The organism is Streptomyces sp. NPDC042201 (assembly GCF_055582185.1).
In genome coordinates, this window is sequence record NZ_JBVJDS010000012.1 from 1 (window position 1) to 115343 (window position 115343).

Sequence of the window (115343 nt, forward strand, 5' to 3'; positions counted from 1 at the left end):
CCGAACGACGCCGTCTCCGAGGTGAACCGGTCACCCGTCAGCTGCATCCCGTCACCCGAGTCACCCGCGAAACGGATGATCACCCGGTCCAGACGACGGACCCCGGAAGCCGGACGAGTCGTTCCGTCCGTGCTCCCGGGGGCGCTCGTATCACTGGTATGAGTTGTGTCAACGGCCACCGGCCGCTCCTTCCCGTCGACGCAGCTGGGTGGCTGCCGCCGAACGGTATTGAGCGACCCTTGTGACCGGCCAAAGCCGCCTGACCGCGACCGGCGGATGCCGTTACGGCAGCCAGTCCGCGTCCCTGGCGATACGGATCGCGTCGACCCGGTTGCGCGCATTGAGCTTGGTGACGATGGTGGTCAGATAGTTGCGCACCGTCCCCGCCGACAACCGCAGCATGGAGGCGATCTCCCGTGCCTCCGCGCCTTCCGCCGCGAGCCGCAGTACCTGGGCCTCCCGGTCGGTGAGGGGGTTCTCGAACTCTCCCCAGGCGGCCAGTGCCAGTTCCGGGTCGACGGCTCGGTGCCCCGCGGCCACCCGCCGCACGGCGGCGGCGAGTTCGGCGGACGGGGCGTCCTTGAGGAGAAAGCCGGAGACCCGGGCCTCAAGGGCCCGGCGCAGGGTGCCGGGCCGGCCGAGGCTGGTGAGGATGAGGGCGCGGCACTGGGGGAGCCGTTCGCGCAGCTGAGTCGCCGCTGACAGACCGTCGACACCGGGCAGATCGATGTCGATGATGGCGACCTCGGGCCGGTGCTTGAGCGCCATGTCGACGATCTGGTCCCCGCGTTCGACCTCACAGACCACTTCGAGATCCTCTTGGAGATTCAGCAGAGCGACCAGGGCGCCGCGGACCATGTTCATGTCCTCTGCGATCAGTATCCGTATCACTGAGTTCCCGTCTGCGGTCCGTGCGGGCTCGGATCGTGGCGAGGTGTCGTGGTCCGTACCGTTGCTGAAGGCTTGCGCGGTCATGCGGCTGATCCATTGGGCGGGAACGTGATCTCCCTTGGCTCCGCAGCTAATTCCGCGGAGGTTTCCGATGCCCTTCTCGTGGGCGCTTCGGCGAGGAGGCGGAATATGCCGTCTTTTCCGGGGCCTGATTCGAGGCGTCCGCCTATGACGGTCATGCGTGCGTGGAGGTTACCGAGTCCGCTGCCACTGTGCGGTGCGGGGTTGTGGTAGGCGGGGTCGACGCCGTCGTTTTCGACCACGAGGCGCACCAGGCCGTCCTGTTGGACGGCTTTGATGCCGCAGTGTGTGGCGTTGCTGTGTCGCAGCAGGTTGGTGACGGCTTCGCGCAGCGTGGTGGCGAGCGCGGTCTCGACGTGGGGGGAGAGTGTGCCGAGTTCGACCTGTGCCCGTACGTCGATGTCGGCGGCGTCGAGCATCGTCTGCGCGGTTCTGATCTCCTGCTGGAGTGACATGGTGCGGTAACCGCTGGCGGTCTTGCGGACGTCGGCGAGGGACTGGCCGGCGATGGTCAGGACCTCGTTGATCTCTTTCATGGCGCGGTGGGGGTGGGTGGGGATGAGGCGGTGGATGAGTTCGCTTTTGAGGGTGATGGCGGAGAGGCTGAAGCCGAGGAGGTCGTGGAGGTCGCGGGCGAAGCGGAGCCGTTCTCCGGTGACGGCCTGGCGGGCGAGTTCACCGCGGGTGGTGTGGAGGTGTGTGATCAGCTCTGTCAGCCGGGTGAGCCCGTAGAGGACGAGTCCGGCGAGGAGTGTGGTGTGGGAGAAGGGGATGCTCTCGATGAGCGGTCGGCCGTCGAGGAGTGGTGGGATGAGCATGCTGAGGCCCACGGCGGCGTAGAGCGGCCAGGCCACGCGGGGTGGTAGGAGCAGCAGGAGTGAGCCGGCCAAGTAGCCGGCCATGGTTTCCCAGTAGCCATGGAAGACAAGGATCGGAAGGTAGGTCAGGAGTGCCTGGAAGGCGAGGATCAGGCATTTCCGGGTCAGGGGTGCCTGGTTGCTGCCCGGTGCGGAGTGGAGGAGTTGCAGGGCGAGGATCAGCAGGAGGAGCAGGCTGGTTGCCTCGCCCGTCGGGGACATTCCCGCGCTCAGGATGCCGATGGCGGTGAGGAGCGCGTAGCCCAGCAGCGCGGTGATGAGGATGGTGCGCGCCAGCCGGGAAACGGGAAGGTCGTTGCTGGGGCTGGGCGGTGCTACCGCCTCGGGTCTGCGGCCCCGCGACTCGTCCGCACTGTCGGAACGGTCGTGACTGTCCATCATCTGCAACCTGTCCCCCGCAACCATGTGCGTCATCCTGCGGGGATGATAAGTCAACGTGGTAAAGCGTGTGCAGCGATCAGGGTCTCGTGGACACAAATTTGCGGAACCAATCGGCCCTAAGGGCCGTCCCGTAATCCCGGGCGGGCGCACGACGACAGCTACGGCACCTCGCCGCCCTGTCGGAACGCCCGAATACATCCAGTACATGGGCGATCCTCCGGCCGGCGACACGGCACCGGACGCCACGGGCCGATCCGCGAATATCCGCCGGACAGGACCCGGGGCGATGGAGCCCGGGGCGGCTCCCGGAAGCCGGTCACCCCGCGCCGCGGCGGCGGAACGCCCGCGCGAAGACGAAGACCTGGCCACCGTGCCGGCCGCCGACGGGAGGCCGCTCCCTGTCCGCTCTGCACAAGCGGCTCTTTAGAGCCCCCTCGCAGGATTCGAGAGCGAACAGCACGCGTCGGCGTTGGGCCGGCAGTCTCGGAGAGGTCAGCGATGCGCGTTCTTTTCACCATCTTCCCGACATCGGCACATCTCTATCCAGCCATTCCGCTGGCATGGGCGCTGCAGAGTGCCGGTCACGAGGTCGTGGTGGCGAGCCCCGAGGGTGTGGTCGATCCGAAGGTGATCGCGAACATCACCTCGGCCGGCCTCACCGCGGTGTCGCTGGGCGGCAAGGAGGAGCTCACCGCCTCACTGGCGCCCCTCATCGCCGGCGCGGGCCCCAGCAGGCCCACCCTGGCGCTCGACCCTGACGACGAGAACGCCTGGCGCCAGGCCAGGGCCGTCCTCGGCGGCATGTTCAACGCGTACTACCCGCCGGAGCCGGCGAGCGGCGGGCCTCGTCCGATCCTGGACAAGCTGGTGGAATTCGCCCGGGACTGGCGTCCTGACCTGGTGCTGTGGGATCCGCTGGCGCCGACCGGGGCGGTGGCCGCGCGTGCTTGCGGCGCCGCCCACGCGCGTCTTTTGTTCGGTATGGACAACATCGGTCTGATCCGTTCCAAGACGCGGCAGGAGCTGGCCGATCCGTCCTCGGGCCTGACCGAGGACCCGTGGATGGCGTGGCTGGGCCCGGTGCTGGAGCGTTACGGGCTCGACTTCACCGAGGAGACGCTGGTCGGCCAGTGGACCCTCGACCTGACCCAGTCCCGGATGCGCAACCCGCTGGACCTGATGTACGTCCCGGTCCGCCGGGTTCCGTACAACGGGGCCGCCACGCTTCCTCAGTGGCTGCACGCCCGGCCCGAGCGGCCCCGCGCGGTGCTCACCCTGGGGGTGAGCCGCCGACTGCTCGCCGGGAAGCACAGTGGCTTCCCGATGCGGGAGTTCTTCGACTCCGTGTCCGGCCTGGACCTGGAACTGGTCGCGACGCTGAACAGCGAGCAGCTCACCGCCGTGGGCACGCTCCCGGACAACGTCCGCGCCATCGAGTACGTACCGCTCAACCAGGTGCTGCCCACCAGCTCGGCGATCATCCACCACGGTGGCGGCGGGACGTTCGCCGCCGCCGTCGCCTTCAAGGTGCCGCAGCTCGTCGTGCCGCTCCCGATGTGGGACGAGATGGTCACGGCGCGGTACGTCGAGCGGCGGGGCGCGGGACTGGTCGCCGACCCGGCGACGATCGACGCGGGCAGCACGCAGAAGGACCTCGTCCGGCTGATCGAGGAGCCGTCCTTCCAGCTCGGGGCCCGCGGTCTGTACGAGGACATGCTGGCCGCCCCGGCGCCGAAGGACGTGGTGCCGGTCCTGGAGAGGCTGACCGCGGAGCATCGCGGCTGAGCGGCCGGCCTCCGCCCGCACAGCACGAGTCGAGTTCAGGACGAAAGGGCGAGCGAGCCGTGCGCATCGAGGAAACCACCATCCCCGGCACGTTTCTGATCGAGCCGGACCACATATCCGACGACCGTGGTGTGTTCTACGAGTCGATGCGGTCCGACGAACTGGAGCGGGCCGCGGGGATCACCTTCCAGCCCCGTCAGATCAACTACTCGGTCTCCAAGCGCCACACCCTGCGCGGCATCCACAGCGTGAGCAGCCCTCCGGGGCAGGCCAAGTTCGTCACCTGCGTCCGGGGCGCGCTGCGCGACATCGTCGTCGACCTGCGGGTCGGTTCGCCGACCTTCGGCAAGCACCAGGTGAACGAACTGGACGCCGCCTCGGGCCGGTCCGTGTACGTCCCGGAGGGCGTCGGCCACGGATTCCTGGCGCTCACCGACGACAGCTGCATCTGTTACGTCGTCTCCAGCACGTACGTCCCCGGAACACAGATCGACATCAACCCGCTCGACCTCGACCTGGACCTGCCCTGGGACTGCGCCGGGACACCGCTGATCTCGGACAAGGACGCGAAGGCGCCCACGCTGGCCGAGGCCCTGGCAGCGGGCATGCTGTCCGATTTCGACGCCGCCTGACGCGGCGACACCCCTGTCCTGCCCGCCACCGGCGCACCGGGACGACGAGTGCACGGCCGAGCGGCTGCGAACCGCGCACCAGACCGAAAAGGCATCACCACATGAATCGAGAGGACCTGCCATGAAGGCTCTGGTGTTGGCCGGCGGATCGGGCACCCGCCTACGGCCCTTCAGTTACTCGATGCCCAAACAGCTCATCCCCATCGCGAACACGCCCGTCCTGGAACACGTTCTGAGGAACATCCTGGACCTGGGCGTGACCGAGATCGGGGTCATCGTCGGCGACCGCGCCCCCGAGATCCACCAGGCGCTCGGGGACGGATCGCGGTTCGGGGCACAGCTGACCTACATCCAGCAGGAAGCTCCGCTCGGCCTCGCCCACACCGTCGCCATCGCCCGGGACTTCCTCGGCGACGACGACTTCGTGATGTACCTCGGCGACAACATGCTGCCCGAGGGGATCGTCGGCATCGCCGAGGAGTTCGCCGCGCACCGCCCGGCCGCCCATGTCGTGGTGTACAAGGTCCCGGACCCGCGCGCCTTCGGCGTGGCCGAACTGGGCCCCGGCGGCGAGGTGCTGCGCCTGGTGGAGAAGCCGCAGCAGCCGCGCAGCGACCTGGCCCTGATGGGCGTGTACTTCTTCACCGACGCCATCCACGAGGCGGTCGAGGCCATTGAGCCCAGCGCCCGCGGCGAGCTGGAGATCACCGACGCGATCCAGTGGCTGGTGTCGGCGGGAGCGGATGTGCGGGCCAGCCAGTACGAGGGTTACTGGAAGGACACCGGGAACGTCGAGGACGTCCTGGAGTGCAACCAGCACATCCTGGAGAACCTGCGGCCCTCCGTGGCCGGTGAGGTCGACGACGCCAGCGTGCTGGTGGGACCGGTCGTCGTGGAAGAAGGGGCGCGCATCGTGCGCTCCCACATCGAGGGGCCGGCGATCATCGGTGCCGGCACGGTCGTGGAGGACAGCCACATCGGCCCGCACACGTCCATCGGACGCGGCTGTGCGATCACCGGAAGCCGGGTGGAGTACTCCATAGCCCTGGACGGCGCGTCGGTCACCGGCGTCCAGGGCCTGCGCAGTTCCGTCATCGGTCGCTCCGCCTCCGTCGGCACCATCGGGCAGAGCACGGACCGTTACCGCCTGGTGGTCGGAGACCACACCCGAGTGGAAGTCGCGGCATGAGGATCCTCATCACAGGAGCAGCCGGTTTCATCGGCTCCAACTTCGTCCGTAACCTCCTCGCGGACAACTACGCGGGGTGGGAGGGCGCCAAGGTCACCGCCCTGGACAAGCTGACCTATGCGGGCAACCGCGCCAACCTGCCGGCCTCGCACCCGCGCCTGGAGTTCGTCCGGGGCGACATCTGCGACTCGGGCCTGCTGCGCGAACTGCTGCCCGGACACGACGCCGTGGTGCACTTCGCCGCGGAGTCCCACGTGGACCGCTCACTGGAGGGCGCGGGGGAGTTCTTCCGCACCAACGTCCTGGGCACCCAGACACTGCTCGACGCCGTGCTGGACAGCGGTATCGAGCGGGTCGTGCACGTCTCCACCGACGAGGTGTACGGCTCGATCGGGGAAGGCTCCTGGACCGAGGACTGGCCGCTGCTGCCCAACACCCCCTACGCGGCCTCCAAGGCCTGTTCCGACCTGGTCGCCCGCACCTACTGGCGCACCCACGGAGTGGACCTCTCCATCACGCGCTGCTCCAACAACTACGGGCCGTACCAGCACCCCGAGAAGCTCATCCCGCTGTTCGTCACCAACCTGCTCGAAGGGCAGCAGGTGCCGCTGTACGGCGACGGACTCAACATCCGCGAGTGGCTGCATGTGGACGACCACTGCCGTGGCATCCACCTCGTGCTCGGAGGCGGCCGGGCCGGTGAGATCTACAACATCGGCGGCGGCAACGAGCAGACCAACCGCGACATCACCGAGCGGCTGCTCGAACTGACCGGCTCGGGACCGGAGATGATCCGCCGTGTCGCCGACCGCAAGGCGCACGACCTGCGGTACTCCATCGACGAGTCCAAGATCCGGGAAGAGCTGGGCTATGCGCCGCTGACCGGATTCGAGGAGGGCCTGTCCGCCACGGTGGCCTGGTACCGCGACAACCCCGACTGGTGGAAGACCGTCAAGTACGGGGCCGAACGTGCGGACGGCTGACAACGGCGGAGCCGCCGGGCTCCGCGTCGTGGTGCTCGGGGGCACCGGCTATCTGGGCCGCCGCATCGGCGAGGCGTTCACCGCCGACGGCGCCCTGGTGCACCTGGTGTCCCGGAGCCCGGCGGCGGACGCCCCGGCGGACCCGCGTTCCGTCCGCATGGACCTGCTGGCGGCCGGCCCGCGAGAACTCACCGAGTTCTTCGGCTCGGTGCGGCCCGACGTGGTGGTCAACGCCGCCGGCCGGGTCTGGCAGTCCGGCGAGCCCGAGATGGCCGCGGGCAACGCGGACCTGGTGGCCCGGGTGACGGAGTCACTCGTCGGCCTGCCCCGCCCGCCGCGGCTGATCCAGCTCGGCACCGTCCACGAGTACGGCGCCGGCACGCCGGGCGCCGGCACCTCCGAGGAGCACGAGCCCGCTCCCGTCACACCGTACGGGCGCACCAAACTCCTCGGCACCCGGATCGTGCTGCGGGCCGCGGCGGAACACGGCCTGGACGGTGTGGTACTCCGCCTCGCCAACGTGATCGGCGCCGGGGTGCCGGCCGGCAGCCTCTTCGGCATGGTGGCCGCGCACCTCGGAGAGGCCGCCCGCGCCCAGCTCCTGGGCGAGAAGCCGGACGAGCTCAGGCTCCCGCCGCTGCGTGCCCACCGCGACATCGTGGACGCGCACGACGCCGTCGACGCCGTACGGGCCGCCGCCATCGCGCCGGGGGCGGACCTCAGTGGCCACGTGGTCAACATCGGCCGCGGCGAGGCGGTCCCGATGCATGCGCTGATCCATCGCATGGTCGAACTCAGCGGTGTGGATCTCCCGGTCGTCGAGGCCGTTGCCGACCAGCCCGCACGCACCGACGCGGAGTGGCTGCAACTGGACGTCTCACGGGCGCTGCGGCTCCTGCGATGGCAGCCGCGGCGCACCCTCGACGCCTCGCTGCGCGACCTGCTCGCGGCCGTGCTGCCGGCGCCAGTCAACGGAAGGAAATGACCATGAGCGACAACAAAGAACTGGTGCTGGACGAGGTCCGCAAGTACCACCGGGAGACCGCGACCAAACGGGAGTTCGAGCCCGGGGTGACCGAGATCTGGCCGTCCGGCGCGGTCCTGGACGAAGAGGACCGGGTCGCCATCGTCGAGGCCGCGCTGACCATGCGCATCGCCGCCGGGCCCAGCTCCAAGAAGTTCGAGTCCGACTTCGCCAAGCGCCTGAAGCGACGCAAGGCCCATCTGACCAACTCCGGTTCGTCGGCGAACCTCCTCGCCGTCTCGGCCCTCACCTCGCACCAGCTCGGTGACCGGCGGCTGAAGCCGGGCGACGAGGTGATCACCGTCGCGGCGGGATTCCCCACCACCGTCAACCCGATCCTGCAGAACGGCCTCCTGCCGGTCTTCGTGGACGTGGACCTGACCACGTACAACACCACGGCAGACCGGGTGGCGCGGGCCATCGGCCCCAAGACCCGGGCGATCATCATCGCGCACGCGCTCGGCAACCCCTTCGAGGTCGCCGAGGTCGCCCAGCTCGCCAAGGACAACGACCTCTTCCTCATCGAGGACAACTGCGACGCGGTCGGCTCCACCTACGACGGTCAGATCACCGGCACCTTCGGCGACCTGACCACGGTCAGCTTCTACCCCGCGCACCACCTCACCATGGGCGAGGGCGGCTGTGTCCTCACCTCCAACCTCGGCCTGGCCCGCATCGTGGAGTCGCTGCGCGACTGGGGGCGGGACTGCTGGTGCGAACCCGGCAAGAACAACACCTGCTTCAAGCGGTTCGAGTACCAGATGGGCAACCTGCCCGCCGGATACGACCACAAGTACATCTTCTCCCATGTCGGTTACAACCTGAAGGGAACCGACATCCAGGCCGCGCTGGGCCTCACGCAGCTCGCCAAGCTCGACGGCTTCATCGAGGCGCGGCGGCGCAACTGGCGCCGGCTGCGCGAGGGACTGGACGGTGTGCCGGGCCTGCTGCTCCCCGAGCCGACCCCGCGGTCCGAGCCGAGCTGGTTCGGTTTCGTCATCACCGTCGACCCCGAGGCCCGCTTCACCCGCGCCGAACTGGTCGCCCACCTGGAGGAGCGGAAGATCGGCACCCGGCGGCTGTTCGCCGGCAACCTGACCCGCCAGCCGGCCTACATCGGCCAGCCCCACCGCATCGTCGGCGAGCTCACCAACAGCGACGTCATCACCGAGCACACCTTCTGGATCGGCGTCTACCCGGGGCTCACCGACGAAATGCTCGACTACATGACCGCCACGATCAAGGAGTTCGTGGCCCAGCGCGGCTGAGCCCGACGGACCGCCTCCCACCCAGAGATCAGGACGAGGACGATGGACATTGTGGGAACCGGTTTCCTGGCGCGGAGTCTGCGTCCGCTGGCCGGCCGGCATCCGGGCACCGTGGCCCTCGCCGCGGGGGAGTCCAGAACGAGCGGGGCCACCGACGCGGACTTCGCGCGGGAGGCCGCACTGCTGCGCGACGTCGCCAAGCAGTGCGCGGCCAACGGGCAGCGGCTGCTGTTCTTCTCCACGGCCGCGACCGGAATGTACGGGTTCGCCGAGGGACCGGGCGACGAGGACAGCCCGGTGACCCCCTACACCTCCTACGGCGCACACAAACTCGAGCTCGAGGACCAGCTGCGTGACTCCGGGGTCGACTACCTCATCCTCCGGCTGGCGCACCTGGTGGGACCGCACGGGCGCTACCACCAGCTCATCCCCACGCTGCTGCGGCAGGTACGCGAAGGGGTGGTCACCATGCACCGGGGCGCCGGCCGTGACCTGCTCCGGGTCAGCGACGCGATAACGATCATCGATCGGCTGCTCGCCGCGGGTCTGCGGGCCGACACGGTCAACGTGGCCTCCGGATTCGCCGTCCCGGTGGAAGACATCGTCGACCATCTCGCCGGCGCGCTGGGGCTCGAACCGCGCAAGGAGTACGTGGCCACGGGCGTCCAGTACGCCATCTCCACCAAGAAGCTGCTCGCCCTGGTCCCTCACGTGGCGGACATGGGCTTCGGCCCCGACTACTACCGCCTGGTTCTCAACGACCTCCTCGCGGCCGAAGATGCCTGACCCGGCCGCGTACGCATCACGAGAAAGGCAGGGAGTCCCTCCGATGCCGTCCCACATCATCCAGACGCGTGAGAACAAGAGCCTGCCCGACCGCATCGCTCTGTCGGCCGCCGCCGCCCAGGGTGCGCACCTGCGTACCGAAGACTTCGGCGACTGGCTGGCCGAGCGGGGCAGGGCCAATACCTTCCGGGTGGAGCGGATACCGTTCGCGGAGCTGGACGGCTGGTCGTTCCAGGAGTCCACCGGGAACCTGGTGCACCGCAGCGGCCGGTTCTTCACCGTCGAGGGCCTGCATGTCACGGAGGAGGGGGAACCGCACGGCGACGGTCCCTACGCCGACTGGTACCAGCCCATCATCAAACAGCCCGAGGTGGGCATCCTGGGCATCCTCGTCAAGGAATTCGACGGGGTGCTGCACTTCCTGATGCAGGCGAAGATGGAGCCGGGCAACCCGAACCTGCTCCAGCTCTCGCCCACGGTCCAGGCGACCCGCAGCAACTACACCAAGGCCCACAAGGGCGCGGACGTCAAGTACATCGAGTACTTCGTCGGGCCGAACCGCGGCCGGATCGTCGCGGACGTGCTCCAGTCCGAGCACGGCTCGTGGTTCTACCGCAAGTCCAACCGCAACATGGTGGTGGAGGCGGTGGGCGACGTCCCGCTGCTGGACGACTTCTGCTGGCTCACCCTCGGGCAGATCCACGAGCTGCTGAGCCGGGACAACGTGGTCAACATGGACTCCCGTACGGTGCTGTCCTGCCTGCCCTTCGCGGACGGCTCGGACGGCGCGCTGCTCTCCGACATCGAACTGCTCTCCTGGATCACGGGCGAGCGCACCCGGCACTCCGTGCGGACCGAGCGCGTCCCGCTGGACTCCATTCCCGGCTGGAAGCGCGGCGAGAGCGAGATCGAGCACGGGGAGGGCCGCTACTTCAACGTCGTGGCCGTGTCCGTACGGGCCGGAAACCGCGAGGTGACGGGCTGGACCCAGCCCCTGTTCGAGCCGGTCGGCCTGGGTGTCACCGCCTTCCTCACCCGCGAGTTCGGCGGCGTCCAGCATGTGCTGGCGCACGCCCGGGTCGAGGCCGGCTTCCTCGACACCCTTGAGCTGGGACCGACCGTGCAGTGCACTCCGGACAACTACGCCCACCTGCCCGAGCAGGAACGCCCCCGGTTCCTGGACACGGTGCTGCGCGCCGGCGCGGACCGCATCCGCTACGAGGTCGTGCACTCCGAGGAGGGCGGGCGCTTCCTCAACGCCGAGAGCCGCTTCCTCATCGTCGACGCGGACGAGGCCGACGCCCCGCTCGACCCGCCGCCCGGCTATGCCTGGGTCACCCCCGCGCAGCTCACCACCCTGGTCCGGCACGGCCACTACCTCAACGTCCAGGCCCGCACCATGCTCGCCTGCCTCAACGCGACGGCGGCGAGTACCCGGTGACCGGACCCTTGCGGGTGGGAGTGATCGGATGCGCGGGCATCGCGGTGCGCCGCATGCTTCCCGCCTTCGCCGCCTGCCCCGACATCGAGGTCGCGGCCGTGGCCAGCCGGGATCCGGCCAAGGCGCGGCAGGTCGCGGAACGCTTCGGCTGCCGTCCCGTGCACGGATACGGCGAGCTCCTCGAACTCGACGACATCCAGGCCGTCTACATACCGCTGCCCGCGGCGCTGCACGCCCGGTGGACCGAGGCGGCACTGAACACGGGCCGGCACGTCCTCGCCGAGAAGCCCCTGACCACCGACCGCCACCGCACCGGCGAACTCCTCGAACTCGCCGCATCCCGCGACCTGGTGCTCATGGAGAACGTCATGTTCGTCCATCACCACCGGCACCGGGCCGTGCAGCGCCTGGTCGCCGATGGCGCGATAGGTGAACTGCGGTCGTTCCACGCGGCGTTCACCATCCCCCCACAGCCGGACGGTGACATCAGATACGACCCCGAACTCGGCGGCGGGGCACTGGCGGACGTCGGGGTCTACCCCCTCCGGGCCGCACTGCACTTCCTCGGCCCCGAACTCGACGTCGTCGGTGCCCGCCTCGTCCGGGGCACGGGACGTCGGGTCGAGACCTCCGGCGCCGCGCTGCTGAGCACTCCCGGCGCCGTCACGGCCCAGATCACCTTCGGCATGGAGCACGCCTACCGCTCGTCGTACGAACTGTGGGGCAGCGAGGGCAGCATCACCGTCGACCGGGCGTTCACCCCGCCCGCCGACCACGTCCCCGTGATCGGCCTGCACCGCGACGGGAAGACCGAGGAGATCCGGCTCGAACCGCACGATCAGGTGGCGGCCACCGTCGCGGCCTTCGCCGCCGCGGTGCGCACCGGAACCCTCCCGGACGCCGGCGCCACCCTGCGGCAGGCGGAACTTCTCGACGAGACACACCGGTCCGCCTCGCGCGGAGAACCCCTCAGAACTGGATGAGCGGCCGCTGCCCGGGCCCCTCGGCGATGACCGGCCGAAGGACACCGGCAGGGCATGGAAGGAGACATTCGTGCAACGCCACATCGCTTTCTTCAACTTTCCGGCCGTAGGCCATGTCAATCCCACGATCGGCGTGGTCGAGGAACTGGTGAAACGAGGTCATCGCGTCACCTGCACCGCGACGGACCATTTCGCCCCCATAGTGAAGGCCGCCGGCGCCGAAGCGGTCAGGTACGACTCGGTCTTCGGCGATTTCTACCGCGCCCCCCTGACCGCCGAGGAGAACGCGGGCGAGGGACTGCGGTGCCTGGACGAAAGCACCTCCCTCGTGGAACAGGTCGCGCCGTTCTACGAGGACAACCGGCCGGATGTGATCGTCCATGACTTCATGGCGTGGGGAGCGCGGTTCTTCGCCGCCAAGAACGACATTCCGCTGATCCGTACCTATCCGGTGTTCGGGGCGAACGAACACTTCTCGCTCCGGGAGAAGTTCCCGGTGGCGGAGCTGAACGACCCGCAGATCATGGAAGCGGTGAAGAAGCTCGCGGGTGTGCTGCCCCAGTTCGGCCTGGCGCCCGACCCGATGGGTTTCCTTGCGGGGATCGAGAAGCTCGGGATCATCTTCCTCCCGCGCGAATTCCAGTACGCGGGCGAGACCTTCGACGAACGGTTCGTCTTCACCGGGCCCTGCATCGCCGAACGCCCCTACCAGGGCAGCTGGCAGCCGGCCTCGGCGGACCGGCCCACGCTGCTGATCTCGCTCGGCACCTCGGCCAGGGGCTGGTCGGAGTTCTTCACGATGGCCATCGAGGCCTTCGCCGACTCCGAGTGGGACGTCCTCATCACCGTCGGTGAGCACACCGACCCCGCCGGCCTCGGGCCGCTGCCCGCGAACGTCGACGTACGGCGGTACGCGCCGCAGCTCGACGTGCTGCGCCACGCCAAGCTGTTCATCACCCACGGCGGTATGAACAGCACCATGGAGTCGCTGGACAACGGCGTGCCCATGGTGGTCGTGCCGCAGACGAGCGAGCAGCGGGCGAACGCCCAGCGCGTGGAAGAGCTGGGCCTCGGCCGCCGTCTGGCCAAGGAGGACGTCACGGTGCAGAGCCTGCGCGAGGCCGTGGCCCAGGTGACGGGCGACGCGTCCGTGACCGACCGGGTGCGGGCCATGCGGGAGCGCATGCGGTCGATGGACGGCCCGGCCGTCGCGGCCGACGCCGTCGAGGCGTACCTGGCCCAGCAGAGCTGAGTACCCGCCGCCGCGACACGGATCCGTGTCGCGGCGGGCCCGCACCGGTGTCGTACGGCCCTCGCTCACAGGCCGTACGACACCGGTCGGCATCGGCCGGCCCGGTCAGGTCCGGGGCCGTCCGAACGACATCGCAGCCGACCGGGCCTTCGGACTAGGGTCTTTCGTTTGGATCATGCCGGGCTCGCGGGGCCTGGTGCCGCACCTCGCCGCGTTGTCGTCGGTCGCCATGGCTCCGCCATGACTCCCTCCTCCGCCTTGCGATGCACGGCACCAGGCCCCGCTCCCTGATCCGGCCCGATCCAAACGAAAGACCCTAGTCCGCGCCGTCCCGACGGCGCCACCCACTGACCGAAGACGGTGACTCGACAGCCATGGATCATCTGGAAGAACTCAAGGAATTCGCCCGCCTGCACGCCCGGGGCCAGGGCATGACGGCCGAGCACGCCACGCGTGTCCTCGCCCGTATCACCAACGACACCACGGGGGATCCGGACTCCTGGGCCTCGGTGTGGACCGCCGAGGGACGGGCCGCCGCCACCCGCGGTGACCTCCTCGACGCGTGCCGGCACTACGCGCTCGCCCGTTTCCCGTACCACGGTGACGCCGATCGCCTGCACGCCCAGCGGCTCTGCGTCGACACCTTCGACCAGTGGCGCGGTGACCAGGACGGCATCGAGCGCCTGGAGTTCGACCACGCCGACGGCACCGTCGCCTGCTGGGCCGCCGGGCTCGACAGGTCCCGCCCGCTACTGGTCGTCATGGGCGGCATCGTCAGCGTCAAGGAACAGTGGGCGCCGCTGCTGCCCCTGCTGCGCAAACTCGGCTTCGCCGCCGTCGTCACCGAGCTGCCGGGCGTCGGCGAGAACACCGTCACCTACGGCCCCGACTCCTGGCGCACCCTCAGCTTCCTGCTCGACCAGCTCGCCGACCGCGCCCAGGTCTCCGACACCTCGATGCTGGCCCTCAGCTTCAGCGGCCACCTCGCCCTGGGCGCCGCCGCCGAGGACCCCCGCATCAGCCGTGTCCTCACCGTGGGCGCGCCCGTCGCCGACTTCTTCACCGACGAGGCCTGGTGGCCTCGGGTGCCCGGCATCACGACCGACACCCTGCGCCGCCTCACCGGCAGCAAGGACCTCACCGAACTCCGCCACCAGCTACCGCAGTTCGCGCTCACACCGGAGCAGCTTCGGCAGGTGCGGATACCCGTCCGGTACGTCGCCAGCAGCCGCGACGAGATCATCCCGGACACGGATCAGGCGCTGCTGCGCCGCACGCTCGACGACGTCCGGTTCAAGACGTTCGACGACGTGCACGGTTCGCCCGCCCATCTCGACGCGATGCGGCGCTGGCTCATCTCCCAGCTGCTGTGGCTGCGCTTCGCGCGCCGCCGCGCCCGGCCGACGACGAGCGTGAGGGCCTCATGAGCGAGCTCAGGAACGACGACGGTACGACCTCCGGCACCACGATCGGCACCGTGTGGCCGTGGCAGACACTGGCCTCACTCGGTATCACCGAGAACGATCTGATGACTGATCAGGACATGTGCGACCTTCCGGCGGGGGCGGGCACCGCGGCGCCCGTGGCTTCCACAGGTGTGTCCGAGGGTCTCGCGGGTGCTTCGGCGAGGAGCCGGAATGTGCCGTCCTTTACGTGGCCGGTTTTGAGGCGTCCGCCGATGGCGGTCATGCGCGCCTGAAGGTTGCCGAGTCCGTTGCCGCTGTGCGGTGCGGTATTGCGGTAGCCGGGGTCGGCGCCGTCGTTTTCGATGAGGAGCCGGACGACACCGCCGTGGTGGACGGCTCTGATGCGGCAGTGGGTGGCGCTGCTGTGGCGGAGGAGATTGGTGACGGCTTCGCGCAGGGTGGTGGCGAGTGCGGTGTCGATGTGCGGGGAGAGTGTGGCGAGTTCCATTTCTACGTGTACGTGGATGCCGGCGGCCTGGAGCATGGATTGTGCCGTTCTGATCTCCTGCTGGAGTGAGATGGCGCGGTAGCCGCCGGCGGCTCTGCGGACGTCGGTGAGGGACTGGCCGGCCAGGGTGAGAACTTCGTTGATCTCTTTCATGGCGCGGTCGGGTTGGGTGGGGACGAGCTGGTGGACGAGTTCGGTCTTGAGGGCGATGGCGGAGAGGCTGAAGCCAAGAAGGTCGTGGAGGTCGCGGGCGAAGCGGAGTCGCTCTCCGGTGACGGCCTGGCAGGCGAGTTCCCCACGGGTGGTGTGGAGGTCCGTGATGAGGTGCGCCAGACGGGTGAGTCCGTAGAGGACGAGTCCGGTCAGGAGCGTGGTGTGGGTGAAGTTGATGCTGTCGAGGAGGGGCCGGCCGGTCAGGAGTGGTGGGATGAGCATGCTGAGTCCCACGGTGGCGTAGAGGGGCCAGGACACTCGGGGCGGCAGGAGAAGGAGTAAAGAGCCGGCGAGATAGCCGGCCATGGTTTCCCAGTAGGCCTGGAAGATGATGAGTGGGAGATAGGTAAGGAGCGCCTGGAGGGCGAGGATCAGGCAGGTGCGGGGCAGAGGTGCCTGGTTGCCGCCGGGTGTGGAGTGGAGAAGCTGCAGGGCGAGGATCGGCAGAAGCAGGAGCAGCCCGGTCGCTTCGGCTGTAGGGGACACTCCGGCGGTGAGGATGCTGGTGATGGTGAGGAGCGCGTAGCCCAGGAGCGCGGTGATGAGGATGGTGCGTGCGATGCGGGGTGCGGGTAGCCGGTTGCCGGGTGTGGGCGGGGCTACCGCCACGGGTCTGCGGCCCGTCGACTCGTCCGCACGGTTCATATGGTCGTGACTGTCCATCATTTTCACGGTTCCCCCGTAAACCATGTGCGCCATCCCGCCGGGTCGGTCCGGCCCGGCGGGTGTGTGCGTGTACCGCCGGATGCTGCCCGTAGGGACAGGGGTTGATGCCGTCGCGCGGCAGCCGGTCCGCCACGGTGAGGGTCCTCCGCCCTGTGCCCCCCGGAGGAGGACCCTCACCAGCGGATGGGAACCGCTCGGATCAGCGCAGGACCCACAGCTCGTGGATGCCGGAGCCGATGGACACGCACTGCCATGCGGCGGCCTGGCCGTTGTTGACCAGGAGAGTGCCCCAGTTGACGCACTGGCTGAGCGGGAAGTTCCCGTACTTCTGCCAGACCAGGAGCGGCGCGGCTTCGGCGGTGCTCGCCGTGGTCGTGGGCTCGGCGGCGGCGCTGGTCGCGGCCGCTCCACCCACCAGGAGGATCGCACCCGTCGCGGCAGTGGCGATCAGGCTCGTCAGGCGGCTTGTCATGTCGTTCCCCGTTCTGTTCATGGCGCCGCGGGGACCACTGACTCCGGGCCCAGGTGCCCGGGAGCCGAGCCGGCCGGGTGGCCGGCGGGGTTCCGCGTCTGAACACAACGATCGCGGCCCGGGCCGCCACGCCACAGAGCAGTCGGCTACTCAACTTCCGGCCCGCGTCTACTCCCCGCGTCTACTCCCCGCGTCTGCTCTCCGCGTCTGCTCTCCGGGGGCGGCGGGGGTCTCAGGACCTGGAGGAAGGCCGCGGCAGGAGAACCCCCGCGAGCGTGGCCCGGCTGGAGACGCCCAGCTTGCGGTAGACGCGGCTCAGATGGTTCTCGACCGTCCGTACCGACAGCACGCACGCCTCGGCGATCTCCCTGCTGGTACGTCCCCGGGCCGCCATCAGCGCGATGTCCCGTTCGCGCGAGCTGAGCGGTTCGGGCGCCGAGGCGTCACTGAGGGCGGGTGTCGCCGCGTCCGGGCAGCGCTCCAGCAGGATCCGTGCGTGCGCCGCCGCTCGCGTCGCCCGGGACGGCTGCCCCGAGGCGGACCACCGGCCTGCCGCCGCGACCAGTGCTTCCGCCGCCTGGAGACCGGCGCCCAGCGCCTCCAGGAGCGCGGCGGCCTCCTCGAAGGCCGTCCCGCCGGGCGGCCCCAGGACCGCGGCGGCGTGCGCGGCCCGGGCGGCGGCGAACGGACCCTGCATCCGCGCGGCCGCCGCCCGCAGATCCTCGGCGGCCTCCACCACGCCCCACCGGACCAGGTCGTGCAGGACGGTGACGGCGCCGGAGACCTCACCCGCCGCCAGCGCGTCGTCAGCGGTCCGCCGCAGTAACCGCCGTGCCCGTGGCGTCTCGCCGCGGAGCAACAGGACCCAGCCGTGCGCGCGAAGCGTGTCCAGCCCGCACAGCGGCGACGCCGGCCGCGCCGCGAGAGCCGCGAGCTCCTCGGCCTCGGGGGCGATCCGGCCCGCGTGGGCCGTCGCCAGGACGAGGCCGGCGAGGGCGCGCTGCCCGGCGAACGGCTGTCCGCACAGCAGCGCCTGGGCCCGTGCCTCCCGGAAGTGCGCGACGGACGCGGCGACCTGTCCGCGTTCGAGCGCGATGCGGCCCAGCACCCAGGAGAACCAGACGGTGAGCGCGGGCACCGGCGCGCCCATGGTCTCCCGGCCCTCACGGGCCGTCCGCTCCGCCTCCTCCGTACGTCCCGACTCCAGCAGCGCCGCGGCCAGCAGGTACAGGTGGCGCGCGGGATAGTAGGCGGCCCAGCGGTCCGCCAGGTCGCAGTGCGCCGCGTACACCTCGCGTCCGGTGCGTACGGCGTCCTCCACGAGGCCGGCGCCGAGCTCGATCCGTAACCGGGCGTGCAGGTGTGCCACGTACTCCTGGCCCGCCATGGCGGTCGGGCGACGCGGATCCGGGGCCGTCTGCCCGGCGAACAGCGCGGCCGCTTCGCCCGTCCGGCCCACCGCGGTCAGCAGGGTGGCCTCGTAGGCGACGGGCAGCGGGCGGCTGCGGATCCGTACGGCGGCCTCCCGGAGCACCGCGCGTGCCCGTTCCAGGTCCCCGAGCCCGTAGAGGCAGTGCTGAGCGAGAACCGCGGCGGCCGCCTGCACGTCCTCCTCGGTCGCGGCCGCGCCGAAGGCCCGCTCCAGGACGGGGATGGCCTCGCCGAACTCACCTTGCTGGCCGAGGGCTTCACCGAGCATCAGACAGGCCCGTACATCCGGTCCGTGCACCAGGGCCGCTCCGGCGAGACGGCGCATCGTGGCCAGGTCCTCGGCGTGCAGGGCCTGGGCCGCGGCGCGCACCAGCAGGGCCGGGTCCGCCGTGCCGTTGGCGTCGAGGTCCCAGCAGGCGAGGTCGAGAGCGTCGCCGACGCGGCGGGCCCCGTACCCGCGGACCCGCTCCGCCTGCCGGCGCAGCAACTGTCTGGCCCGGGTTCTGGGTATCGCGTCGCGCAGCAGCCGCGCCTGCCAGGGATGAGCCAGGGCGACCCGCTCGCGCCGGTCCTCCAGCCGTACGGTCAGCACATCGAGCACTTCCAGGTCGACCAGGGCGTCGGCGTCGGCGTGCTCCAGAGCGTCGTCGAGGCCGACAGGACCGCACAGCGCCAGCAGTTCCAGCACGGTGCGCCGGTCCTTGGGCAGGTCTCTCATCCGGTCCGCGAACGGAACGACCGCGGGAAGCCGCTTCAGCGGCCGCGCCAGACACCACACCCCGTCCACCTGGACCAGCGACCCGTCCCGCACGGCCGTCCGTACCACTTCCCGCGTCCACAGCGCGTTGCCGAGGCCGACCTCCCACAGGGCGAGCTCGGCGGGCGCCGAGACCGCACCGGCGAGGGCCGCCCGCAGCAGGCCCGCCATCTCGGGACGGCTGAACGCGGTCAGCCGGAGGTGGTCCAGAGCGTCCGCGCGCCACAGGGAATGAAGGACGTCCGGCCAGTCGGCGTCCGTGGGCAGGGTGGCGACGAGGAACACGGACGAGTCGGCGGCCAGCTGCCCGAGCAGGGCCAGTGATGTGGGGTCCAGGAGGTGTACGTCGTCCACCAGCAGCACCGTACGAGAGCCGCCGCCGGTGGCCGCGAACGACTGGCGCACCTCACGGAAGAACACGGCCGGGTCCTCGGCGCCGGCGTGCGCGGGAAGCAGGGGAGCGAGCGCGGACAACGGCACGGTCGACGCCGTCAGGGTGGCCAGCACCCGCACGGTCCGGTGGGCAGGACCGGTCAGGACCACGAACTCCTCCGCGAGCCGGCTCTTGCCGACGCCAGGCGCGCCCGTGACGGCCGCTCCCTTGCAGCCGGGCCGGCGCAACGCGGCGTGCAGCGCCGTGAGTTCCTCGGTGCGGCCGGTGAACGGCATGGGTGTGGTGCGGCCGACGACAGACATCAGAACCCCCCCGGTTGGTCCGTGCGTGCGGACAAAGTCTGACATCAGCAGACTCCTGCCGGGCGTGCGATCGGCGGGCTGGCCGAAACCGGACCGGGAGCGGTGGCCCTCAGCCGTCGGACGGCTCCGGAATCGGCGCCCCCGCGCCGCCCACGCGGACGCGCGGGTCACCCGCGCGCAGTTCCACCGTCAGTACGCCGGAACGGCCCATGTCCTCGCCCTGGTGCAGGGTGAGCACCGACTCGTCGGGTACGGCGCCGAGTTCACGGGCGTACGCACCGAACGCCGCCGCCGCGGCCCCCGTCGCCGGATCCTCGACGACCCCGCCCACCGGGAACGGGTCGCGGACATGGAACACGGCGGCGGACGCCCGCCACACCAGCTGAACCGTCGTCAGATCAAGCCGCCGCATGAGCGCTTCGAGACGGTCGAAGTCGTACGAGAGGTCGGCGAGCCGGGCCCGGCTCGCGGCGGCGAGGACGAGATGGCGGGCTCCGGCGAAGGCGATACGGGGCGGCAGGGCCGGGTCGAGATCGGCCGCCGGCCAGCCGAGCGCGGCGAGGGCCTCCCGTACGTCCTGCTCGTCGACGCCGGTCACGTACGGCTCGACGCTGGTGAGGGTGGCGCGCAGCACCCCGTCCGTCTCGGTGACGGTCACCGGCACGGTCCCGGCGCGGGTCTCGAAGACCAGCTCACCGGGGCCGGCCCGGTCGGCGAGGGCGACGGCGGTGGCGACCGTGGCGTGGCCGCAGAAGGGGACCTCCGCCTTGGGGCTGAAGTACCGGATGGTAAATGCCCGGCCCGGCTCGCCGAGCCCCTCGGGCGGCGCGGTCAGGAACGCGGATTCGCTGTATCCCAGCTGCGCCGCGATCGAGAGCATCTCGTCGTCACCGAGCCCGGCCGCGTCCAGGACGACACCGGCGGGGTTGCCGCCCCGGGGATCGCTGGAGAAGGCGGTGTACCGGAGGACGGCGGCGGGCGCGGCGGGGCCGGGCGCGGCGGAGGTGTGCGGGCTCATGCCTGGGCCAACGGCGCCGCCGCCCGCGCGCATTCCCGGGCGTCAGCCCCGGCCCACGAACGGCATCGCCGTCGCCAGCACCGTGGCGAACTGGATATTCGCCTCCAACGGCAGCTCCGCCATGTGCAGCACCGTCGTCGCCACATCGGCCGCGTCCATCACCGGCTCCACCGCCAGCTCCCGGTTCGCCTGCGGAACCCCCCGCCGCATCCGCTCCGTCATATCGGTCGCCGCGTTGCCGATGTCGATCTGGCCGCACGCGATGCGGTAGCGACGGCCGTCCAGGGAGAGCGACTTGGTGAGCCCGGTCATGCCGTGCTTCGTGGCCGTGTAGGCCACCGAGTCCGGGCGGGGCGCGTGCGCCGAGACCGAGCCGTTGTTGATGATCCGGCCGCCCTGCGGATCCTGCGCCTTCATCATCCGGAACGCCGCCTGGGCACAGAGGAACGTGCCGGTCAGATTGGTGTCCACCACCTTCCGCCAGGCCGAGTACGGCAGGTCCTCCAGCGCCATACCCCCGGGCCCGAACGTGCCGGCGTTGTTGAAGAGCAGATCGATCCTGCCGTACCGCTCACCCACCGCCGCGAACAGCGCGTCGACGTCCTCCGGGAGCGACACATCGGTCCGTACGCACAGCGAGTCACCGCCCGCCGCGCGCGCCGTCTCCTCCAGGGTTTCCGTGCGCCGTCCCGCCAGCACCACCGACCAGCCCGCGCCGCTCAGCGCCCGTGAGACCGCCCGTCCGATGCCCGAGCCCGCCCCTGTCACCACGGCGATCTTCCGGGGGGTGTCGATCTTCCGCATGGCATTCATGGCGACGCAGCGTACGTGAGATACAACTGTGCGCACAGCACCCGGACCTCATCCGTCCGCCATGTGCATGTTGTGTACCCGACAACAGGGCGCCGCCGCCCCCGACTGCAATAGCCCGGGACAGCCGTCGTCAGGGGAGGGGCACATGACACACCGCCACGCACAGGGCACCCACGCACCCGAGCTCAGGGCCGCCGCCGCGCACCTCGGCCGCCGCCGCTTCCTCACCGGCACCGCGGCCGCCGCCGCGCTCGCCTTCGCCGTCAACCTGCCGTCCTTCGGCGTCGCGAGCGCCGCGGAGCTGGACGCCGGGAAGATCACCGAGGACCCGTTCACGCTCGGCGTCGCCTCCGGCGACCCGCGCCCGGACAGCGTGCTGCTCTGGACCCGGCTCGCGCCCCGCCCGTACGAGGCGGACACCGGCCTGCCCGCGAACCGGGTCTCCGTGCGCTGGGAGCTGGCCCACGACGCGGGCTTCACCCGGATCGCCAGGCGCGGCCGGGCCGACGCCCACCCCGAACTGCACCACAGCGTCCATGTCGCCGTGGAGGGGCTGGACTCCGGCCGGGTGTACTACTACCGCTTCCGCGCCGGTACCTGGCTCAGCCCCGTCGGCCGCACCCGTACCGCCCCCGCCCGCGACGCCCGGATCACGGCGCTCACCTTCGCCGCCGTCTCCTGCCAGGCGTACCACGACGGCTACTTCACCGCGTACAAGCACCTCGCGGAGGAGGACCTCGATGTCGTCTTCCACCTCGGCGACTATCTGTACGAGTACGCCGTGACCGCGGTCGGCGGCGCCCGCGGCTACACCGACCGCCGGCTGCCCGCGCACTACAACCGCGAGACCGTCACGCTGGAGGACTACCGGCTGCGGTACGCCCTCTACAAGTCCGACCCGGACCTGCGGGCCGCGCACGCCGCGCACCCCTTCGTCGTCACCTGGGACGACCACGAGACCGAGAACAACTACGCGGGCGGCACCCCCGAGAACGACGTACCGCCGGAGGAGTTCCTGCTGCGCAGGGCCTCCGCCTACCGCGCGTACTGGGAGAACCAGCCGCTGCGCGCCCCGCAGCGGCCCACCGGCCCGGACATGCGGCTCTACCGCCGGCTGGACTTCGGGCGGCTCGCGCGGTTCGACATCCTCGACACCCGGCAGTACCGCTCCGACCAGGCGTACGGCGACGGCTGGCAGGTGCCGGGCCCGGAGTCCGAGGACGCGTCGCGCACGATGACCGGTGAGGCCCAGGAGCGGTGGCTGCTGGACGGCTGGAAGAACTCCACGGCGACCTGGAACGTCGTACCGCAGCAGGTGACCTTCGCCCGGCGCCGCAACCTTCCGACGGAAGGCTTCAAGCTGTCGATGGACGCGTGGGACGGCTACCCGGCCTCCCGGCAGCGCCTCCTGGACGGCGTCGAGGCGGCCGGGATCGAGAACTTCATGGTGCTGACCGGCGACGTGCACACGGGTAACGCGTACGACCTGAAGAAGGACTGGAACGACCCGGAGTCGCGCACCCTCGGCACGGAGATCGTGGCGACCTCCATCGCCAGCGGCAAGGACGGCGCGGACAAGCCGGCCGACTGGGCCACGCTCATGGCGGCCAACGCGCACATGAAGTTCTACAACGGGCGGCGCGGCTATGTGACCGTGGCGCTCGGCGACGCGCAGGCGCGGGCGGACTTCAGGACGGTCTCCGCCGTCACGACGCCCGGCGCCCCGGTCACGACGGTGGCGTCCTTCGTGACCGAGGCGGGCCGTCCTGGCCTCGAACCGGCCTGACATCCGCCCACCGGGCCGTGTCCCCGCGAAGAGCGACCGGGCAGGGCCTACGCGTCCACGGGGAAGCGGACGCCGATGCGGTCCCGTACCGCGTCGAGCGTCCGCATCACCGCGAGGGTGCCGTCCAGCGGCACCAGCGGGGATTCCGGCTCGCCGGCCCGCAGACAGCGCATCACCTCGGCCGCCTCGTGCTGCATCCCGTGCAGTCCGCTCGTGGCCGTGAACTCCTCGGGCTCGGCGCCGTCCCGGTGCAGGACGAAGCGCTCGGGGTGGAAGAAGCCGGCCGGGACCTCGATGCGCCCCGCCGTGCCCGTCACCGCCGCCGTCACCGGGGTGCCGGCCGTCACCGAGCAGGTCAGCAGCGCGGTCGCCCCCGAGTCCCAGCCCAGCAGCATCCCGGTGTTGAGGTCCACACCCTCGGGCGAGAGCAGCGCGTCCGCCTGGACGCGGTCGGGCTCGCCCAGCAGCAGCTGGGCGAAGGACACCGGATAGACCCCGAGGTCGAGTACGGCGCCGCCGCCGAGGGCCGGGTCGCGCAGCCGGTGGTCGGGGGCGAAGGGGCCCTGGAGGCCGAAGTCCGCCTGGACGGTACGGATATCACCGATCGCGCCGTCCCGGACCAGCTCCACCATGCGGCGGATCACCGGGTTGCAGTACATCCACATGGCTTCCATCAGGAAGAGGCCCCGGTCCCGGGCGAGCGAGACCAGCTCCCCGGCCTCCCGGGCGTTCAGCGTGAACGCCTTCTCGCACAGCACCGGCTTTCCGGCGGCGAGGGCCAGTCCGGCGGCGGCCCGGTGGGCGGAGTGCGGCGTGGCGACGTATACGACGTCCACCTCCTCGTCGGCGACGAGCGCGGCCCACTCGCCGTACGCCCGCGGGATCCCGAACCGGCCGGCGAACTCCTTCGCGCCGGCGTCACTGCGCGAGGCCACCGCCACGACCTCGGCGTCCGCCATCTCCAGCACATCGGCCGTGAACCGCGCGGCGATCCCGCCCGTCGCCACGACGCCCCAGCGCACGGCTCGGTCCTGTGCCACCTGTCCCGCTGTCATAGCTGCCTCATTAATGGGTCTCGACCACTCCGGCTGAGCTGAGAGCATAGGTAAGGATTCGACGACATGGAGATACGGATGCCGGACGGCGGCCAGACCACTCAAGGACGCGAAGGACACATACGGCCCGAGCAGCGCCGCTCGGCACAGATCCCGGGGCAGCGGCCGGCCCCCGCACAGGCTTCCCCGCAGGAGCGGGTGGCCGCCGCCAGGGCGGCCGGCACCCCCACGACAGACACCGCCCCCGTGGCCGCGGCACGCCGCGTCGGGCTGCTGGTCACGCTCATTCTCGGCGGGCTCACCGCACTGCCCCCGCTCTCCATGGACATGTACCTCCCGGCCCTGCCCGAGGTCACCAGCGCGCTGAACTCACCCGCCGCGACCGTCCAGATCACGCTCACCGCCTGCCTCGCGGGCATGGCGCTCGGCCAGATCGTCGTCGGACCCATGAGCGACAAATGGGGACGGCGCAGACCGCTGCTCCTCGGCATGGTCGTCTATGTCATCGCCACGGCCATCTGCGCCCTGGCCCCCACCACCGAACTTCTCATCGGCTTCCGGCTCCTGCAGGGCCTCGCCGGCGCGGCGGGCATCGTGATCGCCCGCGCGGTGGTGCGTGACCTGTACGACGGCGTGGAAATGGCCCGCTTCTTCTCCACCCTGATGCTGATCTCCGGCGTCGCGCCGGTCATCGCGCCCGTGATCGGCGGACAGGTGCTGCGCCTCACCGACTGGCGGGGCATCTTCGTCGTCCTCACGGTGATCGGCGCCGTCCTCACCTTCGTCGTCTGGAAGTGGCTGCACGAGACGCTGCCGCCCGAGAAGCGGCACAGCGGCGGCGTCGGCGAGGCGCTGCGTACGATGCGCGGACTGCTCGCCGACCGGGTTTTCACCGGCTACACGCTCGCGGGCGGCCTCGCCTTCGCCGCGCTGTTCGCGTACGTCTCCGCCTCACCGTTCGTGGTGCAGGCCATCTACGGCGCCTCACCGCAGACCTTCAGCCTGCTCTTCGGCATCAACTCCGTCGGACTGATCACCGTCGGCCAGATCAACGGCAAGGTGCTGGTCGGCCGGGTCAGCATGGACCGGGTGCTGGGCTTCGGGCTCCTCGTCATCACGCTCGCCGCGCTGGCGCTGCTGCTGATGACCAGCGGGGTGTTCGGCCGCGTGGGGCTCTTCCCGGTCGCGGCGGGGCTGTTCGTGCTGATGTCCGCGATGGGTCTGGCGATGCCCAACACCAACGCCCAGGCGCTGATGCGGACCCCGCACGCCGCGGGCTCGGCCTCCGCGCTCATCGGTACGGCGTCGTTCCTGATCGGCGCCATCGCCTCGCCGCTCGTGGGTATCGCGGGCGAGGAGACGGCGGTCCCGATGGCCGTCGTCCAGCTGGTGTGCGCGCTCGGTTCGCTCGGCTGCTTCCTGGGTCTCGTACGCCCCTGGGAGCACCGGCGGGCCATGGAGCAGCGGCCCGTCGCCTGACCCCACCAGGTCCTGCCCGGCAGGGATTCAGCCGCGCTGCGCGTACCCGATCAGATGCAGCGTGTCGTTCGTGTCCGTCCAGCGGAAGAGGCCGACCCCGGTGGCCTCCCCGCTGGGCAGCCGGACATTGGGGGCGAGGGCCTTGGGCGTCCCGGCGGTGAGGTCCACCGTGACCGGGGTGCCACCGCCCGCCAGGGCGTCCGCCGCGCTGCGGGCGCCCGTCGCGCCGTAGGCCGTGCCCTGGTCCGTCACGGTGGTCAGCGTCAGCGGCTTGGTGCCGTCCGACTCCTCGAAGCAGTAGGCGGTCTTGGTCTCCACGGCGAAGGCGAGCCTCCCGGCGATCAGATAGCGACCGTTCGGGGAGACGACCAGCCGCGGATCGGTGCCCGGCGCGATAGCCGGTTTACGGCACCGCACCTGGGCGACGGTCTTGCCGGTCGTCGCGTCGTGCAGCGCCCACACCTCGTGCGTGGCGGCGTCCTTGGCGCCCTTCTTCCGCTGCCACTTGGCGAGGACGTAGCCGGGCGCCGTCGAGGTCGGCACCCCCGAGGTGGGCTCCGTGTCCTTCGGCGCGACCTTCCGGCTGAACCAGCCGCCGCGCACCCAGAACTCCCTGGCCCCGCTGACCAGCAGCCCCTTGTCGGTCACCCCGCGCACCTCGGTCAGCCTGCGGCATTCCGTACAGCCCTTGGGGTAGCCGAGCGTGCCCGGCGGGGCCTTGACCACATCACCGGTCGCCGGGTCGACGACCGCGCTGGTGGCCTTGGAGTCGGTGATCAGGATGCCGGGGCCGGTGGCGGTGACGGTCGGCGCGTCGGTCCAGGGGACCTCGACCCGCCGCCAGGAGCCGTCGGAGACGCGGTACACATCGAGGGAGACGATGGAGTCCGAGTGGGTCAGCACGTCCGCCTTGAGCTTTCCGTACGACCAGGTGACGAAGTACTCCTGACCGCCCTTGGCGACGGACAGCAGCCGGGGGAAGCGGTCGGGGGAGAAGAGCGGCCGCCAGGGCGCGCCGTCCCAGCCGCGCTTGCCGGTCGCCGGGTCCAGCGTCCGCAGCCGGAACTGGACCTCGTCGACGCGCTGGAGATAGGCGAGACTGCCCGCGGCGGTGGCGACGGCGTACTCGGGGGAGGCGCCGATGATCTCCCAGCCGTGCTGGGTGTCGTACGAGGGCGGGACGGTCAGCTGTGTCGCCGGCGCCGCGCTGTTCCGCACGGGCTTCTTGGGCGGGCCGTCACCCTTGTCGTCCTTGCTGTCGCCGCTTCCGCCGCAGGTGGCGAGCAGAAGCAGCAGCGCCAGCACGATCACGCCCGCCACCAGGGACACGCGTACGACCCTCTGTCTCATGGTCCCCCTGACAGCTGCTGCCGAACAACGATCGTCAGCGTAGCAACTGCGCCCAGGCACTCAGCAGTTCGATCGGTGGTACGGGGCCGGGGAAGCCTCCCGGCCCGCTCCAGGCCGCGAGGGGCACTAGAATTCTGCGGTGAACGCCACTCTCCCCACCGCCGACGCGCTGCGCGCCGCGCTCGCCGGACTGCTCGACGGGCTGCCGCCCAAGCAGGCCGCACAGGCCGTCGAGCGGCTGATCGCCAACTACCGCGGGGCCACCCCCACGGACGCGCCCGTGCTCCGGGACCGGTCCGATGTGGCCGCCTACGCCGCCTACCGGATGCCCGCGACGTTCGAAGCCGTACGAGCCGCGCTGGACGGCCTGGCCGTCGCCGCGCCCGACTGGGTGCCGGGCAGCCACCTCGATGTGGGCGGCGGGACCGGCGCCGCGGTCTGGGCGGCGGACGCGACCTGGGCGGAGCCCCGTACCACCACCGTCCTGGACTGGGCCGAGCCCGCGCTTACCCTCGGCCGTGAGCTGGCGGAAGCCTCCGGGGCCCCCGGGCCGCGCGCCGCCGAGTGGCGGCAGGCCAGGATCGGCGCGGCGCTGAAGCTGCCCGAGAGCGATCTGGTGACGGTCTCGTACGTACTGAAGGAACTGGCCGAGCGGGACCGCGGCGCGCTCGTCGCCGAAGCCGCACGGGTCGCCCAGGCGGTGGTGATCGTGGAGCCGGGCACTCCCGACGGCTATCTGCGCGTCATCGAGGCCCGCGACCGGCTGATCGCGGCGGGGCTGCGGATCGCGGCGCCCTGCCCGCACGACGGCGCCTGCCCGATCGAGCGGGGCACCGACTGGTGTCACTTCGCGGCGCGGGTCAGCCGGTCCTCGCTGCACCGTCAGGTGAAGGGAGGCACGCTGCCGTACGAGGACGAGAAGTTCAGCTATGTCGCGGCGGTGCGCTTCGAGGCGCGGCCGGCGGTGGGCCGGGTGACCCGGAAGCCACAGATCCGCAAGGGGCAGGTGCTGCTCGAACTGTGCACCGTGGACGACGGACTGCGGCGGGAGACGGTCGCCAAGCGGCACGGCGCGCTGTACCGGGCGGCGCGCGATACGGCGTGGGGCGACACCTGGCCGCCCCCGCCTGATGCGGTCGACTGAACCCGGGACAGGGGGGCGGCTGCTGAGCCATTGCGCGTCTCGCTCACCTTCTGACGGCGTGCGCTGCTGTGATGGCCCGCACGCCGGGCACGGGCGGGCCGGTGCGCCACTACTACTCCTGGAGCTTCTCCCGGATCGCGATCAGGGCGGCCGACACGTACTCCTCAGTGCTCGTCTTGTTGAGGCCGAGCCCGCTGAGCACGCCCTCGCCGTCCTCCTGCTCCAGCAGTGCCAGCAACAGGTGCTCCGTGCCGACGTAGTTGTGGCCCAGCCGCAGCGCCTCGCGGAAGGTGAGCTCGAGGGCCTTCTTCGCCCGGGCGTCGAAGGGCACGAGGTCGGGCACGGGCTCACCGGAGGGCTCCGGCAGCGCCTCGGCCACGGCCTCCCCGACCGTCTCCAGCTGTACGCCCTGGGCGACGAGCACCTGTGCGGCCAGCCCCTCCGGGTCGTTGAGCAGGCCGAGCACGATATGCCCTGTGCCGATCTGCGTGTGACCACCTTCGCGGGCCTTGTTCTGGGCCGCGACGACCACGCTCCTGGCCCGCGGGGTAAACCTGCCGAAGTCCTGCTTCGCGTCGGGCGCCGGCTCGTCTTTCGTCACGAACCGCTTCTGGACGGCCTGCCGTGTGACGCCCATGGACTTGCCGATCTCGGTCCACGAGGCGCCGGAGCGGCGGGCCTGGTCGACGAAGTGGCCGATGAGGTGGTCGGCCACTTCGCCGAGATGGTCAGCGGCCACGACAGCGCTCTGGAGCTGATCGAGGGCGTCGCCGTGCACCTTCTTGATCGCCTCGATGAGGTCGTCGAGGCGTACGGGATTATTTATCTGAGTCGGTTCCACCATGAGGCAACCCTAGGTTGACAGTCGATTCCTGTCAACCCGTGGTTGACATCACGGTAGGGGGTTCGGCGGCCGTAGGGGCTGTGGGCCGCTCGGCCTCGCCCATCTAAGGCCGCAGCTCCTGGGTGCAGCACTTCACGCTGCCGCCGCCCTTGAGCAGCTCCCCGAGGTCCATGCCGAGCGGTTCGTACCCCCGCTCGCGCAGCGGGGTGAAGAGCCCGGCCGCGGCTTGCGGCAGCAGCACATGGCGGCCGTCGCTCACCGCGTTCAGACCGAGCGCCGACGCGTCCGCCTCGTCGGCGATGAGCGCGTCGGGGAAGAGCCGGGCGAGCACGGCCCGGCTGCCGGGGGAGAAGGCGCCGGGGTAGTACATGATCTCGTCGGCCGTGTCGTCCAGCACGGCGAGGGCCGTGTCCAGGTGGTAGTAGCGCGGATCGACGAGATCCAGGCCGATCACCGGGCGGCCGAAGAACTCCTGCGCCTCGTCGTGGGAGAGCGGGCTGGAGCGGAAGCCGCGCCCGGCCAGCAGATAGGACGCGGTGACGGCGAAGTCGCCCTCGCCCTCGTTGATGTGTGCGGGCTCGTGGATCTCGGTGTAGCCCTGGGCGCGGAACCAGGCGAGATGCGCCTCCGCCTCGCGCGTACGTTCCTGATGGGCGAAGCGGGCGCCGAGCACCCGGCCGTCGATGACCGTGGCGCCGTTCGCGGCGAACACCATGTCGGGCAGATCGGGGCTCGGCTCCAGCAGCGAGACGGTGTGGCCGAGAGCGAGATAGCGGTCCCGGAGGTCTTCCCACTGGGTGAGGGCGAGCGGCAGGTCCACCGGCTTCGCCGGATCCATCCAGGGATTGATCGAGTACGTCACCCTGAAGTGGTGCGGGGGACACATGAGATAGCGGCGGGGTGAGGCATCACGAGGCAATGAGGGCTCCTCACGAGCGGCAGTACGCACGACGTGTGCGTGGAAGCCATGGTCCGCTCTGCGGAGCCGCTGCGCTGTGATCCGTTCGGGTGATTCCTGCGGACCGTTTGACTTTGCCGAGACGATACGTCTCGCCTTGCCCCATGGGTAGAATGGGAGCCATGGCCGATACCAGGGCACCCGACTCCACCCGGCGCAGTGAGCGGTCGCGCCGCGCGATCTATGAGGCGGCCCTCGCGCTGGTCGGCGAGAGCGGTTACGCGAAGACGACGATCGAGGGCATCGCGGCCCGCGCTGGCGTCGGCAAGCAGACGATCTACCGCTGGTGGCCCTCCAAGGGCGCCGTCCTGCTGGAGGCCTTTCTCGACCTCGGCGACCAGGCGGCGCGGGCGGCGGCCGAGGACGCGGCGCCCGAGGGGGAGACCGCGTATGAGATCCCCGACACCGGCGATCTGGAGGCCGATCTCAAGCTGGTCCTGCGTGCCACGGTCGACGAGATGAACAACCCCAGGTACGAGGTGCCCTACCGGGCGCTGGCCGCCGAGGGGATCGTCAACGCGGAACTGGGCGCCGAATTCACGGCGAAGCTGCTCGAACCGCAGCTCCAGCTCTATGTGAAGCGGCTGCGCGCCGCCCAGGACTCCGGCGGCGTACGGCAGGGCCTCGACCTCCGTACCGCCCTGGAGCTGCTGACGGGACCGGTCGCCCACCGCTGGCTGCTGCGGACGCTTCCGCTGACGCACGCGTACGCGGACGCCGTCGTGGAGTACGCGCTGTACGGCCTGGCGCCGCGGCGCTAAAGCGGGGCTTGAGCGCCACGGCGTTGAAGCCTCGCTTTCCGAGCTGAATCCTGGCTTCCGGTCTGAACCTTTGATTCCGGTGGGGGCGCGGTGGGGGCGCGTGGAGGCATATGGGGCGGGTGTGGCGAACGCCATCAGCCCTCTGTGCCGGAATGGCCGCTTCATATCGCCACATACGCCGCAATAGCCATCGGAGCGGCGGACGGGCCCTCGTACCCCGGTTGGGGAGCACGGCCACCCGAGGAGCAGGATGGTGCGACCATGGAAGTGTCCGCAGGGGCGAGCGTGAGGTGTGAGGGGATAGATGGGCGACGATTTCGGCCGCTACCGCGGCACGGAGAGCAGGATTCCCCAGTGGCTGCGCAGGCGTCCCAAGAAAAGCGCCGGTGACTCCGCGCTCGACGCGGACGTGGCCGGCCGGGAGGCGCTGCTCCTCGCCGTCGCCGCCGCCGGTATGCCCATCGCGCCCGCCGCGCACCCGGTCGGCTATCGATGTTCCTGTGACCGCATCGGCTGTCCGACCCCGGCCCGGCACCCCATCTCCTTCGCCTGGCAGACCCAGTCCACCACCGATCGCGCACAGATCGAGCGATGGGCCCTCAACCAGCCCGAGGCCAACTTCATCACCGCGACCGGCATGATCCACGACGTCCTCGACGTCCCGCTCGAAGCGGGCAGCCGCGCGCTGGAGCGGCTGCTGGAGCAGGGCATCGACGTCGGCCCCGTCGCCGACTCCGGCGGCGACCGGATGCTCTTCTTCACCGCCACCCGGGGCACTCCCGATGACGAGGACGAGTGGTGGCCCTGTGAGCTGGACTGCCACCCCGAGACGATGGACGAGCACCCGGGGCTGCGCTGGCACTGCCGGGGCAGCTATGTGCTCGTACCCCCGGCCCGGCTCCCCGGCGAGCTCGCGCTGCACTGGCTGCGCGGCCCGGAACACCCGCTGCCCGACCCGCTGACGCTGCTGGAGACCCTGACCGACGCGTGCGCGCGCTACGCCGGGGAGAACGGCGAGCTGGACCCGCACGCGGTGGCCTGGCCGCTCGGCCGCTGAGAGGCTGAGCGGGGAGCCTGCGGCCTTGAGGGGTTCACCCTCAACCCCGCGGCCCCCGCCCGGCGCCCGTCCGCCCTGCTACGACCCCTTCGCGGCCGTGACCCCCTGGAGGCGGCCCGCCACCTCCACCGCCGGGGTGTCCGCGCCGGCGCGGGGGACCAGCACCACCTGGCTGGAGACCCACTCCTTGGTGAGCGTGTTCTTCACCTCGCCGGTCATCAGCGCCTTCACGTCCGGGCTCACCTGAGGGCGTACGTCCTTCGCGCCCGTCTGGCGTTCGAAGTAGCGCGTGGCGAAGAAGACCAGCGCGTCGCCGTCCTTCGTCAGCAGCCCCAGTGGTGCGAAGTCGCCGTCGGTCAGCGGCCGGTCGATGTACTGCGTGGTGAGACCGGGCAGCTGTGCCTTCTGCGCGCGGCTGTCCCGCCACGCGGTCGTGTGCGGTCCTTCCGCGAAGTGCTCCGGCTTGCCGCTTCCCAGATACGAGACGAACTCCGCGCTGAGATCCTTCGGCGCCACCGACAGCGCCTCGCTGTCCGGCTTCACCGCCTCGCCCCAGCCGTCCTTGTCCGTCTTGAAGACCGGGACGTCGTCCGGGGCGAGGATCGTCAGATACGGGACCTTCCACTTCTGGTCGGGCCCGTTGCGTACGAAGACCAGCACCCAGCGGTTGTCCTGCGGGCCGCTGTCCTGGTCGCGGTTGCTGTCGGTGTCCGCGACGAACCAGCGCGGCCAGCCCGCCTTCCGCGGGATCGTGAACTTCGCATCCGCCAGTTCGAGCGGCTGATGCCGGGGATTCCCGTCCGGGCTGGTGATGCTCCGCGCCTTCAGACCCGCCTGGTTGATCGCGCCGAGCGCGCCGGTGACCCGGTCCGCGTCGAGCGCCGGATCATAGGCCTTGTCCGCCTTGTTGTAGGCGTCGGTGAAGTCCTTGAGCGCCCGCGCGGCCTCACCCCGGTCAGCCGACGGTACGACCGCCAGCTCCCCGTGAACCGTCACGCACCCGCTCGCCGTCAGGGACAGCACCGTCACCGTCGCGAGCCCCGCCGCTGCCCGAATCGGCCTTCTCAGCCTGCTCATCGGTCGCCTTCTGCTCCTTGACCCTCACTGACCGTCCGAACCCTACCGGGGCCAGGAACAGAGCGAGCGTCGGGATCAGATACAGGCACCACACAATGACCTGAAGCACCGTCGGGTCCGGCTGGAAGTTGAAGACACCCTTGAGGAGCGTGCCGTACCAGCTGTCCGGCGGGATCGTCGAGCTGATGTCGAAGGCGCGGTCGGCCAGACCGCCCAGGAAGCGCGCCTCCTGGAGGTCGTGGACGCCGTACGCGAGCACGCCCGCCGCGACGACCACCAGCATCCCGCCGGTCCAGGTGAAGAACTTCGCCAGATTGATCCTGAGCGCGCCCCGGTAGAAGAGCCAGCCGAGCACGACCGCGCTGGCGATGCCGAGGAGCACACCGATCAGCGGCGCGTGGGTGCCGTCCTGCGAGGCACGCACCGACGCCCAGACGAACAGCGCCGTCTCCAGACCCTCCCGGCCCACCGCCAGGAACGCCGTCGCGACCAGCGCGCCCGTGCCCATCTGGAGCGCCGCGTCGAGCCTGCCGTGCAGCTCCGTCTTCAGGTGCCGCGCCGTACGCCGCATCCAGAAGACCATCCAGGTCACCAGGGCCACCGCGAGGATCGACAGCGAGCCGCCGAGCGCCTCCTTGGCCTCGAACGTCAGCTCCTGCGAGCCGAATTCGAGCGCGCAGCCGAAGCCGAACGCGACGGCGACCGCGACCGCGATACCCATCCAGATGGGCCGCAGCGCGTCGCGCCGGTCCGTCTTCACCAGATAGGCGACCAGGATGCAGACGACGAGACTGGCCTCAAGGCCCTCGCGCAGACCGATCAGATAGTTTCCGAACACGTCGGAACTCCTTTTCGAGGATCAGGAGATCAGGGCCCGGCCCCACCAGTCGTCCGTGTCCCGGACGCCCGGCGGGACCGCGAAGACCGCTGAACCCACGTGCTGGATGTACTCGTTGAGCGCGTCGGAGCGCGCCAGGGACCGCTGTACGGGAATGAACGCGTCCCGTACGTCGCGCTGGTACGCCAGGAAGAACAGCCCGGCGTCGAGGCGGCCGAGACCGTCCGTGCCGTCCGTGAAGGAGTAGCCGCGGCGCAGCATCATGGCCCCGTGGTGGGAGTCCGGATGCGCCAGCCGTACGTGCGACGTCGGCAGCATCGCCTTCAGGCTGGGCTTGTCGTGCTCGCGTGCCTTGCCGACCGCCGCGCCCTCGCCCTTGTCCCGGCCGAAGACGTCCTCCTGCTCCTGGAGGGACGTACGGTCCCAGGTCTCGATCCGCATCGAGATCCGGCGGGCCACCAGATAGGAGCCGCCCGCCATCCAGGAGGAGCCGTCCTTCTCCGTCGCCCAGACATGCCGGGAGAGGGCGTCGGTGTCGGTGCCCGCGATATTGCTGGTGCCGTCCTTGAAGCCGAAGAGATTACGGGGGGTCTGGGCGCCGGGCGTCGTCGACGACGTCTTGCCGAAGCCGAGCTGCGACCAGCGCACCGCGACCTTCCCGAAGCCGATCCTGGCGAGGTTGCGGATCGCGTGCACCGCGACCTGCGGATCGTCCGCGCACGCCTGGACGCACAGATCGCCGCCGCTGCGCGCCGGATCGAGATTGTCGCCGGGGAACGCGGGCAGGCCGACCAGCGCCGCAGGACGCTGCTTCTCCAGTCCGAACCGGCCCTGGTCGAAGAGCGAGGGCCCGAAGCCGACGGTCAGGGTGAGCCGGGACGGCTTGAGGCCGAGCGCCTCGCCCGTGTCGTCGGGCGGGGCCTCGGCGAGACCGCCGTACGCGCCCTCGCCGACCGCGTGTCCCGCCGTCATCCGCTCGGCGGCCCGGGTCCAGTCCTTGAGCAACTGGACCAGTTCGGCACGGTCCTTCGTCGTCACGTCGAACGCGGCGAAGTGCAGCCGGTCCTGGACGGCGGTGGCGATACCCGCCTGATGCGGGCCGTGGAAGGGGACGGCCGCGCCGGATTCGGCGGCGGGCCCGGCCGTGTCGCCGTCCCGCACGGCCGCCACGGCGCCACCGGCCGCGGCGGCGCCGAGCGCGAGCCCGGCACCGCCCCAGCCGAGCAGCGAACGGCGGGAGGGGACACGGGGCGCCGGGGTGTTACCGGCCGCCGCCGTGCTCTCCGCTGTTTCGTCGGACATGAAGTTCGGGATCCCTTGTGTGGCGGCTACGTGACGACTACTTGACGACGGCCGCGGCGAGCTTGGAGAGCGGCTCGGCGAGCGCGTTCACGCCGTCCGAGAGCTCCTTGCGCTGCGGCTTGCCCACCTTCTCGTACGAGGTGAACTCGTAGGAGTCCGGGGCGTCGCGGTACTGGTCGAGCAGCGTGTTCAGCGCGGCGAACTGCTTGTCCAGCTCGGTCACCAGCGCCGGGTCGTTCTTCGAGGCGATCGGCTTGAGCAGCTCGTACGACTGCTGCGCGCCCTCGACGTTCGCCTTGAAGTCGACCAGGTCGGTGTGGCTGTAGCGCTCCTCCTCGCCGGTGACCTTGCCGGCGGCGACCTCGTCCAGCAGTTCCTTGGCGCCGTTGGCCATGGAGGTCGGGGTGATCTCGGCCTTGCCGACCCGCTTCTGCCAGTCCGTCAGGTCCTTGTCGAGCGCGTCGGCCAGCGCCGTCGCGTCCGGGCCGAGCTTCTTGTCCTGCCAGAGAGCCTTCTCGAGGCGGTGCCAGCCGGTCCACTTCTGGCCGGGCTCCAGACCGTCGGCGCGCACGTCCACCTTCGGGTCGATGTCGCCGAAGGACTCGGCGACCGGCTCGGTGCGCTCCCAGCCGATGCGGGACGGGGCGTACGCCTTCTTGGCGGCCTCGAGGTCACCGGCGCGCACGGCGTCGGTGAACACCTTCACCTTCGGCAGCGTCTCGTCGGCCTGCGCCTGGACGTAGGTGCGGTACGCGGCGACGGCGGTGTCCATCTCCGGGCTGCGCTTGACGGCCGTGCCGCCGGTGACGGTGACCTTCTGGCGGATGCCCTCGCCCTTCATGCCGGGCTTGCAGGCGATCTCGTACGAACCGGCCTTCACCTCGGCGGTGACCTTCGCCTTCGTGCCGGGGCCGATGTTCTCCCGCTCCGTGACGATCCGGTCGTCGGGGAAGAGGACGTAGACCTCGGTGACCTTGGAGCCCTTGTTCTCGACGGCCAGTTCCACATGGCCCGCGGGGAACTCCTTCTTCGACACCTCGCAGGAGTCGTCCTTCGCGATGACCTGGACGGCGCCGTCGCCGGCCGTGGCGTCGCTCTTCTCGGCGCAGCCCGTGACGGCGGTCAGGGCGGCCACAGCGGCGGCAGCGGTGACGACGGAGAGGCGGGCAGGTCGCATGAAGGGCTCCACGAATGGATGGAATACGGAACTGAGGCGGCCCTAACTTAACCGAGCCTTACCTTAGGAGCGCCCGCCCGTTCAGTGATTCAGATCTCACTCCCACCCCCCGGACACGGCGAGATCACAGCGACCCATCGAACGCCCCATGGGATGGTCAAGGAGAGGTCAAGAGGGCCGTTTCGGGACCACCAGCGGGGCGCCGGTCCGTGGGTGCGGGAACACCTCGACGGGCTGCCGGTAGACCCGGCTCAGCAGGTCGTCGCGGAAGATCTCGGCGGGCGGTCCCTCGGCCGCGATCCGTCCGTCGTGCAGCACGGCGGTCCGGTCGGCGTGGGCCGCGGCGAGCCCCAGATCGTGCAGGACGACCACGACGGCGTCGCCCGCGGCCGCGCGCTGCCGGCAGATCCGCAGGACCAGTTCCTGATGGCGCAGATCGAGCGCCGCGGTCGGCTCGTCGAGGAGCAGCAGCGGGGCGCGCTGGGCGAGGACCCGGGCGAGAGCGACCCGGGCGCGCTCACCGCCGGAGAGCGCGGAGAAGGGGCGCGCGGCGAACTCGGTGACCTCGGTGGCCGCCATCGCCTCGGCGACGGCGCTCCCGTCCTCGTCCTCCAGAGCGGTCCCGGCCCACGGCGCCCGGCCCATCCGTACGACCTCGGCGACCGGGAAGGGGAAGGAGAGCGTGGCGGCCTGGGGCAGTACGGAGCGGCGCAGGGCGAGTTCGGGCGCGGACCAGTCGTGCGCGGGGCGCCCGCCGATCCGTACCTCACCGCGGTCGGGACGCAGATCGGCGGCGAGCGCGGCGAGGAGGGTCGACTTGCCCGCCCCGTTGGGCCCGACGAGCGCGAGCACCTCACCGGCGCGCGCGACGAGATCGATTCCGGAGAGCACGTCGCGCTGCCCGAGGCGGACCCGCAGGCCGCGGACCTCGGCGACGGGAGCGCCGGGACGGGCGGGGGAGGGGAGCGCGCGTCCCCGCGCGGCGAACAGATTCTTGAAGCTCACGCCCAACCACCTTGCTTCCGACGGGTTCTGCGCAGCAGCCAGAAGAAGAAGGGGCTGCCGAAGAGGGCGGTGAGGACGCCGAGGGGGAGTTCCGCGGGGGCGGCGACCGTACGGGCCGCCAGATCGCCCGCCACCAGGACCAGCGCGCCGCCGAGCGCGCTGCCCGGGACCAGGAAGCGATGGCCGGGGCCGTTCGCCATCCGCAGCAGATGCGGCACCAGCAGACCCACGAACGTGATGATCCCGGCCACGGCGACCGCCGCCGCGGTGAGCAGCGCGACGACCAGGACGAGCAGGACACGGAGCCGCTCGACGTCCACGCCGAGGTGCCTGGCCGGCCGTTCGCCGAGGGCGAGGAGGTCCAGCTTCCGTGCCGAGAACGGTGCGACGGCGAGACCGGCCAGCGCGCACGGCAGTACGGCGAGCACCTTCGGCCAGGTCGCCTGTGCCAGCGAACCGAGCTGCCAGAAGGTGATCTGCGTGAGCTGCGCGTTGTCGGCGAAGAAGATGAACAGCCCGATGAGCGCTCCCGCGAACGCGTTCACCGCGATACCGGTGAGGATGAGCGTGACCACTTCCGTACGGCCGCCCGAGCGGGACAGCACGTACACCAGCACCACGGTCACGAGACCGGAGACGAACGCGCAGACCGTCACCGTCCAGTTGCCGAAGAAGGTCAGTCCCAGCGCGATCGAGGCCACCGCGCCGACGGCCGCGCCCGACGAGATCCCGATGACGCCGGGCTCGGCGAGCGGATTGCCGAACACGCCCTGCGTCAGCGCGCCCGCGCAGCCGAGCGAGGCGCCGACGAGGAGCGCGAGCACGACCCTCGGCAGCCGGACGTTCCACAGGACGCTCTCGCCGACGCGGTCGAGCGCGGCGCCGCCGAGGCCGGTCCGGTGCTGGACGGAGGAGAGGACGTCCCCGAGGGGGATGTGGTAGGCGCCGACGCCGGCCGAGAGCAGGCAGAGGACGACCAGCGCGCCGAGCAGCCCGCCGGTGAGGAGGGCGGTGCTCCCGGGGAGCCGTCTGCCACCGGGGGCGGGCGCCGCGTCCACTGCCGGGCCGCCAGTCGGGTCGGCAGTCGGGTCCGGGGAGGAGCGCGGCGCCGGCGAGGTGGGTGTCGTCGTCACGTCACTTCCCGTTCGCGTACAACTGGCCGACGATCGACTTCAGCACCTGGTCCGTGCGCGGACCGTAGTTCAGCAGCACCCCGTCGTCGACCGAGACGACCCTGCGGTCCATCCCGGCCGGCGTCTCCGCGACCCCCGGGATCTTCACCAGGCCGGCCGGCCCGCCCACCGATCCAAGTCCCTTGGTCATCACCAGGATCGCGTCGGGAGCGGCCTTCGCCAGCGCCTCACTCGTGATCGCCGTGAAGTCCTTCGTCAGCCCCGACTCCTTGCCCGCGTCGACCGCACCGGCCGCCTCCAGCAGAGAACTCGCCCCCGAGTCGCTGCCGCCGAGCAGATAGACCGAGGCCGAACCGCGCAGATAGAGGAAGGCGACGCGCGGCTCGCGGCCGTCCTCGTGCGCCGGAATGTCCTTCTGTACGGCGGCGATCCGCTCCTCCGTACGGTTCTTCAGCTCGGTACCCGCCGCCGTGACGCCCAGCGCGGCGGCCACCGCGTCGATCCGTGTCCCGACGTCGGCGAGGCTCTTCGCCGGTTCGACGACGACCAGCGCGATGCCCGCGTCCCGGATCTGGCCGATGGCCTCGGCCGGCCCGGTGGAGGTGTCGGCGATGACCACGGTCGGTCTGAGCGACAGCACGCTCTCCGCCGAGACGTCGTGCGCCCTGGTCACCACCGGCAGCTTCGCCGCCTGCGCGAAGGTGGCGGTGATGTCCCTGGCCACGACCTGGTCGCCGAGGCCCAGGGTGAAGACGATCTCGCTGAGTGAGCCGGTCAGCGGCACGATCCGGTCGGCCGAGGTGACCTCGACCTTCCTGCCGTCCGCCGAGTCCACGGTGACGGGCAACCGCGGCCGGTGCGTGGTCGTGAGGGGCTCCACCCGGTCGGCGGGGGCCGCGGCGTTCTGTGGGGCGGCCGCGTTCGTACGGCCGGGGTCGGCGCCGGGGCCGCCGCCGCAGCCGGTGGCGGCCAGGGCGAGGGCGAGCACGGAGAGAAGCGCACCCGCCAGACGTGATCTGCGCACGGAGTGCACCGTCCTGTCCTGTCGTTCTATCCATCGTTCTACGGGGTTTTGTTGAGGTTTCTGTGCCGGAAGGGTTCCGACATAAACCAGGGATATCTTAGGTTAGCCTTACCTTGCTTGCTAGCCCCTGGGTAGCTCGGAGCCCGGTTCGTTCAGACATGGGGAGTGACTTCATGCCGTCCTTCAGACCCGTGCGCGCGTTCGCCGTCGCGCTCCTCCTGGCCCTGCCGGTGGCCCTGCTCCCGGCGGCCGGCGCGCAGGCGGCGAACCGCACGGTGCAGGGCGGCAGGCTCGACTGGGGCATCAAGTCCTCGTTCCAGAGCTATGTCACCGGGCCGATAGCGCAGGGCAGTTGGAGCCTCACCGGGGGCGCCGCCACCGTGGGCGGCAGCCAGTTCCGGTTCCACTCGGCCACCGGCTCGTACGATCCGGGCACCGGGGCCTTCCGGGCCGGCTTCTCCGGCGGCGTCCGCTTCGTCGGCCACAAGAAGGCCGGCGGATCGTATGAACTCGACCTCACCATCAGCCGCCCCACCGTGCGGACAGCCGGCGGCCGCGGCACCCTCTACGCGGACATGACCAGCAAGGCGAAGGGGTCGGGCAGGATCACCACGGCCGCGCAGGTCCCGCTCGCCGCGCTCGATCTCTCCGGCATCGACATGGCGGGCGGCGGCAGCCCGGTCGCCCTCAACAACGTCCCGGCGACGCTCACTTCCCAGGGCGCCACCGCCTTCGCCGGCTACTACACGGCCGGTACGCCGCTCGACCCGGTCAGCCTCTCCGTGGATGTCGCGGCGGCGAAGAAGCCCGCGGGCAAGCCCGCCGGGAAGCCGGCCGCGAAGCCCACGGCCACGACGGGCGGACAGGTCCGGGGCGCGTTCCAGGACGCGGCCGTCGACTGGGGCGTACGCCGCACCTACCGCGAGTACGTCACCGGCTCCATCGCCCAGGGCGAGTGGACGCTGAGCGGCGGCGCCCAGGACGGCGGCGCGCTGTTCCGCTTCCCCCGCGGGAAGGGCTCGTACGACACCACCGGGCGGACGCTCGACGCCGCCTTCGCGGGCAGCGTCCGCTTCACCGGCAACGGCCTGGACCTGACGCTGAGCAAGGTCGTGGTCCGGGTGAAGGACGGCAAGGGCACGCTGTCCGCCGATGTCGCCGTCGGCGCGGGTGGTACATCGCGCAAGGCCGTGCCCCTCGTCACCTTCGCGGCCAAGGACTTCACGCCGAAGAACGGGCTCGCCTCGGTCACCGAGGCTCCCGCCACGCTGACGTCGCGGGGCGCCCAGGCCTTCGGCTCCCTCTACGCGGCCGGCACGGAGATGGACCCCGTCTCGCTCGCCGTCGCCGTCGACAAGAAGGCGTCGCTGCCCGCCCTGCCCGACCTGGGCAGCGACGCCTCGCCCTCCGCGCAGCCGAAGGCCGCGACCACCACCGGCAGCCCCACCGGGCCGGCCACCGACGCCGCGTCGTCCGTCTCGTCCTCGTCGGGGGCCGGTACGGGGACGTACCTCGCGATCGGCGCGGGCCTGCTCGTCGCCGCGGGACTCGCCGTCCACCTCGCCCTCAGGCGCCGCGGCGCCGCCGGGTCCGACGGCCACTGACCCCCACGCATTCCGCGCACGCGTTCCGTGCGCCCACTTCGCGCATCACACCATCGAGGAGAACACCGATCATGGCTGCAACTCGCCGCCCCATAGCTCTCGCCGCCGCCATCGCGACGGCGGCCGCCCTCGGCGCCACCGCCTTCACCCTCCCGGCGCTCGCGGCCGGCCTCCCCGCCGCCGCGCCCGCCGCACCCGGCGCGGCCCCGAAGCTGGAGCTGAAGGACGGCACGCTGGACTGGGGGCTCAAGGAGTCCTTCCGTAAGTACGTGACCGGCATCGCCGCCGGCACCATCTCGGCCACCGACGGCGCCACCCAGGCCACCGGCAACGGCCCCTTCACCTTCTCCAACGGCACTGGTACGTACGACCCCGCCACGCACAACGTGGCCACGGACTTCGACGGAAGCGTGCGCTTCTCCTCCGCCGCGCACGGCTTCGACATCAAGATCGCCGACGTGAAGCTGGTCACCGAGGGCACGGCCGGCGCCATCGAGGCGGACGTCGCCCTCAACGGCACCACCCAGGACGACATCGAGCTCGCCGCGATCGACCTGGCGGGCATCCGTCCGGAGACCGCGGGCGGCGCGATGGTCTTCAAGGACATCCCGGCCACGCTGACCGCCGACGGTGCGAAGGCCTTCAACGGCATGTACGCGGAGGGCACGGCGCTCGACAAGGCGACGCTCGCCGTCGCGTACTCCACGGGCGGCACGCCGACCCCGACGCCGTCGGAGTCCGAGTCGACCCCGGCGCCCTCGCCGTCGGTGACCGAGCCCACGCGGCCGCCGACCACCGAGCCCACGACGACGGCCCCCACCGCCCCGGTCTCCGACGCGCCCCCGGCGGCCGTGGACGGCGCGATCGTCGACGGCAATCTCGACTGGGGCGTCAAGGAGTCCTTCCGGTCCTATGTCACGGGTCCGGTCGCCAAGGGCAAGGTCGAACTCGGCGACGGCGCCACGGCGTCCGGCGCGGCCTACCGCTTCCCCGAGGGCACCGGCTCCTTCGACGCCGACGCCCAGAAGCTCTCCGCGTCCTTCGCGGGTACGGTCCGCTTCCTCGGCCACCAGGAGGCCGGCGAGTACGTCCTCGACCTCACCGTCGGCGGCCTCCGGGCCGAGGTGAAGGACGGCAAGGGCACGCTCGTCGCGGACGTCAGCACGAAGGACCGTGAGACGCACCAGGTCTCCACGTTCAAGGACCTGACCTTCGCCACGCTCGACCTCCCGGCCGGTGACCTGGCGGCCAAGGACGGGGTCGTCACCCTGAGCGGCGTCCCCGCGACCCTCACCGCCGACGGCACGAAGGCCTTCGGCGGCATGTACCCGGCGGGCACGGACCTCGACACGCTGACCCTCGCGGTCTCGCTGGACGACGACGCGGACCTCCCGGGCGGTACGGGCGGCACGTCCGGAGGCACCTCCGGCGGTACGGGCGGCACCTCCGGCGGTACGGCCGGCAGCGGCACGGTCGGCAGCGGCACGGTCGGCGGTACGGCCGGCGGCACCGGATCCCTCGCCTCCACGGGCTCCGAGGTCCCGACGGGCACGCTCCTGAGCGCCGCCGGCGCGATTGCCGCGGCGGGCGTGGCGGCGGTCCTCGCCACCAAGCGCCGCCGCACGGCCCTGGACGAGTCCTGATCCCACTGACGGCGGGGCCGCACCGACGCACATCGTCGGTGCGGCCCCGCCGCGTCGGTGATGTTTGAATGCCCGGGTGACTGACATCGACGTACTCAGCGTCTTCTGCGGTGCCGACGGCCGACACGGCAATACGCTCGGCGTCGTCCGCGAAGGGCGCGACCACCCGGACCGGGCGTCCCGGCAGGCCATCGCCGCTGAACTCGGCTACAGCGAGACCGTGTTCGTGGACGACCCCGAGCGTGGTGTGGTCGACATCTATACGCCGGGGCTGCGGCTGCCGTTCGCCGGGCATCCGCTCGTCGGCGCCGGCTGGCTGCTCGATCTGGAGTCGGTGAACCCGCCCGCCGGTGAGGTGTGGGTCCGTCAGGACGGCGAGTTCACCTGGATCACCGCCCGTCCCGAATGGGCCCCGCCGCGCATCATCCAGCAGTACGCCTCCGTCGCCGAGGTCGACGCGCTGCCCGCGCCGCCGCCCGGTGAGGGCTGGCTCTACGCCTGGGCCTGGCTGGACGAGTCGGCGGGCCGCGTCAGGGCCCGCGCCTTCCCGCGCCGTGACGACGGCATCGTCGAGGACGAGGCGACCGGCGCGGCGGCCCTGCTGCTCACGGCGGCGCTGGGCCGCGCGCTGAACATCACCCAGGGCCGGGGGTCGCAGCTGCTCACGGCCCCCGGCCCGGACGGCTCGATCGAAATCGGCGGACGCGTGCGCCTGCTCACGGCCCACTGACGCCGCCCGGCGGCGGGCGGCGACCGACCGGGCAGGGGCCAGGTCCGGACAGTGGCTACGCGCTCAGCGGGAACCGGGCGCCCAGCTCACGGAAGACCGCCCCGTTGAAGTCGAACGCGCGCTTGCACTCGTCGATGATCCGCTGCTTCTCCAGATCGTCCGCCGCCACCTGGTCCAGCAGCTCGCGATAGCCCCGCTTGAAGGCCGCCGGGTTGGGGATCTCCTCGAAGACGTAGAACCGGACGCCATCACCCTTGCGGGCGAATCCCCAGGTCTTCTCCGCCTTGTCACGGATGATCTGGCCGCCGGAGAGATCCCCGAGATAGCGGGTGTAGTGGTGCGCCACATACCTGCCGGGCCAGACGCGCGCGCACTCCTCGACCCGCGCGGCGTACGCGGCGGTCGCGGGCAGCGGCTCGAGGCCCGTGCGCCAGTCCGCACCGCGCAGATGCGCGAGATCGCGCTCCAGCTCGGGCGTACGCAGCAGCTCGCGCTGGATGAAGGGTCCTGCGACCGGATCCGCCTTCAGCGACTCGGCCGCGCTCTCCAGCGCGCGGTACACGAACCACAGCTGTTCGGTGTAGCGGGTGTACGCGTCCACCCCGAGCCGGCCGCCCAGCAGATCGCTCATGAAGGTCGAGGTCTCCGCCTCCGTGTGCTGCTCGTGCGAGGCGACACGGATCAGCGTGGAGAACGGGGTGGCGGTGGCGGTTGCGTCCAAGGCGGGCCTCCGGGGACCGAGGGGGACGGGAGCCGGCGGATACCGGCGCTGGCGGCACAGGCGGCAGCCATCACCGATACTCTTACTTAGGCTTACCTAAGTCAACTGGTTCCCGACGTCCTGTCGGTAAAAACGCTACCCCGCCCCGGCCCCGGGGCAACCTCAGGGAAGGGTGAGGATCTCGGCGCCCGTCTCCGTCACCACCAGCGTGTGCTCGAACTGCGCGGTGCGCTTGCGGTCCTTGGTCACCACGGTCCAGCCGTCGTCCCACATGTCGTGCTCGTACGTGCCGAGCGTGAGCATCGGCTCGATGGTGAAGGTCATGCCCCGCTGGATGAGGGTGGTGGCGTGCGGGCTGTCGTAGTGCGGGACGATCAGCCCGGAGTGGAAGGACGAATTGATCCCGTGGCCGGTGAAGTCCCTGACGACGCCGTAGCCGAACCGCTTGGCGTACGACTCGATGACCCGCCCGATGACATTGATCTGGCGGCCGGGCCGCACGGCCTTGATGGCGCGGTTCAGCGACTCGCGGGTCCGCTCCACCAGGAGCTTCGACTCCTCGTCGACATTCCCGCAGAAGTAGGTCGCGTTGTTGTCGCCGTGCACCCCGTTGATGTACGCGGTCACGTCCAGGTTCACGATGTCGCCGTCGCGGAGCACCGTGGAGTCCGGGATCCCGTGGCAGATCACCTCATTGACGGACGCGCAGAGCGACTTGGGGAAACCGCGGTAGCCGAGGGTCGACGGATAGGCGCCGTGGTCACACATGAACTCGTGCGCGACCCGGTCCAGTTCGTCCGTGGTCACGCCGGGCGCGATGTGCTTCGCGGCCTCCTCCATCGCCTGCGCGGCGATACGCCCCGCGATCCGCATCAGCTCGATCGTTTCGGCGGTCTGCACTTCCGGCCCGGTGTACGGGGTAGGCGCAGGTTTGCCGACATATTCGGGGCGCCGGATTTTTCCGGGAACGGAGCGGACGGGAGAGAGCTCCCCTGGTACGAGCAGCGACTGGCCAGACATGCCAGCGAGTCTAACCAGCGGCCGTGGGGCAGCATGGCGTCAGAGGAAGGAGCCGATGATGGCCCTGTTCAAGAAGCGTACGACCGGCAAACCGGGCGAGTGGTTCTACTGCCTGCAACACAAGAAGGTCGAGGAGGGTCCTGAGTGCCCGGCCAAGGACCGCTTCGGCCCCTATACGACCCGCCAGGAGGCGGAGCACGCGATGGAGACGGCGAGGGAACGCAACCAGGAGTGGGAGACGGACCCCCGCTGGCACGACGCGTCCCGGGGCAAGGACGGGGACGGGTCCGCCTGACGGCGGTGTGACCGGGTCGGGGCCGGAAGCGGGCGCCCGGTCCTGACCCGGCGGGGAGCGACGGGCCGGGCGGCGCGGCCGGGTCAGGCAGGCGCCGTCGTCGTCGCTTCCTTCTGAGCGCGGCGGCGCACCGCGTCCTCGTCCGTCGCCGCGTCGTACGTCACCAGCCTCGGCAGCACCGCCGCCATCAGGCCCACCGAGGCGAGGCAGGCCAGGCCGCCGCCCCAGATCGCCGGGCGGGTGCCCGTCCAGCCCGCCATCGCGCCCGCGCGGACCTGGCCCAGCTGTGGCCCGACGCTGTACGAGAGCACCTCGATGCCCGCCAGCCGGCCGCGCAGCTCCTCCGGGATGGTCTGGTTCCAGATGGTCGAGCGGCCCAGGCCGCTGAGCATGTCGCCCGCGCCCGCGAACGCCAGACAGACCAGCACCACCCAGATGTTGGAGAACCACCCCGCGGCCGTGATCGCCAGCCCCCAGGCCGCCGCGCCGAACACCACGAAGAGCCCGTGCCGCCGCACCCGCGAGGTCCACCCGCTGGTCAGGCTGAGCACCACCGAGCCGACCGACCCCGCCGCGTACATCAGCCCCAGCGACCACTGCGCGTCCAGGTCGTCCGCGAGGAAGGGGAAGATCGTGTTCGGGAAGGCGAAGAACATCGCGGCCATGTCTATCGCGTACGTGCCCAGCAGCACCGGTCTGCTCCAGGCGTAGCGCGCGCCCTCCGCGATACCCCGCAGGGACGGCTTCTCCGCGTCGTGCGCGGCCGGCGCCGGCGCCAGCCGCAGGCACAGCAGTACGGAGGCGGCGAAGCCCAGGATCGTGACCCCGTAGGCCGTGGCATGGCCCGCGTACGCGACGACCAGACCGGCCAGCGACGGTCCCGCGATGGCGCCGAGCTGCCAGCGCACCGCGTTGAGCGCGGCGGCCGCGGTCAGCTGGTCGTGCGGCACGATCCGCGCCATCAGCGAGTCCAGCGCCGGGCGCTGGAGTCCCGCCAGCGCGGACACCCCGGCCGCCACCAGGTACAGCGGCCACAGCAGGGGCTCCGGCAGCAGCGCGTTCACCAGCAGGATGCCGGCCAGCACCCCGAGCCCCGCCTCGGTGAGCAGGATGACCCTGCGGCGGTCGACGGCGTCGGCGAGCGCCCCGCCGTACAGCCCGAAGACGATCAGTGGCACGAGCTCCACCGCACCCATCGCGCCGACGGCGAGCGGGGATCCGGTGAGCTCCTTGATCTGGAGCGGCAGCGCGATCATCGCCATGAAGCTGCCGAAGTTCGTCACCAGCCCCTGCACCCAGAGCAGCCGGAAATCCCGGGAGGAACGGAGAGGGGAGAGATCCGGCAGGATCGCGCCGAGCTTGTTGGTCACGAGGGGCCATGTTCCGCGCTGCGAGCAGGCCAGGGCAACCGGATTGGCACCCCGTTCGGGGCGGCTCGGTTCGCCTCCGGGCGCTTTATGCCACTGTCGACGGTCGACCGTGCTCAATTCGCTCGTACCTCGCGAACCTCCGCGCGCTCTCCCTTTCGACAGCGGCGCGCCCTTCGGCTCACGCACCCCTCTTTTTTTGGGCTCGGTTCGCCTCCGGGCGCTTTATGCCACTGTCGACGGTCGACCGTGCTCGATTCGCTCGTACCTCGCGAACCTCCGCGCGCTCTCCCTTTCGACAGCGGCGCGCCCTTCGGCTCACTCGCCGCCGCTCGGCTACCAGCGGGCCGGGGGCGGTGCGGTCAGCTGGTCGGCCAGGTGGGACAGCCGGTCCCTGAAGCGGCGCCGGCCTCGCGGCGCGGGCAGGCTGTTCTCCCCGGCGGCCGCGCTCACCAGATGCTGCACGGTGTCCAGGTCCACGCCGTGCGCCGCGTCCGACGCGGCCACCGTCAGCGCCTCGTGCGCCAGGCCGCGCACCTCCGCGTCCCCGCCGTCGAGCGACAGCACCGTCGCCCCGGCCCGCCGCGCGTCGTGCACCCGCTCCAGCAGCCCGCCGTCCGGCCGCTGCGGCGCGACCACGAGCAGCGTCGCGCCCCGGCCCGCCGCCTGGAGCCGGCCGAGACCGACGGCCAGATGCGCCGGATCCCCGGCCCGCACCCGGTGCCGTACCAGCGTGGGGTTCAGCTCCGGCTGCCCGGACCACGCCGCCTCGTCCACGAGATGCGCGGCCAGATGCCAGGGCTCGTACTCCTCGGTCCCGACCAGCAGCAGCCCGCCGCCCTGCGGTACGACGGAGGACCGCAGCGCCCCGGCGAACCGGCGGGTCGCCGAGGGCCAGTGCGTTCCGGCGAGAACTTCACGCAGCAGTGCGACGCGTACGGCATCCATGGGCCCGCATCCTGTCGCAGCCGGGCGCGCGGGCGGGGGCGGTCGACGCCAACTCACCCGAACGTGACCGGTTACCTGCACGTACAGTCGGAGCCATGACTTCGACTGACAGTGGCAGCACGCCCAAGCCCCCCGCCAAGGACCCCTGGGACCTCCCGGACGTCTCCGGCCTGGTGGTCGGCGTGCTCGGCGGCACCGGCGACCAGGGCCGTGGACTTGCCTACCGGCTGGCCAGGGCCGGGCAGAAAGTGATCATCGGATCCCGGGTGGCCGAGCGGGCCGAGGCGGCCGCCGCCGAGCTCGGCAACGGCGTCGAGGGCGCCGCCAACGCCGACTGCGCGCTCCGCAGCGACGTGGTCATCGTCGCGGTGCCGTGGGACGGGCACGCCAAGACCCTGGAGTCCCTCAAGGAGGAGCTGGCGGGGAAGCTGGTCGTCGACTGCGTCAACCCGCTCGGCTTCGACAAGAAGGGCGCGTACGCCCTCACCCCCGAGGAGGGCAGCGCCGCCGAGCAGGCCGCCGCCCTGCTGCCCGAGTCCCGGGTGACCGCCGCCTTCCACCACCTGTCCGCGGTGCTGCTCCAGGACCCCTCGGTCGAGCAGATCGACACCGATGTGATGGTGCTGGGAGAGGTACGCGCGGACACCGACCTCGTGCAGGCGCTCGCGGGCCGCATCCCGGGCATGCGCGGGGTCTTCGCGGGCCGGCTGCGCAATGCCCACCAGGTCGAGTCGCTGGTGGCGAATCTGATCTCGGTCAACCGCCGCTACAAGGCGCACGCCGGGCTGCGCGTGACGGACGTGTGAGCGGACGGACCGGTGACCGGGCCGTCGGGTAACCGGCCGTCGGGTGACCGGGCCGTCGCGTAACCGGCGGCGCCGCCGGAGGCACCGCGGGCATGGGGGACACTGGACGGCGTACGACCGCAGCCCAGGAAGCCCCCGACAGGAGCCGACCCCCATGCCCCGCCTCGCTCTGTACGCCCTCGCCGTCTGCGTCCTCGCCGTCGCCGCGGCCGTCGTCTCCTTCGTCCAGGGCAGCTGGCTCGGCGTCGTCTGGGTCCTGCTCGCCGGGCTCTCGTCCAACATGGCCTGGTACTACCACCGCCGGGCGAGGCTGGAGCGGGCGGCCCGTACGACCACGGCTACGGGCTGACAGGACCGCAGGCGAATTCGTTCCTGTCGGTCCACCAGCTGAACAGGTTCCGGCCGCAGTAGGTGTCCAGGTTCGTCACCCCGAGCCCGCGCAGAATCGCGTCGATCGCGTCGAAGAAGACCGCGTTCACCCCGGGGATGAGGATGATCACGAAGACGGCGAGCAGTCCGAACTGCGCGTACGGCTCCACCTGCCGGCGGATCTTGTACGACAGCCACGGCTCGACCACCCCGTAGCCGTCCAGGCCCGGCACCGGCAGGAAGTTCAGGATCGCCGCGGTGACCTGGAGCAGGGCGAGAAAGCCGAGCGCGTAGCGGAAGCCTGTCGGCACCCCGTCCAGGGCGCCCAGCCAGAACGGCGCCGTGCACACGACCGCGAACAGCACGTTCGTGAGCGGCCCCGCCGCCGAGATCAGGCTGTGCTTCCAGCGGCCCTGGATGCGGTTCCGCTCGATGAAGACCGCGCCGCCGGGCAGACCGATCCCGCCCATGATCACAAAGATCACGGGCAGCACGATGCTCAGCAGCGCATGGGTGTATTTGAGCGGGTTGAGGGTCAGATAGCCCTTAGCGCCGATGGAGATGTCGCCGCCGTGCAGCGCGGTGCGCGCGTGCGCGTACTCGTGCAGACACAGCGAGACGACCCAGGCGGCCGTGACGAACAGGAAGACCGCGACGCCGATGTCCGACGCGAAGTCCGTCCACACGGCCCAGCCGGAGACCGCCATGACGGCGACGATCCCGAGGAAGACCGGAGAGATCCGCCGATCGCTGTTGCGGGTGGTGGCGGTGGTCATGGGCGGGTCTCCCGGGGATCGGTTGCGGTGCGGATCGACCGTACCGGCGGCGCTGGAGGAACGTCCCACCCGCCCTCCGTGGTTCCTGCCCCGTCCGGCCGCGGGCACCCACGGCAGGGCGGCGTGGATACGAGTCCGGGTCCGGGGACAATGGGCGGATGCGCTATCGCGTCCTCGGCACCACTCGGGCACTGCACGACGACGGCACCCCCGTCGCCCTCGGTGGAGCGCGGCTGCGTGCGCTGCTGACGGTTCTCGCGCTGCGGGCCGGGCGTACGGTGCCGGTCGCCGCGCTCGTCGCCGACGTCTGGGACGGCGATCCGCCGGCGGACGCGGTGGGGGCGCTCCAGGCGCTCGTCGGACGGCTGCGGCGGGCGCTCGGGCACGCGGCCGTGGCGTCGTCGGACGGCGGGTACCGGCTCTGCGCCGACCCGGAGGACGTCGATCTCCACCGCTTCGGCCGGCTCGCGGGCGAGGGGGCGCGGGCCCTGGAGGCGGGCGACCCGGCGAAGGCGGCGAGCCTTCTCGACGACGCGCTCGGACTCTGGCGGGGACCGGCCCTGGCCGACCTCCCCGACCGTACGGCGGAAGCGGCCCGCTGGGAGACCCGCCGCCTGGAGGCTCGCAGGACCCGGCTGACGGCCGCGCTCGCCCTGGGCCGGGCGGAGGCGGTCCTGCCCGAACTGGCCGCGCTCTGCGGAGCGTTCCCGCTCGACGAGCCGCTCCAGGCGCTGCGTATCCGCGCCCTGCGCGACGTGTCCCGCCCCGCCGAGGCGCTGGCGGCGTACGAGACCGTCCGCCGCGCGCTGGCGACCCGCCTGGGCACCGACCCGGGCCCGGAACTGCGCGCGCTGCACGAGGAGTTGCTCCAGCCGGGCGGCCCGGCGGGCGAGCCGGACGCGGCAGGTGCCCCTGGTGGGTCCGGCGGCCCCGCCCGCGCGCCGCGCCCCACACCCGGCAACCTCCGCGCCCGGCTGACCAGTTTCGTGGGGCGCGAGGCGGACATCGAGGCCCTTCGCGGCGACCTCGGGCGGGCCCGGCTCGTGACACTCCTCGGGCCCGGCGGGGCCGGGAAGACGCGGCTTTCGCAGGAGGCCGCCGAGCGGGCGGCGGAGGAATGGCCGGACGGGGTCTGGCTGGCCGAACTCGCGCCCGTGGACGATCCGGAGACCGTGGCCGAGGCCGTACTGACCGCGCTCGGCGCGCGGGAGACCGTGCTGCGGGGGGCCGGGGCCGAGGAGCTGCGGGCCGCCGACCGGCAGGGCAGTGAGCCGCTCGTACGGCTGGCCGAGCACTGCGCGCGCCGGCGCATGCTGCTGGTCCTCGACAATTGCGAGCATGTCATCGAGGCGGCCGCGACCCTCGCAGAAGAGCTGCTGGCGCGCTGCCCGGAGCTGACGGTGCTGGCGACCAGCCGTGAGCCGCTCGGGGTGCCCGGCGAAACCGTACGGCAGGTGGAGCCCCTGCCGCCCGACCCGGCGCACCGGCTCTTCGCGGAGCGTGCCCGTGCCGTACGGCCCGGCTTCGACGCGGCCGACGATCCGGACGCGGTCGCCGAGATCTGCCGTCGGCTCGACGGGCTGCCGCTCGCCATCGAACTGGCCGCGGCCCGGCTGCGGATGCTCAATCCGCGCCAGATCGCCGACCGTCTCGACGACCGCTTCCGGTTGCTGACCAGCGGAAGCAGGACCGTACTGCCGCGCCAGCAGACGCTGCGCGCCGTTGTCGACTGGTCCTGGGACCTGCTCGCCGCGCCGGAACGCGCCGTACTGCGGCGGCTGTCCGTCTTCGCGGGCGGCTGCGATCTGACGGCGGCGGAGTCGGTCTGCGCGGACGTCGGCCCGGAGAGCGAGGGCCGCAAGCACGAGGGCCGCAAGCACGAGGGCCGCAAGCACGACGGCCGGAAGCACGACGGCCGCAAGCACGACGACTCCGTCGAGTCCCGCGACGTCGCCGGGCTGCTCGGCTGGCTCATCGACAAGTCCCTTGTCGTCGCGGCCCCTTCACCGGACGGCGGCATGCGCTACCGGCTGCTGGAGACCGTTGCCGAATACACCACGGAGCGGCTCGACGAGGCGGGAGACCGCGCCCCCACCGAGCGCCGGCATCTCGTCCACTACCGGGAGCTGGCCAGGACGACCGACATCGAGCTGCGCGGTCGGGGCCAGCGTGCCGGGATCGCCCGCTTCCAGCTGGAGTTCGAGAATCTCCGCACCGCGCTGCGCCGGGCCGTCGCGTTCCGCGACGAGCACGAGACGCTCTGCCTCGTCCTGTCCCTCAGCTGGTTCTGGCAGATGCTCGACCTGCGCGCCGACGCGCGTCAGTGGGCGGGCGCCGCCGCGGCCCTCGGCCCCGATCCGTTCGCCCCGCCGCTGGAACCGGCCCCGCCGCTCGTCGAGCGGTGCACGGACGCTCCGCCGCCCATGGCGCCCGACGTGCTGCTCGAGGCCCGACGCGAGGTGCGGCTGATCGAGCTGGTCAGCATGGACCACGGCGAGGACGTCTGGGCGAGGCCGGAAAGACGTGAGTGGCTGAAGGCGGTGGCCACCGTCTACCGGCCGGGCCTGCCGCAGACCTGCCGGTTCCCCGGCACGCTGTGGTTCTTCGCGATCATGTTCACCGGGGACGCGGAACAGCTGAGAGTGGTCCTCGACGAGACGGTGGCGGCCTGCGAGCGGTTCGGTTACGAGTGGGAGCTGGGCGGCGCCCTCTATTTGCGGGCCAACATCCTGGCGAATCGCACCGAGTGGGCGGGCGACGCGACCCGGGACGCCGACCGCAGCCTGGAGATCTTCGAGCGGCTCGGCGACGCCTGGGGCACCGCGGAGGCGCTCTCGGCCCGCGGTGAGGCCAGGGAGAAGCGCGGTGACTACGCCCTCGCCGCCGAGGACTACGCGGCGGCCGTCGGCCACGCCGAGGGGCTCGGCGCCCTCGGTCAGGTGGTGCTGCTGCGGGCCCGGCTCGCGGCGACCATGTTCGAGACGGGCAGCGGCGAGGAGGGGGAGCGCATCCTCCGCGACGTGCTGGACGAGGGCCGGGACGTACCGCACGAGGCGCTCCCGGCCATCCGGCTCATTCTCGCGCTGTGGCTGGGCCGCACCGGACGTCGGGACGAGGCCCGGGTCCAGCTCCGGCTGCTGCTGGAGGTGTTCCACACCGAGACACTCGCCCTCTTCGAGGGCTTTGTGACGGGGACCTTCGCCTGGCTGGACTGCGCGGACGGGCGGTACGCCGAGGCGCTGGAGGCGGCGCGCGCGGCCCTGGAGTCAGCGCGGTCACCGTTGTCGCAGATGGTCGCCCCGGAGATGGCCGCGGTCCATCTGGTGACGGCTGCCTGGGCGTTGGCCGGTCTTGGCGGCCAGGCCGGCGACGACCGGGGCCGGGAGCGGATACGGGACGCGGCCCGGCTCATCGGCGCGTACAAGGCGCTGCTGCCCCCCGGGCACTTCCGGACGGGCATGGAGCGGGAGGTTCTGACGAACGCGCGAGAGACCGTGGTGGCCCTGCTCGGCGATGCCGCGTTCGAGGCGGCGAGCGCCGAGGGCGGCGGGCTCACGCTGGAGCAGGCCGCCGCCCTCGTCTGATGCCGTCCCGCCGGCGTCAGGACTTCTTGCGGAACTTGGCGACCGCGAGCGGAGCCGTCACCAGCGTGATGCCCGCCGCCCACCCCAGCGTCATCCACGCCGAGTGCGCGACCGGACCGCCATTGATCAGATTCCGCGCCGCGTCCGCCAGGTTGGAGAGCGGGTTGTAGTCGGTGAAGGACTGCAGCCAGCCGGGCATCGTGGACGGCGGAGCGAAGATCGACGAACCGAACTGCAGGGGCATCAGCACCAGCATGGCCACCCCCTGGACGGCCTGCGCCGTCTTCATGGTGAGTCCCAGCAGGATGAAGATCCACATCAGCGAGGCGCCGAACGCCAGGGACAGACCGACGGCCCCGAGCAGCTCCAGCACCGAGGTCTTGATCTCCATGCCGAGCAGGAACCCCATGCCGAGCAGGATGGTGGTGGCGATCAGCATCCGGCCGATCTCGACGACGATCTTCGCGATCAGCACGGAGGACCGGGCGATCGGCATCGTACGGAACCGGTCCATGACCCCCTTGCGGAAGTCGTCGTTCATGCCCGTGCCGACCGCCATGGCGATGTTCAGGCCCATCATGGCCATCAGGCCGGGGATCACATAGTTCACATACGCGTCGCGGTCGCCGCCGAGGCTGGCGCCGACGGAGCCGCCGAAGACGTACACGAACAGCAGCGTGAAGATGATCGGCATCAGCAGGACGTCGAACATCGACTCCGGATCCTGCTTGATCTGCAGGGTGTTACGGCGCACCAGGGCGCCGATGTGACGCAGATTGGCGCGCAGTCCGATCCGGCCCTCGTCGCCGCCGCCGGTGACGGCGCGGGACGGCGTGGGCTGCTGCTCGGTTGTGGACGTGGGCAGCGTGGTCGTGCTCATGCTGCGACCTCCTCGGGTGCGGTGTCGGACGCGGATGCCGTCTTCTGGCCGGTGATGGCCAGGAACACTTCGTCCAGGCTGGGCAGATGGGTGCCGATATGGGCGATGCCGAAGCCGCGCTCGCCCAGCAGGCCGACGACCGCGGTCAGTTGCTCGTCGCTGAGGATCGGTACGTAGAGGAGTTCCTCGTCGGGCACGACATGGGTGCCGGACACCCCGTCGAGTCCGGTCTCGGCAATCGCCCGCGCCATCGCCGGGAGGTGCGCGGGATCCGTCGGCCGGATCTGCAGCGTCCGCCCGCCGACCTTCGCCTTCAGCTCGTTCACACCGCCCTGGGCGATGACCCGGCCCTGATCGATGACCGTCAGCTCGCTCGCCAGCTGCTCCGCCTCTTCCATGTACTGGGTGGTGAGCAGCACGGTGGCCCCCTCGGCGACCATCCGCTGCACCTCGTCCCAGACCTCGTTACGGGTCCGGGGGTCGAGCCCGGTCGTCGGCTCGTCCAGATAGAGCACGGACGGCCGGCCGATCATCGACGCGGCCAGGTCGAGCCGGCGCCGCATACCGCCGGAGTACTGCATCGCCGGCTTCTTCGCGGCGTCCGTGAGGGAGAAGCGCTCCAGGAGTTCGTCGGAGCGGCGGCGGGCGTCCTTGCGGGACAGATCGAGAAGCCGCCCGATCATGTAGAGGTTCTCCCAGCCGGAGAGCTTCTCGTCGACCGAGGCGTACTGGCCGGTGAGGCCGATGACGCGGCGCAGCTGGCGGGGCTGGCGCAGCACGTCGTACCCGGCGACCATCGCGGTCCCGGCGTCCGGCTGGACGAGGGTGGAGAGAATACGGACGAGCGTTGTCTTACCGGCGCCGTTGGGTCCGAGCACACCGAGGACGGTGCCTTCGCGCACGTCGAGGTCCACTCCGTCGAGGGCTCGGGTGCCCTGGGGTCCGCCGTACTGCTTGACCAGCCCCCGCACCTCGACGGCGTTGCCCGTGCGGACGCCGTTGGGGTTCTTGTCGATTCGCGTCATGTGCCTATCAGATCAGCTGCCACCGACAATCCACCGACAAGCGGCCGACAGCCCACTGACATCCCACCGACAAACCGCCGTCGGCGCGCGACAGCCCGCCGACGGGGGAAGATCGGCGGGCTGTCACTCGTGCGGGCAGTGGCTCGGGGGAGGCGCCGCGGAACCATGCTCCGGCGGCGCACACCGGCTAGTGGAAGGTGTGGTCCTCCTGCGGGAACGTTCCGCCGACGACCTCGTCGGCGAACGCCTTCGCCGCGTCGCCGAGCGTCTGGCGGAGGTTCGCGTACTGCTTCGTGAAGCGCGGCACCTTGCCGCCCGTCAGACCGACCATGTCCGTGTACACGAGCACCTGGGCGTCCGTCTCGGGACCGGCGCCGATACCGATGGTCGGGATGTGCAGAACGCGCGTGACTTCGGCGGCCAGCTCGGCCGGTACGAGTTCGAGCACGACCGCGAAGGCGCCCGCGTCCTGCACCGCCTTGGCGTCGCGCAGCATCTGCTGGGCGGCCTCCTCGCCACGGCCCTGCACCCGGTACCCCATGGCGTTGACGGACTGCGGGGTGAGCCCGATGTGGGCCATCACCGGGATGCCGGCCTGCACCAGCAGCTCTATCTGGCTGTGCGAGCGCTCGCCGCCCTCCAGCTTGACCGCGCCGACCCCCGCGTCCTTCACCAGCCGGGTGGCGCTGCGCAGCGCCTGGACCGGGCCTTCCTGGTACGAGCCGAAGGGCAGGTCGCCGACGATCAGGGCGCGCTTCGTGCCCCGGACGACCGCGGCGGAGAGCATCGTCATCTCGTCCAGCGTGACGGGCACGGTGGTCTCGTAGCCCAGATGGCAGTTGCCCATGGAGTCGCCGACCAGCATGACGGGGATCCCGGCGTCGTCGAAGACGGAAGCGGTCATCGCGTCATAGGCGGTCAGCATGGGCCACTTCTCGCCGCGCTCCTTGGCGGCGGAGATGTCATGCACGGTGATGCGGCGGGAGCTCTTGCCGCCGTACAGCGCCTTGGCGCTGTCGGTGGGGCGTCCCGCGGGCGGCGTCTGCGCAGCCTGGAGAGTCATGGCCCATGGCCCTTTCGTCATCTCGAGGCGCCCTGACGGCGTCCCCGGACCGTAACCATGGTGGCATCCCGAGGCCTTCCACGGGAAGTGGGCCCTTCCCCAGTGCCCGGCTGGTCGATCTTCGTGGGCCCGCAATGGCCTCGTACGGTAAAGACTTTATAATACGAGACGGTCTCGTATCGAAACGGCCTTAGTCTGTCGGTCATGTCCATACCGTCCGGCGCCCCTGCCGCCGCACCTCGCATACCCGAAGCCGTCCACCGCCGCCGCTGGGCGATCCTGGGCGTCCTCATGTTCAGCCTGCTCATCGTCGTGCTGGACAACTCGATCCTGAACGTCGCGGTCAAGACGATCGCCGCCCCCGCACCCACCGGTCTCGGCGCCACCCAGAGCGAGCTGGAGTGGGCGATCAACTCCTACACGCTCGTCTTCGCCGGACTGCTCTTCACCTCGGGTCTCCTCGGCGACCGTATCGGCCGCAAGAAGGTACTGCTCTTCGGCATCCTCGTCTTCGGTCTCGGCTCCGGCCTCGCCGCCCTGTCCGGGTCGCCCGCCGAACTGATCGGCTACCGCGCCCTGATGGGCTTCGGCGCCGCCTTTGTGATGCCCGCCACTCTCGCCGTCCTGATGAATGTCTTCGAGCGCGACGAGCAGCCCAAGGCCATCGGCATCTGGGCGGGCAGCGTGGGCCTCGGCATCGCCATCGGCCCGATCACCGGCGGTCTGCTGCTCGAACACTTCTGGTGGGGTTCCATCTTCCTGGTCAACGTCCCGGTGGCCGTCGTCGCGCTGATCGCGATGGTGCTGCTGGTGCCGGACTCCAAGGACCCCCGGCCCGGCCGGGTCGACCCGCTGGGCGTCGCGCTGTCCATCGTCGGGCTGGTCCTCCTGGTGTACGGCATCATCCGCGGCGGCGAACTGGCCGACTTCACCGAACCGACGGTGCTGCTGCCCCTGCTGGCAGGGCTGGCCGTGCTGGCCGCCTTCGTCTGGCACGAGAAGCGCAGCAGCCACCCGGCCATCGATGTCTCCTACTTCAAGGAGCCCGCCTTCGCCGCCGCCGTCGCGGCCATCGCGCTGGTCTTCTTCGCCCTGATGGGCGTGACCTTCTTCTCGGCCTTCTATCTGCAGAGCGTGCGCGGCTACAGCGCGCTGGAGGCCGGACTGCTGATGGTGCCGCTGGCCGCCGCCCAGATGGTCTTCGCGCCGCGCGCCCGGCTGGTCGTGGACCGGTTCGGCGCCCGCGCGGTCTGCACGGTGGGCATGCTGCTGGTGGCGGGCGGCCTCGCGGCCTTCGCCCTCTTCGGCGCCGGTACCCCCGTCTGGGTGCTCTGCCTGGTCTTCTTCGTCCAGGGCACCGGCATGGCCCACATCATGCCGCCGGTGACCGTCGCGGTCATGCAGGCACTGCCCCGGGAGAAGGCCGGTTCCGGCTCGGCCATCAACAACACCTTCCGCCAGGTCGGCGGGGCGCTGGGGGTCGCCGTCCTCGGCTCGGTGCTCTCCGCGACCTACCGGGGCGGGATCGAGGGACATCTCGGCGCCGTCCCGCCCGCGGCGCGGGACGCGGCGGGGGAGTCGATCGAGGCGACCCTCGGCATCGCGGCGAAACTGGGCCCGGCGGGCAGGCCGCTGATCGGCTCGGCGTACGACGCGTTCCTCCACGCCATGCATGTCACGGCTCTCGGCTCGGCGGCCGTCGCGCTGATCGGCGCCGTGGTGGTCGCGCTCTTCCTGCCGGGACGGCCACCGGCGCCGAAGCCCGCCGGGAGCGAAGAGGCACCCGAGCCGGCCGCCGCCCGGAGCTGACGCCCGTACCGGCCGCCCGTCCCGCGGCAGGGCGGGGGCGGGCGGCCGGGACCGAACACCCCCGCGGTGTACGAGAATCGGCGCAGCGACGAGTGCGGTGAACGGCGCGGTGAAGAGCGCGCGGTGAACGGCAGGCGGTGAACGGCGGGCGAGAGGTGGATCACGTGCAGGGGCAGGATCACGCGAAGGAACACCGGCGCGGCAGACCACGCAGTGAGGCGGTCGAGCGGGCGATCCTGGAGGCCGTCGTGGCCCTGCTGGAGGACGGTGTGCCGCTGGGCGCCCTCTCCATCGAGCGCATCGCCCGCACGGCGGGCGTCGGCAAGGCCACCATCTACCGGCGCTGGCAGGGCAAGGACGAACTCCTCGTCGACGTCCTGCGGGAGATCGAGCCGCCCGATCCCGCGCTGCCCGGCACCTCCGCCCTCGACGATCTCGCCGTCATCCTGGAGTCGCTGCGCACGCGCGGGCTCGCGCAGCGCTCCTCCGCCCTTCTGCACAACGTCTTCGCGGAGATGAAGAGCCGGCCGGCCCTGTGGGGCGAGTACCGCAGGACGGTCATAGAGCCCCGCCGCCAGACCACGCTGGACGTGATCCGCCGGGGGGTCGCCTCCGGTGAGCTCCGTGACGACCTGGACGTGGAGCTGATGAACGACCTGCTGGTCGGCCCCATGCTCGTCCGTACCATGCACCGGCCGGACGCGCCACTGGACGACGACCTCGCCGAGCAGATCATCAGTGCGGCGCTCCAGGGCCTGAGCCCCCGGAAGTGAGGCGGCGGGCGGCGAAACGCCCGGCGGCCCGGCCGATCGCACCGGACCGGGCCCGCCGCGACCGTGCGTGTTCTGTCACAGCTGCCGGTCATTCGTCCTTGATCGGAACCCGTCGTGCCGTCCCTTTCGTCTCCGTGGCAGTACGGCCGTCCAGGGACGGCGGAGAAAGCGCCCGCTCCATCGCCTAGGGTCGGGGGCGGGCGTGCACAGCAAGGCAGTGAGGGCAGCACATGACGCAGGAGTACACAGCGCAGTCGGTGACGGCCGACGGGGACGAGCACCGCACCGCATCCCGCGTCAGAACCCAGCTCGACCGCTGGCGTCGCGACCCCGGTATCTGGCGGCGCGGCATCGTCCTCGCGTTCCTCGCCGTGTCGGCCGCGCTGTTGATGATCTTCCACGCCCAGATCCCGAACAAGATCGGCAACCTGGGCAGTCTCACCGAGACCTTCCTGCCCTGGCTCGGTCTGTTCGTCCCGCTGATCCTGGTCCTCGCGCTGGTACGGCGCTCGGCCACCGCGCTGATCGCGCTGCTGCTGCCGGCCGTGGTCTGGCTCAATCTCTTCGGTGGGCTCCTCACCGACAAGTCGGGCGGCGGCGGGGACCTGACGGTTGCCACGCACAACGTCAACGCGGACAACCCCGACCCGGAGGGCACCGCGCGCAAGGTCGCGGAATCGGGTGCGGACGTCGTCGCGCTGGAGGAGCTCAAGGCCGACGCCGTACCGGTGTACGAGAAGGCGCTGGCCGGCACGTACGCGTACCACTCCGTGCAGGGCACGGTCGGGCTGTGGAGCAAGTACCCGATGACCGGCAGCCGGCCCGTCGACATCAGGCTGGGCTGGGTCCGTGCCATGCGCTCCACGGTCTCCACGCCCGAGGGGCGGGTCGCCGTCTATGTGGCGCACCTGCCGTCGGTACGGGTCAAGCTGAACGCCGGGTTCACCGCCAACCAGCGGGACAAGAGCGCGGACGCGCTGGGCGAGGCCATCGCCGACGAGCCGCTCGGCCAGGTGATCCTGCTCGGTGACCTCAACGGTACGATGAACGACCGTTCGCTCAACGCCGTCACGTCCCAGATGCGTTCGACGCAGGGCGCGGCGGGCCACGGGTACGGTTTCAGCTGGCCGGCGGCGTTCCCGCTGGCGCGGATCGACCAGATTCTGGTGAAGGGCGTCGAACCGACCTCGTCGTGGACCCTTCCCCGGACGGACAGCGATCATCTGCCGATCGCCGCCCGGGTGGAACTGCGCTGAGCGGAGCGATCCGCGCAATCCGGTGTTCATCTGCCGGAACAAACGGCCTGAGAGGCTTTGTTCCGTAGAGGTACTTACTACGGAAAGGTCTTTCTTCATGCCCCTGGCCCTGCTCGCTCTCGCCGTGAGCGCCTTCGGCATCGGTACGACCGAGTTTGTGATGATGGGTCTGCTGCCCAATGTCGCGGACGATCTGGGAACGTCCGTGCCCACCGCCGGCTATCTCGTGTCGGCGTACGCGATCGGCGTCGTCATAGGCGCCCCGCTGCTCACCGCCGTCGGCTCCCGTATCCCGCGCAAGCGGATGCTTCTGCTGCTGATGGGCCTCTTCATCGTCGGCAACCTCGCCTCCGCGCTCGCCCCCGGCTTCGGCTGGCTGCTGGCGGGCCGCGTCCTCGCCGGGCTGCCGCACGGCGCGTTCTTCGGCGTCGGCGCGGTCGTCGCCGCCCGGCTGGTGCACGAGGGCCGGCAGGCGCGGGCCGTGGCGACCATGTTCCTCGGCCTGACCATCGCGAACATCGTCGGCGTCCCCGCGGCCACCCTGCTCGGCCAGCACCTCGGCTGGCGCGCCACCTTCCTGGTGGTCACGGTGATCGGCCTGGTCGCGATGGCGGCGCTCGCCCGGCTCGTACCGTACGTACCCGTCGACGCGCACCAGAGCGTGGGCCGGGAGCTGCGCGCCCTCGGCAACCGTCAGGTGCTGCTCGGGCTGGCGACCGCGGTCTTCGGCTTCGGCGGGGTCTTCGCCGTGTACTCCTACCTGGCCTCGATGACCACCGAGGTGATGGGCTTCGGCGAGTCCTCCGTGACGCTGGTCCTCGCCCTCTTCGGCATCGGTATGACGCTGGGCGCGCTGGCGGCGGGACCGCTGACGGACCGGGCGCTGCGGCCCACGCTGTACGGCTCGCTCGCCACCCTCGCCGTGGTGCTGGTCGCCTTCCGCTTCACGGCGCAGGTGCAGTGGGCGGCGTTGGTGACGGTGGTGGTGCTCGGCGCGGTCGGCTTCATGACGACCACGCCGCTCCAGATGCTCGTCATGAACAAGGCCAGGCAGGCCCCCACGCTCGCCTCCGCCTCCAACCACTCGGCCTTCAACCTCGCCAACGCGGGCGGCGCCTGGCTCGGCGGCGCGGCCATCGCGGCGGGCTGGGGCTGGATGTCACCGACCCTGGTCGGCGCGGTGCTCGCGGTCGTCGGCCTGGCCATCGCGGTGACGGCGGGCCTGCTGGACCGGGGCGGCCGGGAGACGGCGGCGGGGACCTCCCGCGTCGTCGCGGAAGGCCCCCGGCCGCAGGAGAACGCGCACCAGGCCGTTACTTCCTCGTCGACTCACGCCAGCGGTTCGTGATCGGCAGCCGCCGGTCCTTGCCGAAGCCCTTCGCCGAGATCTTGGTGCCCGGCGGGTACTGGCGCCGCTTGTACTCCGCCGTGTCCACCATCCGCAGCGTCTTCGTGACCAGCTCGTCGTCGAAGCCCGCCGCGACGATCGCGTCCTTGCCCTGGTCGCGGTCGACGTACAGCTCCAGGATCCCGTCCAGTACGTCGTAGTCCGGCAGCGAGTCCGTGTCGACCTGGCCGGGGCGCAGTTCGGCGCTCGGCGGCTTGGAGAGGGAGTTCTCCGGGATCGGCGGGGTCTGGCCGCGCTCCTCGGCGGCGCGGTTGCGCCAGCGGGCGAGCCGGAAGACGGCCGACTTGTAGACGTCCTTGATCGGGCCGTACGCGCCGACGGAGTCGCCGTACAGCGTCGAATAGCCCACCGCGAGCTCGGACTTGTTGCCCGGCGCGAGCACGATCTGGCCCTCCTGGTTGGAGAGAGCCATCAGCATCGTGCCGCGCAGCCGCGACTGGAGGTTCTCCTCCGCGAGACCCGTGAGGCCCAGCGACCCCATGTACGCGTCGAACATCGGCTCGATCGCGATCGTACGGAAGTTGAGCCCGGTACGGCGGGCCAGCTCGGCCGCGTCGTCCCTGGAGTGGTCCGAGGAGTACTTGGACGGCATGGAGACGCCGTACACGTTCTGCGCGCCGAGCGCGTCACAGGCGATGGCGGCGACGAGCGCGGAGTCGATACCGCCGGAGAGCCCGATCAGGACGGACCCGAAGCCGTTCTTGGCGGCGTACGCGCGCAGGCCCACGACCAGCGCCGAGTAGACCTCCTCGTCGTCTGCCAGGCGCTCGGCGTAGCCGCCGGCCAGCTCGGGTTCGTACGCGGGCAGCGGCTCCTCGGAGAGGACGACATGGTCGATCCGCAGCCCGTCGTCCACGACCCCCGACGGCGGTTCGGCCGCGGCGGCCGGCAGATCGAGGTCGAGGACCACGCATCCCTCGGCGAACTGCGGCGCACGGGCGACGACTTCGCCGTCCTTGTCGACGACGATCGAGTCACCGTCGAAGACCAGCTCGTCCTGGCCGCCGATCATCGCGAGATAGGCGGTGGTGCAGCCGGCCTCCTGGGCGCGCTTGCGCACCAGGTCGAGCCGGGTGTCGTCCTTCTCCCGCTCGTACGGTGAGGCGTTGATGGAGATCAGCAGCCCCGCCCCGGCGGACCGCGTGGCCGGCACCCGGCCGCCGTCCTGCCAGAGGTCCTCGCAGATCGCGAGCGCGACGTCGACGCCGTGGATCCGGACGACGGGCATGGTGTCGCCGGGGACGAAGTACCGGAACTCGTCGAAGACGCCGTAGTTGGGCAGATGGTGCTTGGCGAAGTTCAGCGCGACAGCGCCGCGGTGCAGCACGGCGGCGGCGTTCCGCGGGGCGCCGGCGGGCTGGCCGAACCGCGCCTGGGCCTTCTCGGAGCGGTCGAGATAGCCGACGATGACGGGCAGCTCCCCGAAGCCCTCCTCGTCGAGCCGGACCGCGAGCGCGCGCACGGCGGCCCGGGACGCCTCGACGAAGGACGACCGGAGGGCGAGGTCCTCGACGGGGTAGCCGGTCAGCACCATCTCGGGAAACGCGACGACATGCGCTCCCTGCTCGGCGGCGTGCCGGGTCCAGTGCACGATCGCCTCGGCGTTCGCGGCGAGATCGCCGACGGTCGAGTCGATCTGATTCAGGGCGAGGCGTAGTTGAGGCACGGCGCCCAGTGTAATCGTCTGACTGACACGATGTCCTGGGGCGGGAGTGTGGGCCGTCCCACTCGGCCCCCGCCGGCGCTGACCCGAGGGCGCGCGGCCAGGACTGCCGCGCGCCCTCATGGTGGCGGGTCTGCGGAGCGTGTACGGGTCCGCGGAGCGTACGGGTTTGCGGAGCGCGTACGAGTCCGCGGAGCGTGTACGGGTCAGCGGGCGCGTACGGGCCTGCGGGGCGTGTACGGGTCAGCGGACGCGTACGGGTCTGCGGAGCGCGTACGGGTCTGCGGAGCGCGTACGGGTCTGCGGAGCGCGTACGGGTCAGCGGGGCGCGTAGACCTTCTCGGCCCACGTGGCGATCTGGATGTCGGTCAGATGCTGGGCGAGATCGGCCTCGCTGATCATCCCGACCAGACGCTTGTCCTCGATCACCGGGAGCCGGCGGATCTGATGGGTCTGCATCTCCATCAGGACCTCGTCCACGTCCGCGTCCGAGTCGACCCAGCGGGGTGTGCCCCGGGCCATCTCACCCGCCGTGATCTTCGCCGGGTCATGGCCCTTCGCCACACAGCCGACGACGATGTCACGGTCGGTGAGTATGCCGGTCAGCCGCTCGTCGGAGTCGGCTATGGGCAGCGCGCCCACATTCAGATCCCGCATCATCTGTGCGGCGCGGTCGAGCGTCTCGTGCGCGGGGATCCACTGGGCCCCCGCGTGCATCATGTCCTTGGCAGTGGTCATGGGTTTCGTGCCTCCTGTGTGCCGTCCACCCCGAGCCAGAACCATCATCGTGCAGCCGTTCGGGTGACGCGACCGGTGGCACCCGAACGGGTGGCTGAGCCCTGAACCCGGGCCGGCGCCGGGCCCGGGCCGCCGACCGGCACCGGACCGCCTGCCGCACCGGGCCGGACCGTCTGCCGCACCGCATCGGGCCGGTCGCCTGCCGCACCGCATCGGGCCGCCGGTCCCGGGGGACCGACGGCCCGCGCGCGTCAGCCGGTGCGCGGCTTCGCGCCGCGCGCCTTCAGCAGGTCCGCCATCAGGTTCAGCTCCGACTGCTGCGCCGCGGCCATGCCCTCGGCGAGGTCCTTCTCCGTGCCGACCGCGCACATCTCGGCGCAGCCCTTGGCCATCGACACGCCGCCCTTGTGGTGGTCGGTCATCAGCTGGAGATACAGGATCTCGGCCTGCTTGCCACGGGCCTGGCGGAGCCGCTCCAGCTCCGTCTTCGTGGCCATGCCCGGCATCAGCGAGCCGTCGCGGGCCTCATGCTCCGCGTGCCCGTGATCCATCGCGGCGCCGTCGTCCGAGCCCATGTCCATCGGCATCCGCATCCAGGCCATCGGCTCCTGGTCCGCCTCGGCCTTCGGCAGCCCCCACAGGTCCAGCCTGCCCAGCAGCATCCCGCGCTGGTTCGCCTGGGTGTTGGCGATGTCGTACGCCAGCCGGCGCACCTCCTCGTCGTCCGTGCTGTCCCGGACGATGAAGGACATCTCCACCGCCTGCTGGTGGTGGACCGCCATGTCACGGGCGAAGCCCGCGTCCGCCGAGTCCGCCGACGGGGTACGGGGCGCGCCCGGCCCGTCGTCACGCCCGGCCGAGGCCACCGTGGCCGTACCGGCGAAGAGCAGCGCCAGCACGACCGCGGTGATCGCCGCCCACTGGGTGCGCGTCACCGAGCTCACTGCGCGCCCTGTCCGCCCGTGCAGGCAGCGCCCGGCTCAGGGGTCTGCGAGCCCTGTACGTACTTCGTGAGGAACTGTTCCACCCGCGGGTCCGCCGCGGTGTCCACCGAGACCTGCTTGCCCCACGCGCTCAGCATGATCGCGCCGGACTGGTCCTTCACCGGGCTCATCAGCGTGTACGGGGTCTTCTCGACCTTCTCGGAGAGCGTCTTCACATCGGCGTCGGCGGCCTTGTCGCTGTACGTGACCCAGACCGCGCCGTGCTCCAGCGAGTGCACCGCGCTCACGTCCGGTATCGCGTCCTTGTAGACGTCACCGTCGCAGTTCATCCAGACCTGGCTGTGGTCACCGCCCACCGGCGGCTTCATCGGGTACTTCACAGCCTCGGTCACATGGTTGCGGCCGAGCTTCTTGGCATCCCAGGACTTCTCGCCCTTGACGGGCGCCTTGGCCGCCGCCTGCTGCTCTTCCTTCTTGTCGGACTCCTTGTTGAGGATGAAGGCGCCGAAGCCGACGAGGGCCGCCACCACGACGGCGCTCACCGTGATCGTGATGAGGCGGTTGCGCCGCTCGCGGGCCTGCTCGGCGCGGCGCATCTGCTCGATGCGGGCCTTGCGCTCGGCGGACTGGGACTTGGAAGCCATGATGTATGTCCTTCTGCGATAACTACGGAACGCGGATACCTGCGGAACGGAGATCAGGAGATACGGGAACCCGGTGCGGGTGCGGGCCCGGCTACGTCCGCAGTACTTGAAGGACGTGGAGGTCCGGCGCGCGGGCGAGCGCTCCGGAGCGGGGCACCTGGCCGGTGGGGTGCGGCGGTTCGAGGTGCTGGAGCTGTACGCCGCCGGTGAGTGGGGCGGCCGGCGGCGGTACGGTGAGCACGGCCGGGCTCAGATGCGGGAAGAACCCGCAGTCGCCGTTGTCGTACGGACAGCTGAACCGGTCCTCGGCCCTGACCTGCTCGGCCCTGACCTGCTCGGCCCTGACCTGCTCGGCCCGGACGTGCTCGGCCCTGACCTGCTCGGCCCTGACGTGCTGGACGTGCGGGGCCCGGCTGCCGGCGGCGGTGGCCCCGGCGGCCGAATCGGGCCGATGATGAGCGTCGGCGGGACCGGGTCCTGGCCCCAGACAGATGAAGAGCGCGGCGAACAGCGTCGCCACGGCACTCACCAGTGCCGTGGGACGCGTGATGCGTGTGCGACGCGGTCCCCCCATGGGCGCAAATCGTAGTGCGTACTCCCCGCCGCGCAGCAGTGAGGAGCCGCTTCCGCGGCCGGATCCCGCCCCTGGACGGCGCCGATGTGGTACGAACCGGGCACGGTGCGGCCCTGGCGCGGTGAAGGACCCGGTCGGCCGCCGCGACCGTGCGGACTCCGTCGCCACCCGCGCCTGACCCGGTCGCGGCCCGCGCCGGACCCCGTGGCCACCCGCGACGGTACGGACCCGGGCCCGGCGCGGTACAAAGAGGCATGGCCCACCCTCCCCAGCCGACGCCCCCGCAGCAGGGCCCCGCCGACGTCGACGCGGTGACCCACGCGGTGCTGACCGCGTCCCGGCTGCTGGTGGCGGTATCCACCCGCTCCCTCGCCGCCGTCGCGGACCGGGTCACCCTGCCGCAGTTCCGGCTGCTGATGGTCCTCGCCACCCACGGCGACGCCAAGCTGGTGGAGCTCGCCGAGCGGCTGGGCGTGAACCCCTCCACCGCCATGCGCATGCTGGACCGGCTGATCGCCGCCGGCCTGGCGACCCGGCAGAGCAATCCGGACAACCGCCGCGAGACGATGTTGCGGCTGACCCCGGAGGGCGACAGGCTGGTCGAGGACGTCTCGGCGGCGCGCCATCGCGAGATCTCGGCGATCGTCGAACGGCTGACCCCCGAGCAGCGCTCGGCCCTGGTGGGCGCCCTGACCGCCTTCACCGAGGCGGGCGGGGAGCCGGTGGTTCCGGATGACGATTCGGAGCCGTACCCTCTGGGCTGGTCGGACACTCACGCCCGGCACGGCAACGGCTGACGGGACCGGACCGGGGCTCCACCGGGCGCCATCCATCAGCACCATGGATTGCGATCACCTGTTACATGGGCACCAGACGTACAGGCACTATGGACAGAGACCCGTACACGCGCACGACGCGGGACGTTGGACGGGGGTTCGCAACGCGCCGGAAATCGTGTGGTGGGATGCTCGTGTGCCGCAACGTGCCCCGCGGCAGGGGAGCAGGTGGCCTGACCAGCAAGGATGGGTGGAAATGGATAAGCAGCAGGAATTCGTGCTCCGTACGCTCGAGGAGCGCGACATCCGCTTCGTGCGCCTGTGGTTCACCGATGTGCTCGGCTTCCTGAAGTCGGTCGCCGTCGCGCCCGCCGAGCTGGAGCAGGCCTTCGACGAGGGCATGGGTTTCGACGGCTCCGCGATCGAGGGCTTCGCCCGGGTGTACGAATCCGACATGATCGCCAAGCCCGACCCGGGCACCTTCCAGATCCTGCCCTGGCGCGCGGAGGCCCCCGGCACGGCCCGGATGTTCTGCGACATCCTGATGCCCGACGGCTCGCCGTCCTACGCGGACCCGCGCTATGTCCTCAAGCGCATGCTCGCCAAGACCTCGGATCTCGGCTTCACCTTCTACACCCACCCCGAGATCGAGTTCTTCCTGCTGAAGAGCAAGCCCGTCGACGGCACCCGCCCGACCCCCGCCGACAGCTCCGGCTACTTCGACCACACCCCGCAGAACGTCGGCATGGACTTCCGGCGCCAGGCGATCACGATGCTGGAATCCATGGGCATCTCGGTGGAGTTCAGCCACCACGAGGGCGCCCCCGGCCAGCAGGAGATCGATCTGCGGTACGCGGACGCGCTGTCCACCGCGGACAACATCATGACGTTCCGCCTAGTCATGAAGCAGGTTGCGCTGGAGCAGGGCGTGCAGGCGACCTTCATGCCCAAGCCGTTCTCGGAGTACCCGGGCTCGGGCATGCACACCCACCTCTCGCTCTTCGAGGGCGACCGCAACGCCTTCTACGAGTCGGGCGCGGAGTACCAGCTCTCCAAGGTCGGCCGCTCCTTCATCGCCGGCCTGCTCAAGCACGCCGCCGAGATCTCGGCCGTCACCAACCAGTGGGTCAACTCCTACAAGCGCATCTGGGGCGGCTCCACCCGCACCGCGGGCTCGGGCGGCGAAGCCCCCTCGTACATCTGCTGGGGCCACAACAACCGCTCCGCGCTGATCCGCGTCCCGATGTACAAGCCCGGCAAGACCGGCTCGGCCCGTGTCGAGGTCCGCTCCATCGACTCCGGCGCCAACCCCTATCTCACGTACGCGGTGCTGCTCGCCGCGGGCCTCAAGGGCATCGAGGAGGGCTACGAACTCCCGGCGGGCGCCGACGACGACGTCTGGGCCCTCTCCGACGCCGAACGCCGCGCGATGGGCATCGAGCCCCTCCCGCAGAACCTCGGCGAGGCGATCTCCCTGATGGAGCGCAGCGAACTGGTCGCCGAAACGCTCGGCGAGCACGTCTTCGACTTCTTCCTGCGCAACAAGAAGCAGGAATGGGAGGAATACCGCTCGGAGGTAACCGCCTTCGAACTCCGCAAGAACCTCCCGGTCCTGTAGCCGCGGGTCAGCGGGGTTTCCTTGCCTGATTGACGCGTCGGGCCCGCGCCATCACGGTGCGGGCCCGACATCGTCGGGCCGAACGGGCGCGGGTTCAGCCGACGCGCAGGCCGCCGTCGACATAGAGATCGATCGCGTTGATCCCCCCGTTGTGGAGGAGGAAGTCGGCGGCGTGGGTGATCTCCGCCATCGTGACCAATCGTCCGATGGGTGTGCGAGCGAGGTGCGGGTGGTCCGGCACATCCCGCCAACGCGGGCTGTCACCCACGACTCCGGGGTGCAGGGCATTGACGCGGACCGGAGCCAGTTCGAGCGCCAGCGTCCGCGTCAGCCCCGTGACAGCGGCATTCGCCGCGCTGACGATCGTAGATCCCGGGTAGGGGCGTTCCTTGGCCAGACCGCCGAACAGAACGACCGAAGCGCCGGGACGGAAGCGTTCCTTGAGGACTCTCACGGTCTCGGTGTAGCCGACCAACTTGATGGTGGCCGAACGTGCGGCGCTCTCCACGCTGAACGCCGCGAGGCTGTTCAGGCTGGGCTCGGCGACCGTGATCACCAGATGGTCCACGCCGCCAAGGCCACGCAGGGCGTCTTCGATGGTGTCGGGACGGGAGAGATCCACACCGATTCCACTTACGGTGTCACCGATCTGTGTGGCCACTTCCTCAGCTCGCGCTCCGTCCCGGCTGCCGATCACGACGTCTTCGCCACGTGCGGCGAAGCACTCAGCCATGTGCCGTCCCAGTCCGCTGCTGCCACCGATGATTACTGACGTGGTCATTCGAGTCCCTTCGTCTTGAGAGCCCTGCCTCACGCCTCGCGCCGTCGGTATCCCACAAGCCTTCACAGAGGCGTAGCGGGTTTCCTTCCTGATCGCCCGGAGCCGCCTCCACACGAGTGCATTGCGCAAGCCTGTCGGAGACCCCGGCCGGCCACGCGACGGCTTGCCGTACATGCCCGCCAGATGACCGACAGGAGCCGGCCCGACGCCCGGCGTGGGCTCTGCCAGGACCGCCCGCTGTACCGGCCCCTCGTACGTGCCGCCCACGGTCACCGAGGTGCGGATACTCCCTCGGCTGCCTGTGCCCTCTCCCGTATGGCACGCAGCATGGCTGTAAGAACGGGGCCGTCGGGGGAGGGTTGCTGGGCGCTGATCTCCTGGTATCCCCATGCCTCGTACAGCGCCTTCACCTTGCCGTCCCCGGCGAGCGGGTTGACCAGGAGGGAGACCTGTTCCTCGGGACGGGCGGCGAGGAGTTCGTCGTGTATACGCCGGGCGGTGCCGGTGCCACGCCAGGGCACGCGCAGCATGATCTCCTTCAGCGCCACGGTGGGCAGGCCGGTGCACCGGGGCGGCAGAGGTGTGGTCATCCGCCGCCACCAGCGGTCGTCGGGCTGAAGGGTGTTGATGTAGGCGTAGCCGACCGGCTCGGCGCCGTCGAAGCCGACAACGGCCTCCCAGCCGGGCTCCGACGCATGCCTGGCCAGGCGCTCGCCGTAGCGTTCCACGGAGTAGTGCGCCAGGTGCAGCTTGTCCGCGCGAACCTCTGCGTAGACCTCGATGAGGGTGTCCCAGACCTGGTCGATGTCGATGGCGTGGCGCAGCTCGATGCTGTCCGGTGTCATGGGGGTTCCTCCAGGTCCTGGCCGGGCCGGCGTCCGTGGGGTGCCGGCCCGGGGGGTCAGGGGGTGCGTTGGGTGAGGGGGGTGGGGGTCTCTTGGACTGTCCAGGTGTTGCCGTCCGGGTCCGGGAAGGAGAAGAAGGAGTTCCACGGGCCGCCGGGGCCCTCCGCCCAGTCGTTGCCCTCGATGTGGCTGACCGGGCCCGCCTCGACGCCGCGTGCGACGACTTCGGCGCGGGCCGCGGTGATGTCCAGGACGCAGAGCTGCATGCCGTGGTACGTGCCGGGCCGGGGCTCCTGTTTGTCCTTGTCCGGGGAGGACATCCCCGAGCCGATGACGATCGAGCAGCCGGAGCCGGGCGGGGTCAGCTGGATGATGCGGACCGTGTCGCCCATCCGCGTGTCGTGGTCGACCGTGAAGCCGAGCTGCTCCGCGTAGAAGGCCTTGGCCCGGTCGAGGTCGGTGACCGGGATGACGACGGCTTCCAGGGTCCAGTCCATGGGTGTTCCTCCATCAGGGTGGTGGGCGGGACGCGGGGGTCAGAACTGCCAGCGGGTCTGGCTGTACGGGGCCTTGCCGAAGCCGAAGGCCGTACGGGGAGCGACCTGGAAGACCAGCGCCACATTGCCGTGCTCGCCCGCGAACGATCCGTCCCGTACGTCGAAGTGCCAGTCCGGCCCGTACTTCGCCTCCCACGCCGTCGCGAGCGCGGTCAGCCGCGCCTCGTCGGTCACCCGGACCGCCGCGCCCTCCACCACCAGGTCACAGCCTCCGCGCAGGGCGTTCGCGCCGGTGGTGAGGACCACTTCCTGGTTCTGGGCGAGGTTCATGGTCTTGCGCTCGGCGGCGCCGGTGCAGAAGTGCAACGCGCCGTCCCACCAGACGGCCAGCAGCGGCGTGACATGCGGGCGGCCCTCGGGCCGTACGGTCGTCAGCCAGAAGACCTCGGCCTCGGTGAGGCGGGCGACCGCCTCGGACCAGTCGGTGGCCGTGGCCGCCGGATCGCCGTAGCGGGCGTCCAGCTCGGTGCGGGGTTCCTTCACGGGCATGGTGCGGTCCTCTCACGTGCCGGACCGGGCGGAGGCCCGGCTTCCTGGATGTATGGACCGGGCGCGCGGCCAGGACTCATCGGTCCGCGCCGACCGGACGGGGCGTAGGTCCTACGCGGACCGCCCTCCGCCGCGACCTGCGGCTAGGTTCTGTCTGACACATAGCGCCGTCCGCCCGGAGGGCGGGGCTCGCGGGGTCTGGTGCGTGCAATCGCAAGGCGGAGGATCGTCCTCGTACTGGACGTACTTGGATGACTCCGACAACGCGGCGAGTGTGCGTGCCAGGCGCCGTGAGCCAGGCGGGATGTGTCAGACAGGGCCTAGGCTCGATTCCTGAGCTTGACCGGACGGACGGGTACGCGGACAGGAGACGCCACGATGACGCTGCCGGGACGCAGGAGCAGTACGTTCACCCGTCTGCTGCGGCACGGCTTCACCGATCCGTCCGCCGCCGAGCGGCTGCTCGACGCCCCCGAGATGTCGCCCATACGGTCCGATCCGCTGCTGCTCGACGCGCTCGGCGCGACCGCCGATCCCGATCTCGCCCTGCGTGGCCTCGTCCGGCTCGCCGAGGCGGCGCACCCCGACGAGCGGCGGGTGCTGCTGGACACCCTGGTCACCGCGAAGCCGCTGCGGGACCGGCTGCTCGGCGTGCTCGGCGCGTCCGAGGCACTCGGTGACCATCTGGCCAGGCACCCCGCCGACTGGCATGTCCTGGTCACGTACGAGTCGGCCGATCTGCACCCCGGCGTCGAGGAGTTCGAACACGGCCTCGCCGACGCCAACGACCCCGTCTCGCTGCGGATCGGCTACCGCCGCTGTCTGCTGGCCATAGCGGCCAGGGACGTCTGCGGTACGACCGATGTCGCCCAGACCGCCGCCGAACTCGCCGACCTCGCGACCGCGACCCTGCGCGCCGCCCTCGCCATCGCCAAGGCCGCCGCGCCCGAGGACGCCGCGGCGTGCCGGCTCGCGGTCATCGCGATGGGCAAGTGCGGCGGCCATGAGCTGAACTATGTCTCCGACGTGGATGTGATCTTCGTCGGGGAAGCGGCGAACGGGACGGACGAGGGCCCCGACGAGGGCAAGGCCCTTCAGGCGGCGACCCGTCTCGCGTCCCATCTGATGCGGATCTGCTCCGAGTCCAACATGGAGGGGACGATCTGGCCCGTCGACGCGAACCTGCGGCCCGAAGGACGCAACGGACCGCTCGTACGGACGCTGAGCAGCCATCTCGCGTACTACCAGCGCTGGGCCAAGACCTGGGAGTTCCAGGCGCTGCTCAAGGCCCGGGTGGTGGCCGGCGACCCGGCGCTCGGCGCGGAGTACATCGACGCCGTGTCACCGCTGGTGTGGCAGGCCGCCGAGCGCGACCACTTCGTACCCGACGTACAGAACATGCGCCGCCGGGTCGTCGACAACATCCCCGCGGGGCAGGCGGAGCGCGAGCTCAAGCTCGGTCCGGGTGGGCTGCGGGACGTCGAATTCGCCGTACAGCTGCTCCAGTTGGTCCACGGCCGCAACAATGTCACCCTGCGTAGCGGTTCGACGCTCGATGCGCTCGCCGCGCTGGCGGCGGGCGGCTATGTGGGGCGGGCGGACGCCAGGCAGCTCGACGAGGCCTACCGCTTCCTGCGCGCCATGGAGCACCGCATCCAGCTCTACCGGCTGCGCCGGACGCATCTGGTGCCGGAGGACGAGGCCGATCTGCGCCGCCTCGGGCGCTCGCTCGGGCTGCGCAACGACCCGGTCGCCGAGCTGAACAGGGCGTGGCGACGGCATGCCTCCGTGGTGCGGCGGCTGCACGAGAAGCTCTTCTACCGGCCGCTGCTCGACGCGGTCGCCCAGCTGGCGCCCGGCGAGATCCGGCTCAGCCCGAGGGCGGCGGGGCAGCGCCTCGAAGCGCTCGGATACGCCGACCCGGCCGCCGCGCTGCGGCATCTGGAGGCGCTGGCGTCCGGGGTGAGCCGCAAGGCGGCGATCCAGCGGACGCTGCTGCCGGTGCTGCTGGGCTGGTTCGCGGACTCCGCCGATCCGGACGCCGGGCTGCTCGGCTTCCGCAGGGTGTCGGACGCGCTCGGCAAGACGCCGTGGTATCTGCGGCTGCTGCGGGACGAGGGGGCCGCGGCCGAGAATCTGGCGCGGGTGCTGTCGGCCGGCCGGCTCGCCCCCGATCTGCTGCTGCGCGCGCCGGAGGCGGTGTCGATCCTCGGGGATCCCAACGGGCTGCTGCCGCGCGGCCGTGACCTGCTGGAGCAGGAGGTGCTCGCGGCGGTCGGGCGCGCGGACACCGCGGAGGGCGCGGTCACCTCGGCGCGCGGGGTGCGCAGGCGCGAGCTGTTCCGTACGGCGGCCGAGGACATCATCGGCTCGTACGGTACGGAGGACAGCCCGGCCGAGGAGGACCACGGGGCGCTGGTCGACCGGGTCGGGAACGCGGTCACCGATCTGAACGCGGCGACGCTCGCGGGCGCGCTGCGTGCCGTCGTACGGGAAGGCTGGGGCGACACCCTGCCCACCCGGTTCGCGGTCATCGGCATGGGCCGCTTCGGCGGTCATGAGCTGAGCTACGGCTCCGACGCGGATGTGCTCTTCGTGCACGAGCCGCGCGAGGGCGTCAGCGAGCACGAGGCGGCGCGCGCCGCGAACGCGGTGGTCGCCGACATGCGACGGCTGCTCCAAGTCCCCACCTCGGATCCCCCGTTGCTGATCGACGCGGATCTGCGGCCGGAGGGCAAGAGCGGCCCGATGGTGCGCACGCTCGCCTCCTACGCGGCGTACTACCGGCGCTGGTCGCTGGTCTGGGAGAGCCAGGCGCTGCTGCGCGCCGAGCCGATGGCCGGCGACGCGGATCTCGGCCGCCGCTTCATCGAGCTGGTCGACCCGCTGCGGTATCCGGCGGAGGGGCTCGGCGAGGACGCGGTACGGGAGATCCGCCGGCTCAAGGCGCGGATGGAGACGGAACGGCTGCCGCGGGGCGCCGACCCGACGCTCCACACCAAGCTGGGCCGGGGCGGCCTCTCCGACGTCGAGTGGACGGTCCAGCTGCTGCAGATGCGGCACGGCTGGGCGGAACCGGGCCTGCGCACCACGCGCACCCGCGAGGCCCTCGCGGCCGCCCAGGCGGCGGGCCTGCTCTCGACGGAGGACGCGCAGATCCTGGACGAGGCGTGGGTCCTGGCGACCCGGGTCCGCAACGGCGTGATGCTGGTCCGTGGCAGGCCCGGCGACACGTTCCCTTCGGACGGCAGGGAACTGGGCGCGATGGGCCGCTACCTCGGGTACGGGTCGGGACCGGAGCAGCGGCAGCCGCAGAGCGGATACAGCGGCAACATGATCGACGACTACCGGCGCACCACCCGCAGGGCCCGCGCGGTGGTGGAGGAGCTGTTCTACGGCGCGGTGTGAGTGGCGGCCGTCGACGCGCCCGGAGCGGACGCGCCCTGAGCGGATACGCCCGAAGCCGACGCGTCCAGGTCCGACGCGTCCAGGTCCGACGCGTCCCGGGGAGACGCGTCCCCCGCCGTCAGCCGCCGGCGGCCGCGCCACTGGGGCCGGTCGTTCTCCGGCCTGCGGGGGAGCCGGTAGGGCAGCGCGCCGTACCAGGCGTACGAGAGGGCGAAGCCGAACGCGAGACAGAGCATCCCGCCCACCGCGTCCAGCCAGAAGTGGTTGGCGGTGGAGACGATCACGAGCAGGGTGAGCGCCGGATAGAGCAGGCCGAGGATCTTCGCCCAGGGCGCCGAGGCGAGCGCGAAGACGGTCAGACCGCACCACAGCGACCAGCCGATGTGCATCGACGGCATCGCGGCGTACTGGTTCGACATGTTCTTGAGGTTGCCCGACGCCATCGAGCCCCAGGTCTCGTGGAGCGCGACCGTGTCGATGAAGTGCTGCCCCTTCATCAGGCGCGGGGGAGCCAGCGGATACAGGTAGTAACCGAGCAGCGCGACGACCGTGGTGGCGAAGAGCGCCAGGCGAGCGGCGGCGTAGCGGCCCGGATGGCGGCGGAAGAGCCAGATCAGCACGGCGATCGTGATGATGAAGTGCAGCGTCGCGTAGTAGTAGTTCATGGCCACGATCAGCCACGTCACCGAATTCATGGCGTGATTGACGGACTGTTCGACCGCGATGCCGAGGGTCTGTTCCGCCTGCCAGATCCAGTCGGCGTTCCGCAGGGCCTTGGCGCGCTGCTCCGGCACCGCGTTGCGGATGAGGGAGTACGTCCAGTAACTCACCGCGATCAGCAGGATCTCGAACCAGATGCGCGGCCGACGGGGTGCCCGCAGCCGCCGCAGCCGCGGCCGCGTACGGTCGTCGGCCCCGGACGCCGCCTCGGACGTCGCCACGACGCTCGCGCCGATGGGTGATGGGGTAGCCGTCCGGCCTTCCTCTGTCTTCACGGTCGAGTCACCCATAGTGAGAGAGTCTGCCAGATTCGCACCCACCGACCGATCATCCCCCGGTCGGGTTCCCGGCGCATTCGCTACGCCTCAGGGACGAGCGCGTGACCCTGTTGCCGGGAGCGGGCCGGGGGCCGGAGCGGAAGCGGTTGAACCGCGAACCACCAGCTCGGGCATGAAGACGAATTCGCTGTGCGGCGCAGGCGTGCCGCCGATTTCCTCAAGGAGCGTACGGACCGCGGCCTGCCCCATCGAGGGCACCGGCTTGCGGATCGTCGTCAGCGGGGGATCGGTGAACGCTATGAGCGGGGAGTCGTCGAAACCGACGACCGACAGGTCCCTGGGCACCTCCAGACCGAGTCGCCGCGCCGCCCGGATCGCGCCGAGCGCCATCATGTCGCTCGCGCACACCACCGCCGTACAACCGCGTTCTATCAGCGCGGAGGCGGCGGCCTGACCACCCTCCAGGGTGAACAGCGACTGCTGGATCAGATGGTCCGTCTCCTCGGAGGTCAGCCCCAGCAGCTCCTGGACGGTGGCGCTGAAGCCCTCGATCTTGCGGAGCACCGGTACGAAGCGCCTGGGGCCGACGGCGAGCCCGATCCGCTGATGGCCCAGCGAGACGAGATGGGTCACGGCGAGCCGCATGGCGGCCCGGTCGTCCGGCGAGATGAAGGGCGCCTGCACCTTCGGTGAGAAACCGTCCACCAGCACGAAGGGCACGCCCTGGGTGCGCAGCTTGTCGTACCGCCGCATATCGGCGGAGGTGTCGGCGTGCAGCCCGGAGACGAAGATGATGCCGGAGACGTCCCGCTCGACGAGCATCTCCGTCAGCTCGTCCTCGGTGGAGCCGCCGGGGGTCTGGGTCGCCAGCACCGGGGTGTAGCCCTGCCGGGTCAGCGCCTGGCCGATGACCTGCGCCAGCGCCGGGAAGATGGGGTTCTCCAGCTCCGGGGTGATCAGGCCGACCAGTCCCGCGCTGCGGCGGCGCAGCCGTACGGGACGTTCGTATCCGAGGACGTCGAGCGCGGCGAGTACGGATTCGCGGGTGGCCGCGGCAACCCCGGGCTTGCCGTTCAGAACGCGGCTGACCGTCGCTTCGCTGACCCCCGCCTGGGATGCGATGTCGGCAAGCCGTGCGGTCATGTGAGTGGACTGTACCGGGCGTCTGTCGGATTGCCCACCGGGCACGGAATCCGGCCACGGCAGCAAGTTCTTGCAAGATCTTGCGAAACGTTCCCGCAGGCGTCATGACGGCTTCTCAGGAACCCGCCGACCTGCACGGACCGCCCCTGACAGGTGGTGTGGCTCCCCGTCAAGAGTGTGACGTGCAACCGACAGGACACATGCCGGTAACGATCAGTGGCCCTTGCAGAAAAATTCCGCAAGGTCTTTCGGCCTTCTTTCATCGCTGTTACGTTCACCTCCGACCCGGCGCCGCGACGGAGCGGTACGGCAGTTGAAGGAGTTCGGATGCGACGTGGCATAACGGCCACCGCCCTGGCCGCGACCTTGGCGCTCGCGGCGACCGCCTGCGGCAGTGACGATGAGTCAAGCAGCGGCAAGAGCTCGGGCGGCGAGCTCTCGGGAACGGTCACCTGGTGGGACACCTCGACCGTCGGCAGCGAGGACAAGGTCTTCAAGAAGCTCGCCGAGGGCTTCGAGAAGAAGCACCCGAAGGTCGACGTCAAGTATGTGAACGTGCCCTTCGGCGACGCCCAGAACAAGTTCAAGAACGCCGCGCAGTCCGGCTCCGGCGCCCCCGACGTGATCCGCTCCGAGGTCGCCTGGACCCCCGAGTTCGCCGATCTCGGCTACCTCGCGCCGCTGGACGGCACCCCGGCGCTCAAGAACGACAAGGACTTCCTGGCCCAGGCCGCCGCGTCCACCAAGTACAACGGCAAGACCTACGCCGCGCCGCAGGTCATCGACTCCATGGGCATCTTCTACAACAAGAAGATCTTCAAGGACGCCGGCGTCGAGGTCCCCACGACCGTCGACGAGCTGAAGACCGTATCGAAGACGATCAAGGACAAGACCGGGAAGACCGGTCTGTATCTGCGCGGTGACGACGCCTACTGGTTCCTGTCGTTCCTGTACGGCGAGGGCGGCAACCTCGTCGACGCCGGCAGTAAGACCGTCACCGTCGACAACGCCGCGGGCGTCAAGGCCATGACCGTCGTCAAGGACCTCGTCGACTCGGGCGCCGCCAAGACCGACGCCACCGACGGCTGGGAGAACATGCAGTCGTCGTTCAAGGACGGCAAGGTCGCGATGATCATCAACGGTCCGTGGGCGGTCGCCGACACCTACGGCGGCCCGCAGTTCAAGGACAAGGCCAACCTGGGCATCGCCCCCGTACCGGCCGGCTCCGCGGGCCAGGGCGCACCGCAGGGCGGCCACAACCTCGCCGTCTACGCGGGCTCCAAGAACCTCGACGCCTCCTACGCGTTCACCGAGTACATGACCTCCGCGGAGAGCCAGGCCCAGGTCGCGAAAGACCTGAACCTGCTCCCGACCCGTACCTCCGTCTACTCCCAGCCGGGCGTCGCGGACAACGAGATCGTCGGCTTCTTCAAGCCTGTGGTCGACAAGGCCGTCGAGCGTCCCTGGATCCCGGAGACCGGCAGCCTGTTCGCGCCGCTGGTGACCGAGTACACCAAGGTCCTCACCGGCCAGACCACGCCGGAGAAGGGCGCCCAGTCCACCGGCGACTCGTACCGCAAGCTGCTCAAGGGCTGGAAGTAACAGGAAGGCAGGCCGGCTGATGGCTGTCCACACCAGCCAGTCGGTGGCGAAGGCCGCGGGCGACGACCTCGCCCGCGGCCGCAGCCGCGGCTCTGGCAACCCACCCGGCAGGCTCCGGCGGGGCATGTCGACCCACTGGTACGCCTGGACCATGGTCGCCCCCGTGGTGGCCGTGATCGGCGTGATCATCGGGTATCCGCTGGTCCGCGGCGTCTATCTGTCGCTCACCGACGCCAATGAGCGCAATGTCGAGCGCAACATCGGCGTCAACCACCTGCCCGCCACGTACGAGTTCGTCGGGCTCGACAACTACGCCGACGCGCTGACGGGCGGTCAGTTCCTGTCCACCCTCGGCTGGACGCTGGTGTGGACGGTCTCCTGCGTCAGCGTCACCTTCGCCCTGGGCCTGGCCCTGGCGAACATCCTCAACCGCCGGATCGCCGGCCGCTCCTTCTACCGGATGCTGCTGATCCTGCCCTGGGCCGTACCGGGCTTCGTCTCCGTCTTCGCCTGGCGCTTCCTCTACAACGAGGACCGCGGCTTCCTCAACAAGATCCTGGCCGGCGGCGGAATCGACGCCGTGCCCTGGCTCAACGACCCCACCTGGGCCAAATTCTCGGTCATCGCCGTGAACGTCTGGCTCGGGGTGCCGTTCATGATGGTCGCGCTGCTCGGCGGACTCCAGTCCATCCCCGGGGAGATGTACGAGGCAGCCGAGATGGACGGCGCCAACGCCTGGCAGCGCTTCTGCCACATCACCATGCCGGGGCTGCGCGCGGTCAGTACGACGGTGATCCTGCTCTCCACCATCTGGACGTTCAACATGTTCCCGGTGATCTTCCTGCTGACCCGCGGCGGACCCGGCGAGGCCACCCAGATCCTGGTCACCCAGGCGTACAAGTTCTCCTTCGAGATCAGCCCGCGCGACTTCGCGCAGTCCTCCACCTGGGGCGTGCTGATCCTGGTCCTCCTGATGCTCTTCGCCGCGGTCTACCGGCGAGTCCTCCGTAAGCAGGGAGATACGTGGTGACCCTCGCCGAACCCCGCCCCGCGTCCCCCGCGGCGGCCGGCACCCCGCGCCGCGGCCGCCGTTCACCGCTGGCCTCGGTCGCGCTGCACACCACCCTCGTCGTGGCGTCCGTGATAGCGGTCTTCCCGGTGCTGTGGGTCTTCCTGACCTCGCTCAAGCCGCCGAGCTACGCGACCACCACGGACTTCTTCAAAGAGACGACGTTCAGCAACTACACCAACCTGCTGCGCGACACCCCGTTCCTCACCTGGTTCGGCAACTCGCTGCTCATCGCGGCCCTCACCACGGTGCTCGGGGTCTTCGTGGCCGCCACCACCGGCTACGCCGTCAGCCGCTTCCGCTTCCCCGGCAAGCGCGGTCTGATGTGGACCCTGCTCATCACCCAGATGTTCCCGGTCGCCGTCCTCATCGTGCCGATCTACAACATCATGGCGGGCCTGGGACTGCTCAACAATTCGGCCGGCCTGGTGATCACCTACCTCACCATCGCCGTGCCGTTCTGCGCCTGGATGATGAAGGGCTTCTTCGACACCATCCCCCAGGAGATCGACGAATCCGGCATGGTGGACGGTCTGACCCCGTTCGGCACCTTCTTCCGGCTGATCCTGCCGCTCGCCAAGCCGGGGCTCGCGGTGACCGCGTTCTACTCCTTCATCACCGCCTGGGGCGAAGTGGCCTACGCCTCCGCCTTCATGGTCGGCGACGAGAACCTCACCCTCGCCGGCGGCCTGCAGAAGTTCGTCAACCAGTACGGCGCCCAGTGGGGACCGATGACCGCCGCGTCCGTGCTCATCGCCATCCCTGCCGCGCTCGTCTTCCTCTTCGCCCAGCGCCACCTCGTCACCGGCATGTCCGCCGGCGCCGTCAAGGGCTGACCGGCCTTACCCGTACCTCGTACCACCGCATTCTTTCGACGGCGGCGCAGGGCTCAGCACGCCCGGCGCCGCTCCCGCCCCCAGACACTCCAGGGACGACATGACCCAGCACCTCGCTGCCCCCCTCACCGGCACGTCCGTCGACGCCCCGGGCCACCGCTCGGGCTGGTGGCAGGACGCGGTGATCTACCAGGTCTATCCACGCAGCTTCGCCGACGGGAACGGCGACGGAATGGGCGATCTCGACGGGGTACGCCGCCGGCTTCCGTACCTCAGAGAGCTCGGCGTCGACGCCGTCTGGCTCAGCCCCTTCTACGCCTCCCCCCAGGCCGACGCGGGGTACGACGTCGCCGACTACCGGGCCATCGACCCGATGTTCGGCACCCTGCTGGACGCCGACGCGCTGATCCGTGACGCGCACGAGCTGGACCTGCGCGTCATCGTCGACCTCGTGCCCAACCACTCGTCCGAGGAGCACGAGTGGTTCAAGCGCGCGCTGCGGGAGGGGCCGGGGTCCGCGCTGCGCGAGCGCTACCACTTCCGCCCCGGCAAGGGAGCCGACGGCGAACTCCCGCCCAATGACTGGGAGTCCATCTTCGGCGGCCCCGCCTGGACCAGGACCTGTGACCCGGACGGCGCCCCCGGCGACTGGTATCTGCACCTCTTCGCCCCCGAACAGCCCGACTTCAACTGGGACCACCCGGCCGTCGCCGACGAGTTCCGCTCGATCCTGCGCTTCTGGCTGGACATGGGCGTCGACGGCTTCCGCGTCGACGTGGCCCACGGACTGGTCAAGGCCCCGGGACTGCCCGACATCGGCGACGCAGGACAGCTCAGGCTCCTCGGCAACGGTGTCATGCCGTTCTTCGACCAGGACGGCGTGCACGAGATCTACCGCAGCTGGCGCACCATCCTCGACGAGTACCCCGGCGACCGGATCGCCGTCGCCGAGGCCTGGACCCCGACCGTCGAGCGCACCGCGAACTACGTACGCCCCGACGAGCTGCACCAGGCCTTCAACTTCCAGTATCTGAGCACCTCGTGGGACGGCCCCGCGCTGCGCGAGGTCATCGAGGTCTCGCTCGCCGCGATGCGTCCCGTCGGCGCCCCCGCCACCTGGGTGCTCTCCAACCACGACGTGACCCGGCACGCCACCCGGTTCGCGGGACCGCCCGGAGCCGGCACCCAGACCCGGGAGCCCGGCGACCGGGAGCTCGGACTGCGCCGGGCCCGTGCGGCGACCCTGCTGATGCTGGCCCTGCCGGGCTCCGCGTACCTCTACCAGGGCGAGGAACTCGGGCTGCCCGATGTCACCGATCTGCCCGACGAGGCCAGGCAGGACCCGTCGTACTTCCGGGCGGACGGCCAGGACGGCTTCCGTGACGGGTGCCGGGTGCCCATCCCCTGGACACGCGAGGGCAGTTCGTACGGCTTCGGCAGCGGATCCAGCTGGCTTCCGCAGCCGGAGAGCTGGTCCGGACTCAGCGTCGAGGCGCAGACCGGCGACCCGCACTCCACCCTGGAGCTGTACCGGTCGGCGCTGGCGGCCCGCCGGGAGCACCCGGGCCTGGGCGCGGGCACCGAGGTCGAGTGGCTGGACGCGCCGGAGGGTGTGCTGATCCTCGCGCGCCCCGGTTTCGTCTGCACGGTCAATACGACGGACACGGCGGTACGGGTCGCGGTGCCCGGCACCCTGCTGCTGGCGAGCGGTCCGGTGACGGCCGACGGCGCCGGCGTCGAGCTGCCCGCGGACACCACGGCGTGGTGGACGGTGTGACCGTCCTCCTGCCGCAGGGCGGCGGCGGACCGAGGCTCTCGGACATCGCCGGCCAGGCGTCGGTCAGCGAAGCGACCGTCAGCCGCGTCCTGAACGGCAGGCCGGGCGTCGCGGACACCACGCGTCAGCGGGTGCTCGCGGCGCTCGACACCCTCGGCCAGGAACGCCCTGGCCGGCCGAGGCAGCGCACCGAGGGACTGATCGGGCTGGTGACGCCCGAGCTCACCAACCCGGTCTTCCCGGCCTTCGCCCAGGCCGTCGAGCAGGTCCTGGCCGGGCACGGCTACACCCCGGTGCTCTGCACCCAGCTGCCGGGCGGCGCCACCGAGGACGAGCTGGTCGAGCAGCTCGTGGATCGGGGCGTCGGTGGCATCGTCTTCCTGTCCGGGCTGCACGCCGACACCTCGGCGGACCCGGCACGCTACGCCGCGCTCGCCGCGCGCGGGGTGCCGTACGTCCTGATCAACGGCTACAACGAGCGGGTCAGCGCGCCGTTCGTCTCGGCCGACGACCACGCGGCGGTACGGATGGCCGTCAGCCATCTCGCCGAGCTGGGACACCGGCGGATCGGGCTGGCGATCGGGCCGCAGCGTTACGTGCCCTCCCGGCGCAAGCGCGAGGGCTTCCTCGACGCGGCCGTCGGGCTGCTGGGGCTGGCGTGGAGCGAGGCCGAAGAACTGGTGTGCTCCACGCTGTTCAGCGTCGAGGGCGGGCAGGTCGCGGCGGGCACCCTGCTCGGCCGCGGCTGCACCGGCGTCGTCTGCGGCAGCGATCTGATGGCGCTCGGCGTGGTACGGGCGGCCCGGGAGCGCGGACTCGACGTGCCGCGCGATCTCTCGGTCGTGGGATACGACGACTCGCAGCTGATCGCCTTCACCGACCCTCCGCTCACCACGGTCCGCCAGCCGGTCCGCGCGATGGCCGCGGCGGCCGTCGGCGCGCTGCTGGAGGAGATCGCGGGCAGTCCCGTCCAGCGCACCGAGTACGTCTTCCAGCCCGAGCTGGTCGTACGCGGCTCCACCGCGGGGTCGCCCAGGTTCCGCCAGCCCGCGTCCCGCCAGCCCACGTCCCGCGCGCACACGTCCCACCCCACCGACCATTTCCGCAGCACCAGAGAAACAAAAGGCACCACCAGCACCAACGGCACCACCCGCAAGGGGCCTTGAGGGCAGCACACGCCACGCGAGGCCGCACCATCGTCACCCGCACCTCCCCCCACCAGTGCAGGAGGAACCATGGCTCGCAGATCCCTGGCCGTCGCGCTCGCCCTTGTGGCCGGCGCCACCGCCCTCGTGGTCCCCGCCGGGACCGCCCAGGCGGCCCCGCCCGGCAGCAAGGACGTCACCGCCGTACTGTTCGAGTGGAAATTCGCCTCCATAGCCAAGGCGTGCACGGACACCCTCGGCCCGGCCGGCTACGGCTACGTACAGGTCTCGCCGCCCCAGGAGCACATCCAGGGCGGCCAGTGGTGGACCTCGTACCAGCCCGTCAGCTACAAGATCGCCGGCCGCCTCGGGGACCGCGCCGCCTTCTCCAGCATGGTGAACACCTGCCACGCCGCAGGCGTCAAGGTCGTCGCCGACAGCGTCATCAACCACATGTCGGCCGGTGACGGCACCGGTACGGGCGGCTCCTCGTACACCAAGTACAACTACCCGGGCATCTACTCCGGCGCCGACATGGACGACTGCCGGTCGCAGATCAGCAACTACGGCGACCGCGGCAACGTGCAGAACTGCGAACTGGTCGGTCTCGCCGACCTGGACACGGGCGAGGAGTACGTACGCGGCCGCATCGCCACGTATCTGAACGACCTGCTCTCGCTCGGGGTCGACGGCTTCCGGATCGACGGCGCCAAGCACATGCCGGCCGCCGATCTCGCCAACATCAAGAGCCGGCTGTCCAACCCCGGCGCGTACTGGAAGCAGGAGGTCATCTTCGGCGCGGGCGAGGCCGTCTCGCCCACCGAGTACCTCGGCACCGGAGACGTCCAGGAATTCCGCTACGCCCGGGACCTCAAGCGGGTCTTCAACAACGAGAACCTCGCCTATCTCAACAACTACGGCGAGGGCTGGGGCTACATGCAGTCCGGCAAGTCCGCCGTCTTCGTCGACAACCACGACACCGAGCGCGGCGGCGACACCCTCAGCTACAAGGACGGCGCGAACTACACGCTCGCCAATGTGTTCATGCTGGCCTGGCCGTACGGATCGCCGGATGTGCACTCCGGCTACGAGTACACCGACCATGACGCCGGACCGCCCAACGGTGGCACGGTCAACGCCTGCTACAGCGACGGCTGGAAGTGCCAGCACGCCTGGCGCGAGATCTCGTCCATGGTCGGCTTCCGCAACACCACCCGCGGTGAGGCCGTCACCAACTGGTGGGACAACGGCGGCGACCAGATCGCCTTCGGCCGGGGCTCCAAGGGCTATGTGGCCATCAACCACGAGGGCTCCGCGCTGACCCGTACCTTCCAGACCTCGCTGCCCGGCGGCACCTACTGCGATGTGCAGAACGCCAGGACCGTGACCGTGAACGGCTCGGGACAGTTCACGGCGACGCTCGGCGCGAACACGGCGGTGGCCCTGCACACGGGCGCCCGCTCCTGCTGACCCCACCCCCCCGAATCCACCCCCCCCGAATTCCACCCCCCCGAATTCCGGCCGCCCGGCGACGTCCTGACCGTCGCCGGGCGGCCCCCTACCCCTGCCTCCGAGGAGACCCGCGTGATACGCCCGCCCTTGCGAAGAACGGCGACCGGCGTCCTCGCCGCCGCCCTGTGCGCGGCGCTGGTGCCCGCCCTGCCGGCCGCCGCGGCCAAGCCGCCCGCCCCGCCGTCGGACGCCAGGCTCGCCGCCGAACCCGCGCGTCACGACCTGACCCGTGAGCAGTTCTACTTCGTCCTGCCCGACCGCTTCGCCAACGGCGACCCGGCCAACGACCGCGGCGGGCTGACCGGTTCGCGCCTGGAGACCGGATACGACCCCGCCGACAAGGGCTTCTACCAGGGCGGCGACCTCAAGGGCCTGACCGGCAAGCTCGACTACATCAAGGGCCTCGGCACCACCGCGATCTGGCTCGCGCCGATCTTCAAGAACAAGCCGGTGCAGGGGGAGGGCAAGGACGCCTCGGCCGGCTACCACGGCTACTGGATCACCGACTTCACCCAGGTCGACCCGCACTTCGGCAGCAACGCCGACCTGGAGACGCTGATCGACAAGGCCCATGGCAAGGGCATGAAGGTCTTCTTCGACGTCATCACCAACCACACCGCCGACACCGTCGACTACGCGGAGAAGACCTACGGCTACCGGCCCCAGGGCGCCTATCCGTATCTCGACCAGGACGGCCGTCCGTTCGACGTCCGCGACCGGACCGCCAAGGCCGGCCTCGACTCCTTCCCGTACACGCCGGCGCCGCGAAACGGTGAGAAGAAGGTCCCGTCCTGGCTCAACGACCCCACGATGTACCACAACCGGGGTGACTCCACCTTCGCCGGCGAGAGCAGCGAGTACGGCGACTTCTCCGGCCTCGACGACCTGTGGACCGAGCGTCCCGAGGTGGTCGACGGGATGGAGAAGATCTACGAGAAGTGGGTCCGCGACTTCGACATCGACGGCTTCCGCATCGACACCGTCAAACACGTCGACCTGGACTTCTGGACCCAGTGGGCGACCGCGCTCGACGCGTACGCGGCGAAGCGCGGCCGGGACGACTTCTTCATGTTCGGCGAGGTCTTCTCGGCGGACACGGAGGTCACCTCGCCGTATGTGACCCGCGGCCGGCTCGACGCGACGCTCGACTTCCCGTTCCAGGACGCGGCGCGCGCGTACGCCTCGCAGGGCGCGCCCGCCGGACGGCTCGGGTCGGTCTTCGGCGACGACTACCGCTACAGCACCGACCGGGCCAACGCCTATGAGCAGGTGACCTTCCTCGGCAACCACGACATGGGCCGTATCGGCACCTTCGTCCGGCAGGACAACCCGGACGCCGGGGACACCGAGCTGGTCGGGCGGGCCCGCCTCGCCAACGAGCTGATGTTCCTGTCCCGCGGCAACCCGGTCGTCTACTACGGCGACGAGCAGGGCTTCACGGGCGCCGGCGGCGACAAGGACGCCCGCCAGACCCTCTTCGCCTCCCGGACGGCCGACTATCTCGACGACGACCAGCTGGGCACGGACCGCACGCACGCCTCCGACGCGTACGACCCGTCGCATCCGCTGTACCGGTCGATCGCCGCGCTCTCCACGCTCACCAAGGAGCATCCGGCGCTGCGTGACGGCGTCCAGACCGAGCGGTACGCGAAGGATTCCGTCTACGCCTTCTCCCGTACGGACGCGAAGACGCGCTCCGAGTACGTCGTCGCCGTGAACAACGCCACCGGCGAGAAGACCGTGGAGATCCCGGCGGGATCGGCCGCAGGCACCGACTTCCGTACGCTGTACGGCGGTTCGGGTACGGTACGCGCGAGCGCCGACGGGACCGTCAAGGTGACCGTCCCCGCACTGTCCTCGCTGGTGCTGAAGGCGGCGAAGCCGCTGGCCCCGCCCGCCGCCAAGCCCTCGATCGTCCTGAAGGCCCCGGCGGCCGGCGCCACCGGCACCGTAGAGCTCTCCGCGCAGGTCACCGGCGGTCAGCTGAACCGGGTCGTCTTCGCCGCCCAGACCGGCAACGGCCCGTGGCGGACCCTCGGCACCGCGGACCACGCCCCGTACAAGGTCACCCAGTACCTCGACGAGAAGCTGTCCGCCGGAACCGCCCTGCGGTACAAGGCGGTCGTCGTGGACAGCGCGGGCCGCACCGCGAGCGCCCTCGCCTCGACCACCACGGGCCAGGCCCCGCCGCCCGAGAAGCCGTCGGCCGTCGAGCGTGACTACGCGGTCGTCCACTACAAGCGCCCGGCCGGCGACTACGACGGCTGGCAGCTGCGCTCCGGCGAGCTGACCGCGCCCTTCACCGGGCGGGACGCCTACGGCGCCTTCGCCTGGGTCAAGGTCCCCGACGGCGCGTCGGCCGTCCCGTACACCGTCGGGAAGGACGGCGCCACCGACGGTCCCGAGCGGACCGTCGACCTCGCGAAGACCGGAGAGGTCTGGATCGAGGAGGGCTGGGACGGACAGACCGACCAGGCACCCGACGGCGCGTACCCGCCGCAGGACACCACCAAGGCCGTCCTCCACTACCAGCGGGCCGACGGCGACTACGACGGCTGGGGCCTGCACACCTGGACCGGCGCCAAGGAGCCGACCGACTGGGCGAAGCCGCTGCCGCCGGTGAAGGAGGACGCCTACGGGGTGACCTTCGAGGTGCCGCTCGCCGAAGGCGCCACCTCGCTCAGCTACATCCTGCACAAGGGCGACGAGAAGGATCTCCCGACCGACCGGTCGCTGGACCTCGCGACCTACGGCAACGAGGTGTGGCTGCTGGCCGGGCAGCCCACGTACCTGCTGCCGCAGACCGGTTCCGGACCGGTCCTGGACCTGGCGAAGGCCGAGGCCCAGTGGCTCGACGCGGACACCGTCGTCTGGAAGGTGAAGGCGACCGCCGCGACCAGCCAGCAGCTGGTGTACGCCCGTGACGGCGGTATCACGGTCGAGGACGGCGCGCTCTCCGACGAGGGCCAGTGGCTTCGGCTGAACCCCTCGGCCCTGACCGACGCGCAGAAGGCCGCGTACCCCCATCTGAAGGACTACCCGGCCTTCACCGTGGACGTACGGGACCGGGACAGGGTCCGTGAGTCGCTGTCCGGCCAGCTGATCGCCACCCAGCGGGCCGCGAACGGCGCGCTGCTCGCGGCGACCGGCGTACAGACGCCGGGCGTCCTCGACGATCTGTACAGCGCGCGGGCGGTCGAGGCCGACCTCGGCCCGGTGTTCGCACAGGGCCGCCCGACGCTCTCCCTGTGGGCACCGACCGCCCAGCGGGTCGACCTCGAACTCGACGGCCGTACCGTCGCCATGAAGCGCGACCCCGCCTCGGGCGTCTGGTCGGTCAGCGGCCCGAAGAGCTGGGCGGGCAAGCCGTACCGCTACGCCGTCAAGGTCTGGGCGCCGAGCGTCCAGAAGGTCGTCACCAACAAGGTCACCGACCCGTACTCGACCGCGCTCACCACCGGCTCGGCCCGCAGCCTGGTCGTCGACCTCGCCGATCCGAAGCTGGCGCCCGCGGGATGGTCCGCGCTCAAGAAGCCCGCGGCCGTCCCGCTGCGCGACGCGCAGATCCAGGAGCTGCACATCCGCGACTTCTCGATCGCGGACCCCACGTCCGGCCACCCGGGCCGCTACGCGGCCTTCACGGACACCGGCTCCGACGGGATGAAGCAGCTGCGCGCGCTCGCCGCGTCCGGCACGTCGTACGTCCATCTCCTCCCGGCCTTCGACATCGGGACCATCCCGGAGCGCGCGTCCGAACAGGAGACGCCCGCGTGTGACCTGAAGGTGTACGCGCCCGACTCGCCGGAGCAGCAGGCCTGCGTCGCGAAGAGCGCCGCGAAGGACGCGTACAACTGGGGCTACGACCCGCTGCACTACACCGTGCCCGAGGGCTCGTACGCCTCCGACCCGGAAGGGACGCGCCGTACGGTCGAGTTCCGGCAGATGGTGGGGTCGCTCAACGGCACCGGGCTGCGCACGGTCATGGACGTCGTCTACAACCACACCGTGGCGAGCGGCCAGGACGACAAGTCCGTCCTCGACCGGATCGTGCCCGGCTACTACCAGCGGCTGCTGGAGGACGGCACCGTCGCCACCTCCACCTGCTGCGCCAACACCGCGCCCGAGAACGCCATGATGGGCAAGCTCGTCGTCGACTCGGTCGTCACCTGGGCGCGCGAGTACAAGGTCGACGGCTTCCGCTTCGACCTGATGGGCCACCACCCCAAAGCCAACATCCTCGCCGTACGGAAGGCGCTGGACGCGCTGACCGTGGCCAAGGACGGCGTCAACGGCAAGGAGATCGTCCTCTACGGCGAGGGGTGGAACTTCGGCGAGATCGCCGACGACGCCCGCTTCGTCCAGGCCACCCAGAAGCACATGGCCGGCACCGGCATCGCGACCTTCTCCGACCGGGCCCGCGACGCCGTGCGCGGTGGCAGCCCCTTCGACGAGGACCCGGGGGTCCAGGGCTTCGCCTCCGGCCTCTACACCGACCCCAACTCCTCACCGGCCAACGGCACCCCGGCCGAGCAGAAGGCCCGGCTGCTGCACTACCAGGACCTGATCAAGGTGGGTCTGACCGGCAACCTCGCCGGATACTCCTTCACCGACACCTCCGGCCGTACGGCCCGCGGCTCGGAGATCGACTACAACGGCGCACCGGCCGGCTACGCCGACGTCCCCGGCGACGCCCTCGCCTACGCCGACGCCCACGACAACGAGACCCTCTACGACACGCTCGCCTTCAAGCTGCCGCCCTCGGTGACGGCCGCGGACCGGGCCAGGATGCAGGTCCTCGCGATGGCGACCGCCACGCTCTCCCAGGGCCCGGCGCTCTCCCAGGCCGGGTCGGACCTGCTGCGCTCCAAGTCCCTCGACCGCAACTCGTACGACAGCGGTGACTGGTTCAACGCGATCCACTGGGACTGCCGGGACGGCAACGGCTTCGGCCGGGGGCTGCCGCCCGCGGCCGACAACGAGGACAAGTGGCCCTTCGCCGCGTCCCTGCTGGGCAAGCCGGCGCTGACCGTGGGCTGCCCGGAGATCACCGGTGCCTCCGCCGCGTACCAGGACCTCCAGCGGATCCGCTCCACGGAGCGGGCCTTCAGCCTCACCTCCACGGAGGCGGTCCAGTCCGCGCTGGCCTTCCCGCTCTCCGGTCCCGACGAGACACCGGGAGTCATCACCATGCGGCTCGGCGAGCTCGTGGTGGTCTTCAACGCGACCCCGCGGGCGCAGAGCCAGCGGGTGACCGGGCTCGCCGGACAGCCGTACGCGCTGCACCCGGTCCAGGCCGGGGGAGCGGACCGTACGGTCAAGGAATCGGCATACGAAAGGAGTTCGGGAACCTTCACGGTGCCCGCGCGGACCGTTGCGGTTTTCGCGGCGCGTCAGTGAGCCGAACTGACCGGACAAGAACCACTTCCGGTCGTTTGTGACTGTTTCCCACCATGGGGGTCAGGACTGAACCTCACCTGGTCCAGACTGTCCCCGTGGTGGGGAACCTTCCCGAAGAAACGACCAGCTTCGTAGGACGCGGGACCGAACTGGTCCGTCTCGAACGCGCGCTCACAGAGCACAGGCTGATCACCCTGACCGGCAGCGGCGGCGTCGGCAAGAGCCGGCTGGCGCTGCGCGCCGCCGGCCGGGGCGCCGCGTCGCGCGGGCGCTACCCCGACGGGGTCTGGTGGGCCGACCTCTCCTCGCTCTACGACGACCGGCTGCTGCTCGCCACCGTCTCCGACGCCGTCGGGCTCTCCGACTACTTCCTGCGCATGCCCATCGAGGCGCTCTGCGAATGGCTCGCGGACCGGCGGCTGCTGCTCGTCCTCGACTCCTGCGAGCGGATGGTGCCCGCCTGCGGCCATCTCGTCGGCGAACTGCTCACCGCCGCCCCCGGGCTCACCGTCCTCACCACCAGCAGACAGCCCCTCGGCGCCAAGGGCGAACACCTCCTGGACGTACCGCCGCTGCCGCTGGAAGGCGACGAGGACGCCCTCCAGCTCTTCCGCGACCGCGCCGCCGACGCGGCGCCCCAGGTGTCCCTGGACGATCCGGGGACCGCCGCGGCCGCCGTCCAGATCTGCCGCCGGCTCGAAGGCATCCCGCTCGCCGTCGAACTCGCCTGCGCCCGGCTCGACGAGAACTCCGTCGAGCAGATCGCCGACCTGCTCACCTTCCGGCTCGACCTGCTCACCAACGAGAACGCCTGGCCCGTGCGCCACCGCGCCCTGCGCACCGCCATCGGCTGGAGCCACGAGCTGTGCGCCCCCCTGGAACGCCTGCTGTGGGCCAGGCTCTCCGTCTTCCGCGGCGACATCGACCCGGTCGACGCGCGGGCCGTCTGCGCCGGCGGCCCCCTCACCACCGACGACATCGGTACGGCCCTGGCCGGACTCGTCGCCCAGTCCGTGGTGCGGCTGGACGGCACCCGCTACCGGATGCTCGACACCATCCGGGAGTACGGCGCCATGTGGCTGGCGGAACTGGGCGAGGAACGGCTGTTCACCGACCGGCACGCCGCCTACTTCGCCGAGCTCGCCCGGCAGGCCCACGACGCGTGGCTGGGGCCCGCGCAGGTCGCCTGGTACCGGCGGATCGCCGACACCCACGCCGACCTGTGCGCCGCCCTCAACCACCTGCTCGCCGAAGACCCGGAAGCGGCCGTGCGCATGGCGGGCCGGGTGGGCTTCTTCTGGTTCTGCTGCGGCCATCTGCACGAGGCGCGGATCTATCTGGAACGCGCGCTGGACGCCGACCGCACCGCGGGACCGCACCGCACCCGCGCCCTCTGGGCCCTCGGCATGACCGTCGTGCTCCAGGGCGACCACGAGACCGCCCACCGGCTCGGCGAGCGGTGCGGCCTGGCCGCCTGGCACGAGCAGGACCCCGAGGCCATGCTCTCCGCGGCCTATCTCCTCGGCATCACCTATCTGATGATGAGCCGCCCGCAGGCCGCCCTCACCGTGGCCGAGCGCGCCCTGCTCGCCCTGCCGGGCGAGCCCTTCGGCTCCCCCTCACGGCTGCGCTGCCGGCTGATCCGTATCTTCGCGCTCACCGCGACCGGCAAGCTCGACGAGGCGGGCGCGGAGGCCGCGGACCTGCGCAGGCTCTGCCTGGACCACGACGAGTACTGGACCCGCTCCTACGCCGACTACCAGCTCGCGCTGGTGCGTCTGCTGCAGGACCGTCCGTACGAGGCGGAGGCGCACGCCCGCTCGATGATCGGCGCCAAGCAACTGCTGGGCGACAGCTTCGGCATCGCGCTCGGCCTCGACCTGCTGGCGGCCGCCATCGCCGCCCAGGGCGACGGCGAACGGGCCGCGCACGCCTACGGCACCGGTCAGGCGTACTGGCGCATGGTCGGCCACCCGCAGCGCGGTACCCCGGAGCTCGCGCCGGTCCGCGCCGAGTGCGAACGGCGGGCCCGCGCGGCGGCCGGCAATCTCGCCTACGACGACGCGTTCCACCGCGGCCTGGTCGACGACGGCGAGAGCGGGCTCGCCCGCGCGCTCCGGGGGCATCTGCCGTCGGAGACCTGAACGTGACTGTGTGAACCGGCCCGTGCGGGAAAACCTGGTAGGTATGACGTCCACCGACGTGAAACCCGAAGAGAGCCGGAAGCGGACGCGCGCGTCGCGTCTGTCCCGGTGGAGCACACTGCCCATCGCACTCCTCGTCGTGGCCGCGCTGCTCTTCCTCGGCAGCCGCCTCGACCTGCTGCCCGGGTTCGGCGACCTGTTCGGCGAGGAGACACAGGACCGTACGGGACCGACCCTGCTCACATCCATCCAGGACCTGGACCGGTACGAGGCGGCCTCCGGCAACTTCCAGGTCGTCGTCGACCTGGAGAAGGACGCCAAGTACCTGCCGGACGCGATCCGCGGCACCCGGACCCTCTACGTGGGCGCCGGCACCGTCGGCTCCTACGTGGACTTCAGCGGGATCGGCAAGGACAACGTCCAGGTCAACGAGGCCCGCACCACCGCGACGATCCGGCTGCCGCACGCCCAGCTGGGCAAGCCCGCGCTCGACGCGGACCGTTCGTACGCGGTCTCCAAGGAACGGGGGCTGCTCGACCGGCTCGGCGATCTCTTCTCCGACAACCCGGCGGACGAGCGGGCCGTGAACCGGCTGGCCGCGCGGCACATCGGAGACGCCGCGAAGGACAGCGAACTCACCGCGCGCGCCGAGAAGAACACCACCGCCATGCTCCAGGGCCTGCTGCGGTCCCTCGGCTTCACCTCGATCACGGTGGTCTACGCCTGACCGGGCAGCCCCGTACCTGAGAGGCGGTCTCCGGGCGTGTCCGTTACGCTCCCGGTCCATGAGCGCATCTGACCAGGACGAAGCCGTGGACACGCCGATACCGGAGCCCGAACCGGAGGCGGAGCGCACCGGCCTGACCCCACGTCAGGCCCGGGCCGCCCGGGTCGCGCTCGCGTCGGTGCTGCTGGCGGCGCTGGCGGTGCTGCTGGCGGTACGTCTGGCGCAGCGGACGTCGGTCCTGGTGGTCGGGGTCTACGGGCTCGCGATGATCCTGTGCGGCGTGGTGATCGAACTGAGCCGTCACGGGCGCACCCGCCTGGGCACCTGGCTGCTGGGCGCGGGCCTGGTGGCCGCGCTGGGAGCGGACTGGCTCCTGCTGCCGTAACAGGGTCGCGCCCACGGGGTCAGGGGGCCGGTGCGGGCCCCCGGCCACCCGCACCCCTGCCGTTACCGCAGTACGCCCAGCTGGGAGCCGTCTGACACGCGGCCCCACAGCTCCGCCCGCGCCCCGCGCTTCGCCCGTACCGCCAGGACGTTGCCCGCCGCCTCCCCCCGTACCCCTCCCGACGTCACCAGCGCGCGGAACTGTGAGCTGCCCGCCGCCAGCACGTACCACCGGCCGCCCCGCGACTTCCACAGCACACCCGCCAGCACCCGCGGATCCCTGACACCGCACGCCGGTGAGTCTTCCGCCCGCGCCGCTACGGCCCCCGGGGCCGCCGGCCGCCGGGACGGCGCCTGGAACTGCGCGAGCACCCGGCTGCCCCTGCCCCGCCAGGTCTCCGCGCGGGTGCACAGCCAGTTGGCGGTGCCGTTGGCCTCCGGCAGTGGCTGGCGCGCGTACTGCCAGGAGTTCACGGACCGTACGCCGTGCGAGCGCACCGCCGGCAGCAGACAGGCCGTCCTGGCCCACGTCGCCCGGTCCGCCGCGCTCGTCACATCCAGCGGCGCCGACGGCGGCCCGGACGTCAGCCGCGCCGGGATCAGCTCGCCGAGGTCGCTGAGCAGCCGATCCGTGGATCCGTCGCGTACGGACAGCGTGTTCCAGGACCGGCAGCCGCGGGCCGTCGCCGGGCTGGCCAGCGGATCGGTCACCCCGTCCGCGTCGCGGCGCAGCGGCCGCGCGGACCCTGCCGGGTCGAGCAGGTCGCGTACGGACGTACGGCGCACCCACGGCGCCGTCAGATAGCGGACGTTGCCGCCCGAGCGGCCGGCGACCAGCGCGCCCGAGGCCGCGCCGTCCGCGCCGTCGGCCCGCGCGAAGTCGAGGGCCGCCTCGCCGCCGTCCTCGGACTCCGCGTACCGCACGACCCGCAGTCCGTCGTGGAAGAGCACCACCCGCGCCCCGTCGACCGTGCCCGCGTACAGCAGCTGCGGCGATCCCATCGGCGGACCCGACGGGGTGGTGGGGGTCGCCGAGACCCGTACGGAGGCGCCGGGCCTGGCCCAGACCGCCAGCGCCCGGCGCAGCAGGCCGCGATCCTCGGCCAGCGCGCCGCGCGTGGGCCAGACGGAGAAGTCCGTACGGGTCGAGATCTGCCACGCGGCGGGCGCGATCCGCCGCACCTTGGCCGGGTCGAGGGCCGATTGGGCCGCGGCGTTACGGGTGTACGCGGGCGCCGCCGCACCGTCGGGGCCCCAGCCGCCGCCGGGCAGCGCGAGGAGCGCCCCGCAGACGAGTGCCGCCGCGCCGGCGGCGAGCGCGGCCCGCACACGCCGCCGGCGGCGGGCCAGATCGGTGGGCCTGGCCTGCAACGAGCAGGGATCGAACTCGGGTGAGAGCAGCAGCGCGGCGGCGTCCGCCGTCCCGGCGCCGGCCGCCTCGGCGAGCGCCGTATCCACGTCGTCGGCTCCCGCCGCGCCGAGCACCTGCCGTACCTCCGCGTCCGTCAGCCGGTCGAGAGCGCGCAGGGCGAACGCCGCGCGCGCCGCGCCGGAGAGGGCGGACAGCCGCTGTTCCAGGGCGAGTTCGTCCGCCCCGCCCGCGCGCGGGAACAGCCGCAGTCCCCATACGTGCGGCAGCAGCGGCGGCAGCTGGGCGCGCCTGGGCCGGGCCCATCGGAGCGGCGTGCGCCCGGCGTCCAGCGCCTGGCGCAGCACCCGCCCGCGCAGACAGGCGTACAGGGGGTCCTGCGCGGCCCCCTCGATACGGCGCGGCGCGGGGATCCCCGGGGCGTCGCCCGTCGTCCGGCCGCGCGGCAGCGAGCGCTGCGCCAGCGCGTGCGCGGTCAGGACGCGCCGCTGGCGGCCGAGTGACGGCGGCAGGACGAGATAGGCGATCCGTACGAGACGGGGGTAGTGCTCGACGAGGGCCGCCTCGGCCTGTTCGACGCCGACGAGCGCGGGAGCGGAACCGGGGGACACGGGAGCGGTGACGTCTTCGTGTGGGCGCACGTCCAGCAGAACGAGCGGATGGTCCGATGGTCACCCCGGTCCTGCCGTTCCCCGGCGCGACGGGGTGCTCACGGGGCACGATGGCCGCATGCGTACGGAGCGACCCCGAGTGGTACTTGCAGTCCTGGCCCTGGCCCTGATCGCGGGCTGTGGCGCGAACGACGACGAGGCCCCCGAGGTGCCGAAGACGGCAACCGGGAGCCTCGAAGAGATCGCCTCGCGGGCGGCGTGCGAGCCGGACCTGCAGACCGACGCGACGGAGCTGCGGCAGGCCAACTGCACGACGGACGACGGGAAGTACGTGCTGGCCACCTTCGCCACCGACCGCGGCCTCCGCGAGTGGATCAACGAGGCCAATGACTACGGCGGTTCGTATCTCGTCGGCAGGAAGTGGGTCGCGGTCGGCGACGCGAAGGTGGTCGCGGCGCTGCGCGGCCGGCTCGGTGGGACGGTGGAGACCGGCTCGTCCCGCCACCACTCGGGGGTCAGTGGTGGCGGCGGGGGGAACGAGAGTCACTCAGGTCACCACACGAGCTGACCGCGCAGGCTAGGTCCTGTCTGACACAGAGCGCCGTCCGCCCGCAGGGCGGGGCTCGTGAGCCAGGCGGGATGTGTCAGACAGGGGCTAGGGTCAGCGGCACTTGCGTCCGCTGTTGATGCAGCTCACCACCCGGTTCATCAGACGCTGGTCGAAGACGTTGATGAAGTCACCGTGGTCGGTGACGGGCTTGTGCAGCTGCTCGGGGAAGGAGTCCACGGCGAACCCGGGCCCCGGCGGCACGTCGTACACAATGCGCTGCTGGAGCTGCGGAATCGCCCGGAATCCGTTCTGGCACCGGCCGTTCTTATCGGCGAACGCCACATGGGTGCGGTGGTTGGCGCTGTCGGTGTTCCGGCCGTCCCAGCAGCTCTGGAAATTGAAGGTACGGACCACCTTGCTGCCCTCGGGGCAGATCGGGTATTTGTCCTTGAGCTGGCGGTTCTCGAATCCGGTGCAGCTCCATGAGGCATTGGCGTTGGCGTCGCCGTTGACGAATGCCTTGGCGTCACCGGTGATGACGCGCAGGAAGCGCGGCATCGCGGTGACCCGGGAAACCGGGCTGCCGACGAATTTCAATGTGACCTGGGCCGGAGTCTGGATCTCTCCGACATTGCCTTCCTTGCCGCCGCCGTCCGCATTGGCGTCCGCCTCGGCCTGTCCGTTCTGGAGACGGAGCACCGGCCAGTAGTAGGTCGACTTGTCACCCTGATTGCGGCAGCTGCTCTCTCCGTTGGCGAGAGCGTCGTCGCTGGCGAACGCGTCATTGGCCTGATTGCCGACGTAATCGTGCATATGGTGAGCGCCATTGCTCACACCTGGGGCGACGATGACATTGTCCGAATTGAACTTTCCGGCCTCGTTCCGCCCGCAATCGGTGGTGAACGCGCCTCTCGACGCGCCGCGGCGCGGCCGGGGCTGCTTGGTGTTCGGCTGGACGGTCGTGATGTCGACGAAGTCGGCGGCCTCAGGGCCGTTGCCGCCCTGACCGCCGGCCTGGTCATCGCCTTGGCCGTCACCCTGGTCATCGCCCTGGTCACCGCCCTGGCCGTCACCTTGGCCGTCACCCTGGCCCTGGTCCTGGCCGTCGTTCTGGCCCGGATCCTGGCCCTGGCCCTGGCCGCTGTCGTCGGCCCGCAAGGTGCACGGCGCGAGCGCCTCAAGGCCCTGCGGCGGCTCCCCGACCCGGCCGATCGCGAGGGCGATCCGGTCGAGGGCGGCCAGCCGCTTGTCCTTCAGCGGATTGAGAATGGCATTGTCGGCGAATGCGGGATCCCGCTCGATCTGCGCCTTCTGATCGGCGAACTGCTGGTACGCGTCCGTGATCTGGCCGTCGATCGCCGCCAGCTCCCGGTCGACCTCCGCGCGCGCCGCTTCCGGCACGTCCGTGAGTTCGTTCGCCACATCCGGACAGTCAATGGTCGACATCTGCTGCCCGGCATTCTCGGTCTGCTGCTGCGGAGGCTTGCCGGCCGAGCCTTCACCCGCGGATGCGTACACATTGACCGCTACCAGCCCGCCCCCGCCCAGGAGCAAGGCAGCCGAGGCGGCAATCGCCCGGTTTGCCAGTGTGGAACGTTTTCTCGATGCGCGTGCCATGGAACTCCTCAAGCTTCGTCGCCGTGAACAGGGAAATCTCGGCAGGGGGTGAAGCGAAGCGCTCCGTTGCATACGGACGTGCCGCGCGGCCTGTTCAGCCGTCGCGGGAATTCATGAAGAACTCGCTCAACAAACCGGGCGGATATACCCATTGCGGGGTGAGCCGCGTCCGTGGGGACCGGACCTACCGGCCGCGGTCCAGATAGGCGAGCACCGCCAGCACCCGGCGGTTGTCGTCGTCCGACACCGGCAGGCCCAGCTTCCCGAAGATGTTCGAGGTGTGCTTGGCCACCGCCCGTTCCGTGACCACGAGCTGGCCGGCGATGGCGGCATTGGACCTGCCCTGTGCCATCAGCTCCATGACCTCGCGCTCCCGTGGCGTCAGACCGCCGATCGGCTTGTCCTGGGCCCGGCGGGAGAGCAGCTGCGCGATCACCTGGGGATCCATCGCCGTGCCGCCCGCCGCGACCCTCCGTACCGCGTCGATGAACTGGTCCGCGTCGAAGACCCGGTCCTTCAGCAGATAGCCGATTCCGCCGTTGCCGTCCGCCAGCAGCTCGCGCGCGTACAACTGCTCGACGTGCTGGGACAGGACGAGGACCGGCAGACCGGGCCGGGCACGCCGCGCGGCGAGCGCGCACTGCAGGCCCTCGTCCGTGTGGGACGGCGGGAGCCGGACGTCGACGACGGCGACGTCCGGCTCCAAGTCGGCCAGGGCCCTGGTCAGTTCGGGCCCGCTCTCCACCGCCGCCAGGATCTCGAAGTCGTACGCCTCGAGCATCCGGACCAGACCGTCGCGCAGCAGGAAGAGATCTTCGGCTAGGACAACTCGCAAGGAATCTCCATGGTCACCATGGTGGGACCGCCGGCGGGGCTGCTGACGGCCAGGATGCCGTCGAATGTACCGAGCCGGCGCTCCAGTCCGCTCAGTCCGGAGCCGGTTCCGATCGCCGCGCCACCGCCGCCGTTGTCGGTGACCGCGACCCGCAGCATCCCCTCGGCGTACGAGAGATCGACCCAGATCCGGTCCGCGGCGGCGTGCTTCACCGCGTTGGCCAGCGCCTCACTGATCGCGAAGTACGCGGCCGACTCGACCGGGGCGCCGGCCCGGCCGGGCAGCTCGACATCGACCTCGGTCTCCACCGGCAGCCGTAGCGCCAGCGCCTTCACCGCGTCCCCGAGACCGCGCTCGGCGAGCACCGGCGGATGGATGCCGCGTACCAGGTCGCGCAGTTCCGTCAGCGCCTCCTTGGAGGACTGGCGGGCCTTGCCGATCAGCTCCTTGGCCCTGGCCGGGTCCTTCTCGATGAGCGCCTCGATGGTGGACAGGTCCATGCCCACGGCGACCAGCCGGGCCTGCGCCCCGTCGTGCAGATCGCGCTCGATGCGGCGCAGTTCGGCCGCCGAGGTGTCCACGGCGTCGTGCCGGGACTCGGTGAGCCGCTCGATCCGCAGGGCCAGCTCCTGGTCATGGCCCGGCGCCAGCAGCGTCCTGGCCAGGGTGAAGTGCAGCCGCAGCAGGTCCGCGTTGTAACGCAGACCGAGCGCGAACAGCACCAGGCCGAGGGCCGCCGCGGCGAGTCCGGTCAGCTGGCTGGAGACCGGGACGAACGCGTACCAGTACCGGTCGTCCGTGAACACCCGCCACAGCCCCGCGGCCAGCACGAAACCCTCCACCGCGTAGAGGAGCAGGCCGCAGGAGAAGATGGCGGTGATGAAGCCCGCGGTCATGTCGGCCAGCAGCCAGCCCAGATCACGCCAGGTCGCCGGGTCCTTCAGCAGCAGGGAGCAGCGCTCCACCTGCCCGGTGATCCCGCCGCGCAGGTCCGGCGGGAAGGCGCGGTACGGGACGGGGATCCGTACGCCCGACCACTTCGCGGCCAGCAGCCTGCGCTGATTGGCGTGCGCCCTGACCGCCGTCAGTACGGCCGGGGTGGTGAGGACACCGACACCCAGCAGGATGAGGCAGATCGAGACCACCGCCACCACGAACAGCGTGATCGATCCGGCCAGCGAGATGACCGACAGCGCCAGTCCCTGTCCGACCGCCTCCAGCGAACGTCGCGTCCTCGTCTTCATGGTGGTCTCTCCCCTTCGCCGGCCGGGACGGCCCCCGACGGCCCGACCTCCGGGCACGGCCCTCAGTCTGGCCGGACCCGCCCCGCGCCGGCAGCCGGGTCGCCCCCCGGCCGGTGGTGTAGCCAGCACCACCCCCGATCAGGGGCTTTGACGGCTGGGGCGGGCGGCCTCCGGTTTCTAGCGTCGTAGCTGACACATCCGTTGCTCAACTCTGCTTACCACTGGGGGCGAAACGCCATGAGGAAGAACCTCGCGGCACGAATCGGCGTGTGGAGCGCGCACCACCGCAAGACCGCGATCATCGGCTGGCTGCTGTTCGTCGTGCTGACGGCGGGCGTCGGCGGCGCCTCGGGCATGGTCGAGATGTCCGCCTCCGAGCAGGGCGCGGGTGAGTCGGCGAAGGCCGAGAAGATCCTCGACGACGCCGGGATCGAACATCCGGCCGGGGAGCTGCTCATGATCAGCGGCCGGACCGCGGGCGGCTGGGAGAACGCGGCCCGCGACGTGACCGAGGGCCTGCGCGGGACGGGCGAGACGCAGAAGATCGACAAGCCGCTCGCCTCGGCCGACGGCAGGAGCGCGCTGATCCGCTTCGAGATCAAGGGCGATCCGACGACCGCGCCCGACCGGGTGCAGCCCGTCCTCGACGCCGTACGGGACGCCGGAAAGACCCACCAGGACGTGCGGTTCTACCAGTTCGGCGACGCCAGCTCGGGCAAGTGGCTCGGCGATCTGCTGGCCGACGACCTGAAGAAGGCCGAGCTCACGGCAGTACCCCTGGCACTGGGCATCCTGCTGGTCGCCTTCGGGGCCGTGGTCGCCGCGCTGCTGCCCGTCGGGCTCGCGCTCACCGCGTGCATGGCCGCCTTCGGACTGCTGTCCCTCGCCAGCCATCAGCTGCATCTCTTCCAGACCACGTACTCCGTGATGTTCCTGATGGGGCTCGCCGTCGGTGTCGACTACTGCCTGTTCTATCTGCGGCGCGAGCGCGACGAGCGCGCTGCGGGACGTGACGCCGAGACCGCGCTGCGCATCGCGGCGGCGACCAGCGGCCGGGCCGTGCTGGTCTCCGGGGTGACGGTGATGGTCGCGATGGCCGGGATGTTCCTGTCCGGGCTGATGCTTTTCAAGGGCTTCGCCCTCGCCACGATTCTGGTCGTCTTCATCGCGATGCTCGGCTCCGTGACCGTCCTGCCCGCGCTGCTCGCCTGGCTGGGTGACCGTATCGACGCCGGACGGGTGCCGTTCCTGAACCGCCGGAAGAAGAAGGGGGCGCGGGAGACCGGCGCGGTGGCGGGTGCGCTGCTGGCGCCCGTACTGGCCAGGCCGAAGCTCTTCGCGGTGGCGGCGGTCGCGGTGCTGCTGGCGCTGGCCGCGCCGGCGCTCGGCATGAAGACGGAAGAGCTTGGGCTGGAGAAGCAGTTCGGCTCGGACTCCTCGCTGTCCGTCGCGTACCGGAACATCACCACGGCCTTCCCCGGCGGACCCGCTCCTGCCCGGGTGGTCGTGAAGGCCGACGACATCGGGTCCGCCGCGGTCCGGGAGGCGCTGGCGGAGTTCGACACGGTGACCGTGCACCCGGCGCGGAACATCGCGGAGATCGAGGTGCCGCTCGCCGGGAACGGCAGCGACGCGCGGTCGAAGGCGGCCCTGGCGGAGCTGCGGGACGAGCGGGTGCCCGCCGTCTTCGGTGACACCGGCGCGGAGGTCCATGTCACCGGTGCGCTCGCCGGGTCCGTCGACTTCAACGACCAGCTGAAGCGCGGCATCGTCCCGGTGTTCGTCTTCATCACCGTGGTGACCTTCCTGCTGATGCTGTTCTGCTTCCGGTCGTACGTCATCGCCGTCACCGCGATCGTGCTGAACCTGCTGTCCGTGGTGGCCGCGTACGGCGTCATGGTCGCGGTCTTCCAGCACGGCTGGGGCGCGGAGCTGATCGGCTCCGAGGGGGTCGGCGCGATCGAGAGCTGGATGCCGCTGTTCGTGCTGGTGGTGCTGTTCGGACTGTCGATGGACTACCACGTGTTCGTGGTGTCCCGGATCCGGGAGGCCCACGACCGGGGCCTGGACACCCGGTCCGCGATCCGTGAGGGGATCCGCGGCACGGCGGGCGCGGTGACGGGCGCCGCCGCGATCATGGTCGCCGTCTTCGCGGTCTTCGGGACGCTGTCCATGCAGGACATGCAGCAGATGGGCGTGGGGCTCGCGGTGGCCGTGCTGCTGGACGCGACGCTCGTACGGATGGTGCTGCTGCCCTCCGTGATGGCGCTGCTGGGGGAGCGGAACTGGCGTACGCCGAAGGGGCTCCGGTGGCTGCCGGAGTCCGGACACGGCGAGCAGGACGGGGCGGCGGACGCGCCGGAGGGCCCGCGGCACGCGGCCCCGGTGAGCTGATCTGCCGAGCTGATCCGCCGAGCTGATCCGCCGAGCAGTCGGCCCGGGCGTCCTACGGGGGGCGTCCGGGCCGACTCGTGCGCGGGGCCGATTGTCAGTGGCTCCTGGCACGATCAGGGGCAACGGGATGAAGAACGATCAGGGGGCTGCAATGGGGACCTGGGACACCGGCCACTTCGACAACGACACCGCGGCGGACTTCTCCGCCGACCTGGACGAGGCGACCGAGGAGCGGCGTACGGAGATCGTGCGCGAGGCGCTGCTCGGCGCGATCGGCGCCGACGGCTATCTGGACAGTGACGAAGGAGTGGTGGCCGTCGCGGCGGCCGCGCTGGTCGCCGCGCAGTGCCCCGGGGGCCCGCCCGTGGAGACGGTGTACGGCCCCGACGAGCCGCTGCCGCGGTTTCCCGTGGAGCTGAGGGCCCTCGCGGTCCGGGCCCTGGACCGGGTCGTCGCGGACAAGTCCGAGCTTCGCGATCTCTGGGTCGACGCGGACGGTGAGAACGGCCTCTGGCATCAGGGCGTCGCCGAACTGCGCCAGGCCCTGGCACCGGCGATACCCGGGGTGGTCCTGGAAGGTCACTGACCCGGCGTCACCGGTCAGTGCGCCACCCGGCCCGGCGCACTGACCAGCCGTCACTGACCGGCGTCACTGCCCCGGTGTCACCGGCCCCGCGTCACCGGCTCAGCACCTTGGCTTCCAGCTCCGGTGCCAGACCCACCGGCGGCCGGTCCGGGCGCTGCGGAGCCTCGCCACCGATCGAGAGGAGCCAGGCCCAGGTGTCAGCCACCGTCCGGGCCACGGGGCGGCACCGCAGCCCGGCCGCCAGGGCCTTGGAGACATCTCCGCGGTGCATGGCGGCGTGCAGCTCGCCCGGCGGCAGCCAGACCGGCAGGTCCGTCCAGGGCTCGATCCCCGCGTCGAGGATCGGCTCCGGGGCGGTCCAGCGCAGCTCGGCGCCGGAGCCGGTGACCCGTACGCACGCCTCCAGCAGTTCCCCCATGGTGGTGTGCCCGGCCGGGCTGACCAGGTTGTACGCGCCGCCCAGACCGTCCCGCACCGCGTCCAGGGTCCATTCGGCGAGATCGCGCGCGTCGATGTACTGCAACGGGTTGTCGCGCGGCCCGGGGGCCAGCACAGGACCGCCCCTCGCGATCCGGCCCAGCCACCATGGCAGCCGGCCGATGTTCTCGCCGGGGCCGAGGATCAGGCCCGCGCGTACGAGCAGCGCCCGGTCCCCGAAGACCGCCTCGGCGGCCAGCTCGCCGCCCCGCTTGTCCAGGGGGTACGAGATCTGCCCGGCCTCCGCCGACGCGCCCTCCACCAGCGGGCCGTCCTCCGGGAGTCCGGCCGGGCTGGGATACCTGTACACCGACCGGCTGGAGATGTACGCGTACCGCCCGGCCCGGTCCGCCAGCAGCCGCGCCGCCGCGTGCACCGCGGCCGGCGCGGCCGACCAGGTGTCGACCACCGCGTCCCACTCGCCGTCGGCGAGGGCCGCCAGACCGTCCGGGGCGGTGCGGTCACCGAGCAGAGAGGTCACACCCGCAGGGGCTTCGTGCCGTCCGCGGTGGAAGACGGTCACCTGCCAACCGCGGGCGAGCGCCGCCTCCGTGACAGCGCGGCCCACGAATTCCGTACCACCGAGAATCAGGAGTCTCATGAAGCCGACTCTGCCCCGAGGCCGACGACAAGGACAGCCGAATTCGCTGCCAGGGGAATCGTGTGCTTTTGGCATCTGCCGCGGGCACCTGCCGGGATGGCAGCATATGCGGACCATGACAAATGCCCGGTCGCCGATGCGCGCCCTACGGGCCGCGGCCTTCGCGGCGGTATGCGTGACACTGGCGGCGGTGGGGCATTCGTTCACATCCGGGCATGAGATCCCGCCCGGCGCGCTGCTGGCGGCTTTCGGCGTGACCGGCGGCGTCGCCTGGCTCGCGAGCGGGCGGCGGCGCGGCGTGCGCTCCATCGGCGCCGGACTGCTCACCGTCCAGGGCGCCCTGCATCTGCTCTTCGCGGGGGCGCCGCCGTACGGACTGTCCGCCGCCCCGCACGACCCCCATGCCGCCGGCGGTACGGCCATGAGCATGGGCTCCGGTATGAGCATGGACCCGGGCGCCGGGCCCGAGGGGGAGCCGGCCGCGCTGGCCGCCCTCGTCGACGGGCCGGCCGCGATGGCCGCCGCGCACCTCCTCGCCGCCGCCGTCTGCGCGCTCTGGCTGGCCCGGGGCGAGGCCGCGCTGTTCCGGCTCACGCACGCCCTCGGCGCCCTGGCCTTCACCCCGCTGCGGCTGCTGCTCACCCCGGTCGGGCTGCCCGCGGCGCCCCGGCTCGTACGGCCCGTGCCCGGCGCCCCCGCCCCGCACCGCTTCCGTGGCGTTGTCCTCGCGCACAGCCTGTCGCGACGGGGCCCGCCCGCGCCCCGTACCTCTCACGCCACGGCTCCGGGAGCCACCGTCACCATCACTGTCTGACCGTTGGCAGGCCCGGGGCCCCTTTCCCCATGCCGACGCCAACACCTAGGACAGTCATGGCCATTGACGACCCCGTACAGGGGATCGAGTCCGAACGGCCCACCGCCACCCCCGAAACCGCTCCGGGCACCCCGTCCGCCTGGAGTTCCCTGCGGCCCCTCGTGCTGCGCCTCCACTTCTACGCGGGCCTGCTGATCGCCCCGCTGCTGCTGGTAGCCGCCACCAGCGGTTTCCTCTACGCGCTCTCCTTCCAGGCGGAGAAGGTGGTCTACCGCCATGAGCTGCGGGTGCCGGCCGGCGACCGTACCGTCCCGCTCTCCGCCCAGCTCGACGCCGCACGCGCCGCCCACCCGGACGGCACGGTCACTTCCGTACGCCCCTCGGCCGAGGACGGCGCGACCACCCGGGTGCTGATGACCACCCCCGGGGTCGAGGAGGGCAAGTCCCTCGCCGTCTTCGTCGATCCGTACACCGCCGAGGTGCGGGGAGAGCTGACCAGCTACGGCAGTTCTGGCGCCCTGCCGCTGCGCACCTGGCTCTCCGAGCTGCACCGCCATCTCCAGCTGGGCGAGCCCGGCCGTATCTACAGCGAACTCGCCGCCAGCTGGCTGTGGGTGGTGGCCCTCGGCGGACTGCTGCTCTGGACCGCGCGGAAGCGGACCTCGAAGCGGGCGATGCTCACGCCCGAGCGCGGGGCCACCGGCCGCCGCAGGACCCTCTCCCTGCACGGCTCGCTCGGGCTGTGGGCCGTGACCGGACTCGTCCTGCTCTCCGCGACGGGCCTGACCTGGTCGCGGTTCGCCGGTGAGAACATCGGCGCGGTCCAGGACCAGCTCGGCGGCGCCACTCCGGTCGTCACCGCCACCCTCGAACCGGGCGCCGGCGGGTCGGGCGGCGGCCACGAGGGGCACGAGTCCATGCCGGGGATGGAGGACATGCCCGGCATGGACGGTGCGGACGTCGGAGCCGATCTGGCGGTCGTCGCCGCCCGTCAGGCCGGTCTCGACGGGCCGCTCGCGGTGACCCTGCCGACCGACGGCCGCGGCTATGTCGTCGCGGAGACGGACACCCAGTTCCCGGTCCGGCTCGACTCGGTCGCCATCGATCCGGCCAACGGCGTGGTCATGGACGAGCTGCGGTTCGCCGACTATCCCGTGCTCGCCCAGCTCACCCGGTTCGGTATCGACGCCCACATGGGTGTCTTCCTCGGGGTCGTCAATCAGCTGGCGCTCGCGGTTCTCGCCCTCGCGCTGATCCTGATCATCCTCTGGGGCTATCGGATGTGGTGGCTGCGAAGGCCCACCAAGGAACGGAAGCTGAGCGCGGGCAGAGCGATGCCGCGCGGTGCCTGGCGGAAGGTGCCGCTGACCGTGCTACTGCCGCTCCTGGCGGTCACGGCCGTGGCCGGCTGGTTCGTCCCGCTGCTGGGCGTCAGCCTGCTGGCGTTCCTCGTCCTGGACGGGGCGCTGGGGCTGCTGGCCCGCTTCCGGACGCGGCGGCGCGCGCACTGAGTCATCCCTCGCGCTTCATCCGTGGCACGCGCTGAGCCCTGCCGGTCCGGCCGGCAGGGCTCAGGCTCGGGCTCGCGCTCAGGCTCGGTGCGGGATCAGGGTGCGTACTTGTACCCGACCCGCCGTACCGTCTGGATGGTGTGGCGGTGCTCGGCGCCCAGCTTGCGGCGCAGCCGGGCCACATGGACATCGACGGTCCGCCCGTCGCCCACATGCCCGTAACCCCAGACCGTGGTCACCAGCTGGTCGCGGGTGTGCACCCGGTGGGGGTGCGCCACGAGATGGGCGAGCAGTTCGAATTCGAGATAGGTCAGGTCCAGCTGCTGTCCGTCCACGACAGCGGTCCGCTGGATGTCGTCTATCCGCACCGGACCGCCACCGCCATGGCCGGCCCCGGGGCTGTTCACGGCGGTGCCGGCGGCGAGGTGCGGCGCGGAGGCGGCCAGCACGGCCGCATGCTGATCGGCCGGTACGAGCACGAGATAGCCGACCATCGGCGGCTGTCCCGGCAGCGAGGGCAGCGTGTGCTGGGGCGCGGGCAGCCAGGTGGCGCCCGGCGGCAGGAAGTCCACGACCTGACCGGCCGTGACGGCGCTCGGAACGGCGGCCGGGGCGGTCTCGTCACGGTCGACGGCCCGGAGCCGGTGACGGCCGGGCACGGCCGGTTTCTGGTTGAGTGCCGCGGCGGCGGCCGCAGCGGAGAAGGAACGGGGGTTCGCCATGAGGGGTCAGCTCTTTCGCGCGAAGGAGTCGTCGAGTCGACAGGTCGGACGGGACGTACGTCATGCGCGGCGGCCGAAGGCCTGAAAGAAGGCTTTAGAGGGCCGGCGCGTTCCTCGCGCGGCAACACACCCGGTCGAAGTCGTGATGCTGCCGGGACGGCCAGAACGGCTCCAGGTCGATGCGACCCGTCGCGGTGTGCTGGAAGCTGGCCATGGACCCCATTGAAGCAGATACGGGGGCGGGGCAGGAGCCCCTTTCCACCCGTCGGTGCGCACCACGACGACGAGGGGGCGGCCGCCCAGGTCCTGTCCGGTCGACAGGGCCTACGGCGGCCGCCCCCTCACGGAGCCGGCGGGGCCGGCCGGATCAGACCTGGCCGGCCTTCTCCAGCGCGGTGCAGCAGGTGTCGACGATCAGCCGCGTCACCACATACGGGTCCACGTTGGCGTTCGGGCGGCGGTCCTCGATGTAGCCCATGCCCTCCTGCTCGACCTGCCAGGGGATACGGACCGAGGCGCCGCGGTTCGAGACGCCGTAGCTGTACTCGTTCCACGGAGCGGTCTCGTGCAGACCGGTCAGCCGGTCGTCGATGCCCGCGCCGTAGTTCTTGACGTGGTCGAGCGGCTTGGAGCCCTCACCCAGCGACTCGCAGGCGGTGATGATCGCGTCGTAGCCCTCGCGCATCGCCCTGGTCGAGAAGTTGGTGTGCGCGCCCGCGCCGTTCCAGTCGCCCTTCACCGGCTTCGGGTCGAGCGTCGCGGAGACCTCGAAGTCCTCGGCGGTGCGGTAGAGCAGCCAGCGGGCGATCCACAGCTGGTCCGCGACGTCCAGCGGCGCCAGCGGGCCGACCTGGAACTCCCACTGACCCGGCATGACCTCGGCGTTGATGCCGGAGATGCCCAGACCCGCCTTGAGACAGTTGTCGAGGTGCGCCTCGACGATGTCACGGCCGAAGATCTCGTCCGAGCCGACACCGCAGTAGTAGCCGCCCTGCGCGGCCGGGAAGCCGCCCTCGGGGAAGCCCAGCGGACGGGTGCCCTTGAAGAACGTGTACTCCTGCTCGATGCCGAAGATCGGCTCCTGGCCCGCGAACTTCTCGGCGACCTCGGTCAGCTGCGCACGCGTGTTGGACTCGTGCGGCGTCATGTCGATGTTCAGGACCTCGCACATGACGAGGACGTGGTTCCCGCCGCGGATCGGGTCGGGGCACGAGAAGACCGGCTTGAGCACGCGGTCGGAGGCGTGGCCCTCGGCCTGGTTGGTGCTCGACCCGTCGAAGCCCCAGATGGGCAGCTCGGCGCCGGCATCAAGGATCTTCGTCTTCGAGCGCAGCTTCGCGGTCGGCTCGGTGCCGTCGATCCAGATGTACTCAGCCTTGAAGGTCACGTGGCCTCATCCTTTGCGGGTGCAGCAGCTATGACGGGAAAGCCTCGCAATGTGCGGTTTCCCGTCCATTGCCCATTGATGAACCGCGTGTTACTCAGGCTTCTTTTGTTTCGGCGGCGTGCCGGGCGACCGCGTGCGCGTTGAGCAGCGACGCGAATCCGGCACCGCGGATCCGGCGGACCAGCTCGTCGTCACTGGTGCCCAGAGTCTCCGCCGTACGGCCCAGGTGCCAGCCGTGCTCGGCCAGTCGGCTCAGCAGATGACCGCGCCTGCTCTGCGCGTCGGACAGCCGGAACGTCTTGAGGTACGCGGTGCGCCCCTGGTGATCGGTGATCAGTTCGCCGATGCGCTGCTCTCGTGCGCGTCGCTCCACGCGCGATCCCGCGCACGCGCCGCGGCCCGCAGACCGGCGAGCGTCCGGACCGGGCCACCGTAGAACGCGTACTGGTGCACCAGCTCGCCGTACATGTCCTGCAACAGGGTCGGGTGCAGAGCCGGTAGTCGGCGGGATGGGGCACGACGAAGGCCGCGGCGAGCGCGTCCGCCGCGTACACCATCACGCCGCACTGGCCGGGATGGATCTCGAAGATCCGCAGCGCGTCGGCGAGCCCACGGACGCCCCCTGCCCACCGGGCGACGTGCCCTGCCGGCCGTCGCCCGACCAGTCGGCGACGAAGCCGTGCGGGATGTACGAGACGTACCGGGTGCCCGGGTCCACCTGGACCTCGCCGAACCCGTCGTAGATCTCGCGGTGCGGCCGCAGCCCGTCCATCGGCTTCTCACGTACCAGCGGTCCGAGACGGAGGGGCCGCATCGTGCGTGGCCGGGGCCGTCGTCCCGTGCGTGGCCGTCTCCCGTGGCGGGGCCTCCCCGGGGAAGTGGCAGAACGGGTCGTCGTCCAGAAAGCGCCGCACGCGCCGGTCCAGATACGCCCGCAGCTCCGCCAGCCCCGTACGGCCCTCCGCGAACTGCGCGATCTCCACCAGCGCCGGCAGATCCTCGGCGTCCCGTATCCCCGCCGTCGGCACGCCCGGTGCCACCCGGCGTACGTCAAAACCGTCCGCGTCGTATACGGGGTTCAGATGAACGGCACTCGTCCTGCGCGCCGGATCGAGCCGGGTACGCCACACCCGCAGCACCTCGCCCGCCAGCCCCGGAGGGGCGTTGTCCCAGCCGTCCGAGACGATGACGAGCCGGTCGGGCGCGTGCTCCAGAGCGTCGATGATCCGCGTCCCGAGCGGTGTCGGCCCCCAGGGGCGTACGAGCAATGGGTCCGTGCTCCCTGATGGCAGGCCAGGGCGACCGCGAGCGGACGGCGGCGCTTCTCGCCCGAGCCGGACGAGGAGCAGCTGTCGTCCAGTACGGCGGCGACCCGCCCCCACGTCCCGGTGTGCGGACCCGCCACGCGGCGCGCTGCCGCGCGCAGGGCACGGGTCAGCTCCGCCCGGCGCCGTACGCGCTCGTCCGGGGCCAACGACAGGGCGGCGCGAGGCGGGTCAGCGGCATGCCGGCCAGATCGGCCCGGCCGTCGGCCCGGACCCCCCCCGACCGCTGGGTCCGCAGCCGCTCCAGCCGGGTCAGCCGTGGAGCCATCCGCTCCAGAAACACGTCACGCGTGATGCCGTGCCCGGCCGCGAACCCCTCGGCGGCGGTGAACGGCAGCTCGTAGAGCGCGCCCTGCTCGAAGCGGGCGCGGCGATGCCCGTCCAGCAGCGGGTGCTCGTAGCGCTTGCGACGGCCGGGCTCGAAGAGAAAGTCGCCGAGTTCGCCGGCTCGTGCAACGTAACACCGGCCGTGGCCGGCGCCGCACCCGTTTACGCCTCCCCTTTACGCCTCCCGGACACCCCCGCGCCGCCCGGACGCGGCACACTGATCGTCATGAGCAAGCCACGTATCGGACTCCTCGGCACCGGCCCCTGGGCGGAGCGCACGCATGCCCCCGCGCTCGCCGGCCATCCCGGACTCGAATTCAGCGGCGTCTGGGGGCGGCGCCCCGAGGCGGCCGCCGCCCTCGCCGCCGCCCATGGCACCACCGCCCACTCCGGCGAGGTCGGGCTCGACGCGCTCTTCGCCGAGAGCGACGCCATCGCCTTCGCCCTGCCGCCTGACATCCAGGCGCCACTGGCGGCACGGGCCGCGGCCGCCGGATGCCATCTCCTCCTGGACAAGCCGGTCGCCACGACCGTGGCCGGGGCCCGCGAGGTGGCGGACGCGGCCGCGAGCGCCGGGGTGGCGTCCGTGGTCTTCTGCACGCTGCGTTTCGCCGCCGGCACGGCGAGCTGGATCGACGAACAGGCGGCGAAGGGCGGCTGGTTCACGGCACACGCGTACTGGCTCGGCGCCCTCTACGGGGCCGGCGCCGACAGCCCGTACGCCGACTCGCCCTGGCGCCGCGAGAAGGGCGGACTGTGGGACGTCGGCCCGCACGCGCTGTCCGCTCTGATCCCGCTGCTCGGCGATGTGACGGAGGTGACGGCCGTACGGACCGAGCCGGACCTCACCCACCTGGTGTTCCGGCATACGTCCGGGGTGGCCAGTTCGGCGGCGCTGAGCCTGAGCGCGCCGAAGGCGGGCGCGGGTACCGGGCTCGAACTCCGGGGCGAGCACGGGACGGCGGTCCTGCCGGAGGGCTGGGGCGATCCGGTCGACTCGTTCGTGGCGGCGGTCGACGCGCTGCTGGAGTCGGTCCGTACGGGCCGGCCGCACCCGTGCGACGTACGGTTCGGGCTGCGGCTGACGGAGATCCTGACGGAAGCCGAGGAACGCGCGGCGGCGGGCGCCACGCAGTAGCGGCGGCCTGATGGGGTGTGCGCTGCGCGGGTACCGGTGGCGCACACCCCGACCGGTGTGCCGTGCGGGGGCCGGTGACCGCGCCGCGGCCGGGGCTATGACGAACGGCCGAGGGCGTCCCGTACCGCCTCGTCCGTACGCGCCACCACCGCCGTGCCGTCGTCCGCCGTGATGATCGGCCGCTGGATCAGCTTCGGATGCGTGGCGAGCGCCGCGATCCAGCGGTTCCGCGAACCGGCCTCCCGCGCCCAGTCCTTGACGCCCAGCGCCTTCGCGGCCGCTTCCTCGGTCCTGGTGATGTCCCAGGGCTCAAGGCCCAGCCGGTCGAGCACCGCCCGGATCTCGTCCTCGGTCGGTACGTCCTCCAGATAGCGCCGGACGGTGTACGAGGCACCCTCCTCATCGAGCAGCGTCAGCGCGCCGCGGCACTTGGAGCATGCGGGATTGATCCAGATCTCCATGGCCCCAACAGTACCGTCGGCCACCCCTCAAACAACGTCTGGCCAGGGGCGATTGTCAGTGGGAGGCAGTAAAATGGAGGTAGTTCGTGAGGGTCCAACCACCGTGCCGGGAGGTCGCCGATGGCCGTTGCCACAATCACGACGAAATCCTTCGAGACCCTGCCACCGATCAAGCGCAAGCCACTGCCCGCGGGACAGCCCCGTGAGTGGTACGAGACCCATAACCGCCGACTGAAGGCCATGCGCCTCGCCATCGCCCTGCTCGACTCGGGCGTGTACCACCCGGCGAACGCGAACAACCGCAGGATACGGCGCACGGCGGCCCGGATCGGGATCCACCCGCCGTCCGACATCACCTGCCGCATGGTGCGCACCCTGATCCACGACGGCCGCTGAGGCAGGGCCACGACGCAGCCGGCCCCCCGCCCCGATCCGGGACGGGGGCCGGTGAGCTCACCTTCCGAGGCGCCGGCGCCAGCGGACCTCGCCGTCGTGCCATACGTCGGTGGGCGTCAGCCCGACGGCCGCGGCGACCGCCGCCGACGCCCCGTGGTCCGGATGGACATGGGCGATGAGCGTCCGTACGCCCTGCTCGTCCAGCCACCGTACGAGCGCCCGCGCGGCCTCCGTGGCGATCCCGCGTCCTTGCCACGGCGTGCCCACCACCCAGGCGATCTCGGCGACGAGATCCCCGTGGCGTCCGGGGTCTTCGTGGCCCCTGTGGTCTTCGGGGTCCTCGGGGTCCAGGCTGACGGTCGCCTGGACCGTACCCGCCAACCGCTCGCCGTCCCCCTGGTCCTCCCGGACGCCGATCACCCAGTTGCACCAGGAGACGTCCGGGTCGGGCGAGCCCGCGACCATACGGGCGTAGCGCGTGCGCAGCTCCTCCGCCGTCGCCGGCGCCCCGCCGATAAAGGTGTGCAGCGCCGGATCGGACAGGACGACGGCCATCTCCTGCGCGTGCTCGACACGGAGCGGCACCAGCGTCAGCCGCTCGGTGCCGATGACCTCGGCGAGCAGCGCTGTCACGAAGGCTGTCCCGGCTCAGGCTCCGGCTGCCGCTCCGACTCCGACTCCGGCTGCGTCGCGACCGCGTGCAGCCGTCCGTACCGGATCGCGAAGTGCGGCAAGGAGACCCCGAACTCTTCGGCGACGGCGGTGAGTCCCTCGTACTCGTCATCGAGGTCCAGGGCCCGGTCGCCGGAGTCGGGAAAGAGACGCTCCGGGTCGAGGGATTCGGGAACCGCCCCCCAGCGTTCGGTCCCGGTCTCCTCGCCGCGCACCGTGAATCCGTACCGGGGCTCCCCGTCCTCGGCGCAGGAGAAGTGGAAGGTACCGGGCGACGCCACACCCTGGCCCGGCCGTTCGACCCACACCAGGACGGACCTGGCGGCCCCCGGCACCGTACCGAGCGGTCCGCTCACTCCGCCCGGACCGCTCATCCCGCCCGGTCCGCTCAGCGGCTCCGGCCGGAACGGCTCCGTACGGCTCTCGAAGGCGAAGCTCCAGCCGCCTCCGCACAGGCCGACACGAGCGGTCCTGCGCCCTTCCTGTCCGAACAGGACGCTGGTCTCCTCTTCGCTGGACGGCGGCAGCAGCGGACCATGGCCGATGCGCGCGGCGAGGTCCTCCGGCGAGATGCCCCGGGCCAGCACGAAGCGATAGGAACCGTTCTGCTCCTCCTGATCGGCGAGCCAGGCGAGCCCGTCCACCACGGGCTCGGGCGCTTCCTCCGCACGGTCACGGGTCGGCCCCTGTCCGCCGCCCCGGGGCGTTTCCAGGATGTACCGGCCGCGCTCCGGAGTGATCACCGGCCCGAGGACCGGATCGGCGAGCAGCCCGACGGGGGCTATGTGCTCAGCGCCGTACGGCTCCCAGTCGCCCAGGGCAGGGGCGAGGGTGTGCCAGGCGGCGTCGGTATCGCCCCATCGCGCCAGTTCACGCGCCGTGGCGACCGCCGTACCGAACGGCCCGGGAGGCTCGTACCGGACCGTACTCCCATCGATTTCCCGCAGCGGATCGCCCAGGTCCGCGACGATGGGGGAGTCCACCGGCCCGCCGTCCAGCAACGCTTCCACCTGGGCCCGCAGCTCCCGCGCGCGGGGCCTTCCGTGCTCGTCCGCCTCGATGAGCAGCTCCAGCTGCGCATCGATGTCGTCGCCGCGCAGACAGGCCGTCCGCGCCTGCTCGACATCGGCGTCGAGCTCGCGCGTCGTCTCGTTCACAAACCCGGGGGTGGCCTGATTGGCGCGGTGGAATTCCCGGAACAGGGCCTGCATGAGCTCCATGAACGACTCGTAACGGGCCGGGTTCTCGTCCGGCCGGCCCCGGTGGAGAAAGGCGGCCCACTCCCCGTCGGCGTTCACATCGCCGGGGTCGAGCAGGACACCGGCCACGTCCGAGCCGGGCGACAGCTCCAGCGCCCCGGCCCACATGTCCACCGCGTCCACCGCGTCCACCGCGTCCGCCTCGGCCCCGGAGATCTCCTGGCGCCCGCCGGAGTCCGCGTGCCGGCGAACGCCGTCCGCCGCCCCCAGCGGAGAGAGACCCGTCCCGGCCGGCCGCCACCCGTCGGTGGTCGCCAGAAAGGACCGGTAGGTCGGCGGCAGCGTCACCCCGAGCCGCTCCTCAAGCGCCCGGATCCGCTCTTCCCCCGCCGCCGGGAACCCGAGCCACCGCTCCCGCAGGGCCTCCTCGTCCCCGTCCCTGAGCCCCAGCGCACCGATCGACTCGACCCAGTCCGCGCTCCACCGCTCAAGGAAGGGCCGCCAGTTGTAGATCTTCATCCCCTCATCGTGCCAGCGCCCGCTGACAACGGACACCCGCGCGGTCAGGACAGCACCCGGCGGCGGAAGTTCCGCAGACCCAGGCCGAGGAAGAGCACGCAGAACGCCACGAGCACCGGATAGACGATGTACAGGTGCATGTGCGAGAGATCGGTGAATCCGGCCCGCATACCCTCGCTGATGTAGATCAAGGGGTTCACGAGGACGACGACTTGAAGCCAGTGGAACCCGCCCAGCTCCACCAGGCCCAGCTTGGTCCACTGGTAGTACGTGCCTCCGAGGAAGACGAGCGGCAGTACCACGAAACCGAACATGACCCCGATGTTCCTGGGCTCGAACGTGGTGCCCAGGAGCAGCCCAAGCGAGGTCATCGCGATGCAGGACAGCGGAATCAGCGTGACCACGATCCACCAGTGGACCGTCAGATGGGGATGTACGCCAGGCGCGTGCACCACGGCCGCGATCGGCAGCACGATGACCGCCGAGATCAGCCCCTGGGCGGCGCCCGACAGCACTTTCGCCACCGCCACCAGCCAGAGGGGGCAGGGCGCCTGCACCCGGTCCTCGATCTCCCGCGTGTACCCGAACTCCTGGGACATCTGGATGGCGACGGACTGGATGCCCTGGAACATGATGGCGATGGACACCACCCCCGGCACCAGAACGGTGGCGAACGCGGATTCCCCGGCCGTGCCGCCGCCGGATCCGATGCCCTGTCCGATGATGGGAAAGACGTACAGGAATACGAAGACGAGCAGGAACGGCTGCATCACGGTCCGGCCCACGAACTCACCGAAGTTCTTCCGCAGTACGGTCAGATCCCGCCGGACGAGCGCGGTCAGCGCCGAGCGGCTGGCGGCCGCCACGGACCGTGTCGGCAGCACGCCGATGCGGGGTGCGGCTGGTCCGGTGGGCGCCGGGGGCATACCGTATGCGGTCATCATTCCCTCAGTTCTTTTCCGGTGAGGCTGATGAACACCGTCTCCAGGGTGCTTTCGGCGATCGAGAGGTCGACCAGGTCGAAGCCACCGGACTCGGCGCTCGTCACGACGCGGGGCAGCAGCCGGTCGTTGTCCTTGACTTGAAGCTCGACCCCGCCGTCGACCAGGCGGGTACGGACGACTCCCGCGATGTCGCGGCGCAGCCGGGCCGCCAGCTCGTCCGGGCTGCCGGTGGTGACCACCGTGACGATGGTG

At 71.1% G+C, this 115343-nt stretch carries 94 protein-coding genes and 4 pseudogenes (1 of these 98 running past the window's edge); 47 read left to right on the plus strand and 51 right to left on the minus strand.

The features are described from left to right. Nucleotides 1–282: 282 nt before the first annotated feature. A complete protein-coding gene (locus ACZ6MZ_RS26475) occupies nt 283–891 on the minus strand; it encodes a response regulator transcription factor (protein ID WP_384193475.1) in 609 nt (202 codons plus the stop codon). Nucleotides 892–971: 80 nt separating this feature from the next. After that, nucleotides 972–2264, minus strand: coding sequence for a sensor histidine kinase (locus ACZ6MZ_RS26480; RefSeq protein WP_469354783.1), 1293 nt, complete (start codon nt 2262–2264; stop codon nt 972–974). A gap of 465 nt (nt 2265–2729) precedes the next feature. Here ACZ6MZ_RS26480 and ACZ6MZ_RS26485 point away from each other — a divergent pair, with 465 nt between their 5' ends. The 11 genes from ACZ6MZ_RS26485 (at nt 2730) to ACZ6MZ_RS26535 (ending at nt 15001) form a co-directional block, all read left to right on the plus strand. Next, the gene (locus tag ACZ6MZ_RS26485; RefSeq protein WP_389792946.1) at nt 2730–4016 is read left to right on the plus strand and encodes an activator-dependent family glycosyltransferase; all 1287 of its coding nucleotides are present in this window, start codon (nt 2730–2732) and stop codon (nt 4014–4016) included. Between the two features lie 59 nt (nt 4017–4075). After that, nucleotides 4076–4648, plus strand: a complete 573-nt coding sequence (locus ACZ6MZ_RS26490; protein WP_389792944.1) for a dTDP-4-dehydrorhamnose 3,5-epimerase family protein — start codon at nt 4076–4078, stop codon at nt 4646–4648. Nucleotides 4649–4769: 121 nt separating this feature from the next. Beyond that, entirely contained in the window at nt 4770–5837 is a 1068-nt protein-coding gene (locus ACZ6MZ_RS26495) for a glucose-1-phosphate thymidylyltransferase (protein ID WP_389792941.1), read from the plus strand. Continuing rightward, nucleotides 5834–6820, plus strand: a complete 987-nt coding sequence (gene rfbB / locus ACZ6MZ_RS26500) for a dTDP-glucose 4,6-dehydratase (RefSeq protein ID WP_389792939.1) — start codon at nt 5834–5836, stop codon at nt 6818–6820. The genes ACZ6MZ_RS26495 and rfbB overlap by 4 nt, the downstream gene beginning before the upstream one ends. Next, entirely contained in the window at nt 6807–7805 is a 999-nt protein-coding gene (locus ACZ6MZ_RS26505; RefSeq protein ID WP_384337696.1) for an NAD-dependent epimerase/dehydratase family protein, read from the plus strand. Before rfbB ends, ACZ6MZ_RS26505 begins: the two co-directional genes overlap by 14 nt. 2 nt (nt 7806–7807) lie before the next feature. Continuing rightward, nucleotides 7808–9112 (plus strand): lipopolysaccharide biosynthesis protein RfbH, encoded by a 1305-nt coding sequence (rfbH, locus tag ACZ6MZ_RS26510; protein ID WP_389792936.1) that lies wholly within the window; start codon nt 7808–7810, stop codon nt 9110–9112. 42 nt (nt 9113–9154) lie between these two features. Next, the gene (locus ACZ6MZ_RS26515) at nt 9155–9898 is read left to right on the plus strand and encodes an NAD-dependent epimerase/dehydratase family protein (RefSeq protein WP_389792934.1); all 744 of its coding nucleotides are present in this window, start codon (nt 9155–9157) and stop codon (nt 9896–9898) included. Nucleotides 9899–9941: 43 nt separating this feature from the next. Further along, nucleotides 9942–11339 (plus strand): NDP-hexose 2,3-dehydratase family protein, encoded by a 1398-nt coding sequence (locus ACZ6MZ_RS26520; protein ID WP_469354790.1) that lies wholly within the window; start codon nt 9942–9944, stop codon nt 11337–11339. Then, nucleotides 11336–12322 carry a Gfo/Idh/MocA family protein gene (locus ACZ6MZ_RS26525; RefSeq protein WP_469354792.1) on the plus strand — a complete coding sequence of 329 codons (987 nt, stop codon included), beginning with the start codon at nt 11336–11338 and terminating at the stop codon, nt 12320–12322. Before ACZ6MZ_RS26520 ends, ACZ6MZ_RS26525 begins: the two co-directional genes overlap by 4 nt. A 70-nt stretch (nt 12323–12392) precedes the next feature. Next, nucleotides 12393–13574, plus strand: a complete 1182-nt coding sequence (locus ACZ6MZ_RS26530) for a macrolide family glycosyltransferase (protein ID WP_389792928.1) — start codon at nt 12393–12395, stop codon at nt 13572–13574. Nucleotides 13575–13948: 374 nt separating this feature from the next. Further along, entirely contained in the window at nt 13949–15001 is a 1053-nt protein-coding gene (locus ACZ6MZ_RS26535) for an alpha/beta hydrolase (protein WP_469354794.1), read from the plus strand. A 109-nt stretch (nt 15002–15110) separates the two neighbouring features. Here the strand turns inward: ACZ6MZ_RS26535 and ACZ6MZ_RS26540 are convergent, their stop codons facing one another. From ACZ6MZ_RS26540 to ACZ6MZ_RS26560, 5 genes are all read right to left on the minus strand, one after another. Next, nucleotides 15111–16364: a sensor histidine kinase gene (locus tag ACZ6MZ_RS26540; RefSeq protein ID WP_469354796.1), complete on the minus strand. Its 1254-nt coding sequence runs from the start codon at nt 16362–16364 to the stop codon at nt 15111–15113. A gap of 202 nt (nt 16365–16566) precedes the next feature. Then, nucleotides 16567–16839 carry a hypothetical protein gene (locus tag ACZ6MZ_RS26545; protein ID WP_469354798.1) on the minus strand — a complete coding sequence of 91 codons (273 nt, stop codon included), beginning with the start codon at nt 16837–16839 and terminating at the stop codon, nt 16567–16569. Between the two features lie 232 nt (nt 16840–17071). After that, a complete protein-coding gene (locus tag ACZ6MZ_RS26550; protein WP_469354800.1) occupies nt 17072–19723 on the minus strand; it encodes a helix-turn-helix transcriptional regulator in 2652 nt (883 codons plus the stop codon). Between the two features lie 109 nt (nt 19724–19832). Then, nucleotides 19833–20741 carry a PhzF family phenazine biosynthesis protein gene (locus tag ACZ6MZ_RS26555; RefSeq protein WP_469354802.1) on the minus strand — a complete coding sequence of 303 codons (909 nt, stop codon included), beginning with the start codon at nt 20739–20741 and terminating at the stop codon, nt 19833–19835. Nucleotides 20742–20783: 42 nt separating this feature from the next. Beyond that, nucleotides 20784–21554: an SDR family oxidoreductase gene (locus ACZ6MZ_RS26560; RefSeq protein WP_384192288.1), complete on the minus strand. Its 771-nt coding sequence runs from the start codon at nt 21552–21554 to the stop codon at nt 20784–20786. A gap of 145 nt (nt 21555–21699) precedes the next feature. Between ACZ6MZ_RS26560 and ACZ6MZ_RS26565 the strand changes: the two genes are divergently transcribed. Further along, a complete protein-coding gene (locus tag ACZ6MZ_RS26565; RefSeq protein ID WP_469354805.1) occupies nt 21700–23340 on the plus strand; it encodes an alkaline phosphatase D family protein in 1641 nt (546 codons plus the stop codon). A gap of 47 nt (nt 23341–23387) precedes the next feature. Here ACZ6MZ_RS26565 and ACZ6MZ_RS26570 read toward each other — a convergent pair whose 3' ends face one another. Beyond that, on the minus strand, nt 23388–24395 hold the full coding sequence (locus tag ACZ6MZ_RS26570) for a Gfo/Idh/MocA family protein (RefSeq protein ID WP_384192294.1): 1008 nt from the start codon (nt 24393–24395) through the stop codon (nt 23388–23390). Nucleotides 24396–24461: 66 nt separating this feature from the next. Between ACZ6MZ_RS26570 and ACZ6MZ_RS26575 the strand changes: the two genes are divergently transcribed. Continuing rightward, entirely contained in the window at nt 24462–25874 is a 1413-nt protein-coding gene (locus tag ACZ6MZ_RS26575; RefSeq protein ID WP_469354806.1) for a multidrug effflux MFS transporter, read from the plus strand. 27 nt (nt 25875–25901) lie between these two features. Here the strand turns inward: ACZ6MZ_RS26575 and ACZ6MZ_RS26580 are convergent, their stop codons facing one another. Further along, nucleotides 25902–27224 (minus strand): hypothetical protein, encoded by a 1323-nt coding sequence (locus ACZ6MZ_RS26580; protein WP_469354807.1) that lies wholly within the window; start codon nt 27222–27224, stop codon nt 25902–25904. Nucleotides 27225–27363: 139 nt separating this feature from the next. On the opposite strand from ACZ6MZ_RS26580, the gene ACZ6MZ_RS26585 reads away from it, so the two are divergent. Next, nucleotides 27364–28368 carry a small ribosomal subunit Rsm22 family protein gene (locus ACZ6MZ_RS26585; RefSeq protein ID WP_469354809.1) on the plus strand — a complete coding sequence of 335 codons (1005 nt, stop codon included), beginning with the start codon at nt 27364–27366 and terminating at the stop codon, nt 28366–28368. Nucleotides 28369–28480: 112 nt separating this feature from the next. On the opposite strand, the gene ACZ6MZ_RS26590 is transcribed toward ACZ6MZ_RS26585, so the two are convergent. Both ACZ6MZ_RS26590 and ddaH read right to left on the minus strand, forming a co-directional pair. Next, complete coding sequence (locus ACZ6MZ_RS26590) at nt 28481–29212, minus strand: Clp protease N-terminal domain-containing protein (RefSeq protein ID WP_469354811.1); 732 nt, start codon at nt 29210–29212, stop codon at nt 28481–28483. A gap of 103 nt (nt 29213–29315) precedes the next feature. Continuing rightward, the gene (ddaH, locus tag ACZ6MZ_RS26595; protein WP_384192305.1) at nt 29316–30161 is read right to left on the minus strand and encodes a dimethylargininase; all 846 of its coding nucleotides are present in this window, start codon (nt 30159–30161) and stop codon (nt 29316–29318) included. 131 nt (nt 30162–30292) lie between these two features. Here ddaH and ACZ6MZ_RS26600 point away from each other — a divergent pair, with 131 nt between their 5' ends. Further along, nucleotides 30293–30931, plus strand: coding sequence for a TetR/AcrR family transcriptional regulator (locus tag ACZ6MZ_RS26600; protein ID WP_469354814.1), 639 nt, complete (start codon nt 30293–30295; stop codon nt 30929–30931). A gap of 304 nt (nt 30932–31235) precedes the next feature. After that, nucleotides 31236–31988 carry a bifunctional DNA primase/polymerase gene (locus ACZ6MZ_RS26605; RefSeq protein WP_384192310.1) on the plus strand — a complete coding sequence of 251 codons (753 nt, stop codon included), beginning with the start codon at nt 31236–31238 and terminating at the stop codon, nt 31986–31988. A gap of 78 nt (nt 31989–32066) precedes the next feature. Here the strand turns inward: ACZ6MZ_RS26605 and ACZ6MZ_RS26610 are convergent, their stop codons facing one another. The 7 genes from ACZ6MZ_RS26610 to ACZ6MZ_RS26640 form a co-directional block, all read right to left on the minus strand. Beyond that, the gene (locus ACZ6MZ_RS26610) at nt 32067–33056 is read right to left on the minus strand and encodes an SCO2278 family lipoprotein (protein ID WP_469354982.1); all 990 of its coding nucleotides are present in this window, start codon (nt 33054–33056) and stop codon (nt 32067–32069) included. Next, nucleotides 32944–33903 carry an iron uptake transporter permease EfeU gene (gene efeU / locus ACZ6MZ_RS26615; RefSeq protein WP_469354817.1) on the minus strand — a complete coding sequence of 320 codons (960 nt, stop codon included), beginning with the start codon at nt 33901–33903 and terminating at the stop codon, nt 32944–32946. The genes ACZ6MZ_RS26610 and efeU overlap by 113 nt, the downstream gene beginning before the upstream one ends. A 21-nt stretch (nt 33904–33924) precedes the next feature. Then, a complete protein-coding gene (efeB, locus tag ACZ6MZ_RS26620) occupies nt 33925–35205 on the minus strand; it encodes an iron uptake transporter deferrochelatase/peroxidase subunit (RefSeq protein ID WP_389945818.1) in 1281 nt (426 codons plus the stop codon). A 37-nt stretch (nt 35206–35242) separates the two neighbouring features. Further along, nucleotides 35243–36382 carry an iron uptake system protein EfeO gene (efeO, locus tag ACZ6MZ_RS26625; protein ID WP_469354820.1) on the minus strand — a complete coding sequence of 380 codons (1140 nt, stop codon included), beginning with the start codon at nt 36380–36382 and terminating at the stop codon, nt 35243–35245. A 168-nt stretch (nt 36383–36550) separates the two neighbouring features. Further along, nucleotides 36551–37387, minus strand: coding sequence for a heme ABC transporter ATP-binding protein (locus tag ACZ6MZ_RS26630; RefSeq protein WP_389788325.1), 837 nt, complete (start codon nt 37385–37387; stop codon nt 36551–36553). Further along, nucleotides 37384–38520 (minus strand): FecCD family ABC transporter permease, encoded by a 1137-nt coding sequence (locus tag ACZ6MZ_RS26635; RefSeq protein WP_469354823.1) that lies wholly within the window; start codon nt 38518–38520, stop codon nt 37384–37386. The genes ACZ6MZ_RS26630 and ACZ6MZ_RS26635 overlap by 4 nt, the downstream gene beginning before the upstream one ends. 1 nt (nt 38521) lies before the next feature. After that, nucleotides 38522–39544: a heme/hemin ABC transporter substrate-binding protein gene (locus ACZ6MZ_RS26640; protein WP_389788322.1), complete on the minus strand. Its 1023-nt coding sequence runs from the start codon at nt 39542–39544 to the stop codon at nt 38522–38524. 173 nt (nt 39545–39717) lie between these two features. On the opposite strand from ACZ6MZ_RS26640, the gene ACZ6MZ_RS26645 reads away from it, so the two are divergent. From ACZ6MZ_RS26645 to ACZ6MZ_RS26655, 3 genes are all read left to right on the plus strand, one after another. Beyond that, a complete protein-coding gene (locus ACZ6MZ_RS26645; RefSeq protein ID WP_469354825.1) occupies nt 39718–41148 on the plus strand; it encodes an HtaA domain-containing protein in 1431 nt (476 codons plus the stop codon). Between the two features lie 71 nt (nt 41149–41219). Further along, entirely contained in the window at nt 41220–42791 is a 1572-nt protein-coding gene (locus tag ACZ6MZ_RS26650; RefSeq protein ID WP_469354827.1) for an HtaA domain-containing protein, read from the plus strand. 76 nt (nt 42792–42867) lie between these two features. Next, nucleotides 42868–43521: a PhzF family phenazine biosynthesis protein gene (locus ACZ6MZ_RS26655; protein ID WP_384188559.1), complete on the plus strand. Its 654-nt coding sequence runs from the start codon at nt 42868–42870 to the stop codon at nt 43519–43521. A gap of 55 nt (nt 43522–43576) precedes the next feature. Here the strand turns inward: ACZ6MZ_RS26655 and ACZ6MZ_RS26660 are convergent, their stop codons facing one another. After that, nucleotides 43577–44242, minus strand: coding sequence for a biliverdin-producing heme oxygenase (locus tag ACZ6MZ_RS26660; protein WP_469354830.1), 666 nt, complete (start codon nt 44240–44242; stop codon nt 43577–43579). Between the two features lie 162 nt (nt 44243–44404). Next, nucleotides 44405–45262, minus strand: a complete 858-nt coding sequence (gene map / locus ACZ6MZ_RS26665; RefSeq protein WP_384188563.1) for a type I methionyl aminopeptidase — start codon at nt 45260–45262, stop codon at nt 44405–44407. A gap of 58 nt (nt 45263–45320) precedes the next feature. Between map and ACZ6MZ_RS26670 the strand changes: the two genes are divergently transcribed. Beyond that, a complete protein-coding gene (locus ACZ6MZ_RS26670; RefSeq protein WP_384188565.1) occupies nt 45321–45557 on the plus strand; it encodes a hypothetical protein in 237 nt (78 codons plus the stop codon). A gap of 83 nt (nt 45558–45640) precedes the next feature. Here ACZ6MZ_RS26670 and ACZ6MZ_RS26675 read toward each other — a convergent pair whose 3' ends face one another. Then, nucleotides 45641–46927 (minus strand): MFS transporter, encoded by a 1287-nt coding sequence (locus tag ACZ6MZ_RS26675; protein ID WP_469354833.1) that lies wholly within the window; start codon nt 46925–46927, stop codon nt 45641–45643. A gap of 333 nt (nt 46928–47260) precedes the next feature. After that, the gene (locus ACZ6MZ_RS26680) at nt 47261–47872 is read right to left on the minus strand and encodes a hypothetical protein (RefSeq protein WP_384188569.1); all 612 of its coding nucleotides are present in this window, start codon (nt 47870–47872) and stop codon (nt 47261–47263) included. 95 nt (nt 47873–47967) lie between these two features. Here ACZ6MZ_RS26680 and npdG point away from each other — a divergent pair, with 95 nt between their 5' ends. Continuing rightward, nucleotides 47968–48678 carry an NADPH-dependent F420 reductase gene (npdG, locus tag ACZ6MZ_RS26685; protein ID WP_384188571.1) on the plus strand — a complete coding sequence of 237 codons (711 nt, stop codon included), beginning with the start codon at nt 47968–47970 and terminating at the stop codon, nt 48676–48678. Nucleotides 48679–48832: 154 nt separating this feature from the next. After that, on the plus strand, nt 48833–49027 hold the full coding sequence (locus ACZ6MZ_RS26690; protein ID WP_469354835.1) for a hypothetical protein: 195 nt from the start codon (nt 48833–48835) through the stop codon (nt 49025–49027). Here the strand turns inward: ACZ6MZ_RS26690 and ACZ6MZ_RS26695 are convergent. Further along, entirely contained in the window at nt 49017–49823 is an 807-nt protein-coding gene (locus ACZ6MZ_RS26695; RefSeq protein ID WP_384188575.1) for a site-2 protease family protein, read from the minus strand. The two genes, ACZ6MZ_RS26690 and ACZ6MZ_RS26695, sit on opposite strands and share 11 nt — an antisense overlap. Before the next feature lie 158 nt (nt 49824–49981). On the opposite strand from ACZ6MZ_RS26695, the gene ACZ6MZ_RS26700 reads away from it, so the two are divergent. Continuing rightward, entirely contained in the window at nt 49982–53407 is a 3426-nt protein-coding gene (locus tag ACZ6MZ_RS26700; RefSeq protein ID WP_469354837.1) for a BTAD domain-containing putative transcriptional regulator, read from the plus strand. A gap of 16 nt (nt 53408–53423) precedes the next feature. Here the strand turns inward: ACZ6MZ_RS26700 and ACZ6MZ_RS26705 are convergent, their stop codons facing one another. The 3 genes from ACZ6MZ_RS26705 to panB all read right to left on the minus strand — a co-directional run bounded on the left by ACZ6MZ_RS26705 (nt 53424) and on the right by panB (nt 56375). Then, on the minus strand, nt 53424–54287 hold the full coding sequence (locus tag ACZ6MZ_RS26705; RefSeq protein WP_384188578.1) for an ABC transporter permease: 864 nt from the start codon (nt 54285–54287) through the stop codon (nt 53424–53426). After that, nucleotides 54284–55312 carry an ATP-binding cassette domain-containing protein gene (locus ACZ6MZ_RS26710; protein WP_384188580.1) on the minus strand — a complete coding sequence of 343 codons (1029 nt, stop codon included), beginning with the start codon at nt 55310–55312 and terminating at the stop codon, nt 54284–54286. Before ACZ6MZ_RS26710 ends, ACZ6MZ_RS26705 begins: the two co-directional genes overlap by 4 nt. Before the next feature lie 187 nt (nt 55313–55499). Then, nucleotides 55500–56375 carry a 3-methyl-2-oxobutanoate hydroxymethyltransferase gene (gene panB / locus ACZ6MZ_RS26715; RefSeq protein ID WP_389788305.1) on the minus strand — a complete coding sequence of 292 codons (876 nt, stop codon included), beginning with the start codon at nt 56373–56375 and terminating at the stop codon, nt 55500–55502. Between the two features lie 204 nt (nt 56376–56579). Here panB and ACZ6MZ_RS26720 point away from each other — a divergent pair, with 204 nt between their 5' ends. The 4 genes from ACZ6MZ_RS26720 (at nt 56580) to ACZ6MZ_RS26735 (ending at nt 61561) form a co-directional block, all read left to right on the plus strand. Then, complete coding sequence (locus ACZ6MZ_RS26720) at nt 56580–58184, plus strand: MFS transporter (RefSeq protein ID WP_389788303.1); 1605 nt, start codon at nt 56580–56582, stop codon at nt 58182–58184. Between the two features lie 137 nt (nt 58185–58321). Further along, on the plus strand, nt 58322–58957 hold the full coding sequence (locus ACZ6MZ_RS26725) for a TetR/AcrR family transcriptional regulator (protein ID WP_389788301.1): 636 nt from the start codon (nt 58322–58324) through the stop codon (nt 58955–58957). 230 nt (nt 58958–59187) lie between these two features. Beyond that, nucleotides 59188–60213 carry an endonuclease/exonuclease/phosphatase family protein gene (locus tag ACZ6MZ_RS26730; protein WP_469354840.1) on the plus strand — a complete coding sequence of 342 codons (1026 nt, stop codon included), beginning with the start codon at nt 59188–59190 and terminating at the stop codon, nt 60211–60213. Nucleotides 60214–60310: 97 nt separating this feature from the next. After that, a complete protein-coding gene (locus tag ACZ6MZ_RS26735) occupies nt 60311–61561 on the plus strand; it encodes an MFS transporter (protein ID WP_469354842.1) in 1251 nt (416 codons plus the stop codon). On the opposite strand, the gene ACZ6MZ_RS26740 is transcribed toward ACZ6MZ_RS26735, so the two are convergent. The 5 genes from ACZ6MZ_RS26740 to ACZ6MZ_RS26760 form a co-directional block, all read right to left on the minus strand. After that, a complete protein-coding gene (locus ACZ6MZ_RS26740) occupies nt 61527–63287 on the minus strand; it encodes an NAD+ synthase (protein WP_389788296.1) in 1761 nt (586 codons plus the stop codon). The two genes, ACZ6MZ_RS26735 and ACZ6MZ_RS26740, sit on opposite strands and share 35 nt — an antisense overlap. 315 nt (nt 63288–63602) lie before the next feature. Continuing rightward, the gene (locus ACZ6MZ_RS26745) at nt 63603–64022 is read right to left on the minus strand and encodes a CBS domain-containing protein (RefSeq protein WP_384188592.1); all 420 of its coding nucleotides are present in this window, start codon (nt 64020–64022) and stop codon (nt 63603–63605) included. Between the two features lie 251 nt (nt 64023–64273). Continuing rightward, entirely contained in the window at nt 64274–64957 is a 684-nt protein-coding gene (locus ACZ6MZ_RS26750) for a DUF305 domain-containing protein (protein WP_469354844.1), read from the minus strand. Between the two features lie 5 nt (nt 64958–64962). Next, complete coding sequence (locus ACZ6MZ_RS26755) at nt 64963–65610, minus strand: DUF3105 domain-containing protein (RefSeq protein ID WP_389788293.1); 648 nt, start codon at nt 65608–65610, stop codon at nt 64963–64965. A 91-nt stretch (nt 65611–65701) separates the two neighbouring features. Continuing rightward, nucleotides 65702–66184 (minus strand): hypothetical protein, encoded by a 483-nt coding sequence (locus tag ACZ6MZ_RS26760; protein ID WP_389788291.1) that lies wholly within the window; start codon nt 66182–66184, stop codon nt 65702–65704. A gap of 254 nt (nt 66185–66438) precedes the next feature. On the opposite strand from ACZ6MZ_RS26760, the gene ACZ6MZ_RS26765 reads away from it, so the two are divergent. Together ACZ6MZ_RS26765 and glnA are read left to right on the plus strand one after the other, a co-directional pair. Next, on the plus strand, nt 66439–66981 hold the full coding sequence (locus ACZ6MZ_RS26765) for a MarR family winged helix-turn-helix transcriptional regulator (RefSeq protein WP_386877901.1): 543 nt from the start codon (nt 66439–66441) through the stop codon (nt 66979–66981). Nucleotides 66982–67216: 235 nt separating this feature from the next. After that, nucleotides 67217–68578, plus strand: coding sequence for a type I glutamate--ammonia ligase (glnA, locus tag ACZ6MZ_RS26770; RefSeq protein WP_384188601.1), 1362 nt, complete (start codon nt 67217–67219; stop codon nt 68576–68578). A 94-nt stretch (nt 68579–68672) separates the two neighbouring features. On the opposite strand, the gene ACZ6MZ_RS26775 is transcribed toward glnA, so the two are convergent. From ACZ6MZ_RS26775 to ACZ6MZ_RS26790, 4 genes are all read right to left on the minus strand, one after another. Next, a complete protein-coding gene (locus tag ACZ6MZ_RS26775; protein ID WP_469354847.1) occupies nt 68673–69359 on the minus strand; it encodes an SDR family NAD(P)-dependent oxidoreductase in 687 nt (228 codons plus the stop codon). A 269-nt stretch (nt 69360–69628) separates the two neighbouring features. Further along, entirely contained in the window at nt 69629–70204 is a 576-nt protein-coding gene (locus ACZ6MZ_RS26780; RefSeq protein ID WP_469354849.1) for a GNAT family N-acetyltransferase, read from the minus strand. A 56-nt stretch (nt 70205–70260) separates the two neighbouring features. Continuing rightward, on the minus strand, nt 70261–70701 hold the full coding sequence (locus ACZ6MZ_RS26785) for a VOC family protein (RefSeq protein ID WP_389788275.1): 441 nt from the start codon (nt 70699–70701) through the stop codon (nt 70261–70263). A gap of 39 nt (nt 70702–70740) precedes the next feature. Then, nucleotides 70741–71250, minus strand: a complete 510-nt coding sequence (locus ACZ6MZ_RS26790) for a pyridoxamine 5'-phosphate oxidase family protein (protein WP_469354850.1) — start codon at nt 71248–71250, stop codon at nt 70741–70743. Nucleotides 71251–71628: 378 nt separating this feature from the next. Between ACZ6MZ_RS26790 and ACZ6MZ_RS26795 the strand changes: the two genes are divergently transcribed. Continuing rightward, nucleotides 71629–74658 carry a bifunctional [glutamine synthetase] adenylyltransferase/[glutamine synthetase]-adenylyl-L-tyrosine phosphorylase gene (locus ACZ6MZ_RS26795; RefSeq protein WP_389788270.1) on the plus strand — a complete coding sequence of 1010 codons (3030 nt, stop codon included), beginning with the start codon at nt 71629–71631 and terminating at the stop codon, nt 74656–74658. Here the strand turns inward: ACZ6MZ_RS26795 and ACZ6MZ_RS26800 are convergent. Next, complete coding sequence (locus ACZ6MZ_RS26800; RefSeq protein ID WP_389788267.1) at nt 74643–75668, minus strand: phosphatase PAP2 family protein; 1026 nt, start codon at nt 75666–75668, stop codon at nt 74643–74645. The two genes, ACZ6MZ_RS26795 and ACZ6MZ_RS26800, sit on opposite strands and share 16 nt — an antisense overlap. A gap of 75 nt (nt 75669–75743) precedes the next feature. Then, on the minus strand, nt 75744–76799 hold the full coding sequence (locus ACZ6MZ_RS26805; RefSeq protein ID WP_469354852.1) for a LacI family DNA-binding transcriptional regulator: 1056 nt from the start codon (nt 76797–76799) through the stop codon (nt 75744–75746). Nucleotides 76800–77126: 327 nt separating this feature from the next. Between ACZ6MZ_RS26805 and ACZ6MZ_RS26810 the strand changes: the two genes are divergently transcribed. From ACZ6MZ_RS26810 to ACZ6MZ_RS26855, 10 genes and pseudogenes are all read left to right on the plus strand, one after another. Further along, on the plus strand, nt 77127–78401 hold the full coding sequence (locus tag ACZ6MZ_RS26810; RefSeq protein WP_389788263.1) for an extracellular solute-binding protein: 1275 nt from the start codon (nt 77127–77129) through the stop codon (nt 78399–78401). Between the two features lie 19 nt (nt 78402–78420). Then, on the plus strand, nt 78421–79431 hold the full coding sequence (locus ACZ6MZ_RS26815; protein ID WP_384188617.1) for a carbohydrate ABC transporter permease: 1011 nt from the start codon (nt 78421–78423) through the stop codon (nt 79429–79431). Beyond that, the gene (locus ACZ6MZ_RS26820) at nt 79428–80306 is read left to right on the plus strand and encodes a sugar ABC transporter permease (protein ID WP_469354855.1); all 879 of its coding nucleotides are present in this window, start codon (nt 79428–79430) and stop codon (nt 80304–80306) included. The genes ACZ6MZ_RS26815 and ACZ6MZ_RS26820 overlap by 4 nt, the downstream gene beginning before the upstream one ends. A 100-nt stretch (nt 80307–80406) precedes the next feature. Beyond that, nucleotides 80407–82083: a glycoside hydrolase family 13 protein gene (locus ACZ6MZ_RS26825; protein WP_469354857.1), complete on the plus strand. Its 1677-nt coding sequence runs from the start codon at nt 80407–80409 to the stop codon at nt 82081–82083. After that, nucleotides 82068–83108: pseudogene (locus ACZ6MZ_RS26830) on the plus strand (LacI family DNA-binding transcriptional regulator); the annotation flags it as partial. The gene ACZ6MZ_RS26825 and the pseudogene ACZ6MZ_RS26830, both read left to right, overlap by 16 nt. Nucleotides 83109–83318: 210 nt before the next feature. Further along, nucleotides 83319–84695: pseudogene (locus ACZ6MZ_RS26835) on the plus strand (alpha-amylase); the annotation flags it as partial. A 117-nt stretch (nt 84696–84812) separates the two neighbouring features. Then, a complete protein-coding gene (gene pulA, locus ACZ6MZ_RS26840; protein ID WP_469354858.1) occupies nt 84813–90137 on the plus strand; it encodes a pullulanase-type alpha-1,6-glucosidase in 5325 nt (1774 codons plus the stop codon). 98 nt (nt 90138–90235) lie between these two features. Next, nucleotides 90236–92281: an ATP-binding protein gene (locus ACZ6MZ_RS26845; protein WP_389791532.1), complete on the plus strand. Its 2046-nt coding sequence runs from the start codon at nt 90236–90238 to the stop codon at nt 92279–92281. A gap of 43 nt (nt 92282–92324) precedes the next feature. Next, the gene (locus ACZ6MZ_RS26850) at nt 92325–93008 is read left to right on the plus strand and encodes a DUF4230 domain-containing protein (RefSeq protein ID WP_389791476.1); all 684 of its coding nucleotides are present in this window, start codon (nt 92325–92327) and stop codon (nt 93006–93008) included. 58 nt (nt 93009–93066) lie between these two features. Beyond that, the gene (locus tag ACZ6MZ_RS26855) at nt 93067–93393 is read left to right on the plus strand and encodes a hypothetical protein (protein WP_384188628.1); all 327 of its coding nucleotides are present in this window, start codon (nt 93067–93069) and stop codon (nt 93391–93393) included. Nucleotides 93394–93455: 62 nt separating this feature from the next. Here ACZ6MZ_RS26855 and ACZ6MZ_RS26860 read toward each other — a convergent pair whose 3' ends face one another. Further along, nucleotides 93456–95402: a hypothetical protein gene (locus tag ACZ6MZ_RS26860; RefSeq protein ID WP_469354861.1), complete on the minus strand. Its 1947-nt coding sequence runs from the start codon at nt 95400–95402 to the stop codon at nt 93456–93458. Between the two features lie 88 nt (nt 95403–95490). Between ACZ6MZ_RS26860 and ACZ6MZ_RS26865 the strand changes: the two genes are divergently transcribed. After that, on the plus strand, nt 95491–95940 hold the full coding sequence (locus ACZ6MZ_RS26865) for a hypothetical protein (protein ID WP_389791481.1): 450 nt from the start codon (nt 95491–95493) through the stop codon (nt 95938–95940). Between the two features lie 93 nt (nt 95941–96033). Here the strand turns inward: ACZ6MZ_RS26865 and ACZ6MZ_RS26870 are convergent, their stop codons facing one another. The 3 genes from ACZ6MZ_RS26870 to ACZ6MZ_RS26880 all read right to left on the minus strand — a co-directional run bounded on the left by ACZ6MZ_RS26870 (nt 96034) and on the right by ACZ6MZ_RS26880 (nt 99618). Continuing rightward, nucleotides 96034–97539, minus strand: a complete 1506-nt coding sequence (locus ACZ6MZ_RS26870; RefSeq protein ID WP_469354863.1) for a DUF1996 domain-containing protein — start codon at nt 97537–97539, stop codon at nt 96034–96036. Between the two features lie 184 nt (nt 97540–97723). Continuing rightward, the gene (locus ACZ6MZ_RS26875) at nt 97724–98374 is read right to left on the minus strand and encodes a LuxR C-terminal-related transcriptional regulator (RefSeq protein ID WP_389791485.1); all 651 of its coding nucleotides are present in this window, start codon (nt 98372–98374) and stop codon (nt 97724–97726) included. Further along, nucleotides 98359–99618 carry a sensor histidine kinase gene (locus ACZ6MZ_RS26880; protein WP_469354865.1) on the minus strand — a complete coding sequence of 420 codons (1260 nt, stop codon included), beginning with the start codon at nt 99616–99618 and terminating at the stop codon, nt 98359–98361. Before ACZ6MZ_RS26880 ends, ACZ6MZ_RS26875 begins: the two co-directional genes overlap by 16 nt. A gap of 237 nt (nt 99619–99855) precedes the next feature. Between ACZ6MZ_RS26880 and ACZ6MZ_RS26885 the strand changes: the two genes are divergently transcribed. Both ACZ6MZ_RS26885 and ACZ6MZ_RS26890 read left to right on the plus strand, forming a co-directional pair. Then, on the plus strand, nt 99856–102012 hold the full coding sequence (locus ACZ6MZ_RS26885; protein ID WP_469354867.1) for an MMPL family transporter: 2157 nt from the start codon (nt 99856–99858) through the stop codon (nt 102010–102012). A gap of 151 nt (nt 102013–102163) precedes the next feature. Next, nucleotides 102164–102598: a DUF4259 domain-containing protein gene (locus tag ACZ6MZ_RS26890; protein ID WP_384188637.1), complete on the plus strand. Its 435-nt coding sequence runs from the start codon at nt 102164–102166 to the stop codon at nt 102596–102598. Nucleotides 102599–102689: 91 nt separating this feature from the next. Here ACZ6MZ_RS26890 and ACZ6MZ_RS26895 read toward each other — a convergent pair whose 3' ends face one another. Continuing rightward, nucleotides 102690–103676 carry an NAD-dependent epimerase/dehydratase family protein gene (locus tag ACZ6MZ_RS26895; protein ID WP_469354869.1) on the minus strand — a complete coding sequence of 329 codons (987 nt, stop codon included), beginning with the start codon at nt 103674–103676 and terminating at the stop codon, nt 102690–102692. A gap of 115 nt (nt 103677–103791) precedes the next feature. Between ACZ6MZ_RS26895 and ACZ6MZ_RS26900 the strand changes: the two genes are divergently transcribed. Beyond that, the gene (locus ACZ6MZ_RS26900; protein WP_469354871.1) at nt 103792–104490 is read left to right on the plus strand and encodes a hypothetical protein; all 699 of its coding nucleotides are present in this window, start codon (nt 103792–103794) and stop codon (nt 104488–104490) included. Nucleotides 104491–104546: 56 nt separating this feature from the next. After that, nucleotides 104547–106001: a PepSY-associated TM helix domain-containing protein gene (locus tag ACZ6MZ_RS26905; RefSeq protein ID WP_469354872.1), complete on the plus strand. Its 1455-nt coding sequence runs from the start codon at nt 104547–104549 to the stop codon at nt 105999–106001. Between the two features lie 95 nt (nt 106002–106096). Here ACZ6MZ_RS26905 and ACZ6MZ_RS26910 read toward each other — a convergent pair whose 3' ends face one another. From ACZ6MZ_RS26910 to ACZ6MZ_RS26925, 4 genes and pseudogenes are all read right to left on the minus strand, one after another. Further along, entirely contained in the window at nt 106097–106723 is a 627-nt protein-coding gene (locus ACZ6MZ_RS26910; RefSeq protein ID WP_389673229.1) for a winged helix-turn-helix domain-containing protein, read from the minus strand. A gap of 367 nt (nt 106724–107090) precedes the next feature. Further along, entirely contained in the window at nt 107091–108110 is a 1020-nt protein-coding gene (gene glnII, locus ACZ6MZ_RS26915) for a glutamine synthetase (protein WP_384188647.1), read from the minus strand. 94 nt (nt 108111–108204) lie between these two features. Further along, nucleotides 108205–108924 (minus strand): annotated as a pseudogene (locus tag ACZ6MZ_RS26920) (ARPP-2 domain-containing protein). An 82-nt stretch (nt 108925–109006) separates the two neighbouring features. Continuing rightward, nucleotides 109007–109877: pseudogene (locus ACZ6MZ_RS26925) on the minus strand (hypothetical protein); the annotation flags it as partial. Nucleotides 109878–109988: 111 nt separating this feature from the next. On the opposite strand from ACZ6MZ_RS26925, the gene ACZ6MZ_RS26930 reads away from it, so the two are divergent. Continuing rightward, complete coding sequence (locus tag ACZ6MZ_RS26930; RefSeq protein WP_469354983.1) at nt 109989–110900, plus strand: Gfo/Idh/MocA family protein; 912 nt, start codon at nt 109989–109991, stop codon at nt 110898–110900. Nucleotides 110901–110995: 95 nt separating this feature from the next. Here the strand turns inward: ACZ6MZ_RS26930 and ACZ6MZ_RS26935 are convergent, their stop codons facing one another. Then, on the minus strand, nt 110996–111361 hold the full coding sequence (locus tag ACZ6MZ_RS26935; protein WP_389791501.1) for an arsenate reductase family protein: 366 nt from the start codon (nt 111359–111361) through the stop codon (nt 110996–110998). 120 nt (nt 111362–111481) lie between these two features. On the opposite strand from ACZ6MZ_RS26935, the gene ACZ6MZ_RS26940 reads away from it, so the two are divergent. Further along, on the plus strand, nt 111482–111757 hold the full coding sequence (locus ACZ6MZ_RS26940; protein WP_389791503.1) for a hypothetical protein: 276 nt from the start codon (nt 111482–111484) through the stop codon (nt 111755–111757). Nucleotides 111758–111814: 57 nt separating this feature from the next. Here ACZ6MZ_RS26940 and ACZ6MZ_RS26945 read toward each other — a convergent pair whose 3' ends face one another. The 4 genes in view from ACZ6MZ_RS26945 to ACZ6MZ_RS26960 are tightly spaced (at most 44 nt apart) and all read right to left on the minus strand, a layout consistent with a single transcriptional unit that may run on beyond the window. Then, nucleotides 111815–112390 carry a GNAT family N-acetyltransferase gene (locus ACZ6MZ_RS26945; protein WP_389791505.1) on the minus strand — a complete coding sequence of 192 codons (576 nt, stop codon included), beginning with the start codon at nt 112388–112390 and terminating at the stop codon, nt 111815–111817. Then, on the minus strand, nt 112387–114147 hold the full coding sequence (locus ACZ6MZ_RS26950) for an SMI1/KNR4 family protein (RefSeq protein WP_469354875.1): 1761 nt from the start codon (nt 114145–114147) through the stop codon (nt 112387–112389). The genes ACZ6MZ_RS26945 and ACZ6MZ_RS26950 overlap by 4 nt, the downstream gene beginning before the upstream one ends. Nucleotides 114148–114191: 44 nt before the next feature. Further along, nucleotides 114192–115088: an ABC transporter permease gene (locus ACZ6MZ_RS26955; RefSeq protein WP_469354877.1), complete on the minus strand. Its 897-nt coding sequence runs from the start codon at nt 115086–115088 to the stop codon at nt 114192–114194. Then, nucleotides 115088–115343 carry the final stretch of an ATP-binding cassette domain-containing protein gene (locus ACZ6MZ_RS26960; RefSeq protein ID WP_469354879.1) on the minus strand. 752 nt of this gene lie beyond the right edge of the window, so only the last 256 of its 1008 coding nucleotides appear in the window; its start codon lies off the right edge, out of view; its stop codon occupies nt 115088–115090. Before ACZ6MZ_RS26960 ends, ACZ6MZ_RS26955 begins: the two co-directional genes overlap by 1 nt.

Excerpts from the sequence above, each read along its gene's own strand:
- efeB (WP_389945818.1), bottom strand. The coding sequence starts at position 35,205 with ATGTCCGACGAAACAGCGGAGAGCACGGCGGCGGCCGGTAACACCCCG.
- ACZ6MZ_RS26935 (WP_389791501.1), bottom strand. The coding sequence starts at position 111,361 with ATGGAGATCTGGATCAATCCCGCATGCTCCAAGTGCCGCGGCGCGCTG.
- ACZ6MZ_RS26780 (WP_469354849.1), bottom strand. The coding sequence starts at position 70,204 with ATGACACCGGACAGCATCGAGCTGCGCCACGCCATCGACATCGACCAG.
- ACZ6MZ_RS26545 (WP_469354798.1), bottom strand. The coding sequence starts at position 16,839 with ATGACAAGCCGCCTGACGAGCCTGATCGCCACTGCCGCGACGGGTGCG.
- ACZ6MZ_RS26790 (WP_469354850.1), bottom strand. The coding sequence starts at position 71,250 with ATGCCCGTGAAGGAACCCCGCACCGAGCTGGACGCCCGCTACGGCGAT.
- ACZ6MZ_RS26485 (WP_389792946.1), top strand. The coding sequence starts at position 2,730 with ATGCGCGTTCTTTTCACCATCTTCCCGACATCGGCACATCTCTATCCA.
- ACZ6MZ_RS26950 (WP_469354875.1), bottom strand. The coding sequence starts at position 114,147 with ATGAAGATCTACAACTGGCGGCCCTTCCTTGAGCGGTGGAGCGCGGAC.
- ACZ6MZ_RS26650 (WP_469354827.1), top strand. The coding sequence starts at position 41,220 with ATGGCTGCAACTCGCCGCCCCATAGCTCTCGCCGCCGCCATCGCGACG.
- ACZ6MZ_RS26565 (WP_469354805.1), top strand. The coding sequence starts at position 21,700 with ATGACACACCGCCACGCACAGGGCACCCACGCACCCGAGCTCAGGGCC.
- ACZ6MZ_RS26690 (WP_469354835.1), top strand. The coding sequence starts at position 48,833 with ATGCCCCGCCTCGCTCTGTACGCCCTCGCCGTCTGCGTCCTCGCCGTC.
- ACZ6MZ_RS26865 (WP_389791481.1), top strand. The coding sequence starts at position 95,491 with ATGCGTACGGAGCGACCCCGAGTGGTACTTGCAGTCCTGGCCCTGGCC.
- ACZ6MZ_RS26515 (WP_389792934.1), top strand. The coding sequence starts at position 9,155 with ATGGACATTGTGGGAACCGGTTTCCTGGCGCGGAGTCTGCGTCCGCTG.
- rfbH (WP_389792936.1), top strand. The coding sequence starts at position 7,808 with ATGAGCGACAACAAAGAACTGGTGCTGGACGAGGTCCGCAAGTACCAC.
- ACZ6MZ_RS26775 (WP_469354847.1), bottom strand. The coding sequence starts at position 69,359 with ATGACCACGTCAGTAATCATCGGTGGCAGCAGCGGACTGGGACGGCAC.
- ACZ6MZ_RS26535 (WP_469354794.1), top strand. The coding sequence starts at position 13,949 with ATGGATCATCTGGAAGAACTCAAGGAATTCGCCCGCCTGCACGCCCGG.
- rfbB (WP_389792939.1), top strand. The coding sequence starts at position 5,834 with ATGAGGATCCTCATCACAGGAGCAGCCGGTTTCATCGGCTCCAACTTC.
- ACZ6MZ_RS26735 (WP_469354842.1), top strand. The coding sequence starts at position 60,311 with ATGCCCCTGGCCCTGCTCGCTCTCGCCGTGAGCGCCTTCGGCATCGGT.
- ACZ6MZ_RS26745 (WP_384188592.1), bottom strand. The coding sequence starts at position 64,022 with ATGACCACTGCCAAGGACATGATGCACGCGGGGGCCCAGTGGATCCCC.
- ACZ6MZ_RS26765 (WP_386877901.1), top strand. The coding sequence starts at position 66,439 with ATGGCCCACCCTCCCCAGCCGACGCCCCCGCAGCAGGGCCCCGCCGAC.
- ACZ6MZ_RS26760 (WP_389788291.1), bottom strand. The coding sequence starts at position 66,184 with ATGGGGGGACCGCGTCGCACACGCATCACGCGTCCCACGGCACTGGTG.
- ACZ6MZ_RS26705 (WP_384188578.1), bottom strand. The coding sequence starts at position 54,287 with ATGAGCACGACCACGCTGCCCACGTCCACAACCGAGCAGCAGCCCACG.
- ACZ6MZ_RS26550 (WP_469354800.1), bottom strand. The coding sequence starts at position 19,723 with ATGTCTGTCGTCGGCCGCACCACACCCATGCCGTTCACCGGCCGCACC.
- ACZ6MZ_RS26590 (WP_469354811.1), bottom strand. The coding sequence starts at position 29,212 with ATGGTGGAACCGACTCAGATAAATAATCCCGTACGCCTCGACGACCTC.
- ACZ6MZ_RS26575 (WP_469354806.1), top strand. The coding sequence starts at position 24,462 with ATGGAGATACGGATGCCGGACGGCGGCCAGACCACTCAAGGACGCGAA.
- ACZ6MZ_RS26570 (WP_384192294.1), bottom strand. The coding sequence starts at position 24,395 with ATGACAGCGGGACAGGTGGCACAGGACCGAGCCGTGCGCTGGGGCGTC.
- ACZ6MZ_RS26900 (WP_469354871.1), top strand. The coding sequence starts at position 103,792 with ATGACAAATGCCCGGTCGCCGATGCGCGCCCTACGGGCCGCGGCCTTC.
- ACZ6MZ_RS26600 (WP_469354814.1), top strand. The coding sequence starts at position 30,293 with ATGGCCGATACCAGGGCACCCGACTCCACCCGGCGCAGTGAGCGGTCG.
- ACZ6MZ_RS26870 (WP_469354863.1), bottom strand. The coding sequence starts at position 97,539 with ATGGCACGCGCATCGAGAAAACGTTCCACACTGGCAAACCGGGCGATT.
- ACZ6MZ_RS26940 (WP_389791503.1), top strand. The coding sequence starts at position 111,482 with ATGGCCGTTGCCACAATCACGACGAAATCCTTCGAGACCCTGCCACCG.
- ACZ6MZ_RS26680 (WP_384188569.1), bottom strand. The coding sequence starts at position 47,872 with ATGGATGCCGTACGCGTCGCACTGCTGCGTGAAGTTCTCGCCGGAACG.
- ACZ6MZ_RS26885 (WP_469354867.1), top strand. The coding sequence starts at position 99,856 with ATGAGGAAGAACCTCGCGGCACGAATCGGCGTGTGGAGCGCGCACCAC.
- panB (WP_389788305.1), bottom strand. The coding sequence starts at position 56,375 with ATGACTCTCCAGGCTGCGCAGACGCCGCCCGCGGGACGCCCCACCGAC.
- ACZ6MZ_RS26695 (WP_384188575.1), bottom strand. The coding sequence starts at position 49,823 with ATGACCACCGCCACCACCCGCAACAGCGATCGGCGGATCTCTCCGGTC.
- ACZ6MZ_RS26555 (WP_469354802.1), bottom strand. The coding sequence starts at position 20,741 with ATGAGCCCGCACACCTCCGCCGCGCCCGGCCCCGCCGCGCCCGCCGCC.
- ACZ6MZ_RS26605 (WP_384192310.1), top strand. The coding sequence starts at position 31,236 with ATGGGCGACGATTTCGGCCGCTACCGCGGCACGGAGAGCAGGATTCCC.
- ACZ6MZ_RS26520 (WP_469354790.1), top strand. The coding sequence starts at position 9,942 with ATGCCGTCCCACATCATCCAGACGCGTGAGAACAAGAGCCTGCCCGAC.
- ACZ6MZ_RS26785 (WP_389788275.1), bottom strand. The coding sequence starts at position 70,701 with ATGGACTGGACCCTGGAAGCCGTCGTCATCCCGGTCACCGACCTCGAC.
- ACZ6MZ_RS26700 (WP_469354837.1), top strand. The coding sequence starts at position 49,982 with ATGCGCTATCGCGTCCTCGGCACCACTCGGGCACTGCACGACGACGGC.
- ACZ6MZ_RS26795 (WP_389788270.1), top strand. The coding sequence starts at position 71,629 with ATGACGCTGCCGGGACGCAGGAGCAGTACGTTCACCCGTCTGCTGCGG.
- ACZ6MZ_RS26645 (WP_469354825.1), top strand. The coding sequence starts at position 39,718 with ATGCCGTCCTTCAGACCCGTGCGCGCGTTCGCCGTCGCGCTCCTCCTG.
- ACZ6MZ_RS26955 (WP_469354877.1), bottom strand. The coding sequence starts at position 115,088 with ATGACCGCATACGGTATGCCCCCGGCGCCCACCGGACCAGCCGCACCC.
- ACZ6MZ_RS26495 (WP_389792941.1), top strand. The coding sequence starts at position 4,770 with ATGAAGGCTCTGGTGTTGGCCGGCGGATCGGGCACCCGCCTACGGCCC.
- map (WP_384188563.1), bottom strand. The coding sequence starts at position 45,262 with ATGTCTGGCCAGTCGCTGCTCGTACCAGGGGAGCTCTCTCCCGTCCGC.
- ACZ6MZ_RS26930 (WP_469354983.1), top strand. The coding sequence starts at position 109,989 with ATGAGCAAGCCACGTATCGGACTCCTCGGCACCGGCCCCTGGGCGGAG.
- ACZ6MZ_RS26805 (WP_469354852.1), bottom strand. The coding sequence starts at position 76,799 with ATGACCGCACGGCTTGCCGACATCGCATCCCAGGCGGGGGTCAGCGAA.
- ACZ6MZ_RS26560 (WP_384192288.1), bottom strand. The coding sequence starts at position 21,554 with ATGAATGCCATGCGGAAGATCGACACCCCCCGGAAGATCGCCGTGGTG.
- ACZ6MZ_RS26855 (WP_384188628.1), top strand. The coding sequence starts at position 93,067 with ATGAGCGCATCTGACCAGGACGAAGCCGTGGACACGCCGATACCGGAG.
- ACZ6MZ_RS26480 (WP_469354783.1), bottom strand. The coding sequence starts at position 2,264 with ATGACGCACATGGTTGCGGGGGACAGGTTGCAGATGATGGACAGTCAC.
- ACZ6MZ_RS26540 (WP_469354796.1), bottom strand. The coding sequence starts at position 16,364 with ATGGACAGTCACGACCATATGAACCGTGCGGACGAGTCGACGGGCCGC.
- ACZ6MZ_RS26710 (WP_384188580.1), bottom strand. The coding sequence starts at position 55,312 with ATGACGCGAATCGACAAGAACCCCAACGGCGTCCGCACGGGCAACGCC.
- efeO (WP_469354820.1), bottom strand. The coding sequence starts at position 36,382 with ATGCGACCTGCCCGCCTCTCCGTCGTCACCGCTGCCGCCGCTGTGGCC.
- npdG (WP_384188571.1), top strand. The coding sequence starts at position 47,968 with ATGACTTCGACTGACAGTGGCAGCACGCCCAAGCCCCCCGCCAAGGAC.
- ACZ6MZ_RS26755 (WP_389788293.1), bottom strand. The coding sequence starts at position 65,610 with ATGGCTTCCAAGTCCCAGTCCGCCGAGCGCAAGGCCCGCATCGAGCAG.
- ACZ6MZ_RS26800 (WP_389788267.1), bottom strand. The coding sequence starts at position 75,668 with ATGGGTGACTCGACCGTGAAGACAGAGGAAGGCCGGACGGCTACCCCA.
- ACZ6MZ_RS26890 (WP_384188637.1), top strand. The coding sequence starts at position 102,164 with ATGGGGACCTGGGACACCGGCCACTTCGACAACGACACCGCGGCGGAC.
- ACZ6MZ_RS26580 (WP_469354807.1), bottom strand. The coding sequence starts at position 27,224 with ATGAGACAGAGGGTCGTACGCGTGTCCCTGGTGGCGGGCGTGATCGTG.
- ACZ6MZ_RS26720 (WP_389788303.1), top strand. The coding sequence starts at position 56,580 with ATGTCCATACCGTCCGGCGCCCCTGCCGCCGCACCTCGCATACCCGAA.
- ACZ6MZ_RS26825 (WP_469354857.1), top strand. The coding sequence starts at position 80,407 with ATGACCCAGCACCTCGCTGCCCCCCTCACCGGCACGTCCGTCGACGCC.
- glnA (WP_384188601.1), top strand. The coding sequence starts at position 67,217 with ATGGATAAGCAGCAGGAATTCGTGCTCCGTACGCTCGAGGAGCGCGAC.
- ACZ6MZ_RS26905 (WP_469354872.1), top strand. The coding sequence starts at position 104,547 with ATGGCCATTGACGACCCCGTACAGGGGATCGAGTCCGAACGGCCCACC.
- ACZ6MZ_RS26895 (WP_469354869.1), bottom strand. The coding sequence starts at position 103,676 with ATGAGACTCCTGATTCTCGGTGGTACGGAATTCGTGGGCCGCGCTGTC.
- ACZ6MZ_RS26810 (WP_389788263.1), top strand. The coding sequence starts at position 77,127 with ATGCGACGTGGCATAACGGCCACCGCCCTGGCCGCGACCTTGGCGCTC.
- ACZ6MZ_RS26815 (WP_384188617.1), top strand. The coding sequence starts at position 78,421 with ATGGCTGTCCACACCAGCCAGTCGGTGGCGAAGGCCGCGGGCGACGAC.
- ACZ6MZ_RS26880 (WP_469354865.1), bottom strand. The coding sequence starts at position 99,618 with ATGAAGACGAGGACGCGACGTTCGCTGGAGGCGGTCGGACAGGGACTG.
- ACZ6MZ_RS26730 (WP_469354840.1), top strand. The coding sequence starts at position 59,188 with ATGACGCAGGAGTACACAGCGCAGTCGGTGACGGCCGACGGGGACGAG.
- ACZ6MZ_RS26670 (WP_384188565.1), top strand. The coding sequence starts at position 45,321 with ATGGCCCTGTTCAAGAAGCGTACGACCGGCAAACCGGGCGAGTGGTTC.
- ACZ6MZ_RS26850 (WP_389791476.1), top strand. The coding sequence starts at position 92,325 with ATGACGTCCACCGACGTGAAACCCGAAGAGAGCCGGAAGCGGACGCGC.
- ACZ6MZ_RS26910 (WP_389673229.1), bottom strand. The coding sequence starts at position 106,723 with ATGGCGAACCCCCGTTCCTTCTCCGCTGCGGCCGCCGCCGCGGCACTC.